Source organism: Pseudomonas sp. 10-1B (assembly GCF_000935045.1).
Classification (GTDB): domain Bacteria; phylum Pseudomonadota; class Gammaproteobacteria; order Pseudomonadales; family Pseudomonadaceae; genus Aquipseudomonas.
The window spans coordinates 230,687-346,029 of record NZ_JYKS01000015.1; the positions used below are offsets into that span (position 1 = coordinate 230,687).

At 58.2% G+C, this 115,343-nt stretch carries 101 protein-coding genes, 1 tRNA gene, 11 pseudogenes and 1 riboswitch (1 of these 114 cut by a window edge); of the genes and pseudogenes, 50 read left to right on the plus strand and 63 right to left on the minus strand.

The window, feature by feature from the left end; genetic code table 11:
- Positions 1-70: 70 nt before the first annotated feature.
- Genes TZ03_RS11120 through TZ03_RS11130 form a run of 3 tightly spaced genes read left to right on the plus strand, consistent with a single transcriptional unit; the run spans position 71 to position 2,211 of the window.
- Positions 71-421, plus strand: a complete 351-nt coding sequence (locus TZ03_RS11120) for a metalloregulator ArsR/SmtB family transcription factor (RefSeq protein ID WP_051097652.1) — start codon at positions 71-73, stop codon at positions 419-421.
- A 19-nt stretch (positions 422-440) separates the two neighbouring features.
- Positions 441-1,730, plus strand: coding sequence for an arsenic transporter (locus TZ03_RS11125; protein WP_051097653.1), 1,290 nt, complete (start codon positions 441-443; stop codon positions 1,728-1,730).
- A 10-nt stretch (positions 1,731-1,740) separates the two neighbouring features.
- On the plus strand, positions 1,741-2,211 hold the full coding sequence (locus TZ03_RS11130; RefSeq protein ID WP_051097654.1) for an arsenate reductase ArsC: 471 nt from the start codon (positions 1,741-1,743) through the stop codon (positions 2,209-2,211).
- 205 nt (positions 2,212-2,416) lie between these two features.
- Here TZ03_RS11130 and TZ03_RS11135 read toward each other — a convergent pair whose 3' ends face one another.
- The 4 genes from TZ03_RS11135 to TZ03_RS11150 form a co-directional block, all read right to left on the minus strand.
- Positions 2,417-2,674 carry a hypothetical protein gene (locus TZ03_RS11135; RefSeq protein ID WP_051097655.1) on the minus strand — a complete coding sequence of 86 codons (258 nt, stop codon included), beginning with the start codon at positions 2,672-2,674 and terminating at the stop codon, positions 2,417-2,419.
- 285 nt (positions 2,675-2,959) lie between these two features.
- Positions 2,960-3,157 carry a hypothetical protein gene (locus tag TZ03_RS28655; protein WP_082056606.1) on the minus strand — a complete coding sequence of 66 codons (198 nt, stop codon included), beginning with the start codon at positions 3,155-3,157 and terminating at the stop codon, positions 2,960-2,962.
- 222 nt (positions 3,158-3,379) lie between these two features.
- Positions 3,380-4,150: an SDR family NAD(P)-dependent oxidoreductase gene (locus TZ03_RS11145; RefSeq protein ID WP_051097657.1), complete on the minus strand. Its 771-nt coding sequence runs from the start codon at positions 4,148-4,150 to the stop codon at positions 3,380-3,382.
- 68 nt (positions 4,151-4,218) lie between these two features.
- On the minus strand, positions 4,219-5,052 hold the full coding sequence (locus tag TZ03_RS11150; RefSeq protein WP_051097658.1) for a transporter substrate-binding domain-containing protein: 834 nt from the start codon (positions 5,050-5,052) through the stop codon (positions 4,219-4,221).
- Between the two features lie 454 nt (positions 5,053-5,506).
- On the opposite strand from TZ03_RS11150, the gene gabP reads away from it, so the two are divergent.
- On the plus strand, positions 5,507-6,898 hold the full coding sequence (gene gabP / locus TZ03_RS11155; protein WP_051097659.1) for a GABA permease: 1,392 nt from the start codon (positions 5,507-5,509) through the stop codon (positions 6,896-6,898).
- 20 nt (positions 6,899-6,918) lie between these two features.
- On the opposite strand, the gene TZ03_RS11160 is transcribed toward gabP, so the two are convergent.
- Complete coding sequence (locus TZ03_RS11160; RefSeq protein ID WP_051097660.1) at positions 6,919-8,268, minus strand: PQQ-dependent sugar dehydrogenase; 1,350 nt, start codon at positions 8,266-8,268, stop codon at positions 6,919-6,921.
- A 167-nt stretch (positions 8,269-8,435) separates the two neighbouring features.
- Positions 8,436-9,359 (minus strand): LysR family transcriptional regulator, encoded by a 924-nt coding sequence (locus TZ03_RS11165; protein ID WP_051097661.1) that lies wholly within the window; start codon positions 9,357-9,359, stop codon positions 8,436-8,438.
- A 175-nt stretch (positions 9,360-9,534) separates the two neighbouring features.
- Here TZ03_RS11165 and TZ03_RS11170 point away from each other — a divergent pair, with 175 nt between their 5' ends.
- The 11 genes from TZ03_RS11170 (at position 9,535) to TZ03_RS11220 (ending at position 21,946) form a co-directional block, all read left to right on the plus strand.
- Positions 9,535-10,674, plus strand: a complete 1,140-nt coding sequence (locus TZ03_RS11170; RefSeq protein WP_051097662.1) for an iron-containing alcohol dehydrogenase — start codon at positions 9,535-9,537, stop codon at positions 10,672-10,674.
- Between the two features lie 73 nt (positions 10,675-10,747).
- Positions 10,748-11,527 (plus strand): enoyl-CoA hydratase-related protein, encoded by a 780-nt coding sequence (locus TZ03_RS11175; protein ID WP_051097663.1) that lies wholly within the window; start codon positions 10,748-10,750, stop codon positions 11,525-11,527.
- 1 nt (position 11,528) lies between these two features.
- A complete protein-coding gene (locus TZ03_RS11180; RefSeq protein ID WP_051097664.1) occupies positions 11,529-12,737 on the plus strand; it encodes a CaiB/BaiF CoA transferase family protein in 1,209 nt (402 codons plus the stop codon).
- A 133-nt stretch (positions 12,738-12,870) separates the two neighbouring features.
- Complete coding sequence (locus TZ03_RS11185; protein WP_051097788.1) at positions 12,871-13,914, plus strand: TRAP transporter substrate-binding protein; 1,044 nt, start codon at positions 12,871-12,873, stop codon at positions 13,912-13,914.
- Between the two features lie 33 nt (positions 13,915-13,947).
- A complete protein-coding gene (locus TZ03_RS11190; RefSeq protein ID WP_236692803.1) occupies positions 13,948-15,828 on the plus strand; it encodes a TRAP transporter large permease subunit in 1,881 nt (626 codons plus the stop codon).
- Between the two features lie 28 nt (positions 15,829-15,856).
- Positions 15,857-16,315 carry a thioesterase family protein gene (locus tag TZ03_RS11195; protein WP_051097666.1) on the plus strand — a complete coding sequence of 153 codons (459 nt, stop codon included), beginning with the start codon at positions 15,857-15,859 and terminating at the stop codon, positions 16,313-16,315.
- A gap of 14 nt (positions 16,316-16,329) precedes the next feature.
- Positions 16,330-17,289, plus strand: coding sequence for an amidohydrolase family protein (locus TZ03_RS11200; protein WP_051097667.1), 960 nt, complete (start codon positions 16,330-16,332; stop codon positions 17,287-17,289).
- The gene (locus tag TZ03_RS11205) at positions 17,282-18,241 is read left to right on the plus strand and encodes an amidohydrolase family protein (RefSeq protein WP_051097668.1); all 960 of its coding nucleotides are present in this window, start codon (positions 17,282-17,284) and stop codon (positions 18,239-18,241) included. The genes TZ03_RS11200 and TZ03_RS11205 overlap by 8 nt, the downstream gene beginning before the upstream one ends.
- 31 nt (positions 18,242-18,272) lie before the next feature.
- The gene (locus tag TZ03_RS11210) at positions 18,273-19,850 is read left to right on the plus strand and encodes an aldehyde dehydrogenase (NADP(+)) (protein ID WP_051097669.1); all 1,578 of its coding nucleotides are present in this window, start codon (positions 18,273-18,275) and stop codon (positions 19,848-19,850) included.
- 129 nt (positions 19,851-19,979) lie between these two features.
- Entirely contained in the window at positions 19,980-20,552 is a 573-nt protein-coding gene (locus TZ03_RS11215; protein ID WP_051097670.1) for a PPC domain-containing DNA-binding protein, read from the plus strand.
- An 86-nt stretch (positions 20,553-20,638) separates the two neighbouring features.
- Complete coding sequence (locus TZ03_RS11220) at positions 20,639-21,946, plus strand: OprD family porin (protein ID WP_051097671.1); 1,308 nt, start codon at positions 20,639-20,641, stop codon at positions 21,944-21,946.
- Between the two features lie 303 nt (positions 21,947-22,249).
- On the opposite strand, the gene TZ03_RS11225 is transcribed toward TZ03_RS11220, so the two are convergent.
- The 3 genes and pseudogenes from TZ03_RS11225 to TZ03_RS11235 form a co-directional block, all read right to left on the minus strand.
- Entirely contained in the window at positions 22,250-23,554 is a 1,305-nt protein-coding gene (locus tag TZ03_RS11225; protein WP_051097672.1) for an aspartate aminotransferase family protein, read from the minus strand.
- Positions 23,555-23,673: 119 nt separating this feature from the next.
- Positions 23,674-25,170, minus strand: a complete 1,497-nt coding sequence (locus tag TZ03_RS11230) for a CoA-acylating methylmalonate-semialdehyde dehydrogenase (RefSeq protein WP_051097673.1) — start codon at positions 25,168-25,170, stop codon at positions 23,674-23,676.
- 76 nt (positions 25,171-25,246) lie between these two features.
- Positions 25,247-25,465, minus strand: a pseudogene (locus tag TZ03_RS11235) (aspartate aminotransferase family protein); the annotation flags it as partial.
- A gap of 169 nt (positions 25,466-25,634) precedes the next feature.
- Between TZ03_RS11235 and TZ03_RS11240 the strand changes: the two are divergent.
- The 12 genes from TZ03_RS11240 (at position 25,635) to TZ03_RS11295 (ending at position 36,528) form a co-directional block, all read left to right on the plus strand.
- Positions 25,635-26,555, plus strand: a complete 921-nt coding sequence (locus tag TZ03_RS11240) for a LysR family transcriptional regulator (RefSeq protein WP_051097675.1) — start codon at positions 25,635-25,637, stop codon at positions 26,553-26,555.
- A gap of 217 nt (positions 26,556-26,772) precedes the next feature.
- Positions 26,773-27,609, plus strand: a complete 837-nt coding sequence (locus TZ03_RS11245; RefSeq protein WP_051097676.1) for a transporter substrate-binding domain-containing protein — start codon at positions 26,773-26,775, stop codon at positions 27,607-27,609.
- Between the two features lie 53 nt (positions 27,610-27,662).
- Positions 27,663-28,484, plus strand: coding sequence for an amino acid ABC transporter ATP-binding protein (locus TZ03_RS11250; RefSeq protein ID WP_051097677.1), 822 nt, complete (start codon positions 27,663-27,665; stop codon positions 28,482-28,484).
- Between the two features lie 10 nt (positions 28,485-28,494).
- On the plus strand, positions 28,495-29,166 hold the full coding sequence (locus tag TZ03_RS11255) for an amino acid ABC transporter permease (RefSeq protein ID WP_051097678.1): 672 nt from the start codon (positions 28,495-28,497) through the stop codon (positions 29,164-29,166).
- Between the two features lie 10 nt (positions 29,167-29,176).
- A complete protein-coding gene (locus TZ03_RS11260; RefSeq protein WP_051097679.1) occupies positions 29,177-29,842 on the plus strand; it encodes an amino acid ABC transporter permease in 666 nt (221 codons plus the stop codon).
- 28 nt (positions 29,843-29,870) lie between these two features.
- Complete coding sequence (gene dapA, locus TZ03_RS11265; RefSeq protein ID WP_051097680.1) at positions 29,871-30,746, plus strand: 4-hydroxy-tetrahydrodipicolinate synthase; 876 nt, start codon at positions 29,871-29,873, stop codon at positions 30,744-30,746.
- A gap of 58 nt (positions 30,747-30,804) precedes the next feature.
- Entirely contained in the window at positions 30,805-32,085 is a 1,281-nt protein-coding gene (locus TZ03_RS11270) for an NAD(P)/FAD-dependent oxidoreductase (RefSeq protein ID WP_051097681.1), read from the plus strand.
- A complete protein-coding gene (locus tag TZ03_RS11275; protein ID WP_051097682.1) occupies positions 32,082-33,563 on the plus strand; it encodes an aldehyde dehydrogenase family protein in 1,482 nt (493 codons plus the stop codon). Before TZ03_RS11270 ends, TZ03_RS11275 begins: the two co-directional genes overlap by 4 nt.
- Before the next feature lie 10 nt (positions 33,564-33,573).
- Positions 33,574-34,593 carry a proline racemase family protein gene (locus TZ03_RS11280; protein ID WP_051097683.1) on the plus strand — a complete coding sequence of 340 codons (1,020 nt, stop codon included), beginning with the start codon at positions 33,574-33,576 and terminating at the stop codon, positions 34,591-34,593.
- A 70-nt stretch (positions 34,594-34,663) separates the two neighbouring features.
- Positions 34,664-34,813: a proline racemase family protein gene (locus TZ03_RS30060; RefSeq protein ID WP_152645417.1), complete on the plus strand. Its 150-nt coding sequence runs from the start codon at positions 34,664-34,666 to the stop codon at positions 34,811-34,813.
- 69 nt (positions 34,814-34,882) lie between these two features.
- A complete protein-coding gene (locus TZ03_RS11290; protein ID WP_051097685.1) occupies positions 34,883-35,590 on the plus strand; it encodes a GntR family transcriptional regulator in 708 nt (235 codons plus the stop codon).
- Between the two features lie 182 nt (positions 35,591-35,772).
- Positions 35,773-36,528, plus strand: a complete 756-nt coding sequence (locus TZ03_RS11295; protein WP_051097686.1) for an SDR family NAD(P)-dependent oxidoreductase — start codon at positions 35,773-35,775, stop codon at positions 36,526-36,528.
- Positions 36,529-36,580: 52 nt separating this feature from the next.
- Here the strand turns inward: TZ03_RS11295 and TZ03_RS11300 are convergent, their stop codons facing one another.
- From TZ03_RS11300 to TZ03_RS11315, 5 genes and pseudogenes are all read right to left on the minus strand, one after another.
- Positions 36,581-37,201, minus strand: coding sequence for a LysE family translocator (locus TZ03_RS11300; RefSeq protein ID WP_051097687.1), 621 nt, complete (start codon positions 37,199-37,201; stop codon positions 36,581-36,583).
- A gap of 61 nt (positions 37,202-37,262) precedes the next feature.
- Positions 37,263-37,566, minus strand: a pseudogene (locus TZ03_RS31480) (TonB-dependent receptor); the annotation flags it as partial.
- 291 nt (positions 37,567-37,857) lie between these two features.
- Positions 37,858-38,763, minus strand: a complete 906-nt coding sequence (locus TZ03_RS11305) for a formylglycine-generating enzyme family protein (RefSeq protein WP_051097688.1) — start codon at positions 38,761-38,763, stop codon at positions 37,858-37,860.
- Positions 38,747-40,468 carry an arylsulfatase gene (locus tag TZ03_RS11310; protein WP_053388428.1) on the minus strand — a complete coding sequence of 574 codons (1,722 nt, stop codon included), beginning with the start codon at positions 40,466-40,468 and terminating at the stop codon, positions 38,747-38,749. Before TZ03_RS11310 ends, TZ03_RS11305 begins: the two co-directional genes overlap by 17 nt.
- A 55-nt stretch (positions 40,469-40,523) precedes the next feature.
- Positions 40,524-41,942 (minus strand): alginate export family protein, encoded by a 1,419-nt coding sequence (locus TZ03_RS11315; protein WP_051097689.1) that lies wholly within the window; start codon positions 41,940-41,942, stop codon positions 40,524-40,526.
- A 537-nt stretch (positions 41,943-42,479) separates the two neighbouring features.
- Here TZ03_RS11315 and TZ03_RS11320 point away from each other — a divergent pair.
- A pseudogene (locus TZ03_RS11320) lies at positions 42,480-42,861 on the plus strand (ribonucleotide-diphosphate reductase subunit beta); the annotation flags it as partial.
- Between the two features lie 162 nt (positions 42,862-43,023).
- On the opposite strand, the gene TZ03_RS11325 reads toward TZ03_RS11320, so the two are convergent.
- The 4 genes and pseudogenes from TZ03_RS11325 to TZ03_RS31500 form a co-directional block, all read right to left on the minus strand.
- Complete coding sequence (locus tag TZ03_RS11325) at positions 43,024-43,962, minus strand: AraC family transcriptional regulator (protein ID WP_051097691.1); 939 nt, start codon at positions 43,960-43,962, stop codon at positions 43,024-43,026.
- Positions 43,963-43,973: 11 nt separating this feature from the next.
- Complete coding sequence (locus TZ03_RS11330) at positions 43,974-44,819, minus strand: oxidoreductase (protein ID WP_051097692.1); 846 nt, start codon at positions 44,817-44,819, stop codon at positions 43,974-43,976.
- Positions 44,820-45,120: 301 nt separating this feature from the next.
- A pseudogene (locus TZ03_RS31965) lies at positions 45,121-46,489 on the minus strand (DNA-processing protein DprA).
- Positions 46,486-47,187: a hypothetical protein gene (locus TZ03_RS31500; protein ID WP_236692809.1), complete on the minus strand. Its 702-nt coding sequence runs from the start codon at positions 47,185-47,187 to the stop codon at positions 46,486-46,488. Before TZ03_RS31500 ends, TZ03_RS31965 begins: the two are co-directional and overlap by 4 nt.
- 234 nt (positions 47,188-47,421) lie before the next feature.
- Here TZ03_RS31500 and TZ03_RS11345 point away from each other — a divergent pair, with 234 nt between their 5' ends.
- Positions 47,422-47,709 (plus strand): DUF1778 domain-containing protein, encoded by a 288-nt coding sequence (locus TZ03_RS11345; RefSeq protein WP_051097693.1) that lies wholly within the window; start codon positions 47,422-47,424, stop codon positions 47,707-47,709.
- Complete coding sequence (locus TZ03_RS11350; RefSeq protein ID WP_051097694.1) at positions 47,706-48,206, plus strand: GNAT family N-acetyltransferase; 501 nt, start codon at positions 47,706-47,708, stop codon at positions 48,204-48,206. The genes TZ03_RS11345 and TZ03_RS11350 overlap by 4 nt, the downstream gene beginning before the upstream one ends.
- Before the next feature lie 192 nt (positions 48,207-48,398).
- On the opposite strand, the gene TZ03_RS11355 is transcribed toward TZ03_RS11350, so the two are convergent.
- The 9 genes from TZ03_RS11355 to thrS all read right to left on the minus strand — a co-directional run bounded on the left by TZ03_RS11355 (position 48,399) and on the right by thrS (position 55,875).
- A tRNA-Pro gene (locus TZ03_RS11355) sits at positions 48,399-48,475 on the minus strand.
- A 104-nt stretch (positions 48,476-48,579) separates the two neighbouring features.
- Positions 48,580-48,936 (minus strand): MerR family transcriptional regulator, encoded by a 357-nt coding sequence (locus tag TZ03_RS11360; RefSeq protein WP_003250681.1) that lies wholly within the window; start codon positions 48,934-48,936, stop codon positions 48,580-48,582.
- Positions 48,917-49,219 (minus strand): integration host factor subunit alpha, encoded by a 303-nt coding sequence (ihfA, locus tag TZ03_RS11365; protein WP_003250679.1) that lies wholly within the window; start codon positions 49,217-49,219, stop codon positions 48,917-48,919. Before ihfA ends, TZ03_RS11360 begins: the two co-directional genes overlap by 20 nt.
- Positions 49,220-49,223: 4 nt before the next feature.
- Complete coding sequence (gene pheT, locus TZ03_RS11370) at positions 49,224-51,605, minus strand: phenylalanine--tRNA ligase subunit beta (protein ID WP_051097695.1); 2,382 nt, start codon at positions 51,603-51,605, stop codon at positions 49,224-49,226.
- 30 nt (positions 51,606-51,635) lie between these two features.
- Entirely contained in the window at positions 51,636-52,652 is a 1,017-nt protein-coding gene (pheS, locus tag TZ03_RS11375; RefSeq protein WP_051097696.1) for a phenylalanine--tRNA ligase subunit alpha, read from the minus strand.
- A 109-nt stretch (positions 52,653-52,761) separates the two neighbouring features.
- The gene (rplT, locus tag TZ03_RS11380; RefSeq protein ID WP_003250671.1) at positions 52,762-53,118 is read right to left on the minus strand and encodes a 50S ribosomal protein L20; all 357 of its coding nucleotides are present in this window, start codon (positions 53,116-53,118) and stop codon (positions 52,762-52,764) included.
- Between the two features lie 27 nt (positions 53,119-53,145).
- Positions 53,146-53,340 carry a 50S ribosomal protein L35 gene (rpmI, locus tag TZ03_RS11385; protein ID WP_003250667.1) on the minus strand — a complete coding sequence of 65 codons (195 nt, stop codon included), beginning with the start codon at positions 53,338-53,340 and terminating at the stop codon, positions 53,146-53,148.
- A gap of 61 nt (positions 53,341-53,401) precedes the next feature.
- Complete coding sequence (gene infC, locus TZ03_RS11390) at positions 53,402-53,953, minus strand: translation initiation factor IF-3 (protein WP_177328455.1); 552 nt, start codon at positions 53,951-53,953, stop codon at positions 53,402-53,404.
- A complete protein-coding gene (thrS, locus tag TZ03_RS11395) occupies positions 53,953-55,875 on the minus strand; it encodes a threonine--tRNA ligase (protein WP_051097697.1) in 1,923 nt (640 codons plus the stop codon). Before thrS ends, infC begins: the two co-directional genes overlap by 1 nt.
- Positions 55,876-56,208: 333 nt before the next feature.
- Here thrS and TZ03_RS11400 point away from each other — a divergent pair, with 333 nt between their 5' ends.
- Positions 56,209-56,514: a hypothetical protein gene (locus tag TZ03_RS11400; RefSeq protein ID WP_051097698.1), complete on the plus strand. Its 306-nt coding sequence runs from the start codon at positions 56,209-56,211 to the stop codon at positions 56,512-56,514.
- Between the two features lie 161 nt (positions 56,515-56,675).
- On the plus strand, positions 56,676-56,888 hold the full coding sequence (locus TZ03_RS11405) for a cold-shock protein (protein ID WP_003250656.1): 213 nt from the start codon (positions 56,676-56,678) through the stop codon (positions 56,886-56,888).
- A gap of 109 nt (positions 56,889-56,997) precedes the next feature.
- Here TZ03_RS11405 and TZ03_RS11410 read toward each other — a convergent pair whose 3' ends face one another.
- Positions 56,998-57,318, minus strand: coding sequence for an I78 family peptidase inhibitor (locus TZ03_RS11410; protein WP_051097699.1), 321 nt, complete (start codon positions 57,316-57,318; stop codon positions 56,998-57,000).
- Positions 57,319-57,593: 275 nt separating this feature from the next.
- On the opposite strand from TZ03_RS11410, the gene TZ03_RS11415 reads away from it, so the two are divergent.
- Positions 57,594-57,806, plus strand: coding sequence for a hypothetical protein (locus TZ03_RS11415; protein ID WP_051097700.1), 213 nt, complete (start codon positions 57,594-57,596; stop codon positions 57,804-57,806).
- Here TZ03_RS11415 and TZ03_RS11420 read toward each other — a convergent pair.
- The 7 genes from TZ03_RS11420 to TZ03_RS11450 form a co-directional block, all read right to left on the minus strand.
- Positions 57,778-58,746, minus strand: coding sequence for a nucleoside hydrolase (locus tag TZ03_RS11420; protein WP_051097701.1), 969 nt, complete (start codon positions 58,744-58,746; stop codon positions 57,778-57,780). The genes TZ03_RS11415 and TZ03_RS11420 overlap by 29 nt on opposite strands.
- A 183-nt stretch (positions 58,747-58,929) precedes the next feature.
- Positions 58,930-59,328: a D-ribose pyranase gene (rbsD, locus tag TZ03_RS11425; protein ID WP_051097702.1), complete on the minus strand. Its 399-nt coding sequence runs from the start codon at positions 59,326-59,328 to the stop codon at positions 58,930-58,932.
- Positions 59,325-60,233, minus strand: a complete 909-nt coding sequence (rbsK, locus tag TZ03_RS11430; RefSeq protein WP_051097703.1) for a ribokinase — start codon at positions 60,231-60,233, stop codon at positions 59,325-59,327. The genes rbsD and rbsK overlap by 4 nt, the downstream gene beginning before the upstream one ends.
- Before the next feature lie 9 nt (positions 60,234-60,242).
- Positions 60,243-61,265: a LacI family DNA-binding transcriptional regulator gene (locus TZ03_RS11435; RefSeq protein WP_051097704.1), complete on the minus strand. Its 1,023-nt coding sequence runs from the start codon at positions 61,263-61,265 to the stop codon at positions 60,243-60,245.
- 4 nt (positions 61,266-61,269) lie between these two features.
- Positions 61,270-62,265 (minus strand): ABC transporter permease, encoded by a 996-nt coding sequence (locus TZ03_RS11440; protein ID WP_051097705.1) that lies wholly within the window; start codon positions 62,263-62,265, stop codon positions 61,270-61,272.
- Positions 62,262-63,815 carry a sugar ABC transporter ATP-binding protein gene (locus tag TZ03_RS11445; RefSeq protein ID WP_051097706.1) on the minus strand — a complete coding sequence of 518 codons (1,554 nt, stop codon included), beginning with the start codon at positions 63,813-63,815 and terminating at the stop codon, positions 62,262-62,264. The genes TZ03_RS11440 and TZ03_RS11445 overlap by 4 nt, the downstream gene beginning before the upstream one ends.
- 21 nt (positions 63,816-63,836) lie before the next feature.
- Positions 63,837-64,793, minus strand: coding sequence for a sugar ABC transporter substrate-binding protein (locus tag TZ03_RS11450; RefSeq protein ID WP_051097707.1), 957 nt, complete (start codon positions 64,791-64,793; stop codon positions 63,837-63,839).
- Positions 64,794-65,196: 403 nt separating this feature from the next.
- On the opposite strand from TZ03_RS11450, the pseudogene TZ03_RS11455 reads away from it, so the two are divergent.
- Positions 65,197-65,493, plus strand: a pseudogene (locus TZ03_RS11455) (asparaginase domain-containing protein); the annotation flags it as partial.
- A 262-nt stretch (positions 65,494-65,755) separates the two neighbouring features.
- On the opposite strand, the gene TZ03_RS11460 reads toward TZ03_RS11455, so the two are convergent.
- From TZ03_RS11460 to TZ03_RS11475, 4 genes are all read right to left on the minus strand, one after another.
- Positions 65,756-66,211, minus strand: coding sequence for a hypothetical protein (locus TZ03_RS11460; protein WP_051097709.1), 456 nt, complete (start codon positions 66,209-66,211; stop codon positions 65,756-65,758).
- Positions 66,208-68,199 carry a hypothetical protein gene (locus TZ03_RS30065; RefSeq protein WP_152645418.1) on the minus strand — a complete coding sequence of 664 codons (1,992 nt, stop codon included), beginning with the start codon at positions 68,197-68,199 and terminating at the stop codon, positions 66,208-66,210. The genes TZ03_RS11460 and TZ03_RS30065 overlap by 4 nt, the downstream gene beginning before the upstream one ends.
- Entirely contained in the window at positions 68,192-69,697 is a 1,506-nt protein-coding gene (locus tag TZ03_RS11470; protein ID WP_152645419.1) for a hypothetical protein, read from the minus strand. Before TZ03_RS11470 ends, TZ03_RS30065 begins: the two co-directional genes overlap by 8 nt.
- Before the next feature lie 185 nt (positions 69,698-69,882).
- On the minus strand, positions 69,883-71,184 hold the full coding sequence (locus TZ03_RS11475) for a site-specific integrase (RefSeq protein WP_082056607.1): 1,302 nt from the start codon (positions 71,182-71,184) through the stop codon (positions 69,883-69,885).
- 633 nt (positions 71,185-71,817) lie between these two features.
- On the opposite strand from TZ03_RS11475, the gene TZ03_RS31505 reads away from it, so the two are divergent.
- Positions 71,818-73,152 (plus strand): AAA family ATPase, encoded by a 1,335-nt coding sequence (locus TZ03_RS31505; RefSeq protein ID WP_236692810.1) that lies wholly within the window; start codon positions 71,818-71,820, stop codon positions 73,150-73,152.
- On the plus strand, positions 73,142-73,738 hold the full coding sequence (locus TZ03_RS28665) for an HNH endonuclease (protein WP_236692811.1): 597 nt from the start codon (positions 73,142-73,144) through the stop codon (positions 73,736-73,738). Before TZ03_RS31505 ends, TZ03_RS28665 begins: the two co-directional genes overlap by 11 nt.
- 99 nt (positions 73,739-73,837) lie before the next feature.
- On the opposite strand, the gene TZ03_RS11495 is transcribed toward TZ03_RS28665, so the two are convergent.
- Positions 73,838-75,580 (minus strand): ATP-binding protein, encoded by a 1,743-nt coding sequence (locus tag TZ03_RS11495; protein WP_051097715.1) that lies wholly within the window; start codon positions 75,578-75,580, stop codon positions 73,838-73,840.
- 1,364 nt (positions 75,581-76,944) lie between these two features.
- Positions 76,945-77,311 (minus strand): annotated as a pseudogene (locus tag TZ03_RS11500) (histone-like nucleoid-structuring protein, MvaT/MvaU family).
- Between the two features lie 437 nt (positions 77,312-77,748).
- Between TZ03_RS11500 and TZ03_RS11505 the strand changes: the two are divergent.
- The gene (locus TZ03_RS11505) at positions 77,749-78,837 is read left to right on the plus strand and encodes an asparaginase (protein ID WP_051097716.1); all 1,089 of its coding nucleotides are present in this window, start codon (positions 77,749-77,751) and stop codon (positions 78,835-78,837) included.
- 197 nt (positions 78,838-79,034) lie between these two features.
- On the opposite strand, the gene TZ03_RS31970 is transcribed toward TZ03_RS11505, so the two are convergent.
- Positions 79,035-79,367, minus strand: a complete 333-nt coding sequence (locus tag TZ03_RS31970) for a hypothetical protein (RefSeq protein ID WP_152645431.1) — start codon at positions 79,365-79,367, stop codon at positions 79,035-79,037.
- Positions 79,368-79,469: 102 nt separating this feature from the next.
- Here TZ03_RS31970 and TZ03_RS11510 point away from each other — a divergent pair, with 102 nt between their 5' ends.
- The 5 genes from TZ03_RS11510 to TZ03_RS30075 all read left to right on the plus strand — a co-directional run bounded on the left by TZ03_RS11510 (position 79,470) and on the right by TZ03_RS30075 (position 82,651).
- Complete coding sequence (locus tag TZ03_RS11510; protein WP_321163306.1) at positions 79,470-79,970, plus strand: HpcH/HpaI aldolase/citrate lyase family protein; 501 nt, start codon at positions 79,470-79,472, stop codon at positions 79,968-79,970.
- Between the two features lie 221 nt (positions 79,971-80,191).
- Positions 80,192-80,362 carry a hypothetical protein gene (locus TZ03_RS31095; RefSeq protein ID WP_160297741.1) on the plus strand — a complete coding sequence of 57 codons (171 nt, stop codon included), beginning with the start codon at positions 80,192-80,194 and terminating at the stop codon, positions 80,360-80,362.
- A 121-nt stretch (positions 80,363-80,483) separates the two neighbouring features.
- Positions 80,484-81,014 carry a hypothetical protein gene (locus tag TZ03_RS11515; protein ID WP_051097717.1) on the plus strand — a complete coding sequence of 177 codons (531 nt, stop codon included), beginning with the start codon at positions 80,484-80,486 and terminating at the stop codon, positions 81,012-81,014.
- 105 nt (positions 81,015-81,119) lie between these two features.
- A complete protein-coding gene (locus TZ03_RS11520; RefSeq protein WP_051097718.1) occupies positions 81,120-81,764 on the plus strand; it encodes a hypothetical protein in 645 nt (214 codons plus the stop codon).
- 155 nt (positions 81,765-81,919) lie between these two features.
- Entirely contained in the window at positions 81,920-82,651 is a 732-nt protein-coding gene (locus tag TZ03_RS30075; RefSeq protein WP_152645420.1) for a hypothetical protein, read from the plus strand.
- 33 nt (positions 82,652-82,684) lie between these two features.
- Here the strand turns inward: TZ03_RS30075 and TZ03_RS31975 are convergent, their stop codons facing one another.
- Together TZ03_RS31975 and TZ03_RS11525 are read right to left on the minus strand one after the other, a co-directional pair.
- On the minus strand, positions 82,685-82,843 hold the full coding sequence (locus TZ03_RS31975; RefSeq protein ID WP_152645421.1) for a helix-turn-helix domain-containing protein: 159 nt from the start codon (positions 82,841-82,843) through the stop codon (positions 82,685-82,687).
- Between the two features lie 116 nt (positions 82,844-82,959).
- Positions 82,960-86,382 (minus strand): hypothetical protein, encoded by a 3,423-nt coding sequence (locus tag TZ03_RS11525; protein WP_051097719.1) that lies wholly within the window; start codon positions 86,380-86,382, stop codon positions 82,960-82,962.
- Positions 86,383-86,646: 264 nt separating this feature from the next.
- Between TZ03_RS11525 and TZ03_RS11535 the strand changes: the two are divergent.
- A pseudogene (locus TZ03_RS11535) lies at positions 86,647-87,378 on the plus strand (amino acid ABC transporter ATP-binding protein).
- 193 nt (positions 87,379-87,571) lie between these two features.
- Positions 87,572-87,979: pseudogene (locus tag TZ03_RS11540) on the plus strand (MFS transporter); the annotation flags it as partial.
- Positions 87,980-88,576: 597 nt separating this feature from the next.
- On the opposite strand, the gene TZ03_RS11545 reads toward TZ03_RS11540, so the two are convergent.
- The 6 genes from TZ03_RS11545 to TZ03_RS11575 form a co-directional block, all read right to left on the minus strand.
- The gene (locus TZ03_RS11545; RefSeq protein WP_051097722.1) at positions 88,577-89,605 is read right to left on the minus strand and encodes a Shedu anti-phage system protein SduA domain-containing protein; all 1,029 of its coding nucleotides are present in this window, start codon (positions 89,603-89,605) and stop codon (positions 88,577-88,579) included.
- 188 nt (positions 89,606-89,793) lie between these two features.
- Positions 89,794-92,928, minus strand: a complete 3,135-nt coding sequence (locus TZ03_RS11550; RefSeq protein ID WP_236692812.1) for a DEAD/DEAH box helicase — start codon at positions 92,926-92,928, stop codon at positions 89,794-89,796.
- Positions 92,894-93,706, minus strand: a complete 813-nt coding sequence (locus TZ03_RS11555) for a virulence associated protein (RefSeq protein ID WP_051097724.1) — start codon at positions 93,704-93,706, stop codon at positions 92,894-92,896. The genes TZ03_RS11550 and TZ03_RS11555 overlap by 35 nt, the downstream gene beginning before the upstream one ends.
- Positions 93,707-94,041: 335 nt before the next feature.
- Positions 94,042-94,668, minus strand: a complete 627-nt coding sequence (locus TZ03_RS11560; protein WP_051097725.1) for a hypothetical protein — start codon at positions 94,666-94,668, stop codon at positions 94,042-94,044.
- 135 nt (positions 94,669-94,803) lie between these two features.
- On the minus strand, positions 94,804-95,307 hold the full coding sequence (locus TZ03_RS11565) for a hypothetical protein (protein WP_051097726.1): 504 nt from the start codon (positions 95,305-95,307) through the stop codon (positions 94,804-94,806).
- A 583-nt stretch (positions 95,308-95,890) separates the two neighbouring features.
- Positions 95,891-96,295 (minus strand): hypothetical protein, encoded by a 405-nt coding sequence (locus tag TZ03_RS11575; protein ID WP_051097727.1) that lies wholly within the window; start codon positions 96,293-96,295, stop codon positions 95,891-95,893.
- 187 nt (positions 96,296-96,482) lie between these two features.
- On the opposite strand from TZ03_RS11575, the gene TZ03_RS28675 reads away from it, so the two are divergent.
- The 3 genes and pseudogenes from TZ03_RS28675 to TZ03_RS11580 form a co-directional block, all read left to right on the plus strand.
- Positions 96,483-96,773 carry a helix-turn-helix domain-containing protein gene (locus TZ03_RS28675; RefSeq protein ID WP_082056611.1) on the plus strand — a complete coding sequence of 97 codons (291 nt, stop codon included), beginning with the start codon at positions 96,483-96,485 and terminating at the stop codon, positions 96,771-96,773.
- Between the two features lie 251 nt (positions 96,774-97,024).
- On the plus strand, positions 97,025-97,339 hold the full coding sequence (locus tag TZ03_RS30085) for a hypothetical protein (RefSeq protein ID WP_152645422.1): 315 nt from the start codon (positions 97,025-97,027) through the stop codon (positions 97,337-97,339).
- A gap of 173 nt (positions 97,340-97,512) precedes the next feature.
- A pseudogene (locus TZ03_RS11580) lies at positions 97,513-98,313 on the plus strand (asparaginase domain-containing protein); the annotation flags it as partial.
- A gap of 162 nt (positions 98,314-98,475) precedes the next feature.
- Here the strand turns inward: TZ03_RS11580 and TZ03_RS30090 are convergent.
- Positions 98,476-98,658, minus strand: coding sequence for a hypothetical protein (locus TZ03_RS30090; protein ID WP_152645423.1), 183 nt, complete (start codon positions 98,656-98,658; stop codon positions 98,476-98,478).
- On the opposite strand from TZ03_RS30090, the pseudogene TZ03_RS28680 reads away from it, so the two are divergent.
- From TZ03_RS28680 to TZ03_RS11590, 3 genes and pseudogenes are all read left to right on the plus strand, one after another.
- Positions 98,648-98,806, plus strand: a pseudogene (locus TZ03_RS28680) (aldehyde dehydrogenase family protein); the annotation flags it as partial. The gene TZ03_RS30090 and the pseudogene TZ03_RS28680 sit on opposite strands and share 11 nt — an antisense overlap.
- Positions 98,733-98,927: pseudogene (locus TZ03_RS28685) on the plus strand (hypothetical protein); the annotation flags it as partial. The pseudogenes TZ03_RS28680 and TZ03_RS28685, both read left to right, overlap by 74 nt.
- Positions 98,928-99,221: 294 nt before the next feature.
- Positions 99,222-101,135, plus strand: coding sequence for a tyrosine-protein phosphatase (locus tag TZ03_RS11590; protein ID WP_051097730.1), 1,914 nt, complete (start codon positions 99,222-99,224; stop codon positions 101,133-101,135).
- Positions 101,136-101,501: 366 nt separating this feature from the next.
- Here the strand turns inward: TZ03_RS11590 and TZ03_RS11595 are convergent, their stop codons facing one another.
- The 12 genes from TZ03_RS11595 to TZ03_RS11645 all read right to left on the minus strand — a co-directional run.
- Entirely contained in the window at positions 101,502-102,461 is a 960-nt protein-coding gene (locus tag TZ03_RS11595; RefSeq protein WP_236692814.1) for an AraC family transcriptional regulator, read from the minus strand.
- Between the two features lie 88 nt (positions 102,462-102,549).
- The gene (gene crcB, locus TZ03_RS11600) at positions 102,550-102,924 is read right to left on the minus strand and encodes a fluoride efflux transporter CrcB (protein WP_051097731.1); all 375 of its coding nucleotides are present in this window, start codon (positions 102,922-102,924) and stop codon (positions 102,550-102,552) included.
- Positions 102,925-102,998: 74 nt separating this feature from the next.
- Positions 102,999-103,060: riboswitch (Fluoride riboswitch) on the minus strand.
- A 3-nt stretch (positions 103,061-103,063) separates the two neighbouring features.
- The gene (locus tag TZ03_RS11605; RefSeq protein WP_051097732.1) at positions 103,064-104,215 is read right to left on the minus strand and encodes an OmpA family protein; all 1,152 of its coding nucleotides are present in this window, start codon (positions 104,213-104,215) and stop codon (positions 103,064-103,066) included.
- 23 nt (positions 104,216-104,238) lie between these two features.
- Positions 104,239-104,679 carry a type VI secretion system baseplate subunit TssE gene (gene tssE, locus TZ03_RS11610; RefSeq protein ID WP_051097733.1) on the minus strand — a complete coding sequence of 147 codons (441 nt, stop codon included), beginning with the start codon at positions 104,677-104,679 and terminating at the stop codon, positions 104,239-104,241.
- 3 nt (positions 104,680-104,682) lie between these two features.
- Positions 104,683-105,219 carry a type VI secretion system lipoprotein TssJ gene (tssJ, locus tag TZ03_RS11615; protein ID WP_051097734.1) on the minus strand — a complete coding sequence of 179 codons (537 nt, stop codon included), beginning with the start codon at positions 105,217-105,219 and terminating at the stop codon, positions 104,683-104,685.
- Positions 105,200-106,297: a type VI secretion system baseplate subunit TssG gene (gene tssG, locus TZ03_RS11620; RefSeq protein WP_051097735.1), complete on the minus strand. Its 1,098-nt coding sequence runs from the start codon at positions 106,295-106,297 to the stop codon at positions 105,200-105,202. The genes tssJ and tssG overlap by 20 nt, the downstream gene beginning before the upstream one ends.
- Positions 106,261-107,988 carry a type VI secretion system baseplate subunit TssF gene (gene tssF / locus TZ03_RS11625; protein ID WP_051097795.1) on the minus strand — a complete coding sequence of 576 codons (1,728 nt, stop codon included), beginning with the start codon at positions 107,986-107,988 and terminating at the stop codon, positions 106,261-106,263. The genes tssG and tssF overlap by 37 nt, the downstream gene beginning before the upstream one ends.
- 67 nt (positions 107,989-108,055) lie before the next feature.
- The gene (tssA, locus tag TZ03_RS11630; RefSeq protein ID WP_051097736.1) at positions 108,056-109,642 is read right to left on the minus strand and encodes a type VI secretion system protein TssA; all 1,587 of its coding nucleotides are present in this window, start codon (positions 109,640-109,642) and stop codon (positions 108,056-108,058) included.
- Positions 109,639-112,935: an ImcF-related family protein gene (locus TZ03_RS11635; protein ID WP_152645432.1), complete on the minus strand. Its 3,297-nt coding sequence runs from the start codon at positions 112,933-112,935 to the stop codon at positions 109,639-109,641. Before TZ03_RS11635 ends, tssA begins: the two co-directional genes overlap by 4 nt.
- A gap of 18 nt (positions 112,936-112,953) precedes the next feature.
- Positions 112,954-114,096: a hypothetical protein gene (locus TZ03_RS11640; protein ID WP_236692816.1), complete on the minus strand. Its 1,143-nt coding sequence runs from the start codon at positions 114,094-114,096 to the stop codon at positions 112,954-112,956.
- Between the two features lie 83 nt (positions 114,097-114,179).
- The gene (locus TZ03_RS28690) at positions 114,180-114,443 is read right to left on the minus strand and encodes a PAAR domain-containing protein (RefSeq protein WP_082056614.1); all 264 of its coding nucleotides are present in this window, start codon (positions 114,441-114,443) and stop codon (positions 114,180-114,182) included.
- Positions 114,444-114,485: 42 nt separating this feature from the next.
- Positions 114,486-115,343 carry the 3' portion of a sel1 repeat family protein gene (locus TZ03_RS11645; RefSeq protein ID WP_321163307.1) on the minus strand. It continues 321 nt past the right edge of the window, so only the last 858 of its 1,179 coding nucleotides appear in the window; its start codon lies off the right edge, out of view; its stop codon occupies positions 114,486-114,488.

Genomic DNA, 115,343 nt, shown 5'->3' on the forward strand with positions numbered 1-115,343 from the left:
AAGCACCTTCCAATGGCGATGATATATCTGTAAATTCGCATATACGAAAAAGCAAATATGCAGGTTGGTCATGCCCATTCAGCCCCACACCTTCTTCAAATGCCTCGGTGACGAAACCCGCGCCCGGATCATGCTCATGCTCGCTGCTGAGGGCGAGTTGTGCGTCTGCGAACTGATTTGGGCGCTCGACGACAGCCAGCCGAAGGTCTCCCGCCACCTGGCTCAGCTTCGTACCTGCGGGTTGCTGGAGGATCGTCGGCAAGGCCAATGGATTTACTACCGCCTTCATCCGGAACTGCCTCAGTGGGCAGTGGATGTACTCCAGGCAACGTTTGAGGCTAACCGTTCCTGGCTTGGCGATGACCAAGATCGCCTTGCTTCCATGGAAGGTCGTCCGGTGCGCCAGGTTTCCTGTTGCTAAGTGTTTTTGGAGACCTGACATGTTGCTGGCAGTTTCTATTTTTCTGGCCACGCTGGTACTGGTGATCTGGCAGCCCCGTGGGCTTGGCGTGGGTTGGAGTGCGTCTGCCGGAGCGGTGCTTGCACTGCTGACTGGCGTTGTTGCTACCAGCGATATCCCGGTGGTCTGGCACATTGTGTGGAACGCAACGGCCACGTTCATCGCGGTGATCATCATCAGCCTCCTGCTGGATGAGGCAGGCTTTTTCGAGTGGGCAGCGCTTCATGTCGCTCGGTGGGGTCGAGGCAGCGGCGCACGCCTGTTTGCGTTGATGGTGATCTTGGGGGCAGCGGTCTCGGCGCTATTTGCCAATGATGGTGCAGCATTGATTCTGACCCCCATCGTGATCGCAATGCTGACCGCGCTGCGTTTCAGCCCTGCCGCTACCTTGGCATTTGTGATGGCTGCCGGGTTCATTGCAGATACGGCCAGCTTGCCTTTGGTGGTCTCAAACCTGGTGAACATCGTTTCCGCCGACTTCTTCGACATTGGCTTCGCTCGGTACGCTTCGATCATGTGGCCGGTGAACTTGGTCAGTGTCGTTACGACCTTGGGCATGCTCTGGTTGTTCTATCGAAAGGACGTGCCGCTGGCGTACTGGCCCGAAGAGCTACGGCGACCAGAAGAGGCCATCAAGGATCGCCATACATTCATCGCTGGTTGGTGGGTGCTGCTGCTTCTCCTGGTCGGCTTGTTCGCCCTTGAGCCGCGTGGCATTCCTATCAGTGCCGTCGCCGCCGCATGCGCTTTGGTGCTCCTGGTAATTGCCGCGAAAGGGCATGTGATCTCGACACGCAAAGTGATGTTCAACGCACCTTGGCAGGTCGTGTTGTTTTCACTTGGCATGTATCTGGTCATCTACGGGTTGAAGAATGCTGGGCTGACTGAAGGGCTCAGCTCGCTGCTTGGCACCTTTGCCGATCATGGCCTGTGGGCTGCCACACTGGGCACCGGCTTCACCGCCGCGCTGCTGTCATCTGTGATGAACAACATGCCCAGCGTGCTGATCGGTGCCTTGTCGATTCAGGGCAGTGGAGCAGCTGGGCTCGCACATGAAGCCATGGTGTACGCCAACGTCATCGGCTGCGACTTGGGCCCGAAGATCACCCCCATCGGCAGCCTAGCCACGTTGTTGTGGCTCCACGTCCTGGCTCAGAAAAATATCCGCATCACCTGGGGTTACTACTTCAAGGTTGGCTGCGTACTCACCTTTCCCATTCTGCTTACGACACTGGCAGCACTTGCCGTGCGCTTGAGCATCAGCGTGTAGGAGTTACCTTATGAAGGTCTTGTTCATGTGTACGGCTAATAGCTGTCGCAGCGTTCTGTCCGAAGGACTGTTCAACCATGTTGCGCCGGACGGCTTCACGGCCATCAGTTCGGGCAGCTTCCCCAGCGGCAAACTCAATCCACGTGCGGTGAGCACTCTGCAAGGATTGGGTATCGACACCTCCGACCTGTATAGCAAGGGCTCAGAGGCGTTCGCCGACGCGCCACCCGATATCGTTATCACAGTGTGCGACAAGGCAGGTGGCGAAGCTTGCCCGGTGTATTTTGGCCCAGCCATCAAGAGTCACTGGGAGCTGTCTGACCCATCGGAGGTGGACGGCAGCGACGAGACTATCCAGGCCGCATTCGACGCAACGGTTGGACACATCAAAAGGCGTTTCGCAGCGTTCTTCACGCTGGATCTGAAAACGCTTCAAGGCGCCGATCTGAAGCAGGCTTTGGATCGGATCGGAGCACTGTGATGAGCGAGTTCGATATAGTCAGACTCCTTTGGTGTTGGGATATTTACCAGCCTCAGCAGGCTCCTTCATCCCCCTCCCGGATTAACTCGACTACGACGCCATTCAGCTGCCCCTTAGTCCGCATAGCAGAGCGGGCTTTTCTTTACGCATGCTTTGCGGATGGCCGCAGGAGCTGACTGCGACCATCGTCAGGCTGGGCCTACAGTCAGGCGCGGATCACCTCGAGGCGATCCCGACCCGCCTGTGTGATGGCGTTCTCCCCTTCATCGCTAATGCGATACCGTCCGGACACCATCTTGGTTATTGAGAACCGGACCAGCCCGCTTTTCGATAAGGCTTCGCCCGCTTCGAAGCTCATTGCCTGCTCCAAGTCGAAGATCTTGATTTCTCCGATTTTGTAGCGGGCAAACGCTACCAAGGCCTTATCCAATTCTTGTTGGCTGATCTTTCGAGCGACTTCCATTCGACCTCCCAGGTCATGAGAGCCCCGGTCCGTGGGATTGGAGGCAACGAACCGGGTGGTTTGTTGAAGGCGGACCGTACTACGCCACCACAGAAGTCGCTACTGGCTTTCCATCCACGCTGGATGGGTGGGCAGGCCATCAAGGCCTGGGCAAAGGAACACGAGCCACAGCCCCCGCTGCCTATCGGGCCTCGCATCAAGCAGGGGGTAATCATGAAGATCTACGATTACGACCCAGCCAGCTACCGGGCCAAAGAAGATGGCTGTACCAATGATAGCCGGAGCTCAACGCTTGCCGCCGAGGACGGGTGGTAAGGCCGTGAAGAACCAATAGATCCCGGTTCCTAACACCAAGGTCCACCGGCTTTCAGGGTTGAGAAACATCCCGACCACACCAAGCGCGATCAGCGCCACTCCGGCGCGCCGCCTGCGATTCGGATTGAACCACACCTGAAACGCCCGAAGCCTCTCACGCAACCGCATCACCATTCTCCCTGTTTGGTAAGCGGCGAAGCATATCACCCCTATTCATCTGGAGGTCATCAGGGAGCCGGCAAGCCTGACCGGCAAGGATCTGCTCCAACGTTCCGGGGCGGCGCCTACGTCGACGGGTCAACCTTCGATAACGCGCCATGTGACTGCAAGGCAACCCGACTGGGAGGGGATCGAACAAGCCTGCCGGGGCAGGTTAGCTTTGGTAACGCATCAGCGGATATAGCTACCGCCATTGACGTCCAGGGTGGCGCCATTGAGCGATGCCTGCGAAGGACGCAAGGTAAATGCCACCAATTCGGCGATTTCCGCCGGACTGGCCATACGGCCAACGGGTATATCGGAAACCGCCGCCGCTTCGCCGTGCTGAGCGATGAACTGCTCTGCCATCTCGGTGCGCACCCAGCCCGGTGCGATCGCCACCGCCACCACCCCGTCGCCTGCCACACTGCGGGCCAGGGACTTGGTCAGGTTGATCAGTGCTGCCTTGCTGGAGCCGTACGGCAACGCATCCGCGGCATAACCGCGTTGCGCCGCGCGGCTTGCCATGTTGATGATGCGCCCGCCGCCGTGGGCGCGGTAATGCGCGACGGCCTCGCGACACAAATCGGCAGCCGCGAAGAAATTGACCTGGAACTCCCGGCGCCAAGCTTCGCGCCATTGAGAGGACGGTGCCTCGAGTGCAATCTCGGTACGAATACCGGCATTGTTGACGAGCCCATGAATTCTTCCACCACACAGGTCCAACGCGGCTCGCCACAATTGCTCAGGACCAGCCTCCTGGCTCAGGTCACCTTGCACGATCCAGCCTTGGCCACCGATCCGGTCCAATAACTGCTGCGCACCTTGCGCATCGCGGCTGTAGTGAATCACCGCGCGCGCGCCTTCGGCGGCCAGGCGTTCGACAATCGCTGCGCCGATACCACCTGAAGCCCCGGTCACCAGGACAGTTTGCCCTGCCAGGGGACGTGTTGGGTCACTCATCTGTGCTCACCTTCCATTGTTGAAAACATCGAAGGCCGCCCACGCTCGATGAGCGGCCGATAATCGTGTTACTTCGCCGAGTTGGCCTGGACGGACGCCTTGTCCACCAGTTGCTGGATTTCACCGGTGTCGCGGCGCTGGCGCAGATAGATGTTCAGGACCTCCAGGTCCGCGGCGGAGATATCGCGGCGCACGCCGAAGGATACGCCCTGCTTGGCCAGTGCCGGCTTGGGCAGGATTTCACGTGTCCAGTCGGGGTTCGCGAGCGCAAAGAGATGGTTGGTATCACTGGCGTCGACCAGTACGTCGGCACGCTTGGACATGACGGCCAGCCGAGCCTCATCCATGCCGGGCAGGCGCATGATCTTGCCGTTGTGCAGCACTGAGGAAATCGCCTTGTCCTGTGCAGTACCTGACATCACGGCGAAGGTGACCTCGGGTTTGTCCAGGCTTGCGATGTCGTCGTTCACGTCGGCAACCTTGGGGTTGTTCTTGTTTACCAGCAGCGACACCTGATAATCAGTTGCCGGCACGGTGAACGCGACCGCCAGTGCCCGCTCCGGCGTCTGGTTCAGCGCCATGGCCAGGTCCCACTTGCTGCTTTGCAGGCCTGCCACGAGGTTGTCCCAGTTGGTATCGACGAAGGCGACCTTGACCTTCAGTACCTTCTCGCCAAAGTCCCTGCAGAGGTCAACGAAATAACCGCTGTAGTCACCCGTCTTGGCATCGCGCATCACATAAGGTGCAGCTACTGCGGCACCGCACCTCAGCACACCAGACTTCTGCACGCCCTGCCACAGCGAGGTCTCAGCGGCCTGCACCGTCGACTGGGCCAGCAAAGCGCTGCACAAGCCAGCGCCGATCAAAAGCGATTTGAACGTAGACGGGATGGGAAGAACCATTTTCAACCTCACTGGTAGTCATTGTTGTTGGCAGAAAGGTACGGCACCCGAATGCATGCTATTTTGTGTGCACTATTGCACTCACATTAAAAACGACACAGAAAGCTGTCAACACTTGTTAGCTAAAAATATATTCGCTGAAACAAACATGGTGACGAGCTGATTTTTACGACAGTAAAACAGTATCTATGCGTGAGAAAAAATGGATTTAACTCACTATTGAACGGAGCGAAGCTGTTGAAGATTTTTGAACCGCCAGGATCACCAGATCATCGTCGACGCACTTTGCGAGTTGCTCGGCCATGACCGCAGCGCGCTCGCGCTCGCCGCGGATTGTCCGTTCAAGCGTTAGAACGGCTGACGCTCCTGCCCCTGGATACCTATGAGCGGCATTCAGGGGCTGATCGTGCGTTACGGATTTAGAACGCTCCAAAAACAATTATCGAGTTCTTCCATGTCCAATACATCACTTGCACCTGGCCTGAAACAGCGCCATGTCACCATGCTTTCGATCGCCGGCGTGATCGGCGCAGGGCTCTTCGTTTTTTCGGGTCACGCAATCGCCAAGGCAGGTCCCGCTGCCCTTCTCGCCTACATTTTCACCGGTGCTCTGGTAGTGCTGGTGATGCGCATGCTAGGTGAGATGGCGGTCGCCTCGCCGGACACTGGTTCGTTTTCCACCTATGCCGATCAGGCCATCGGACGCTGGGCAGGGTTCAGCATCGGCTGGCTCTACTGGTGGTTCTGGGTGCTGGCCATCCCCCTCGAAGCGATCGCCGCGGCCAATATCCTGAATACCTGGATGCCGGCGGTGGACACCTGGGTATTCGCTTCGACCGTGATCGTGCTGGTGACAGCATCGAATTTCTTCAGCGTCGCACGCTATGGCGAATTCGAATTCTGGTTCGGCTTGCTGAAGATCCTGGCAATCATTGGCTTCATTGCCTTGTGCACCGCGGCATTGCTGGGCCTGTTGCCTGATCGTCCAGTCAGCGGCCTGCAGCGGTTGATGGCCGAGCACGGCGGCTTCGCGCCCAACGGCATGCAGGCTATCGTCGGCGCCATGCTCACCACCATGTTCAGCTTCATCGGCGCCGAGGTAGTGACCATTGCAGCGGCGGAGTCCAAGAACCCTGCTCGGCAGATCACCCGCGCGACCAATTCGGTGGTATGGCGTATCTGCATCTTCTACCTGCTGTCTATCGCGCTGATCTTGTCGATCGTGCCGTGGAATGACCCGCGCTTGCCCGAGGTTGGGTCTTTCCAGCGCGTGCTGGAAATACTGCAGATTCCTAACGCCAAGCTGGTGATGGATATTGTCGTGCTGGTAGCGGTAGCCAGCTGCATGAACTCGCAGGTGTATACCGGCTCGCGGATGCTCTATTCACTGGCCAAGCGTGGTGACGCACCGACCTTCCTCGGCCGTACCACACTGGCCAAGGTGCCACGTGCGGCCGTGACGTCGACCACGGTGCTCGGCATCATGGCAACATTCATCAACTACTTCGCGCCGCAAAGCGTGTTCTCTTTCCTGCTGGCAACCTCCGGGGCCGTCGCTCTGCTGGTTTACCTGGTCATCGCCGTTTCCCAGCTGTGCCTGAGGAAAAAGCTGCTGGCCAGCGGGCAACCACTGGAGTTCCGCATGTGGCTGTTCCCATGGCTGACCTGGGTGGTGATCGCCTTCATCAGCGGCGCCTTGCTGAGCATGTTCTTCATTCCGGCCTACCGCACCGAGATCACGGCCACCGGCTTGCTGACCATCGTCATCATTTGCCTGGGCTTGTTGACCGCACGAAAAACCCATCGCACCGCTACGGCACAGCTCAAGAGACGTGCAACGGCCTGATACATCCTTGCGCACCGGTCTCAACCGGCGTGGCCCGGCGTCGCCGTCACGCGCCAGATCGTGTTGCCGACATCATCGGCCACCAGCAATGCTCCGCTGCGATCGAGCATCACCCCCACTGGCCGGCCCTGGGCCTCACCATCGGCATTGAGGAAACCGGTCAGGAAGTCCACCGGCAGCGCCGAAGGCTTACCGTCGCTGAACGGCACGAACACCACCTTGTAGCCGGCCTGCGGGTTGCGGTTCCATGAGCCGTGTTCGCCGATGAACGCGCCATTGGCAAACGCCGCCGGCATGCCGCGCGCATCGGAAAACGCCAGGCCCAGCGGAGCCACGTGGGTGCCCAGGGCGTAATCCGGGGCAATGGCCTGGGCCACCTTGTCCGGGCGCGGCGGTTGCACGCGGACGTCGACATGATTGCCGTAGTAGCTCCAGGGCCAGCCGTAGAACGCACCGTCCTGCACTGATGTCAGGTAGTCCGGCACCAGGTCGCTGCCGATTTCGTCGCGCTCATTGACCACCGTCCACAACTGTTTGGAACCGGGCTTCCAGGCCATGCCGTTGGGGTTGCGCAGGCCACTGGCAAACAGGCGCTTGTCGGCGCTCCTGACGTCGACTTCCCAGATCGCCGCCCGTCCCTCTTCTGCCTCCAGCCCGTTTTCACCGACATTGCTGTTGGAGCCGACCGTCACGTAGAGCTTGGTACCCTCGGGATTGGCCAGCACGTTCTTGGTCCAGTGGTGGTTGATGCCTGCCGGCAAGTCGGTGACCTTGACCGGGGTCGCGCTGATTTCGGTTTGCCCTTCATGGTACGGCACCTTGACCAGCGCATCGGCGTTGGCGATGAACAATTCGTCCCCCACCAGCGCCATTCCGAACGGCGACGTCAGCCCGCTCATGAATACCGTGCGCAGTTCCGCGCGACCATCACCGTCGGCGTCGCGCAGCAAGGTGATGCGGTTGGCGCTAGGCGCATCGGCACCGACCCGCCCCATCACGATCCCCATTGCCGTGCGGCGCGCCCAGGCCAGCGGTCCGCTGCCGCCATCGGTGGCGCCTTCAGGCATCGGCGGGTGATTGCTTTCGGCAACCAGCACGTCGCCATTGGGCAGCAGATAAACCCAGCGCGGGTGGTCCAGGTGCTCGGCCAGCGCAGTCACCTTGAACCCGGCCGGGGCCTTGGGCATATCGCCGTCCGACCAACCGACCGCCTTGGACACCTTCAACGTGGGGATCAGCGAGGTGGTGGGTTCGGGCAGTTGCGGGTTCGGGCCGACACTGGCCTGGGGCGGCAGTTTGGACGATTCGCCACAGGCGGCGAGCAGCGCGGCCGTGGTCATCAGGAGCGCCAGTCGGCGGGAGATAGTCATGGATCAAACCTCGCGGTGGCCATCCGGGGCCAGTGAGTGGGCAGGCAAAATCCCGTCGAGTATCGCGAGCTTGAACCGGCGCGAACACCGCCGCCATCACAAATCAATTTTGCCTGAATCGCACGAATGCTCCTCCACGATGGCGGGTACTATCACCGGCAGGTAGGTCAGGCGGGATTGAGCAGCGCCTCGCGCAGCAGCCGGGCCGCCGGTGAGTCCGGCACGCCTTTGCGCGACACCAGTTCATAGGGTTCGCTGCGCGAGGTGATGGGCAGCCGCAGCGTGGTGGTGAAGCCGTAGCCGGAGCAGAACTTCGCCACGTCGGTCGAGACCAGCGCGACCAGGGTCGGGTTTTCCTGCAACAGCGACAGGGTGGCGAAGGCCGAGGTGGTTTCCAGCAAGTGCACCGGAAAACGCAGGTCCGCCTCATGGAACTCCCGCTCCAGCAGCAGGCGCATCGGCATGTTGGCGCGGTAGACAACCCAACGGTAATCCATCAGGTCCTTTAGCGATAACTGTCGGGCATAGGCGAACGGGTGCTGAGTACTGGCGATTACCGCCAGGGTTTCTTCGACGAACGTAGTGCTTTCGTACAGGTAGGGGGTATTGCTGATGGTGGTGCGGCAGATCGCCAGGTCCAAGCGCCCGGCATCGAGCTGGCTGAGCAGCGTGGCGCTGGTGTCCTCGACGATCTCGATGGACAGCTTGGGATGGTCGGCTATCACCCGGCTGATAGCCGTGGTCAGCAACGGCACGGCCCCCATGATGGTGCCGACCGACACGCGCCCGCCCTCGCCACTCATGATGCCTATGATCTCTTCGCGCAGATGCGCCAGGTCGGTCTGGATCAGGCGCGCGTAGCGGATGACCAAGCGCCCGGCATCGTTGGGTTCAAGCCCGCGGTTGGTGCGGGTGAACAACGAGGTACCGAAGGTGGTTTCAATTTCCTGCAGCGCCTTGCTGGCGCCAGGCTGGGTCAGCGCGATCTGTTTGGCCGCGCCGAGCAAGGAGCCGTGTTCATCAAGGGCAATCAGCAAACGCAGTTGCTTGATGTGCAGGCGAGACATGATCGAGTTCAGTGAGGGCGTCATCAGGGTTAACTAAAAGTTATAGAGGTATCGAAAGTTGTCAGTATCGAGGCTGGCCAGGACGGCCCTATAGTCCACCCCACAACCAGGCAATGCAACGGGTTTGACCAGAGAGCGTAAGCCCTCCCGCCCATGACCGGTTGCAACAATAACAATCCTGTATAACTTGTGGTGAATCATGTCCCTCATCAATTACATCACCAAAATCCAGTTCGGCTATGACAGCCTGCAACACCTGGCGGCAGAAGCCGAACGTGCCGGCATCACCCGCCCCCTGATCGTCACCGACGTCGGCGTGCGTAATGCCGGGATCGTCGACAACGTCATCGCCGCCCTTGGCGCCGACCATGCCCCGACAATTTTCGACGCCACCCCGCCCAACCCGAACGAGCACGCCGTGCGTGAAGCCGTGGCGCACTACCACCACGGCGAGTGCAACGGCATCATCGCCGTCGGCGGTGGTTCCTCCATCGACCTGGCCAAGGGCGTGGCCGTCTGCGCCACCCACGACGGCCCCCTGCAAAGCTTTGCCGTGATCGAAGGCGGCCTGGATCGCATCACCGCCGCCACCGCCCCGTTGATTGCGATCCCGACCACGGCGGGCACCGGCAGCGAAGTCGGGCGCGGCGCCATCCTGATTCTCGACGACGGGCGCAAGGTCGGCGTGATCTCCCCTTATGTTGTGCCCCGGGTGGCCATCTGCGATCCGGAACTGACCCTTGGCCTGCCGGCCATGCTGACCGCCGCCACCGGCATGGACGCGATTGCCCACTGCATCGAGACCTTCATGGCCCCGGCCTTCAACCCCGCCGCCGACGGCATCGCCCTCGACGGCCTGCGCCGGGCCTGGGAACACATCGAGCGCGCCACCACCGAACCCGGCGACCGCGAAGCGCGGATGAACATGATGAGCGCGTCGATGCAGGGCGCACTGGCGTTCCAGAAAGGCCTGGGGTGCGTGCACAGCCTGTCCCACGCCCTGGGCGGGATCAATCCGAAGCTGCACCACGGCACCTTGAACGCGATTTTCCTGCCGGCGGTGGTCGGCTTCAACTCCGATGCTCCGACCGTGCGTGACGAACGCAAACTCGAACGCCTGCGCCACGCCATGGGCCTCGCGGCCGACGCCGATATCGGCCTAGCCATCGAGGACCTGACCCGGCGCCTGGGTCTGCCGACCCGGCTGAGCCAGATCGGGGTGGACCCAAGCCTGTTCGCCGGCATCGTCGAAGGCGCGCTGCACGATCACAGCCACAAGACCAACCCACGCGAAGCGTCTGGCGCGGACTACCTGTCGATGCTTGAACAATCGCTGTAAGCCGCCGCTGCCCTACAACAATAAAACAGGAGGCATCCGCGTCGCCGGCCACGCCGGCGTTAGCGGCCCCATCATGAAGCCCACCGTCCTTATCGAACGGCAAGAAGCCATTGCCATCGTCACCCTCAGTCATCCGGGCAAGATGAACGCCCTCACTCTGTCCATGTGGCAAGAGCTAGGTGATGTCATGACCGAACTGTCCGCAGACCTCAGCGTGCGCTGCGTGGTGTTGCGCGGCGCCGGCGAACAGGCCTTCGCCGCCGGCGCCGACGTCGGTGAATTCCCCGCGGTCCGCGCCAACCCACCTCAGGCCCGCCACTACGCCGAGGTGACATCGGCCGCCATGCGCGCGGTCGCCGACTGCCCGCACCCAGTGATCGCGATGATCCACGGCGTGTGTGTCGGCGGCGGCCTGGAAATCGCCGCCCTGTGCGACCTGCGCATCTGTGGCACGTCCAGCCGCTTCGGCGCACCGGTCGGCAAGCTCGGACTGGTCATGTCCTATGACGAAATGGCCGGGCTGGTGGCGCTCGCCGGACGCTCGACGACCCTGGAGATCCTGCTCGAAGGGCGGATCCTCGATGCCCAGGACGCCTACGTGAAAAACCTCGTGACCCGCGTCGTCGCCGATGCCGAAGTGCAGGCCGAGACTCTCGCCACCGCCCGGCGCATCAGCCAGGGCGCGCCACTGGTCGCCCGCTGGCACCGCCAGGCAGCGCGACAACTGGAGGCCGGCGTGCCGCCCACCGTCGAGCAGATCGACGACAGCTACGCCTGCTATGACAGCAACGATTTCCAGACTGGCCTGAACGCGTTCATCGCCAAGACCAAACCACAATTCGAGGGCAAATGACATGGGACCGCTGACAGGAATGCGCGTGGTAGAACTGGCTCACATCATGTCCGGGCCGGTGTGCGGCATGATGCTCGCCGACATGGGTGCGGACGTAGTGAAGGTCGAGAAAGTCCCGGACGGCGACGACTCGCGGCGCTTCTCGCCGATCATGGCCAGCGGTGAGTCGGCCTCGTTCATGGTGGTCAACCGCAACAAGCGCGGCATCGGCCTGAACCTCAAGACCGACGGCGGGCGTGACGTGCTGCGTCGCCTGCTGATGGAGGCGGACGTGGTCACGGAGAACTACCGCGCCGGCACCATGGAAAAATTCGGCCTGGGTTACGACACCCTCAAGACCCTCAACCCCGGCCTGATTTACTGCGCGATTTCCGGTTACGGACGCAGCGGCCCCTTCGGCGACAAAGGCGGCTTCGACCTGATTGCCCAGGGCATGAGCGGCATGATGAGCATGACCGGTGAAGCCGGGCGCGAGCCGGTCAAGGCCGGTTCGCCCGTGGCCGACATCAACTCCGGCATCCTCGCCGCCCTCGGTATTTGCGCCGCTTACGCCGCCAAACAACGCACCGGGCTGGGGCAGATGGTCGATACCTCGCTGTTCGAGGCCGGCCTGCAACAAATGTACTGGCCGGCAGCGGCGTATTTCGCCGACGGCACCATCCTGCCGAAGATGGGCTCGGCCAACTCCACCAGTGCGCCGTATCAAGTGTTCCGCACTGCGGACGGCTGGATCAACATCGGTGCCGCCAACCAGGCCAACTACGAACGACTGGTCGAGGCGCTGGCCGTACCGCAACTCAAGGCCGACCCCCGCTTCGCCAGCAACGCCTTGCGCATGGAGCACCGCCTGGCGCTGGTGGAAATCCTCAATGAAGTGCTGGTCGCGCGCACCACCGATCAATGGATGGTGTTGTTCGACAGCCTCGGCCTGCCGGCCGGACCGGTCCTGGACATCGCGGCGGCACTGGCGCATCCGCAGACCCAGGCTCGAGGCATGGTGGTGGAAACCGACCACCCCACCGAGGGCAAGGTCCGGGGCATGGGCCTGCCGATCCACTTTTCCGACATGGACAACGCCGCGCCAGCGACCAGCCGCCCGGCGCCGCTGCTCGGCGAACACACCCGCGAGGTGCTCAAGGAAAGCGGCTATGCGCAGGACGAAATCGACGAACTGATTCGCACCCAGGCCGTCGTGGCACTCGCTTCGTAAACCCCACCGGCAGGAGCGAGCTTGCTCGCGATCAGGTGTGTCAGGCAACTCAGTGCTGATTGACACACCGCATCGCGAGCAAGCTCGCTCCTACAGGCATCAGAACAACAACAAAAACAAGAAGGTGAACATCATGAGCCGTATCTTGACCGAGTCCGTCAGCCGCCGATCCTTCCTGGTTTCTGCCGGCGCCACCGTGGGCGGCGCCTTCGCCGCCAGCCTGCTGCCATCCGGCGTCTTCGCCGCGACCAAACCCATCGTGCTGCGCTACACCAGCAGCCTGCCCGACACCCACCCGCTGAACCAGCAGATGAAAGCCGCCTCGCAAGCCATCAAGGCGGAAACCAACGGCGCGGTCGACCTGCAGGTGTACGCCAACGGCGCCATGGGTGGCGACACCGACATGCTGTCCCAGGTCCGGGCCGGCGCCATCGACTTCATTCCATTGCCCGGCGCGATTCTGTCGACCCTGGTGCCGGTGATGTCGATCGAAAGCATGCCGTTCGCCTTCAAGGACTACGACAGCGTCTGGTCGGCCCTGGACGGCAAGCTGGGCGAGCACCTGCGGGCGAAGACCGCCAAGGTCGGGCTGATCCCGATGGAGAAAGTCTGGAACAACGGCTTCCGCCAGATCACCAGTTCGACCCGGCCAATCAACACGCCGCAGGACCTCGCCGGCTTCAAGCTGCGCGTCCTGGTGAGCCCATTGTGGACGTCGATGTTCAGTGCCCTGGGCGCCTCGCCGACCGGTATCAGCATCAACGAAACCTACTCGGCGTTGCAGACCAAAGTGGTCGACGGCCAGGAAAACCCGCTGGTGGTGGTCGAGTCGGCACGCTTCTACGAAGTGCAGAAATTCTGCTCCATGACCGACCACATCTGGGGCGGGTTCTGGATCGTCGCTTCCGGCAAGACCTTCCCCAAGTTGCCCACCGACGTGCAGGAAATCGTCTCGCGGCAGATCAACGCCGCCGCTCTGGTCCAGCGTCAGCAAGTGATCGACCTCAACGCCAGCCTGGAGCCGTCCCTCACCGCCCACGGCATCACCTTCAACAAGGTCGATCGCTCATTGTTCCGCGCCGACCTGCAAGCCAAGGGCTTCTACACACAATGGAAGGAAAAGTACGGCGCGCAAGCCTGGGGCCTGCTCGAGCAGTACGCGGGTCAACTGTCCTAAGCCGGAGACACAGTCATGAAAAACGAGATACCAATGACGGACGTTCCCCCTGCTGAAGGACTCAGCCCGTGCCAGGCCACCTTTCGCCTGGGCCGCGCACTCGACACCGGCCTGCGCTGGCTGACCGAAGGCAGCGCGGCGTTGCTGGTGGTGATCGAAGTCGTCCTGCTGTTCTGCAACGTGTTTTCCCGCTACGTGCTCAACCAGCCGATCGTCTGGGGTGACGAACTGGCGTCGCTGCTGTTCCTGTGGCTGGCGATGCTCGGCTCGGTGGTGGCGATGCGGCGCGGCGAGCACATGCGCCTGACCTCGTTCATCGCGCGGCTTTCGGCGGAAAAGCGCGAATTCGTCGACACCCTCGGCGCGATGATCGTCATCACGTTCATCGGGCTGTTGTTCACCCCGGCGTGGGAGTACGTCAGCGACGAATGGATCATCACCACCGCCGCCCTGGAAATCCCCAACGCCTTTCGCGTATCGGCCATTGCCGTCGGCCTGAGCCTGATGCTGATGACCTGCGTCGCCCGCCTGCTGACCCGGGCCCGGTTGATCGACTTCTCGGTGTCGGTGGCGATGCTCGCGTCCCTCGGCGCGCTATTGTGGGTGGGCGAAAGCACGATGCTGTTGATGGGCAACTGGAACCTGGTGATATTTTTCATGATCGGGGTGATGGCGATGATCGTCATCGGTGTGCCGATCATGGTCGCGTTCGGCCTGGCGACCGTGGCGTACCTGTCGAGCATGACCAGCACGCCGCTGAGCCTGGTGGTCGGGCGGATGGACGAGGGCATGGCCAGCCTGATTCTGCTGGCGATCCCGCTGTTCGTGTTCCTCGGCGCGCTGATCGAGGCCATGGGCATGGCGCGGGCGATGATTCGCTTCCTGTGCTCGTTGATCGGTCACGTGCGTGGCGGCCTTTCCTATGTGCTGATTGGCGCGATCTACCTGATCTCGGGTATTTCCGGCTCGAAAGCGGCGGACATGGCGGCCATCGCCCCGGCGTTGTTTCCGGAAATGAAGAAGCGCGGCGAAGATGAAAACGAACTGGTGGCGATGCTCAATGCCTCCGGCGCCATGTCGGAAACCATCCCGCCGAGCCTGGTGCTGATCACTATCGGTTCGGTTACCGGCGTGTCGATTTCCGCGCTGTTCACCGGTGGTTTCATGCCGGCGGTGGTCGGCGCAATCGCCATGGCGGCGGTGATCTGGTGGAAGAACCGCAAGGGCCAGGCCTCCACAGGCAAACGCGCCTCGGGCAAGGAAATCGGCCACTCGCTACTGCTGGCCCTGCCCGCACTGGCCCTGCCCTTCGTGATCCGCACGGCGGTGGTCGAAGGCGTGGCCACCGCCACCGAAGTCGCTGCCATCGGCGTCGCCTACACCTTCATCGTTGGCCTGCTGTGCTATCGCTGCTTCGACTGGCGCCGGCTGTACCCGATTCTGGTCAGCACCGCATCGCTGTCCGGGGCAATCCTGATCATCATCGGCAGCGCCACGGCCATGGCCTGGGCGCTGACCCAATCGGGCTTCTCGCACCAACTGGCGCAAGTCATGGCCATGGTGCCCGGTGGGGCCATGGGCTTCCTGATCATTTCGGCGGTGGCGTTCATCCTGCTCGGCAGTTTCCTGGAAGGCATCCCGGCCATCGTGCTGTTCGGCCCGCTGCTGTTTCCGATTGCCAAGGCCCTAGGCATCAACGACGTGCACTACGCGATGGTGGCGATCTTCGCCATGGGCCTGGGCCTGTTCGCACCGCCCTTCGGCGTGGGCTTCTATGCCGCGTGCGCCATCGCCAAGGTCGACCCCAGCGGCGCCATGCGCCGGGTCTGGCCGTATCTCGGCGCACTGGTGGTCGCCCTCGGGGTGCTGATCGCCGTGCCGTGGGTCTCCATCGGTTTCCTCCCCAACAAGTGATTTCGACCCTTCAACCACGAGGTTTGCCATGAATTTCTCCACACTCCAAACCGGTACCGCCACCGAACGCCGACTGACCGTCGATACACCACGCGCCATCTCGTTTCTCGGCGAGGACCTGCGCATCTACGCCACGCCCCGGCTGGTGGACGACATCGAACAGACCTGCCTTGACTACCTGCTGACCTTCCTCGACGAAGGCGAGAACACCGTCGGCGCAGCGGTCGATATCCGCCACGTCGGCGCGACGCTGCTGGGCATGTCGGTGAGCATTACCGCCACTGTCACCCGCATCGAAGGTCGCAGCGTTACCTTCAACGTCGAAGTGCGCGATGACGTCGAGCTGGTCGCCACCGCCGCACACACCCGGGTCGTGGTGAACGTCGCCAAGCTGCGCAGTCGCGTCCAGGCCAAGGCCGACGCTGCGGCGGCGGGCGAAGTCGAGGACGGTGTGCTCAGCCCTTCCCAATTCGCCGCGTCGCGCTGAGTCGGGCCACCGCCATGCTCACGCTCCAAGAACGCAACGGGTTGCCCAGCCTGGCCGCCGCGGATGCGCTGCCGCTGATCGACGCCCATCACCACCTCTGGGACCTGGGCAACGGCCGCTATCCCTGGCTGCAGAACGAGTACCACGAGGACTTTTTCCTCGGTGACTATCGCCACCTGTGCCGGGATTTTCTGCCGGAACATTTTCTCGCCCTCAGCCAGCGCCAGCGGCTGGTCGGCACGGTGCACGTCGAAGCCGAGCGTGCCCGTGACGAACAGGTCGCCGAAACCCGATGGCTGGAGCAGGTACACGCCCGCTTCGGCTTCCCGAACGCCATCGTCGCCCATGCCTGGTTCGACCGCGAAGACAGCGCCGACATCCTCGCCGCCCAGGCCGCCCGTCCGCTGGTCAAGGGCATCCGCTCGAAACCGGTGACCTCGGCGTCACCGCACGTTTCTGTCACCGGAGCCCGGGGCACCATGCAGGATCCGCGCTGGCTCGAAGGGTTTTCGCGGCTGGCCAATCATGACCTGTCGTGGGACCTGCGGGTGCCGCCCTGGCATCTGGTCGAGGCTGCCGAGGTCGCGGCGATGTTTCCGTGCATCCGCATCGCCCTCAATCACACCGGTTTCGCCTGGGACCGCAGCCCCGAGGGCATGGCCCGCTGGCGCAAAGGCCTGGAAGCCCTGGCGTTGCAGCCCAACGTGCACATCAAGCTGTCGGAATTCGGGCTCAAGGATTCGCCCTGGCGGTATGAGGACAACCGGGTGGTGGTGCTGACCGCACTGGAGATTTTCGGTGCCGGGCGCTGCATGTTCGCCAGCAATTTTCCGGTGGCTGGGTTGCGCGCTTCCTACGACACGATTGCCGACGGCGTGGCCAGCATGCTCGCACCCATGGGGCGCGCCGTGCAGGAAGCCGTGTTCGCCGACAACGCCCGTCGCTTCTATCGGCTGGAGCCAGACCATGAATGACCTTGCACCCATCGACTGGCGCGCGCGTTTTCTCGCCAGCGGTGACGACGCGGACCTGCCCATCGTCGATGCGCACCAACACTACTTCGACGTCGAAAACCATTATTACCCCTGGTTGAACGACCGCCCGTTGCGACCCTTCCGCTATGGCGATTACTCGTCGATCTGCCGCAATTTCCTGCCCGCGGACTACCAACGTCTGGCCGGCCATCATCGCGTGGTGCAAACGGTGGTCATAGAAGGCGAATGGGACCCGGCGACATCAGCCGATGAACTGACCTTCGTCGACGCACTGGCGCAGCAGGAAGCCAGCATCGGCGCCATGGTGGCGCAGGCCTGGCTCGATCGCGCGGACATCGGCGAACTGCTGCGCCTGTACGGCGCTCACCCGCTGGTGCGGGGCATTCGCCACAAGCCGACGGTGACCACCTACCAACACTGGCGGGAGGACTTCGTGGCCGCCGGCTCCATGCGTGATCCGCGCTGGCGTGAGGGTTACGCGCAACTGGCTCAGCACGGCCTGCACTTCGAATTACAAGCACCGTGGTGGCACCTGCCGGAAGCCGCCGAACTGGCGCGGGATTTTCCCGACGTGCCCATCGTCGTCAATCACACCGCCTTGCCGGCCGACCGCAGCGAAGCCGGCCTGGCCGGCTGGCGCGACAACCTGGCGCTGCTGGCGCGCGAGGCGAATGTCGTACTGAAGATTTCCGGCATCTGCATCCCTGGCCAGGCCTGGCCCGTCGAAGCCAACCGCAGGGTGGTCGACGATGCGATCTCGATCTTCGACGTCAGCCGCTGCGCCTTCGCCAGCAATTACCCGGTCGACGGCGTGGTGAACAGCCTCAGCGAGGTGTTCGACGGTTTGAAGCACCTCGTCAGGTCCCGTCCCCGCAGCGAGCGGCTGGCCCTGTTTCATGACAACGCCCGGCGCATCTACCGGCTCGCTTGAGTCGACCTGCAGTCTTTATCAGGAGTCCAACATGCTTGAAGTTTCAGGCCACAATTACATCGCCGGCGCCCGTTCGGCCAAGGGCACCCGTACCCTGCAAAGCCACGATGCCAGCACTGGCGAAGCGCTGCCCTATCGTTTCCATCAGGCAACGAACGAGGAAGTGAATGCCGCTGCCGAAGCTGCCGCGGTGGCTTACCCGGTTTACCGGAATTTTTCCGCCGAGCGCCGTGCAGACTTCCTCGACGCCATCGCTGCCGAGCTGGACGCCCTCGACGAATCGTTCATCCAGCTGGTGTGCCAGGAAACCGCCCTGCCCGCCGGGCGTATTCAGGGTGAGCGGGCCCGCACCAGCGGCCAGATGCGCCTGTTCGCAACAATGCTGCGTCGGGGTGATTTCTACGGTGCACGCATCAACCGCGCGCTGCCGGACCGGCAACCCTTGCCTCGCCCGGACCTGCGCCAGTACCGCACAGGCATCGGTCCGGTCGCGGTGTTCGGCGCCAGCAACTTCCCGCTGGCCTTCTCCACCGCGGGCGGTGACACCGCCTCGGCCCTCGCCGCCGGCTGCCCGGTGGTGTTCAAGGCTCACAGCGGGCACATGGCGACCGCCGATTACGTTGCCGATGCGATTACCCGCGCGGCGCAGAAAACCGCAGTGCCCGACGGCGTGTTCAGCCTGCTCTACGGCAGTGTCGGCGAGGCGCTGGTCAAGCATCCGGCGATTCAGGCGGTCGGCTTCACCGGTTCGCTGCGCGGCGGTCGGGCCCTGTGCGACATGGCCGCTGCCCGTGCGCAACCGATCCCGGTGTTCGCCGAGATGAGCAGCATCAACCCGGTGCTGCTGATGCCCGCCGCGTTGAACGCCCGCGCCGAACAGATCGCCGCCGAACTGAGCGCATCGGTGGTGTTGGGCGCGGGCCAGTTCTGCACCAACCCCGGTCTGGTGCTGGGCATCCGTTCACCGCAGTTCAGTGACTTTGTGCAGCGTTTGAGCACGCTGATCGCTCAACAACCGGCGCAGACCATGCTCAACGTCGGCGCCCTGAACAGTTATTGCCAGGGCCTGGAACACCTGCACGCGCATCCCGGCATCACGCACCTGGCCGGCAGCGCGCAGCAGGGCAGCCAGGCACGGGCGCAGTTGTTCAAGGCCGATGTCAGCCTGTTGATCAACGGCGATGAGCGGCTTCAGGAAGAGGTGTTCGGCCCGACCACCCTGGTCGTCGAAGTCGCCGACCACGCCGAACTGCTCCAGGCCTTGTACGGCTTGCGCGGCCAGTTGACCGCCACGCTGATCGCCGAAGACGCGGACTTGGCCAGCCTGGACCCGATCCTGACGTTGCTGGAACAGAAGGTCGGGCGTGTGCTGTTCAACGGTTACCCCACCGGCGTGGAAGTCTGCGATGCCATGGTGCACGGCGGGCCTTACCCGGCCACATCGGATGCACGCGGCACCTCGGTCGGCACCCTGGCGATCGACCGTTTCCTGCGCCCGGTGTGTTTCCAGAACTGCCCCGACAGCCTGTTGCCGGACGCCCTGAAGAACGCCAATCCGCTGGGCATCGCCCGGCTGGTCGATGGCGTCAGTCACCGCCAGACGCTGTAACCCGCCACCCGTTTCCAGCAACGCCCGCGCGCCTGTCAAGTGACAGGCGCCGGGTTCGCTCGCCCTGAAAACAGGGTTCTGCACCGCTCCACCGCTTTAACCCACAACAACAAAAACCGAGGAAGTCCCATGCACGTTCAACGTCACCCGAAACACCGCCTGTGCAAACTGATGCTCGCCATGACTGCTGCCTTCCTGATCGGCACGACCGGCACCCCGCAGGCACTGGCCGAAACCACACCTGCCGCGACGACAACGCCCATGCAATGTGCCACCCAAACCACACCGCGCTACACCAAGACCCCCACCGGCTACCTGATGGTGCTGCGCATGGGCGACAACGTCTTCCAGGAACTGACCAAACTGGCCATCGCCGAAAAGATCCCCAGTGCCTCGCTCATCGGGATCGGCTTCGGCAACGTCAAGTTCGGGTTCTGGAACAAGGACAAGAAAGACTTCGACTCCAAGCTCCTGAACAACGTCGAGATGGCCAGCATCACCGGCTCGCTCGCCTGGAAGAACAATCAGCCGTCGATCCACATGCACGGCGTCGCCGGCGACGCCACGTTTCAGGCTTACGGTGGCCATATCCTCGATTTCGAGGTGACCACCGGCTCGATGGAGATCACCGTGATCGTCCACCCGCGTCGCCTGGAACGTGGCATTGACCCGTGCATCGGTGCCAACGTGCTGGGGATCTGAGCCGAACACCTCGCTCCCGCCGCCCGCGCATCGGCCGGCGGGAGTCACCCTCCCGAATCCAACTACAAGAAAATGGGGCGTTCTACATGAGCAGCAAGTACACCGTTATCACCCTGGCCCTGGGCGCCATGACCCTCGGCGGCCAGGCGCACGCGGACTTTTTGCGCGACAGCAAGGCGACACTGGGGCTGAAGAATTTCTACTTCAACAACGACAACCGCGACGGCACGGCGACCCCGTCGAAAACCGAAGAATGGGCCCAGGGATTCCTGCTCGATTTCAAGTCGGGCTACACCGACGGCACGATTGGTGTGGGTGTCGATGCGCTGGGACTGATGGGCGTGACCCTGGACAGCGGCAAGGGGCGCCATGTCGGCAGCAGCATGATTCCATCGGGCAGCGACGACAGCGCCGTGGATGAGTGGAGCCGCCTGGGCCTGACCGGCAAGGTCAGGGTGTCTAAAACCGAGCTGCACCTGGGTACGCTGATGCCGAAACTGCCGATCCTGGTGTCCAACGACGGCCGCCTGCTGCCCCAGACCTTCGAGGGCGGGCAGATCACCTCCAGCGAGTTCAAGGACCTGACCCTCACCGGCGGGCGCATCGAACACGCCACCGGCCGCGGCTCCAGCGATCAGACCGGGCTGTCGGCGACCGGTGGCACCCGGGAAAGCAACGCGTTCGATTTTGCCGGTGGCGACTGGAAAATCTCCCGTGACCTGACGGCCCAGTATTACTACGCCCACCTGGACGACTATTACACCCAACAGTTTTTCGGCCTGTTGCACACGCTGACGATTGCGGACAATCAATCGCTGAAAACCGACCTGCGCTACTTCCGCACCGATTCGTCCGGCAAGAACGGCTCGGGCACTTCGGGCTACCGGATCAGCGGCTATACCGACGGTAACGATGGCGAAATCGACAACCGCACCTGGAGCGCCGCGCTGATTTACAGCCTCGGTGGCCATGCGTTCACCGCCGGTTACCAGAGCGTGTCCAGCGGCAGCGGTTTCACTCAACTCAACCAGGGCGGCCTGCCGGACAAGGGCGCCGGCGGTGTCAGTCTTTACCTGTACACCGACCGCCTGATCCAGACCTTCACGCGCGCCGGTGAGCGCACCGCGTTCGGCCAGTATGCGTATGACTTTGCCGCGGTTGGCCTGCCGGGTTTGAAAGCGTCAGTGATCTACCTCAGTGGCGACAACATCAAGACCACCACGGGCGGCACCCAGAAGGAGTGGGAGCGTGACTTCAGCCTGGATTACACGATCCAGTCCGGTGCACTCAAGGGGGTGGGGTTCGGCTGGCGCAACGGCAAGTCCAACAGCGAGGCGAGCCGCAACCAGGACCAAAACCGCCTGATCGTCAGCTACAGCATTCCGCTTCTGTAACAAGAGAGAATGGAGGCTGCGGCCGGTGCAGCCTTCGTCATCGACTCAATTCTTTAACTGAGAGTCGATGACGTTTGCACACAAAAAAGGCCGCCAGCGTGGTGGCGGCCAGGTCTTGGGCCGAAGCTTCGACTAAGTGGTGAGGAGGTGTGTGCCTGCCGCCCATGTTGGCTGCGGGCAAACCGCAGAGAGCGCTCTGCGTGCACGGATAACTGCTTCATCAATACGCTGGGTGAGAACAGCCGATGACGCCGATACCCGAACCTGTGGCCAACATCCAAGGACGCTGGCCCTGTACAACGATCAACCCAGTACCGAGCCGATCACTTCATCGAGGATGGCGATACCGGCCTCGATCTCTTCAGCGGTGATGATGCAGGGCGGCGCGACGTGGATACGGTTCTCGACCACGAACGGCAACAGGCCGCGCTCCAGCAGCTTGTTCTTCAGCGCAAGCATGGTCTGGGCGGCCAACGGCGCACGGGTCGCCTTGTCGCTGACGAACTCCAGCGCCCAGAAGACGCCAGCGCCACGGACTTCACCAATGGCCGAGTGGCGTTGCTGCAGTTCACGCAGGCGCGGGCCCAGGTGCTTCTCACCCATTTCCTGGGCGTTCTCGACCACACGCTCTTTGTGCATGGTGTCGATCGACGCGACGATCGAGGCCATGGCCAGCGGGTGGCCGGAGTAAGTCAGGCCGCCTGGGAAGAAGTGGGTGTCGAAGTAGCTGCTCAGTTGCTCGGAGATCACCACGCCGCCGACAGGTACGTAGCCCGAGTTCACACCCTTGGCAAAGGTGATCAGGTCCGGCACCACGCCATAGTGCTCGAAGGCGAACCACTTGCCGGTGCGACCGAAACCTGCCATCACTTCGTCCAGGATCAGCATGATGCCGAACTCGTTGGCCAGTTCGCGCACACCCTGCATGTAAGCGGCCGGGGTCACCAGCACACCGGCTGTACCCGGCAGGCTCTCCAGCAGGATGGCGGCGATTGAGTTCGCACCTTCGCATTCGATCACACGACGCAGGTGACGCAGGGAGCGCTCGGTTTCTTCCGCCTCGGTTTGGGCGTTGAACTCGCTGCGGTAAAGGTACGGGGTGAAGAAGTGCACATGACCACGAGCGTACTCGTTCGGCACCCGGCGCGGATCACCGGTGGCGACGATCGCCGAGCCGGTGTTGCCGTGGTAGGAACGGTAGGACGACAGCACCTTGTCACGCCCGGTGAACAAACGCGCCATGCGGATCGCGTTCTCGTTGGCATCGGCGCCACCGTTGGTGAAGAAGACCTTTTTGAAGCCGGCCGGGGCCTGCTCAATGATGCGCTTGGCGGCCTCGCCACGCATCAAGTTGGCCGTCGCCGGCGCAATGGTAGTCAACGACGCAGCTTGCTCTTGGATGGCCGCAATCACCGCAGGGTGCTGGTGGCCAAGGTTGGTGTTGATCAGTTGGCTGGAGAAATCCAGGTAACGCTTGCCGTCGTAGTCCCAGACCGTGCTGCCCTCGCCGCCGGCGATCACCAGCGGGTTGAGCGCGCCTTGGGTGGACCACGAGTGGAATACATACTCGCGATCGAGATCTTTCACGTATTGATTGGTAATCGCCATGATACTTATCGGCCTGCTAGTTAAGTGAGTCAGACGCTTGAAGAATGACGAACGCCTGCGTCATCGCGGTTCTCCGTCAGAACAGTGAACGACGCAGGCATTCGAACCAGGGGCTTGCCTTAGCTGTTGCTAGGGAAAGCGAATTGAGCGGCCTCATGGCTGGTGCGTTTCGGCCAGCGCTGGGTAATGGCCTTCTTGCGGGTGTAGAAGCGCACACCGTCCGGGCCGTAGGCGTGCAGGTCGCCGAACAGCGAACGCTTCCAGCCGCCAAAGCTGTGGTAGCTCACCGGTACCGGCAGCGGCACGTTGACGCCGACCATGCCCACTTCGATCTCGTCGCAGAACAGGCGCGCCGACTCACCGTCGCGGGTGAAGATGCAGGTGCCGTTACCGTACTCGTGATCGTTGATCAGCTTGATCGCGTCTTCCAGGCTGTTCACGCGTACCACGCACAGTACTGGGCCGAAGATCTCTTCCTTATAGATGCGCATTTCCGGGGTAACACGGTCGAAAAGCGTGCCGCCCACGAAGTAGCCGTCTTCGTTGCCTGCCACTTTGAAGCCACGACCGTCCACAACTACCTTGGCACCGGCGGCAACGCCGTCATCGATATAGCCCAGCACCTTGTCACGCGCAGCAGCGGTGACCAGCGGGCCCATGTCCAGGCCACAGGAAGTACCAGCACCGATCTTCAGTGCCTTGATTTGTGGTTCGAGCTTGGAGATCAGGGCGTCTGCCACCTGGTCACCTACACACACGGCCACAGAGATCGCCATGCAGCGCTCGCCGCACGAACCGTAGGCGGCGCCCATCAGCGCGCTGACGGCGTTGTCCAACTCGGCGTCCGGCATCAGCACCGCGTGGTTCTTGGCGCCGCCCAGGGCTTGTACGCGCTTGCCGCGCTTGGTGCCTTCGGCGTAGATGTATTCAGCGATCGGGGTCGAACCGACGAAGCTCAGGGCCTTCACTTCAGGCGCCTCGATCAGTGCGTCCACCGCTTCCTTGTCACCGTGCACCACGTTCAGCACGCCCTTTGGCAGGCCGGCTTCGTGCAGCAGTTCGGCGATCAGCAGAGTCGAGCTTGGGTCGCGCTCGGACGGTTTGAGAATGAAGCAGTTACCGCAGGCGATGGCCAGCGGATACATCCACAGCGGTACCATCGCCGGGAAGTTGAACGGGGTGATGCCGGCCACCACGCCGATCGGCTGCAGGTCGCTCCAGGCATCGATGTTCGGGCCCACGTTGCGGCTGTACTCGCCCTTGAGAATCTCGGGAGCGGCGCTGGCGAATTCGACGTTCTCGATACCGCGCTTGAGTTCACCGATGGCATCTTCGATGGTCTTGCCGTGCTCTTCGCTGATCAGCTGGGCAATACGCTGCTCGTTCGCCTCCAGCAACTGCTTGAAGCGGAACATCACCTGCGCGCGCTTGGCGGGTGGGGTGTTGCGCCAGGCCGGGAAGGCGGCCTGGGCCGAGTCGATGGCCTTTTGCACGGTGGCACGGCTCGCCAAGCCCAACTTGTGGATAGCCTGGCCAGTGGACGGATTGAACACATCCGTGGTGCGGGCGTCGTCCGCGATGTGTTCACCATGGATCAAGTGCTTGATAGTTGCCATCTTCTTTCCTCGAGCTTGGTGACAAGCTGTTTATTTGTTGTATTACGGAAGCTCCCGACGCGCGAGAGCGTGCTGATCAGTCGAGACAGTGCAGGGCTTCGCCCACTGCATCGAACAGACGATCCAGTTCCTGGGGTTTGGTGTTGAAAGTTGGGCCGAACTGCAGGGTGTCGCCGCCAAAACGCACGTAGAATCCTGCCTTCCACAACGCCATGCCTGCCTCGAACGGGCGAATGAGCGCATCGCCATCCCGTGGCGCAATCTGCAACGCCCCGGCCAGGCCGCAGTTGAAAATGGCATCCAGTGCGATTCGAGCCGGAGGCCACTGGCCAAGGAGAGAGGTGTCTGCAAGGCCTGGTTCATGGCGGTAATCCTGAGCGTGGAGTGATGCGCCTAGCTTGTGCTGGAAAGTCATGTGCGATAAATCTATATTTTCTTGCAATCAGTTATTGGATAACTCACGCATGACCAAGAAGACGCCCCTGCATCAGGTAAGTGATTTTGACCTCAGGCTGCTGCGGGTTTTCAAAACCGTCGCCGAATGCGGCAGTTTCTCCGGCGCCGAAAGTGCGCTGGGCATCACCCGGTCCGCCATCAGCTTGCACATGGGCGACCTGGAAAAACGCCTGGGAATGCGCTTGTGCCAGCGGGGGCGCGCAGGTTTTGCCCTTACCGACGAAGGCCGTGAGGTGCTGCGCGCCAGTGAAACCGTGCTGGTGGCCATAGAGGGCTTTCGCAGCGAAGTGAACCAGATGCACCAGCAACTGCGCGGCGACCTGAACGTAGCGATCGTCAACAACCTGGTCACTCAGCCGAAGATGCGCATCACCCATGCGCTCAAAGCCGTGCGCGCCGAGGGCAGTGGCGTGCGCATCAACCTGAGCATGAGTACCCCCGGTGAAATCGAGCGCGGCCTTCTGGATGGCCACCTGCACGTCGGCGCAGTGCCGCTGATTTCGCCCCTGTCCGGCCTGGACTACAGCCTGCTCTACGAGGAACGGTCAAACCTGTATTGCAGCCACGAGCATCCGCTGTTCGCCCATGCCGCCAGTGTCACTGACGAACAACTGGCCCAGGCCGATGCCGTAGTGCCGACCTACCGGATGACCGCCGAGGCAATCGGGCTGCACCAACTGCTCAACTTCGGGGCTTCGGCGACTGACCGCGAGGGGATCGCGTTTCTTATCCTGACCGGCAGCTACATCGGTTTCCTGCCCGATCATTACGCCGCCACCTGGGTGGAAAAAGGCATCATGGCAGCGCTTGACCCCAACCGCCTGCACTTCGATGCCAAGCTCGCCATCGCGACCCGCAAAGGGCGCCGACCGAACATGATCCTTGAACGTTTTCTCAACGAATTGCAGTTGACCGGTAGCCCCGCCTAGCTTCACCCCTCCTCCACTCACAGAGCCCTCCCCAATCACTTTTGCAGGTGATCGGGGTCGCTTTGCTTCAAAAAATTCTTTCAAGCGTGTTGACAGTTTGCGCAGAGTCGCAATAGCCTGAATGCATCGCTGCACACATTGCAGCATTCAAATAAAACACAGCGATTCGTTTGCTTGCTCTTCTGCTTACAAAAACAAATTACCGGAGAGATTCAACATGGCACGGTCCCTTTCACGCAAAGTCAGCGCCGGCGTTGCATGCCTTACCGCAGCCCTGGCGTTGCTGTCGCAACCTGCGGCACACGCCGACACGCAAACCTGGCAAAGCGTCCAGAAAGCCGGCGTACTTCGGTGCGGCGCAGCTGTCGCAGCCCCCTATGTGATGCGCGACCCGGCCTCCGGCCAGTACAGCGGCTATTTCGTCGACCTGTGCCGCGACTTCGCCGAAAACGTGCTCAAAGTCAAAGCGCAATTCGTCGACACCAGCTGGGACAACCAGGTGGCGGGACTACAGAGCGGCAAATGGGATATGGCCATGGCGCTCAACATGACGCCTGAGCGGGCAAAAGCCGTGGCTTTCTCCACCCCGGCCACTGACTACCAGATTTCGTTGCTGATCAATGAAAAAAACCCGAAGTTCAGCGGTGCCGGTAACGCCATCACTGATTTCGACAAACCAGGCGTCACCATCGCGGTCATCTCCGGCACCGCCGCCGACAAAGCCGTCACCGTCGCCATCAAGAACGCCACGCTGATGCGCCTGCCAGGTTCGGACGAAACGCGCATGGCATTGATGTCGCGCCGAGCCGACGTGCTGGCTGACGCCAACGACACCAACCACCTGTTCGCCATGGCCAACAGCTGGGTCAAGGAAGTGCTCCCTGTCCCCGCCATGGCCAAGCAAGGGGTGTCTTTCGCCCTCGCCCATGACACGCCCGCTGCAGGCCTTGCCCTGCTCGATGCCTACCTGACCCAGCGTCGTGAGTCGGGCGAGATCGACAAACTGGTGGACAAGGCCTCCGCCGAAATCATCGCGGGCGGCAAAGCCCAGTAACGCCAGCGGACATGTAGAGGGCCCGGCTCAGGGCTCTTCCGGAGACGACTGTAATGACCACTCCTCATTTGGTGGCTTCCCAGCCACAGGCTTCGCTCAACCCGAATTCAGACATGAACGGCAATTTCATCCAACTGCGCAGCGTGCGCAAAGCCTATAGCGAACAGCTGGTCGTGATGGACCAGATGAACCTGGACATGCGCGCCGATGACCGTCTCGTCATCATCGGTCCGTCGGGCAGCGGCAAAAGTTCGTTGCTGCGCGTGCTTATGGGGCTGGAAGGTATCCAGAGCGGCAGCATTCATTTCCAGGGCAAGCCTTACATCGACGGCGCACGCAAGCAGGGCAAACCTCTGGATGAGGTCCTGCACAAGCAGATCGGCATGGTATTCCAGCACTACACCCTGTTCCCGCACCTGTCGGTCCTGGGCAACCTGATCCTGGCACCGGTGAAGGTGCATGGCCTGAGCAAGGCCGAAGCCACCGAAAAAGCCCGCGCCTACCTCGCTCGCCTGGGCCTGGAAAGCAAGCTGCACGCCTACCCCAGCCAGCTGTCTGGCGGGCAGAAGCAGCGCGTGGCCATCGCTCGGGCACTGATGCTCGAACCGCGCCTGATGCTGTTCGACGAGGTGACGTCGGCGCTGGACCCGGAAATGGTCATCGAAGTGCAGAACGTGATGATGCAACTGGCCGAACAGAAGATGGCGATGATCATCGTCACCCACGACATGCACTTCGCCCGCCACATCGCCACCCGCGTGGTGTTCTGCGCCAACGGCAAGGTCGTCGAGCAAGGCCACCCCGAACAGATCTTCACCCAGCCCAAGGAAGCCCGCACCCGCGAGTTCCTGGAAAAGGTCGTGCATTTCGAGTGAGGGCACTGCCATGAACTACCAATTTGACTTCCACTTCCTCAGCGGCAGCTTCCCGGCGCTGCTCGACGGGCTCAAGGTGACCCTGGAGCTGGCGCTGGCCTCGAACCTCATCGGCCTGATCTGCGGTTTCCTGTTGTGCCTGATGACCCTGAGCCGCTGGTTCTTCATCCGCTGGCCGGCACAGCTGTTCATCGAGTTCTTCCGCTGCACCCCGGCGCTGCTGCAGATCGTCTGGTTCTTCTACTGCGTGCCAATGCTGTTCGACGTGTTCATCGACCCGATCGCCATGGGCTTCCTGGCGCTGGGCCTGAACCTCACTGCGTTCAATGCCGAGGCCTATCGGGCCGGCGTGCAGGCGGTGCCGCGTGAACACCTGGATGCCTCGATCGCCCTGGGTTTGAAGAGTTGGCAACGCACCCTTTACGTCATCCTGCCGCAATCACTGCGCAGCGCCTTGCCGGTGCTGATCACCAATGGCATCGGCACCCTGCAGCAAAGCGCACTGGTGGCCATCGTCGCGGTCGCCGACCTGATGTACGTGGGCAAGAGCCTGGCCACCGAAGCTTACCGCCCGTTGGAAACCTACACCCTGATCGCCCTCATCTACTTCGCCATGTCGCTGCCTATTGCGCAGTTGGTGCAGTGGTTCGAGCGTCGCCAGGAACTGGCCGGACAGCGCTGAGGAAATCACCATGCCACTCGATTTTTCGGTTGTTCTGGGCTACTGGCCCGTACTGCTCAAGGGCCTGGCCCTGACCCTGGCCTTCACCGGTCTGTGCGCCCTGCTCGGCAGCCTGCTTGGTTTTGCGGTCAGCCTGCTGCGCCAAGTGAAGCTCAAACTGGTGCGCCTGCCGCTGACCCTCTATGTGGAATTCTTCCGCGGCACGCCCCTGCTGATCCAGCTGTTCTGGGTGTTCTTCTGCTTCCCGGTGGTATTCGGGCTGGACATCCCGCCATACGTGTCGGTGCTGATCGCTCTGACCCTGTACATGGGTGCAATCACCAGCGAGACCTTCCGTGGCGCGCTGAAGTCGATCGCCAGCGAGCAGCACGACGCCTGCACCGCGCTGGGCCTGACTTCGAAGGTGAAGGTGCTCTACGTGATCTTCCCGCAGGCCCTGCTGCGCTCGGTTCCGCCACTGTTGTCGAACATCGTCAGCCTGTTCAAGGAGAGCGCATTGATCTCTTCGGTGGGTGTCGCTGACTTGATGTTCGTTGGCCAGAACATTTCCAACAGCACTGCCCGCCCGGTCGAGTTCCTCTCGGCGGTAGCGGTCATCTATTTCCTCGTGGCCTTCCCGCTGACCCGCATGGTCGGCGTGGTCGAAGGGCGCTTGCTGCGCCGCTACGCCTACTAAACCTCCCTTGATAACCTGGAGATCCACCATGAAACTGAATGGCATCCTGCCCGCCCTGGTCACCCCGTTCGACGCCGCCGGCAAAGTCGACCACGACACCCTGGCCTCGATCCTTGAGCACCAGCTCAAGGCCGGTGTCAGCGGCTTCGTGCCACTGGGCTCGACCGGTGAATACTACGCACTGACCAATGAAGAACGCCGCCAGATTCTGGCCACCGTCAAGGAAGTGGTCGGTGACCGCGGCACCCTGATCGCCGGCGCCAATGGCTCCTGCACCCGTGAAGTGCTGGAGCAGATCAAGCAGACCGTCGATGCCGGTTACACCAACCTGCTGATCGCCCCGCCGTACTACGCGCTGCCGTCCCAGGAAGAGCTGCTGGCTCACTACAACACCATTCTCGAGACCTTCCCCGAGATCAATGTTGTCCTCTACAACTACCCGATCCGTACCAACGTCGAGGTCGGTCTGGACGTGATTGCCGCACTGCACGAGCACCCACGTGTAATCGGCATCAAAGAGAGCAGCGGCAACCTGTTGCGCGCCATCGAAATCGGTGAAAAATACAAAGGCATCCAGCTGTCCTGCGGTTCCGACGACCAGGCCCTGGACTTCTACCTGTGGGGCGCTGACAGCTGGATCTGTGGCCCGGCCAACATCTTCCCGGAGAAGGTCGTGGCCTTCCACAAAGCCTTCACCAGCGGCGACATCCGTGGCGCCCAGCAAGTGATGCGCAGCCTGTTCCCGGCCATGGCCAACCTGGAAAGCGGCAAGTTCGTGCAGAAGGTCAAGTACGGCGCCGAGCTGGCTGGTTTCAAGGTCGGCAACGCCCGCGCACCGCTGCTGCCGCTGACCGATGAAGAAAAAGCCGAGTTCCGTAAAGTGTTCGAAGCTTCGCAGCAGTAAAGCAATACGGGGCCGCCCAGCGGCCCCTTCGCACTCTCTCTTGATACGAGACAGACTCATGAACACCCCACAATCGTCATCGCAGAACGCCGTAGTCATCGGCGGCGGTATCGTCGGTGTCTGCTGCGCACTGTACCTGCAGCGCGAAGGCCACAAGGTCACGCTCATCGACCCCGCCGCACCGGGCGACAGTACCGCCAAGTGGAGTTGCGGTCAGATGGCGGTCAGTGAAGTCATTCCACTGTCCAAGCCGGGCATCCTGATGAAGATCCCGGGCTGGCTGCTGGACCAGAAAGGCCCCCTGGCACTGCGCCCGAGCGCGCTGCCGGGCATCCTGCCCTGGTTCTTGCGTTTTCTGGCCTGCGCACGTTCGTCGAAGATCCATGAGATCGCCGAGGACATGGCGCGCCTGACCCAACATGTCTACACCGACTACGCCCCCTTGCTGGATGCCTGCCCGGACAAAACCTTGCTGGGCGACCGCCCGATCCTTGAGGTGTTCGACTCGCCAGCAGGTCTAGCCCACGAACGCCCGCACCTGGAACTGCGCAAGCAATTGGGCTTCAAGTCCGAAGAACTGGACGGCGCCGCCATCGGCGATCTGGAGCCGGCCCTGGCCGGCAAGTTCCAGCATGGCCTGATGTTCCCTGACTGGCGCGCCGTCAGCGATACCGAGGGCTTCATTGCCGCACTGACCGAAAGCTTCATCGCTCAAGGTGGCGTGCGTCTGCGTCAGAAGGCCGTGAAGATTGACGAAAATCACGACCGCGCCAGCGGTGTGACCCTGGCTGACGGCACCCGCCTGCCAGCGGACCACGTGGTAGTGGCGGCCGGGACGGGCGCGCGTCCGTTCTTTGACACCCTTGGGGTGAACATCCCGCTGGCCGGCATTGCTGGCTACCAGGCCGTGCTGCCCACGCCTGAAGTCGAAATCCGCCACTCGGTGATCTACGCCGATGGCGGCTTCTGCTTCGCCCCGATGACCCGCGGCCTGCAGATCGGCGGCACCATCGAATTCGCCGCCCCTGGCGCCGAACCGAACTTCAAGCGCGCCGAAATCATCATGGAAAAAGCGCGCCGCGTGCTGCCACAACTCAATACCCAGGGGATGGAGTTCGGCGTCGGCTATCGGCCGTTCCTGCCTGACACCAAACCAGTCATCGACCGCTCGCCCCGCCTGGCCAACGTGATCATGGCCTTCGGCCACGGCCAGCTCGGCCTGACCCTGGGCGCCACCACCGGCCGTCTGGTCGCCGACCTGGCTGCAAACCGTACACCGGCACAAAACCTGTCCGCATTCAGCGCTCGTCGCTTCGCCCTTATTGGAGGTACTGCATGAACCGCTACGACCAGTTCTACATCAATGGCCAATGGGTCAGCCCTGTCCAGGGCGGCAGTTTCAATTCGTATGATCCGAGCGACGAAAGCCTGATCACCAGCGTGGCATCGGGTACCGAAGAAGACATCGATATCGCGGTCAAGGCTGCCCGCGCCGCCTTCGACGAGGGCCCGTGGCCGCGCCTGAGCGGTGCCGAGCGTGGTGAGTACCTGCGCAAGATTGCCGACGGCATCCGTGCCCGCCAGGAAGAGCTGGCCGAACTGGAAGTGCGTGACAACGGCAAACCGTTCCCGGAAGCCATGTGGGACATCGGCGATACCGCCGGCTGCTTCGACTTCTACGCCAAACTGGCCGAGGAGCTGGACCGCTACCGCGAGAAGGATGTCGCACTGTCCGATGACCGTTTCAGCTCGATCGCCCGCAAGGAGCCAATCGGTGTAGCTGGCGCCATCGTGCCGTGGAACTTCCCGATGCTGATGGCTTCCTGGAAGATCGCCCCGGCCCTGGCCGCCGGTTGCAGCATCATCCTCAAGCCTGCCGAGCAGACCTCGCTGACCGCCCTGGAGCTGGCGCGCATTGCCGATGAAGCTGGCCTGCCAGCCGGTGTACTGAACATCGTCACCGGCCCAGGTTCCAAAGTGGGTGCAGCCCTCACCGCCCACCCAGGCGTGGACAAGCTGGCCTTCACCGGCAGCGTGCCGGTCGGTAGCCGCATCATGCAAGCTGCAGCCCAAGACATCAAAAACGTGACCCTGGAACTGGGTGGCAAGTCGCCGTTCGTGATCTTCGCCGACAGCGACATCGAAAAGGCCGTCGAGTGGATCATGTTCGGCATCTTCTGGAACAAGGGCGAAGTCTGCTCGGCCACCTCTCGCGTGTTGGTGGAGCGCTCGGCCTACGAGCCGCTGCTGGCCCGCCTGGCCGAAGAAACCCGCAAGATCAAGATCGGCAACGGCATGGAAGAAGGCGTGCTGCTCGGCCCGCTGGTCAATCGCAGCCAATACGAAGGCACGCTCAAAGCCATCTCCCGCGGCCTGGAAGAAGGTGCTCGCCTGGTATGCGGCGGCGAACGCCCGGCGCACCTGGACAAAGGCTTCTACCTGCAACCGACAGTGTTCGCCGATGTGCCGGAAGACAGCTGGATCTGGAACGAAGAAATATTCGCCCCTGTGGTCTGCATCCGTCCGTTCGACAGCGAAGAGGAAGCGGTCAAGTCGGCCAACAACTCGCGCTTCGGCCTGGGTGCTGCTGTCATGTCCAAGGACCTGGAGCGTTGTGAGCGCGTCGCACGCAAGTTCCGCGCCGGTATCGTCTGGATCAACTGCTCGCAGCCAACCTTTACCGAAGCACCATGGGGCGGTTACAAGACCAGCGGCATCGGTCGCGAATTGGGCGAATGGGGCCTGAACAACTATCTGGAAACCAAGCAGATCACCCGTTACGACAGCGAACAGCCTTGGGGCTGGTACATCAAGTGAGGTAACACCCATGCGTTGGAAACAGACGCTTCAGCTGGCTGAGGTGCACTGCGAAGGCGAGATCGGCAAGGTCATCACCGGGGGCGTCATCGGCGTCCCGGGTGCCACCATGCTCGACAAGATGAACTACATCAACGAAGTCGACGACAGCCTGCGCCGCCTGGTGACGCTGGAGCCGCGCGGCTGCCTGCAGATGTCAGTCAACTTGCTGCTGCCGCCCACTCGACCCGAGGCCCACGCCGGCTTCATTGTGCTGCAAGCCGATAAGGCCCATCCGATGTCAGGCAGCAACTGCATCTGTGTCGTCACTGCCCTACTTGAGCTGGGCATGGTGCCGATGCAGGAGCCAGAAACCACGGTCGTCCTCGATACGCCCGCAGGCCTCGTGACCGCTCGCGCCCAGTGCGCGGAAGGTCGCTGCCTGAACGTGTCGCTGGACATGGTGCCAGCCTTTGTCGAGCATCTGGACCTGGCGATCGAGACCGAAGCCTTCGGCACGATCAAGATCGATGTGGCGTTCGGCGGTGTGTACTACGCGCTGATCGACGTAGAGCAAGTCGGGCTCTCGATTGCACCGGAAAACGCCCGGCAGCTGGCCGATGCTGGCGTAGCGCTGAGAGAGGTGATCAACCGGCAACTGAACATTCAGCACCCACTACTTCCGTCGGTGAACGAGGTGGCGTATGTGATGTTCCGCAACCGTCTGGATGATCGCACCTACCAGACGTGTACCACCCTGCCCCCTGGCCGAGTGGACCGTTCCCCTTGTGGTACCGGCAGCTCGGCCAACCTGGCCACCCTGGCGGCACGCGGCAAGGTGCAGGCCGGCGATCACCTGGTATCGCGCTCGACCATCGGCGGCCAGTTCCAGATTGCCCTGCTCGGCAATACAGAAGTCGCCGGCAAGCCGGCGGTACTGCCACGGGTAACTGGGCGGGCCTGGCTGTATGGCCTTCAGCAGCTGGGCGTCGACCCGGACGATCCGCTCGCAGCAGGCTTCGTGCTCAGCGATACCTGGGGAGAAGGCTGACCGCAGTGGCCCTCTAGCCGTGCCCCCGGATCTTGGGCACGGCTTCCTGATGCCCCAACGGAGCAAAGCCATGCGTTTCAAGCAAATACTGTCTGTAGTGGATTGTCATGCCGAAGGTGAAAGCGGCAAGGTCATTGTCGGGGGTGTCGGCCAGGTAGCTGGGCAGACCATGTTCGACAAACGGGTCCATCTGGAAACCCACACTGCCATGAATCATTAGGCGGCCGACAGGAGTTGCACCATGACAAGGCCCGGCTTGTATGATACAGGCCAGAGCTAATGAGACCTGATGATGACTAAAGATAACGATAAAGAAAGTGGCGTGCGTCGCCACAGTGGGCGCTACATCTATGAAGAGCTGCGCAAACAGATTCTGACCCTGAAACTCAAGCCCGGGGTGCAGCTTGACGAAGTGTCGCTTGCCGCCCAATTTGGTCTGTCTCGCTCCCCCGTGCGGGATGCACTGGCTCGGCTTATTACTGAAGGTCTGGTGGTCATCCTTCCGAACCGTACAACCTTGGTTACACCATTCGAGATTGAAGAGTTCCCCAACTACATCTCCGCGCTGGATCTGATGCAACGTGCAGTCACCCGGCTGGCAGCCACTCAACATCGTCCGGAAGATCTCGAAAAAATCCGCAAGGCCGACGCCGACTACCTCAAGGCAGTAACAGAAGGTGACTTCCAGTCCATGTCGGAGTTGAACAAGGCCTTCCACATGGCCATTGCCCACGCCGGTCGCAACCCTTACTTCATCAACTACTACGAACGCCTTCTGGGCGAAGGTCAGCGTTTGCTTCACCTGCACTTCGACCATATCGTAAGCTCGGCCAGCACCCACAAACTGGGGCGCGACCATGACGAGATCATCGAGGCCATCGCCGCGCGTGATGCCGATGCCGCAGAAGCTGCAGCGCATGAGCACACCATGTTGTTCCAGCGGCGTTTCCTGGACTACATGCAGCAGAACCTTACAGCGCGCATGTCGGTGGCTTAAGGTACGAGAGATATCCAGGCGCGGACCAAGGCCTCAACCTGAGAGTCAAAGGCCGCGCGTACCTGCACTGCAGCACGCGCATGCTCCCCCACCCTGACCAGATCTCCTCCCTGCCCGTTTTGTGACGCTCGCGCTCTACAGCAACGAACAGACGTATCAACCACAACTCACCCGGAGTCGAGATGAACAGATTCGAGAACAAAGTGGCGATCGTGACTGGAGGTGCCGGCGGTATCGGCTCTGCGATAGCAGAGCGCCTGGCAAGCGAGGGGGCGACGGTCGTGGTCAGCGACGTCAATCTGCAAGCCGCACAAGAGGTTGCCAAGCAAATCGTAGGCTCCGGGGGCAAGGCAATTGCTCTGGCAGCGGACATCGGCTCGGGTGAGGCCTGCCGTGGACTAGTGAAATCAGTTGTCGAACAACTCGGGCGCATCGATATCTTGGTCAACAATGCCGGTATCAACCGACGCGGCAACCTCCTGGCACTGAGCGAGGACGATTGGCACAGCAGCTTCGCCATCAACCTGGACTCGATGTTCCACCTGTGCCGCGCCGTGCTGCCGATCATGATCGACAATGGCGCCGGCGCCATCGTCAACACCGCCTCACAATGGGGCCTCTACCCTGCCCCGGGCCATATTGCCTATAACGTCACGAAGGCTGCGGTAGCCTCGTTCACTCAGAATTTGGCGCGTGACTACGCCCCACAGAACATCCGTGTCAACGCCGTATGCCCAGGTGAAATTCACACTCCGATGCTTGAGGCCGGCGTGCTTCGTTCTGGCCGCACCATCGCTGATCTTGATCGGATGGTACCGTTCGGACGTATCGGCAAGCCTGAAGAGGTTGCTGCGCTGGTGGCATTCCTTGCTTCGGATGAAGCTGCATTCATGTGCGGGTCGCTGGTCGAGATCACTGGCGCCCAGGCAGTAGCCTGATTTGCGCGAGCCTGTCGCAGCCCATTGCTGGCTTGCGACAGGCTTGTGGCACTCAATGCTTGCTCAACGCCAGACGCGTGGCGAAAGCCACAAAGATCACACCGGTCGTACGGTCCATCCAGCGGATCACCTGCTCTCTACGCAGCACCGTCGCCAATGACTGGGTCGCACCGATCAACACCAACGACCACAGCAGACCAAGCAGTACGTGGATTGCGACCAGGCCGAACGTCCAGACAACCAGTGGCTGACCTTGCGGAATGAACTGGGGCAGGAACGAGACGTAGAAAATCCCCACTTTCGGATTCAGTACATTCCCCATCATCCCCTTCACGAACCAGTTTGAGGACGCCTTCGCCTCAGGCTCGGCTGCAGCCAGAGATTGGCGGGGACGCAGGAGCATGTTAAGGCCAAGGTAGGCCAGGTAGGCCGCACCACAGTATTTCAACAGGTTGTAGGCCAGCTCAGAGACCGCGATCAATGCGCCCAAGCCAAAAGCGACCGCGGCGCCCCATAGCAGGCATCCGGCATTGATGCCCAGTGCGGCACGAAAAGCCTGCGACCTGCCCTCGACCGTGGCAGTTCGCAAGATCAGTGCCGTGTCGAGGCCTGGCGTCAAGGTGAGAACGGTTGCCGCCAGGGTGAAAGCCAGCAAATTGTCGGTTACAGACATCGAGAAAACTCAGCACGTTGATTTCTGCGCCAAAGGCGCGTGAGGAAGTTGGGTTATCAGTCTACCGGAAGCGATACTCGAACCCAGCACCGGCATACCATGACCGCCCGGGGGCAGCTTCGTAATAGCGAGAGTTGCTGTCGCCGACAATGACAGACCCTACGTACTGCCGATCCATGATGTTGTCCAGCCGTACCAACTGGTGGAACGTCCATGACCCATGGCGCTGTTCAAAGCGGGTTCTCCAGTTGAATACCGCATAAGCCGGAGCCGGTGTCTTCCACATAGACTTTGCTGCGGTACTGCCCCTCAAGGCCCACGCTGACCGACGCTATCGGCTTCCAGACCAGCTCGCCATACACAGTGTCCTGAACAGTACCTACCGGAACCTGCCAGACCAGCTTGTGGGTCTTCAGGTTGACTGCCGACAGCGTACCGAAAGGCGGTGCCTGGCACGGTACGCCCAGCGCGGCGTGGCGTAACGTTCAAGGCAGGAAAGCGTGCACCGATAGTACATCCCGGCGGAAACTCCCTGGGGTCGGGCACGCTGGAGCCGCAGGACCGAGAACACCCAGGCCCTCCCCCATGCCAGGTAATGCCCGGTGGGTTTGAATTTCCTCCGCATGTTGCCCCACCGCTGGGTTGGCGATACGCCTTCATCGTCTAACACACCTGAAACCAATGTGAGAGCTAGAGGTGTCGGCCGCCTGCGGCGAGCGCGCTGGCGCCCGGTAGCGCTGGCAATAATTGGGCGCGCAGAGGTGCGAGCCCCCTTTGAGCACCAGCATTGCTCCACCACCCGCCCCGCCTGCGCAGCAGGACTTTCTGGGTACGGCATGGCTGCCTCGATACACACTCGTCGTCCATTCCCAGACATTGCCGATCATGTCGTGCAACCCGTAGCCATTGGCGGGGAAGGCCCCGACCGGCGAGGTGCGCTCATAGCCGCCGACGGCCAGGTTACGCCAGGGAAAATCGCCCTGCCAGGTATTTGCCATGTGTCGACCATCCAGGAGCAACTGATCCCCCCAGACGAATTCGCTATCCGAGCGGCCGCCCCAAGCGGCGAACTCCCATTCCGCCTCGGTCGGTAATTCACAGCCGGCCCAATGGGCATAAGCCAGGGCATCCTGCAATGCGACGTGAACCACGGGGTGATCTTCCAGGCCTTGCAAGTTCGACCCTGGGCCCAGCGGGTGGCGCCAGTCCGCGCCGGGTACCAGTGACCACCAGCGTTTTACGTCGTCCAGCCCGACAGGCGCGTCGGGCGGTGTGAACACAAGTGAGGCCGGTTGTAGAAAATTCACGGCTACGCCGGGGTAGTCATGCGGATCCAGGCAACGCTCGGCCTGGGTCACATGCCCGGTTTGGGACACGAATTCGGCGAACATGCGGTTGGTGACGGGTGTCGTCTGGATGGCGAAAGGCCCGACCTCTTCCTTGTGCGCGGGTGCCTCCTCGGGATAATGGGTGTCGGAGCCCATGAGGAAGCACCCGCCCTCTAGCCTGACCATCGGCGCACCAGCGGCGTCGATCAGGAAATGCTCAGGGGTGCTGGTCATCGGCTGTCTCGTAATGTTTGATTTCGTTGCCGAAACGGATCTTCGCTGCCAGCTGCGTGTCCCACTCGATACCATTGCGGGCCTGGCACTGCTGCCACTGCCTGAGCAATGAACTGACCACAGCAGGTTCGCGGCCTGCCAGGTCCTGACGCTCGGTGGGGTCCTTGCGGATATCGAACAGCTCCCATTGCCCGGTGCCCCATGGGGTGTTGCTGAAGGCCATCTTCCAAGGGCCCTGGCGCAGCGAAACACGGCCGAACAACTCAGTGCACTGGACCTCCTCGGCGGGGTGGATGCTGTCCTGGGCCTTGCGCAGGAAGCCCAGTGCAGACCTGCCTTGCATTCTCTCCACTCTCGCATCGTGAATGGACGGATGTTCGACGTGCGCGAGCTCCAGGAATGTGGGGGCCAGATCCTTCACGCTCATGTACACGTTGCTCTCCTCGCCGCGACGCATTCCCGGCCCCATGATGAATGCGGCTGTGCGGGTGCCGCCTTCGTAGGTGTAGGCCTTGAACATTCTGAACGGGGTCGAGCTGACCCGCGCCCAGTTGGGGCCATAGCCGCTGAAGGAGCTGGGCTTGCCGATATTGTCTAGCGAGTTGTCGAAGTTCTCGGCGATCCATTTGGCGGCGTTCGGCGTTACATCCTCTGGATTGCTACCCTCGGCACCATTATCGGAGAAGAACACGAACACCGTGTTGTCATACTGATCGGTGTCCTTGAGGTGCTTGATCAACCTGCCGACGTTGTCGTCGAGGTTGCTGATCATGCCGGCGTAGATCTCCATGCGCCGCGCCTCGAAGGCGCGCTCTCGCGCCGATAGTTTGTCCCAGCTGGGCCAAACCCCGGGCCCTGGGTTGATCTGCACATCCTGGGCAACCAGCCCCTTGGCTTTCATACGCTCCAGACGGGCTTGGGCGACGGTCGCGTAGCCCTTGTCGTAGGCGCCACGGTAGCGCTCCAGGTAAGCCGCCGGAACCTGCAGCGGCCAGTGCGGAGCGGTGTAGGCCAGGTAGGCGAAGAACGGTTTGTCGCCGGGGTGGTCGCCGATCTGGCGAATGGCCGTGGAGGTGAAAAAGTCCGAGGAATAGCCGAAGTCCTTCGGCAGATCGATGTTCTTGCCGTTCAGCCGGTAGGTCGCTTTCGGGGCCCTGTCGGATACGCCACCTTGGGTGAAATGGTTCGCCGCCCCTTCCAGCAGCGCGAAGGACTGGTCGAAACCACGCGCCGTCGGGCTAAGCTCCTCGGTCTTGCCCAAGTGCCACTTGCCTACCATCAATGTGCGGTAGCCGCCGGCCTGCAGCAGTTTTGGAAAGGCCACCACCCGGTCGGTCAGATAGCCTTCGTAACCGCGCTTGCCAGCTTGTTCCGGCAGGATCACCTCGGCCATCGTGCCGACGCCGGCGATATGGTTGTCGGTACCGCTCATGAGCATGGAGCGCGTCGGCGAACAGGTCGGCGCCGTATGATAGTTGCCGAGAATTACGCCTTGGTTGGCGATCGAGTCCAGGTTGGGTGTCTGGATCTCGCTACCGAATGCACTGAGGTCCGAATAGCCCATATCGTCGGCCACGATCAGTACGATGTTCGGCCGCGCCTGAGGGTCGAAGGTGGCCGCATGGCTCTGTGGCAGCGAAAGCAGGTTCAAGCCGCCCAGCAGGGCGATGGCACAGATCAGGTTTGGCTTGCGTACATCGATCATGACAGGTCTCCATTATTATTTTTCATGTCTCGATGCGGCGCCTGGCGGCACCGCCTCAGAATACGAACTGGGTATAGATCCCGAAGTAGTCGGTATCCGTTCCGCCGATATCTTCCAGCGCTCTGCCCGCCTGGACATGCGTATATGCGGCGTGCACTGTGGTGAACCGGTTGATGCGCCAGTCCAGGGAGAGGTTGGTATTGGTCGCGACATGCCGCGAGTTACCCTGGTTTGGGGCATAGGGCGCGCTGCTCGGCAGGTAATAGATGCCGTCATCGGTGCTTTGGCGCATCAGGTAGTCGATGTTCATCTCGGCCTTGAGATTTGGCGCAAACTGCAGCGACAACACCGGCGCGATGTTGATCAGGTTGGTGGTGGTGAACCAGTTGGCGTCGTTGTATACCAGCGCAGGGGCCAACGCCGGCGCGACGAAATCCCCTAGGGTATTGTCGTTTCTGTCATCGTCGCCACTGAACGCATTGGCCCTCAAACCCAGGCGCGGCTTGTACTTCAGCTCAGCGAAGGTGTAGCCCCATTGGCTCATCACGCCCCAGGCGCGAATGCTCTGGCCCGCGCTGTTACCGCCTTGCAGCACGGCTTCGATGTCGTAGTCCCAGGGCGAGGAGTGGCGGTAGAGTCGCACACCATAGCTGTTGCGCCGCTCGCTTCCCGAGGCGCTGGTGTAGGTCGCGTTGTCGCGCCCCACCGTGTAGGCGTAGATATCGACGTGACTGTCCAGGAGGTTCCAGACCGCAGCCCCGTACAAGCCGGAAAAGTCTTGGCTCTTGTCCCGTTGATCGTCGAATTTGAGCGGGTCGATCTGCGTGGGGCTGACGGAGAACAGCTCCCAGCGCGCCTTGTCAGGCGTGAACCAGGTCGCCTTCACACCATCGTAGGTGTACCGCACGTTCGCCCCATCCCGTATACCCACCAGCCGTACGCTGCCCAGCGGCATCACGAAGCGCCCAGCACGAATTTGCGCGGTGCCATAGGCGGGGGCCCCGGTCGCATACTCGACGAACATCTGTTGAAGGTCGACCTTGTCGCGGTTGAAGCGGCTCACACGCTCGGCGAAGAACTCGCGGTTGTCACCCAGTTCGGTGAATACACGCAGGCCATTGCTCAGGTTGAGGTCACCGCTGATGCGAAGCCGTTGCTGCAACATGCTGTTGGGATTGCTCTTGCCTCCCACACCAAGCAGGGCACGTTCATAGTCTTGGTACTGATAACGAATCTCCCCTCCTATCGACAGATAGTCCCGGGCATCGCTGGAAAGAGGGATGTAGCGGATCGAGCCGAGGAAATCCTGGTCACGGATTCGCGGATCGGCCAGGTACAGCGGCGAGTCCGCCCACGGAATGGTGCCGACCGCGGGTAACGGCAGGCTCCCTGCATCGCTCTCCATTGCGTTGGCGGATGCCGCAGCGAGAAAGCAGGGAATGGCACATAGCAAGGACTTCGGATTTTTCTTCATCGCTAGCCTTTTTTATTTTTGTTATTGCGTATCGGGCAGCGCGGGACCAATAGATCGGAGCCATCGCTGTCCAGGCCCATGTCGAGTGCGGATGAGCCTTCAACTGGACGGCGACCAAACTAAACGGCAGAAAACATATCGTCAACGATAAAATATATTTTTATGGATTAATCTACAAATTAGCCGTCTGATCATTGCTTGAGCATTCGGGCCAAGCGAGCCTGCACTGACGCAGCCTCAATCAGGCAGGGTCCTTCAAAGCCATCTGCGGATAATCACTAAACACCCCAACGCGGCACCACAGCATGTTGTGTTGATCGTTACCGAAAAATCCATATATTGTGTCAAAGGCGATCAGCAGACACACCATGTTGTGCTTTGTCTTTCTCCGCCACTAGGTAGGGTGTTCTCCTTCCCTGCGCCTATGAATGAAGCTGGGGAAGCGCCGATATAAAAATTGACTTTAAAGTCGGAATCGGTAAGGAAGATCACATGACGAATCGGAATCACGCTGAATCAACAAACCTGCCAGCAAACATGGCAACACCCGATTCGCCATGCAGCGTGAATGGTGGGCTCGATGACACAGGAAATTCTGCGGCAGAAACCGCAAGGAAGATTTGCGCAGCAGCCGTCGTCCGCGCCAAGAAGACGCTCAATTACTTGGACGTCGCTCAGGGAATGGCTGAGCTCGAAGGCACCGCCGCGCGGGTTGCTGTAGACGAAAAACGAATCATTAATTGCAGGGCTGATCTCAATCAGCTGGTACTGTTACGCTACGATTGGGCATGGCAGAAGTACTTGGACGGCTGCGCCAATCATTGGATGCTACAAGAGATCAATATGACTGCCGACATTGCGCTCTGGAAGAGCCAGGAAGGCCTGACCGAAGACGCGCCGCATCGTCATGCGTAACCTAGTGTCCTGTCTCGGAAATACGTTCTCTTTTGGCGAGTGGCTTGGGTGTTCGGCCAAGGCGCCGCGACGAGTCATAGCAGGGCTATGGCGAGGAGTGGCAACGCCGGCCGGGCGCCCAAGACGCCGCCAAAAGTGAACAGCTTATTTCCGAGACAGGCCCTACCTAGTGTGAAGAGACGAAATTCGAGGGTGCGTTCGATGCCGGCAAAGCGTACGTCGCTTTCATCCATTCAATCTCAGCATGGGGCGTGCGACCGAAAAATCGCTTGAACTCCCGGCTGAACTGCGACGGACTTTCATAACCCACATCGAACGCTGCAGCCGCAGCCGTGACATCAGTGCGCAGCATCAACAACCGCGCCTGGTGCAGCCGCGTGGACTTGAGATACTGCATGGGCGACGAGTCGGTGACCTTCCTGAAGTGCAGGTGAAAATTGGCCACGCTCATACTGGCCTCTTGCGCCAAAGCTTCGATGTTCAACTGTTCCTGATAGCAACTGTGAATCTTGCGGATTGCTCTGGTCACCTTCCCGAAATGTCCTTTTTGGCCAAGTGCAGCGCGCATGGAGCCGCCCTGCTCGCCAGCCAGGATGCGGTAGTAGATTTCACGCACCAGCGATGGGCCAAGAATCTTCGCCTCAACCGGAAGGGTCATAGCTTCCAGGAAGCGCAGAGTTGATTGGCGCAGCCCATCGTCCATCGGTGAAGAGTACATGCCTTTAGGCCGTGAAGAAGTCGGACCCAATGTTCGATCGATCTCCAGTATCAGCTCACCCGCCATTTTGAAATCCAGCTGCATGTACACGGCGAGCATCGGCTCATCCTCACTGGCGTCGGTCTCCATCGTAAAAGGCACTGGGACAGAAACAACCAGGTACTGCTGAGCATCGTAGATGTAGACCTCTTCACCCAGATACCCACGCTTTCGGCCCTGGCACAAGATCACGATACCGGGCTCATAAAGCACTGGCGTGCGGGCCAAGGGCCGGTTGGAACGCAGAAAGCGCACGTCATCCAATGGGCTCAAGTTGTAGCCTTCGAGCGGCGCCAATTGTTCCATCAACCGGATCATGCGTTGAGCGCAATCTGCACCTGAAACCATATACAACCTCCTTACTGGTCAAGTTCAGCGTCCGTTGAACGGGTCAACGCTTCCCACTGCGCGATATCTTTCAGAGACTGCTCCAGCTTGCCCCGCACAAGGCTCAGGGCATCGCTGCCGAGCAACAAGCGAGCAGGCGGATTAGCGCTGTCGATCAGTGCAAGCATGGCCTGCGCGGCTTTGCGCGGGTCACCGAGCTGCTTGCCGCTCTTCTCTTCGCGGGCTTGTCGTACAGGGTTGAAGCTGGCGTCGTAGTCCGCGATGCTGCGTGGTGTACGCTGCATCGAGCGGCCTGCCCAATCGGTACGGAACGAGCCTGGCGCCACAGCTGTAACTGTAATGTTGAACGGCCTGAGTTCCTTGCTGAGCGTGTCCGAGATACCTTCCAGCGCGAACTTGCTGCCGCAGTAGTAGGCAATACCCGGCATGGTGATCGTGCCGCCCATGGACGTGATGTTAATGATATGACCACTGCGGCGCTGCCGGAAGTACGGGATAAAGGCTTTGGTGACGGCGACAGCACCGAACACATTCACGTCGAACTGACGACGCATTTCATTCAGCGGCGACTCTTCGAAAATACCTTCGTGACCGTACCCAGCGTTGTTGACCAGCACATCCACCGGGCCGTGGCGGCTCTCTACCTCGGCAGCGACGCTGTCGATACGCTCGAAGTCGGTGACGTCCAGAATAACGCCGTGGGCCCGCTCGGACGACAAGGCTTCAAACGCCGCCAGGGCCTCCTTGTTACGGACGGTGCCGATCACGCGATGGCCAGCCATCAATGCCTCGGCGGCGAGTGCTTTGCCAAAGCCGCTGCTGACGCCGGTGATGAAAAGGTTTTTTGTGGTGCGCATGACAGAGTCCTCTTGGTTGATAGGCACCCATGGTATTGACGATGCGACAGCCGACCCATGCCGGATTATCTAGAAGCCTTGCCTATTCCTATATGCTCGCCAAGCGCTTTCGTTGCACCGATCAAGTCGGTGCAACGAAAGCGAAACATCATCTGCCAGTCATGGAGCAACGGCAGTACGACCAACACAACACCAAAGCCTTATCCGGCGGGGTCAGATAGAGCCCGATCACATCCCAGAATTTCTCCTCGAACTGAGGAGCATTGGATAGGGACACTAGGTCGCGCTCACCGCAGGGTAGCTAGAGCAGTCGTTTCTGCTTCAGGATGTAGCCCGCGGGCTTCTTCTGTTTCTCGATCAGCCCTTCATCGACCAGCCTCTGCAACCATACCTTGGCCTGCGTGTTGGAGACGTCCAGAGCGGTAGCCACTTCGGCATCTTTCATCGGTGCGTTCAAGAGCTGCTGAATCGCTACACGCACCGCTGCGAAGAGCACGTCGGCCGGGATCGATTCCGGCTGCGGTGACTCCTTGGTCTCGCCCACTGGCGCCAATGCTTCCGAAGTGGCTACTGGCAGTTCATCGGATGTCGCTGCGCATTAGAAACAGCTGGCTCGCTCTCGGTCGTAGGTAACGAAGCGGCATCTGGCGGTATAGGTCCCGTGGTGACGGCGGCCGGTGGTCCGTCAAGCAGCGATAAGCCAACCTGTGGAGAATCGGTGACCGTCGGCATCTGCACGTTGAACACTTCAGCGAACGTATCAACGTCTTGCGGATTCGGCCAAGGCAGCGCGCCTTTCTTTCGCAGAGCGTCCAGGCCGGCAGACGATTCGCCCGTCGAACGGACAAAGACGGGGACGAATTTGAGTTTGTCGAGCTGCTCGATGGCCCCCGCCCAAGTGCCGCCCTTGTTGAGGTCGGAACTCACCACCAGCGAAGCATCCGCCAAGGCATAAATCAGCTTGTTGCGCTGCATGGCATTGCCGACGTTGAACCCGGCGCTCGGATCGTAGGGGGGATCAGCACCAGTTGGCCATCAAGCAGCAGGTTGCGGTGCTCGCGGTTCATGGTGGTCTTTTCGAGGCTGTCTGCCAGTACGCCGCAGACCTTGCCACCCGCCTCAAGTGCACCACGCATGGCGGCTTGATCGATACCTTTGGCGCCGCCTGACACGAGCGCTCTATTAGCACTGGCAGCCAGTCGTCCGACCAACATGGTGTAGTCAATCAACTCATTGTCCACATAGCGAGACCCGACGACGGCAAGCCCACCGGTTTCCAGCAAGCCCATGTCACCACAGCCATAGAGGACAGCTGGTGCAGCTTCTCGCAGGCGAGCTTTCAGCCGACGCGGATACTCAGCATCGGCACGACTGACCACCCAAATGGCTCGAGCCTGCCAGCGCTCGACCACTTGGCTCAACAGAAATCCGCGCCCCAACAGTCGCTGCAGGCGGCTCTCGTCGATCACAGGCTGATACGCACGCAGGATTTCAGCCGCGTCTGGAGAGAGAAGATCGGCCGGCTGATGCTGGATCTCGCGTAAGTGACGGGCGAGGCGCTTGTACTCACCGGGCGAGAGCAGATCTGGCGATGCAGCGCCTCGTCCTGCAATGAGCGGCGCCGTCAGCAGCAGGATCGCCTGAGTATTGGGTGAAAGGACCGACGTCATTCGTCGTGCCCCGTCTGTGAGAGGGCCATCGGCCAAACCACACCACTGCCGCTCTTGCGCAGCAGCCATGCAGGCACCGTAAGCGTCCAGCGTGAATCCACCATGTCATCTACCAGGAGGACGGGCCCAGGCGGAATGGGCTGGCCGTTAAGTGCGAGCGAGCCATCAATGTTGCGTGCCTGTTGTGTACTGTTTGCCATCGTTTTCTGTTCGGGCCTTGCGTCTGTTTTCACGATGACCGTATGAAACGGCAGCCCCAGCACGGTAGCCAAGCGTTGTGCAAAATTCGGTACCAAATCGGGATGCCGAAGCGAAGGTACGCTGGTCAACCAAGTCGGCGCTGGTTGCGGATCCGACTCTTTGATCATTTTCACGCAGGCAGCAATGAGGTCATCTGAAAAATAACTGTCTTGGTATTTGCCCTGTCGAACCAAGCCGCCCCAGCCAGCGTCTCCCCAGACACATAGCGTTTTGCCGGAATCAGCCTGATGCTCGGGTGCGATGAATCCCTTGATGCCGTAGTGGGGCATCCCGCCATCGGGCCATTTCTTGCGCGGTTCAATGGGCAAGCTGGTGCGACGAAGAAATGCGACGGCCGCTTTGACCAGCTCAGCATCTACGCTTATAGGCAGTGGTGGTAAGGCAGGTTCAGTGACAGCACTTGGATCACCGTCGAGTGCTCCAATCAGAAAACCCATGTGCTCACCAAACGGCAAACTGACGTGGCCACCCTTTCGTAAGCCAATCGCGGAGGGACTTTTTCAACAGAATCGGTCGAAAGCAGCCGTCATCTGGCTAAAGAAATACACCCTGAATCACTCAGGAAAGCATTTCCACGGAGCTCCTGAAGGCTACCAGTATGAAGAGACATCGATAAGGCACCACTTTGACGTACAATACTTCACATCTACCCTGGAGTGGAGACTTTCGCCATGAACACAGCCTCAGACACCAAGCAGGAGCGGATCAACCTCCGCTTGCAGGACAGCGCCAAGAAAACCCTGGAGCGCGCCGCGAGCTTCGAGGGCAAGACCGTCAGCCAATTCATCCTGAACAGCGCACTGGCACATGCCGAGAAGACCATTCACGAGCATGAGGTCATGAGCCTGAAGGCGAGCGATGCCGAAGCGTTCTTCGATGCGCTGAGCAAGCCAGTCATGTTCAACAAGAAGTTGGCCGCCGTCCTTGAGAGTCACGAACAGCGTATCACCAGCCGATGATCGAGCGAGTCGATCTGCTCATCACGCCATTGGCCACCAACCATCACCGAGCCGGCTTCCAGTGCGGCGTAAACGCACTGGACGACTACCTACACAAGCAAGCCGGCCAAGACGTGAAGCGCCGCGTGAGCCGGGTATTCGTCGCCACTACGTTGGAGCAGCCAGACGTCATCACGGGTTACTACACCCTTTCCAGCCTGTCGATCGAGTTCGACCAGCTTCCCGAAAAGCTTGCTCGCAGACTGCCCCGCCACCCACTCCCCGCCGCCTTGCTCGGCCGCCTCGCCATCAGCCAGGATGCTCAGGGTCGTGGTATAGGCGGATTGCTGCTAGCCGATGCCATCAGGCGTACGCTGGCCATCAGCAATCAGATCGCAATCTACGCCCTGGTCGTCGATGTCATCTACGACCAGGTTCGGGGATTCTACGAGCAATACGGGTTCTTGCCGCTTGCTTCGGATAGCCGTCGCTTATTCCTGCCACTGCAATCCTTTTAATCTCTCGCCAGGCAGGAACACCCCTGCCGGCTCAGCTCGCACAAAGTCCTCCACCGATCCCTCCTCACGGGTAGTGACCAGCGCAAAAACACCGGTGGGGCAAAAAGTGGGGCAAAAATCGGAAGCCCTCAAAAACCAGCAGGCATAAAAAAATCCAGTCACCGCTAAGTGACTGGATTTTCTGGAGTATTTTGGTCGGGACGGAGTGATTCGAACACTCGACCCCTTGCACCCCATGCAAGTGCGCTACCGGGCTGCGCTACGCCCCGACTCTATTCTCGATACCGCTGAGAACGATGAAGAATCTACCCTAACCTCCTGATAAATGAAAGCTTTTTCTCAAAAAATTTCCACTAATCAGAAAAACCCAGGCTCACTTCTTCAACACCACCAACACATCCTCCAACTCGACAATCATCTGCCGAATCAGCTGCTTGTACTGGCTCGATTCATCCTTAGCCTCATCACTGGAGAGCCGCAACCGCGCCCCACCAATAGTGAACCCCTGATCATATAGCAAGGCGCGAATCTGGCGGATCATCAGCACATCCTGCCGCTGATAATACCGTCGGTTCCCGCGCCGCTTCACAGGGTTAAGCTGGTCGAACTCCTGCTCCCAATACCGCAGCACATGCGGCTTCACCGCACAAAGCTCACTCACCTCACCAATGGTGAAGTAGCGTTTGCCCGGTATGGGGGGCAGTTCGTCGTTATGGCTTGGTTCCAGCATAGGCCTCAACCCGGGCCTTCAACTTCTGCCCTGGACGAAAGGTGACGACGCGCCGTGCGGTGATCGGGATTTCTTCCCCTGTCTTGGGGTTGCGGCCCGGCCGCTGGCGTTTGTCGCGAAGATCGAAGTTGCCGAAACCGGACAGCTTGACCTGCTCGTTCTCTTCAAGTGCGTGCCGAATTTCTTCGAAAAACAGCTCGACCAGCTCCTTGGCCTCACGCTTGTTAAGCCCCAGCTCCTCGTACAGCCTTTCGGCCATCTCAGCTTTCGTCAGAGCACCCATGCCGTTATTTCCTTAACGTGGTGTTCAACCTTTGTTCGAGCGAGGTGAGGATGTTTTTCAGGGTAGTGTTCACCTCATCGTCGTTAAGAGTGCGCGATGGATGCTGCCAGGTCAAGCCGACGGCCAGGCTTTTTCTATCAGGATCAATGCCTTTACCTTGGTAGACATCAAACAGCCTGAGGTCTGTGAGCCATTCGCCTGCATTGTCACGAATTAATTCAAGCACCGCGCTAGAAGCTACATCACGTCCTGCGATCAAAGCCAGGTCACGACGGGTTTCCGGGAACTTGGACAGCTCGCTGAATTTCGGCAGGCGGCCTTCGACCACGTCACCCAGCACCAGCTCGAACAGGAACACCGGGCGGTCCAGGTCCAGGGCCTTGGCCAGCTCTGGGTGGATGGCGCCGAGGTAGCCGACCAGTTTGCCGTCGCGTTCGATGGCAGCGGTCTGGCCTGGGTGCAGGGCTGGGTGCTTGCCGGCGCTGAAGGTGAAGTCAGCCAGGGCACCGGAGTAGCCCAGCAGTGCTTCGACGTCGGCTTTGACGTCGAAGAAGTCGACGCCGTCGCGGCCGTTGGCCCAGCCTTCTGGCAGGCGGCTGCCGGTGACAACGCCGGCGATCATCGGCTGCTGCTGCAGGTCGCCGAGCTGGCCGACGAAGCGCAGGCCGCTTTCGAACAGGCGCACGCGGTCTTGCTGGCGGTTCAGGTTGTGCTGCAGTGCCTTGACCAGGCCCGGCCACAGCGAGGCGCGCATGGCGGCCATGTCGCTGGAGATAGGGTTGGCCAGCAGCAGCGGCTCTACGCCCGGGCTGAACAGTTCGAACAGTTTCGGGTCGATGAAGCTGTAGGTGATGGCTTCCTGATAGCCGCGGGCAACCAGCAGGCGGCGCAGGGTTGGCAGGTCACCGCGGGTTTCCGGCTTGCCCTTGGGCGCCAGGCGGGCTTGCGGGTAGCGCACCGGCAGGTTGTTGTAGCCGTACAGGCGGGCCAGCTCTTCGATCAGGTCCACTTCCAGGCTGATGTCGAAGCGGTGACTTGGAACGCTGACGGTCCACTCCCCTGCCCCATTGCTGGTAGTGGTCAGTTCCAGGGCGTTGAGCAGTTGCTCGACCTGGGCTGGGTCCATTTCCATGCCGAGCATCTGGGTGATGCGTTCGGCGCGCAGGGTAACCGGGGCCACTTGCGGCAGGTGCTGTGCGCTGACGGCTTCGACCACCGGGCCGGCTTCGCCGCCGACGATGTCCAGCAGCAGCTGGGTAGCGCGCTCCATGGCTTCGCGGGCCAGCTGCGAGTCGACGCCGCGCTCGTAGCGGTGCGAGGCATCGGTGTGCAGGCCGTAGGAGCGGGCTTTACCGGCGACGGAAATCGGCTCGAAGAAGGCGCTTTCGAGGAACAGGTCGCGGGTTTTTTCGGTGTTCACACCGCTGTGCTCGCCACCCATGACACCGGCGATGGCCAGGGCGCGGGTGTGGTCGGCGATAACCAGGGTGTCGGCGCGCAGGGCCACTTCCTGGCCGTCGAGCAGGACGAGTTTTTCGCCCTCTTCGGCCATGCGTACGCGGATGCCGCCGTTGATTTCTGCCAGGTCGAAGGCGTGCATCGGCTGGCCGAGTTCGAGCATCACGTAGTTGGTGATGTCGACGGCGGCGTCGATGCTGCGTACGTCGCTGCGGCGCAGGCGCTCGACCATCCACAGTGGGGTCGGCTTGCTCAGGTCGACATTACGGATGACGCGGCCCAGGTAGCGTGGGCAGGCAGTCGGGGCGCTGACTTCGACCGGGCGCACTTCGTCATGGGCAGCCGGCACGGCTGGTACCACCGGGCGGGTGACCGGGGTGTCGTACAGGGCGCTGACGTCGCGGGCCAGGCCGGCGATGGACAGGCAGTCACCGCGGTTCGGCGTAAGGCCGATTTCGATGCTGGCGTCGTCCAGGCTCAGGTACTGGCGAATGTCTTCGCCAACCGGGGCGTCGGCCGCCAGTTCCAGCAGGCCGTCGTTTTCTTCGCTGATCTGGAGCTCGGCAGCCGAGCAGAGCATGCCGAACGATTCGACGCCGCGCAGCTTGGCCTTCTTGATCTTGAAGTCGCCGGGCAATTCGGCGCCGATCATGGCGAACGGGATCTTGATGCCTGGGCGGGCGTTGGGAGCGCCGCAGACTACCTGGAAGGTTTCCTGGCCGTTGCTGACTTGGCACACGCGCAGCTTGTCGGCGTCGGGGTGCTGTTCGGTGGCGAGGATCTCGCCCACGACGATGCCGCTGAACTGCCCGGCGGCCGGGGTCACGCTGTCGACTTCGAGGCCGGCCATGGACAGGCGGGCGACGAGGTCATCACGAGAGACTTGCGGGTTTACCCAACCGCGCAGCCACTGTTCACTGAATTTCATGCTGTTCTCCTAGAAAGTGCGTCGATTGGCCTAGCGGAATTGGGCTAAGAACCGCAGGTCGTTGTCGAAGAACAGACGCAAATCGTTGACGCCATAGCGCAGCATGGCCAGTCGCTCGGCGCCCATGCCGAAGGCGAAGCCTTGGAACTCTTCAGGGTCGATGCCGGACATGCGCAGCACGTTCGGGTGCACCATGCCGCAGCCCATCACTTCCAGCCAGCCGGTCTGCTTGCACACGCGGCAGCCGTTGCCGGAACACATCACGCACTGGATGTCGACTTCGGCGGACGGCTCGGTGAAGGGGAAGAACGACGGGCGGAAACGTACCGCCAGTTCTTTTTCGAAGAATACGCGCAGGAATTCTTCGATGGTGCCCTTGAGGTCGGCGAAGTTGATATCGCGATCGATCAGCAGGCCTTCGACCTGGTGGAACATCGGCGAGTGGGTGATATCCGAGTCGCAACGGTACACGCGGCCCGGGCAGACAATGCGGATCGGCGGCTGGCTGGACTCCATGGTCCGCACCTGCACCGGCGAGGTGTGGGTGCGCAGCAGCATGTTGGCATTGAAATAGAAGGTGTCGTGCATCGCCCGGGCCGGGTGGTGGCCGGGGATGTTGAGCGCTTCGAAGTTGTGGTAGTCGTCTTCCACCTCGGGGCCTTCGGCAATGCCGTAGCCAATGTGGGTGAAGAACTGCTCGATGCGCTCGAGTGTACGGGTGATCGGGTGCAGGCCACCGGTGGCCTGGCCACGGCCTGGCAGGGTCACATCAATGCATTCGGCCGCCAGGCGAGCGCTGAGCTCGGCCTCTTCGAAGGCTGCCTTGCGTGCGTTGAGCACAACGGTGACGCGCTCTTTGGCGTCATTGATCAGCGCACCGACTTTCGGCCGCTCTTCGGCTGGCAAGTTGCCCAGGGTCTTCATCACCTGGGTCAGCTCGCCCTTCTTGCCGAGATAATTAACCCGGATCTGTTCCAGGGCATTGATGTCTTCAGCGCGCTCCACGGCCTCCAGGGCTTGAGAGACCAGCGCATCCAGGTTTTCCATGTACAGACTCCAGATACGAAAATAGGGGAAGAGCTTTGAAGGCTCTTCCCCTATCGATGACGTTCAATGCCCGACGGCGCTAGCGCCGCCGGGTGATTGTCGCGGGTACTTAAGCCAGAACGGCTTTAGCTTTCTCGACAATCGCAGCAAACGCCGCTTTTTCGTTCACTGCCAGATCGGCCAGAACCTTACGGTCGATTTCGATCGAAGCCTTTTTCAGGCCAGCAATCAGACGGCTGTAGGACAGACCGTTGGTGCGGGCACCGGCGTTGATACGAGCGATCCACAGTGCGCGGAACTGACGCTTCTTCTGACGACGGTCACGGTAGGCATATTGACCAGCCTTGATGACAGCCTGCTTGGCAACGCGGAATACGCGCGAGCGTGCACCGTAGTAGCCTTTAGCCAGTTTCAGAATTTTCTTGTGACGCTTACGAGCGATGACGCCACGCTTAACACGAGCCATGAGTAACTTCCTCTATCTAAACCAGAATTAACGTACGCGCAGCATGCGCTCGACTTTTGCCACGTCAGACGGGTGCAGCAGGCTGGCACCGCGCAGTTGACGCTTACGCTTGGTCGACATTTTGGTCAGGATGTGGCTCTTGAAAGCGTGCTTGTGCTTGAAGCCGGAAGCGGTCTTCAGGAAGCGCTTCGCAGCACCGCTCTTGGTTTTCATTTTTGGCATGTTGGAACTCCGCATTCGATAAAATTACACAATAATCATCAGGCCTGCCGTGCCCGGGAGATTACTTCTTCTTTTTGGGGGCGATGACCATCATAAGCTGGCGTCCTTCCATCTTCGGATGCTGCTCGACGGAGCCGTATTCGGCGAGGTCGGCTTCGACCCGCTTCAACAGCTCCATGCCCAGCTCCTGGTGGGCCATCTCACGGCCGCGGAATCTCAGAGAGATCTTGGCCTTGTCCCCATCGGTAAGGAAACGTACCAGGTTGCGTAGTTTTACCTGGTAATCCCCTTCTTCCGTCCCTGGACGAAACTTGATTTCTTTGATCTGGATCTGCTTCTGGTTTTTCTTGGCTTCGTTGGCCTGCTTCTTCTTCTCGAAGAGGTGCTTGCCGTAGTCCATCACCTTGCAGACAGGCGGTACCGCGTCTGCAGAGATCTCCACCAGATCCAGCTTCGCTTCTTCAGCGATACGAAGCGCTTCATCAATCGAGACGATGCCAACCTGCTCGCCGTCTGCGCCAATTAACCGAACCTCGCGGGCCGAGATATTCTCGTTGATCGGGGCCTTCGGTACAGCACGCTTATCGTTTCTCATTTCACGCTTAATAGTCATTACTCCGATTCTTGGCGACCACGCCGGGAAACCGCTTGTGTCAGCAGCTCAGCGAACTGGGCGACGGGCATGGAGCCCAGGTCTGCGCCTTCGCGAGTACGCACAGCGACGGTTTGCGTTTCGACTTCGCGATCCCCTATAACCAAAAGGTACGGGACCTTGAGCAAAGTATGCTCGCGGATTTTAAAGCCGATCTTCTCATTTCTCAAGTCCGACTTGGCACGGAAACCGCTACCGTTCAGGGTATTTTCCACCTCGAGGGCGAAATCGGCCTGTTTGTCGGTGATGTTCATGATCACCGCCTGGGTCGGTGCCAGCCAGGCAGGGAAGACGCCGGCGTAGTGCTCGATCAGCATGCCGATGAAGCGCTCGAACGAACCGAGGATGGCGCGGTGCAACATGACAGGGCGCACGCGGCTGTTATCTTCGGCGATATAGCTGGCATCCAGGCGTTCTGGCAGGTTCGGGTCGTACTGCAGGGTACCGCACTGCCAGTTACGGCCGAGGCAGTCGCGCAGGGTGAACTCGATCTTCGGGCCGTAGAAGGCACCCTCGCCTGGCTGGTATTCCCATTCCAGGCCAGATTCGTTCAAGGCGTCGGCCAGTGCGCCTTCGGCACGGTCCCACAGCTCTTCGGAACCCACGCGCTTGGCCGGGCGGGTCGACAGCTTCATGGCGATGTCGGTGAAGCCGAAGTCCTTGTACACGTCCAGGGTCAGCTTGATGAAGTCGGCGGCTTCTTTCTTCACCTGTTCTTCGGTGCAGAAGATGTGCGCGTCGTCCTGTACGAAGCCACGCACGCGCATGATGCCGTGCAGGGCGCCGGACGGCTCGTTACGGTGGCAGGCACCGAACTCGGCCAGGCGCAGCGGCAGGTCGCGGTAGCTCTTCAGGCCCTGGTTGAACACCTGCACGTGGCACGGGCAGTTCATCGGCTTTACCGCGTAGTCACGGCTTTCCGACGAAGTGGTGAACATGTTTTCGGCGTAGTTGGACCAGTGGCCGGAACGTTCCCAGAGGATACGGTCGACAACCTGCGGGGTCTTGATTTCCTGGTAGCCGTTGACGCGCTGAACCTGGCGCATGTACTGCTCGAGCACCTGGTACACGGTCCAGCCGTTGGCGTGCCAGAACACCATGCCCGGGGCTTCTTCCTGCAGGTGGAACAGGTCGAGCTGCTTGCCGATCTTGCGGTGGTCGCGTTTTTCCGCTTCTTCGATGCGCTGGATGTACGCCGCCAACTGCTTCTTGTCGGCCCAGGCGGTGCCGTACACGCGTTGCAGCTGCTCGTTCTTGGCATCGCCGCGCCAGTAGGCGCCAGACAGCTTGGTCAGCTTGAATGCCTTGAGGAAGCGGGTGTTCGGCACGTGCGGGCCACGGCACATGTCGACATATTCTTCGTGGTAGTACAGGCCCATGGCCTGTTCATCCGGCATGTCTTCGACCAGGCGCAGCTTGTAGTCTTCGCCACGGGCCTTGAACACATCGATGACTTCGGCGCGCGGGGTCATCTTCTTGACCACGTCGTAGTCTTTGTCGATCAGCTCCATCATGCGCTTTTCGATGGCGGCCATGTCTTCAGGGGTGAAGGGGCGCTCGTAGGCGATGTCGTAATAGAAGCCTTCGTCGATGACCGGGCCGATCACCATCCTGGCGGTCGGGTACAGCTGCTTCACTGCGTGGCCGACCAGGTGGGCGCACGAGTGACGGATGATCTCCAGTCCCTCTTCATCTTTAGGGGTGATGATCTGCAGGGTGGCGTCGTTGCTGATCAGGTCGCAGGCGTCGACCAGTTTGCCGTCGACCTTGCCGGCCACGGTGGCCTTGGCCAGGCCGGCGCCGATGGAGGCGGCTACTTCGGCTACGGATACGGCATGATCGAACGAACGTTGACTGCCATCGGGAAGAGTAATAACGGGCATGGCGCCTCCTCTCCTAGTGGTGACCCCTACCAAAGGTCACGTGGGTTGGGATGAGCCAGTACAAGATCCGACCTGCCTTCCTTCAAAGGAAGCCTGCCTCACAGTGGCAGAAGCCTTTCGGCTTGTCAGGGACGAACCAGAGTGACTGGAAAGTAAAAAAGCTGCGAGCTGCACGTTGTCAGCTGCAAGCCGGGCATGCTAGCACGCGGGCTGGACGCCAGGCAGAAATATTTGGAAATTACGCCGCAGCGGTGAACTAACGCGGAAAAATTCCTATCAGACCTTGGGAAGCAACCTACTCTTGATGAGACCTAACCCAAGGAGTAACTGGTTATGCGAGTTCCGTCTCTTCTGGCCCTGGCGGCCGCTGGCGCCCTGCTGCTGCCCGTGGCTGCGAACGCCGGCAACTTCCCTGCCGGGAAGGAGGCCGCCTACATGACCCAGTGCACGCAAGTGGCCAGCGGCCAGGGCGTTGACGCTGCGACCGCGAAAAAACACTGCGAATGTGGCGCGCAAGCCATCAAAAAGAATTTCACAGACGCAGAAATTGCCGACCTCGACAGCAAGGATGGTGTTGACGCCAAGCTGATGCAGAAGGCCCAGACGGTCGTGAAACAGGCCTGCGCACCGAAGAGCTGAAACCTTAAAGCCAGGGCAGGCCAGCCATTCTTTGCGCTGGATCAATATCCTGCGAAGGTAAAAGGCGCTAGATGCGCAGAATTAGACTATGATGTGTCCCGTGCTCCGTAGCCTCGGCCGCATTGCACCACTGAAAAACTTAATGTTCTGGAGATTCACCCATGTCCAATCGCCAACAAGGCACCGTCAAATGGTTCAATGATGAGAAAGGCTACGGCTTCATCACCCCAGCAGGCGGCGGCGACGACCTGTTCGTACACTTCAAGGCCATCGAATCTGACGGCTTCAAGAGCCTGAAAGAAGGCCAGACTGTTTCCTTCGTCGCCGAGCGCGGCCAGAAGGGCATGCAGGCTGCACAGGTTCGTCCGGAGTAATTCGGATAGCTGTAAAAAAACCCGTCCTTGTGGCGGGTTTTTTTATGGGTGCAGCTTTTTGTAGGAGCGGCCTTGCGTCGCGAAAGGGCCGCTCCCACAAAGTATGCGGTCAACCGCAGTTGACGCGCGTCACCACACCTTGCTCATCCACATTCAGGTTCAAACGCTCGGAGCGGTACTCCAGGGTGACCACATCGTGCGGCTTGAGAATGCGCGCCATCTGCGAGCCACTGGCCTTGCGCGCCTGCTCCAGCAGCTCGGCGCTGGCAGGCTTGCCAAGGGTGAAATCGGCGCCGCTGGCTTCGCAGCGGCCATCGTTGCCGGCAGGCGCGGCTGGTGCAGCGCCGCCGCCAGCGTTGCCACCAGTGCTGCAACCAGCCAGGACAGCAGCCACCGCCAAGGTTGCCAGATAAGCACGGGTACGGAACATGAAGCCTCCTAAATCGGTCCGGGAACTGTCTGATCCGACAGCTCCGCTCATTATTTGTTGCAAAACCGGTCAAGTCTGCCTGAACTCGACCACCGAGGCGAAAAGCAATCGTGACTGGATTTTGCACAACCCGCTGCGTTTGCCATATGCTTAAGCCGCAAGGTTACTGACGCAAAGTCATGATTTATTGCCAGAAGTGGAGCGCACCCCGCCTCCATCGAACACCAGGGTCAGGTGTTCGCCCCTTCGTCCCGGGCCCCAAGCGAGAGCCTTTCATGAGCAGCCATAGCATCGATGCCGATATCAAGGTCAAATGGGCCGAAGGCCAGAGCGCGTACAGCCCTGGCACGCCGGAAGAGTTGCTATTGATTGCCATCGACCTGCTGGTGCGCGATCGCGGCAGCGAGGCAGCACGCAGCTTCATCGACCAGGTGTTCGAGCGCTACGCGCCGCATACGGCTATTCCAATCGCGCCAAGCGGGTACTGAGCAGGTCGAACAGGCCCTGGGCATCGCCCTGCTCCACCCACATCACATTGGCGGGCTGCTTGAGCACGCCATGCCAGTCGGCAACAGTCTGGCCGAAGCTGGAGCCTTCGCGGCTGTCGATGCTCATATGGATGCGCCGGCCGCTGAACAGCTCGGGCTTGAGCAGGTAGGCGATGACACTGGCGTCATGCACCGGGCCGCCGGGCATGCCGTACAGGTCCATGTCGTGGGTGATGTACGCGCTGAGGATATCCACCACCCGTTTGCTGGCCTGGTTGTTCACCGCCGCCAGTTGTTCGAGGCGAGCGTCGCTGGTCAGCAACTTGTGGGTGACGTCGAGCGGCAGGTAGGTCAGCGGCACACCACTGGCCAGCACCACTTCAGCAGCATGTGGGTCAGCGTAGAGGTTGAATTCCGCAGCCGGGGTGATGTTGCCGCCGTTGAAGTGGGCGCCGCCCATGACCACCACTTGCTTGATGCCTTTGGTGATGTCCGGGCGCTGGATCAGCGCCAGGGCCAGGTTGGTCTGCGGGCCTAGCATGGCGATGGTGATGCTGTGGGGCTTGGCAGCGCCAAGGGTGTCGACCAGGTATTGCACGGCGTTGCCTTGGGCCAGGGGCGTTTTCGGCTCGTGGACGGGTACACCGGTGAGGCCTTCTTCGCCGTGGACATCGGCGGCGTAGATGGGTGCGCGTACCAGCGGGCGGCCTGCGCCGGCGTATATGGGGATATCTTCACGGCCGGCCCATTCGCAGGCCAGACGGGCGTTGCGCGAGGTTTTTTCCAGAGGCACGTTGCCGGCCACGGTGGTGATGGCACGGATGTCGAGTTCATCGGGTGAGGCCATGGCCAAGAACAGTGCGACCACGTCGTCGGCACCGGGGTCGGTGTCGATGATCAGGTCGATGGGCGCGGCCTGAAGGGTGGTGGCTGCAGCCATGAAGGCGATTCCTTGTAGTAGAGGTTGAGCATAGATGGCATTCCTATTGCCTGGGGTGGTTTCTGGGGCCGCTTTGCGGCCCAATCGCCGGCAAGCCAGCTCCCACCAGGGATGTCGTCAGCCTCAGAAGTGGCGCTGTACCTGTGGGTGGCTTGCCGGCGATCGGGGGCGCAGCCCCCGCTTTCAGAAGGTCACACCGGAGATGAGGGCAATGTTGCTGTAGGGCTGGCACTCACCAGTGCGCACCACCGCACGAGCACTACGCGACAGTAGCTTGAAATCTTCATGGCTCAGCCATTCCCGCTTGCCCAGCTTGCCCTTCAACCGCTCGATCTCGACCAGCGCGGGCGGCACCACTTTCTGCATCTCTTCGGCCAGCACATGCCGCTCCACCTGCAATTCGCTCAGCACTACCCGCAACACGCTGGCGAAATCCGGCAAGCCAGGCGTGATGGCCAGGTCGACCAATTCGACACCCGGCGGCACTGGCAGCCCAGCATCGCCGATCACCAAAATGTCGCCGTGCCCCATGCCGGCAATAATGCGCGACAGCGCGACGTTCAGCAGCGCGGTTTTCTTCATGGCGTAAGCTCCGCCAGGTAGGGAATCGACGGCTGGGCGCCAGCACGGGTGACCGACAACGCCGCGGCGCGCTGGCCGAAGGCGATAGCCTCGCCCTCCTCCAGGCCACGCACCAGGCCAGCGGCAAAACCGCCGATGAAGGTGTCGCCGGCCGCAGTGGTATCCAGCGGCTGCACCACAGGTACCGGAAAATGCTGATGGCCCTGGGCAGTGACCAGCAAGGCCCCTTGCGCACCCAGGGTAATGATCACTTTGCCCGCCCCCAGTTGCAGCAAGCGCTCGCCGGCAAGCCGGGCGCTGCTCTGGTCGGTCACGGCCACGCCAGTCAAGGCTTCGGCCTCGCTTTCGTTGGGGGTGAGGTAGTCGATGTGCGCGAACCAGTCCGCAGGCAAGGGGCCAGTGGCCGGCGCCGGGTTCAGAATCACCTGCTTGCCCAGCTCACGCCCCCTGGCAAGGGTCCAGGCCACGGTGTCGGTCGGGACCTCCAGCTGGCAGATGATCACTTCTGCCCCCTGTAGCAACGCATCGAAGCGCTGCACAGCCTGCGGTGTCAGCAGGCCATTGCCACCGGGGATGATGACGATGCAGTTCTGGCTGGCAGCATCCACGGTGATCAGCGCCACACCGCTGGACACCCCCAGGCAGGTGTTGACGCCCTGGCAATCGATGCCCTCCGCATCCAGGCCCTGGCGCAGTTGCTGGCCGTAGGCATCGTCACCCACGTTGCCGATCATCGCGACGCTGCCCCCAAGCCGCGCCGCGGCCACGGCCTGGTTGGCGCCCTTGCCGCCCGGCACGGTGGAAAAGCTTTCGCCGGGGAGTGTCTCGCCGGCCCGGGGCAGGCGTTGGGCGCGGGCCACCAGGTCCATGTTGAGGCTACCGACTACCACGACCTTGGCACTCATGACATTTCCTTAGCGGTAATCGTTGAACAGGTCCGGGCGCGGCCCGGTGGACTCGCGCAACACAATGCGCGGGGCGACGATGCGTTGCTCCGCGGCGCCCTGCCGGGGTGTACCGATACGCGCCAGCAACAGTGAAGCGGCACTTTCGCCTAGCTCGCGGATCGACTGGCCCACCGTGGTCAGCGACGGGTACACATAGCGGCTGAGCTCGATGTCGTCGAAACCGATCACCGACAGTTCGGCAGGAACGTTGATATTGCGCTCGGCCGCGGCACGCAGCACGCCGAAACCGATCATGTCGTTGCCGGCGAAGATCGCCGTGGGCCGCTTGCCCTCCAGCAACTGCGTTGCCGCACCATGGCCACCCGGGCTGGTGAAGTCGCAGTGCAGCACACGGTTGCCCAGCACCGGCACAGCGGCCTCGGCCATGGCACGGCGGAAGCCGCTCAGGCGCAGCTGGGTAACCCCGGTCTCGGCGGGGCCACCGATGTAGGCGATATCACGGTGGCCAAGCTCCAGCAGGTGGCGGGTAGCCAGGTAGGCGCCCTGCTCATGGTCGATGCGCACCAGGTCGGCATCGACGCCCTCCAGTTCGCGGTCGACGATGACCATCGGCGTGCGCACGCCGGCCAGGCTCTGCAGCAGGTCGCTGTCCTCGCCCACCGAGGCCACCACCAGGCCGTCGATGCGTTTTTCCAGCAGCACCCGCAGGTAGCTGCGCTGCTTCTGTGGGTCGTCGTCGGAGTTGCACAGGATCACGCAGTAGCCGTTGCGTTCGCAGGCATCTTCGATGCCCCGCGCCAGCTCGGCGAAGTACGGGTTGACGCTGTTGGGCACCAGCAAACCGATGGTGGCCGTGCTGCGCGCCTTCAGTGACCGCGCCACGGCACTGGGCACATAGTCGAGTTCGGCGATGGCGGCTTCGACTTTCAGCCGTACCTGCTCGCTGACCGGCCGGGTCTTGTTCAATACATGGGACACGGTGGTGTAGGAAATGCCCGCCAGTGCCGCGACGTCTTTGATGGTTGCCATGTTTTCAGTTCCGCCGGCCTGCACGCCGGCTACGGTAAGTGTCGAGCACCACGGCGATGACGATCACCGCCCCGGTGATGATGCGTTTGGTCGGTTCGCTGGCACCGATCTGCGCCAGCCCTGCGGCCAGCACCGAAATGATCAGCACGCCGAAAAAGGTGCTGATGACCGAGCCGCGCCCGCCCATCAGGCTGGTGCCGCCGATCACCACGGCAGCGATCACCTGCAACTCCAGGCCGGAGCCGGCATTGGGGTCGGCCGCTTCCAGGCGCGAGATCTGGAACAGCGCGGCCAGCCCGGCGAGCAGGCCCATCAGGGCGAACACCAGCACTTTGTACGGGCGCGGGTCGATACCGGCCAGGCGCACCGCCTCTTCGTTGGTGCCGATGCCGATCAGGTAGCGGCCAAACACTGTGCGGGTCAGCACCAGCTGGGCCAGCACGATCACCAGCAAGGCGATGATGAAGGCCGGCGAGATACCGAATGCGATGGGGTTGGAGAACCAGGCGTAGGCATCGCCGATATAGGCGGTGCGCGAGTCGGTGAACTGGTAGGCCAGGCCACGGGCCATTTCCAGCACGCCAAGCGAGACGATGAACGAGGGGATGCGCCAGGCTACGGTGACGCCGCCGGTGATGCTGCCCGCCAGCGCGGCCACGGCCATGCCCAGCAGGGCCGAGGGCAGCACGCCCCAGCCCCAGCCAAGAATCGCCACGCTGACTGTCGACGCCGCCAGGGCCAGCACCGACCCCACCGACAGGTCGATACCGCCAATGATCAGCACGAAGGTCATGCCCACCGCCAGCACCATCAGGTCGGGAATCTGGTTGGCCAGGGTGCTGAAGGTGTTATAGGACCAGAAGTGACTGCTGAGGAACGAGAACAGCACGATCATCGCCAGCAACGCGCCGGCCAGGCCCAGGTAGGTGCCCAGGCCAAAATAGGTGCCACTACGGCGCACGGGAGCGGCACCTTGGCTGTCGAGCGGAGTGGTTTTCATGCATCCATCCTGGGGGCTGCATCGTGCAGCAGTGCGTCACGTTTCTGATAACCGGCAAAGGCGGCGGCAAGCAGCTGGTCCTGGCTCCAATGGTCGCGGTCGAAGGTGTCGATCAGCCGGCCTGCGGACAGCACCGCGATACGGTCGCAGATCAGCATCAGCTCGCGCAGGTCACTGGACACCACCACCAGAGCCTTGCCCTGGCGCGCCAGTTCGGCCAGCAGGCCGTAGATGTCGAACTTGGCACCGACGTCGATGCCACGGGTCGGCTCGTCGAACAGCAATACCTGGCAATCGCGCTCCAGCCAGCGGCCGATCACCACCTTCTGCTGGTTGCCACCGGACAGTTCGCCCACCACCTGCTGCGGGCCGGCACTGCGGATGCGCATGGCCTGGATCTGGCGCTCGGCCAACGCCCTTTCCGCCTCGCCATCGAGCATGCCGGCCCGTGATACCGCACCCAGGTTGCCCAGGGCGATATTGGCGCTGATCGACTGCGTCAGCAGCAGGCCCTCGCCCTTGCGATCTTCGGTGATCAGCGCGATGCCGGCCCGTACCGCGGCCTTGGGCGAATCGATGGTTACTGGCTGTGGCGGCTGGCCGAGCGCGATGCTGCCGCTGTCGGCGCGGTCGGCACCGTAGATCAGGCGCAACAGCTCGGTGCGGCCCGCGCCGATCAGGCCGGAGATACCAAAGATCTCCCCTGCCCTGACATCGAACGACACTTCACGCACTTTGTCGGCACGGCTGAGCTTGTCGACCTTGAGCAATGGCGCACCAATCTGCCGGCGGCCCAGGTCGATATGCTCGCCCAGCTCGCGGCCGACCATCAGGTTGACCAGTTCGGCGCTGCTGTAGCGCTGGATCGGCTCGTCGCACACCAGTTTGCCGTCGCGCAGCACGACGATGCGCTGGGCCACGCGTTGCAGCTCTTCAAGGCGGTGGGAGATATAGACGATGGCCACGCCACGCTGGCGCAGTCGCTCGATCTGGGTGAACAGCAGCTCCACCTCGCGCGCGGTGAGCATGGCGGTGGGCTCATCGAAGATCAGCACATGGCAGTCGCCGATCAGGTTGCGGGCGATCTCGACCATCTGCTGATGGCCGATGCCCAGCTCGCCAACCTGGGTGTCCGGGTCGATGGCGTCGAGGCCAACCTGGGCCATGGCCGCCGTGGCCAGCTGGCGCAGGCGCTTGTGGCTGATCCAGCCGAAGCGGCTGGGCAGATTGTCGAGGAACAGGTTCTCGGCCACGGTCAGCGTGGGCAGCAGGTTCAGCTCCTGCATCACCATCCGCACGCCCAGCCGCTCGGCCTCGCTGCGGCTACCGGGCGCATAGGCCTGGCCGCGGTAGCTCATGTGCCCGGTGCTAGGTGTTTCCAGGCCACTGATGAGTTTGGACAGGGTGCTCTTGCCCGCACCGTTCTCGCCGGTCAGGGCCAGCACTTCGCCGGCCCGCAGGTTCAGGCTGACCTCGCCGAGCACCGGCTGGGCGTAAGTCTTGCCCAAGCCGCTGGCGGCGAGTATCACTTCATTGGCCGACGCAGGCATGGCCGTTTCTCCTGCCAACGATCAGGGCTTGGTGATGAGCTGGACCGGGGTCTGGATGACGTTGTCGGCATCCACGTCGGGCTTCTCGCCGTTGACCATTTTCAGCGCCGCCTGGATGCCATACACCGCCTGCTGGCTGGCCGCCTGGTCGAGGGTGGCGAGCACCCGGCCATCGGCGAGCATGGGCTTGATGGCGTTAATGTTGTCGTAACCCACCACTTGCACCTGGCCGGTCTTGCCAGCAGCACGCACGGCCGACACGGCACCCAGGGCCATGCTGTCGTTGCCGGCCAGCAGGGCCTTCAGGTCGGGGTATTCATTGAGCATGGAGGCGGCGACGGCGTTGCCCTTGTCGATTTCCCAGTTGCCGCTCTGCACCGACACGATCTTCATCTGCGCGGCGTCCATGGCGTCCTTGAAGCCAGCGGTGCGCTGCTGGGCGTTGGTGGTGGTCGGCACGCCCTCGATGATGCCGACCTGGTCGCCGGCCTTGAGCTTCTGGCTGGCCAGGTAGTCGCCGACCAGGCGCGCACCCTTGCGGTTGTCGGGGCCGACGAAGGGTACGCTGATGCCTTTGTTCTTGAGCAGTTCCGGGTCCAGGCGGTTGTCGATATTGATTACCACCACGCCCTGGTCCATCGCCTTTTTCACTGCCGACACCAGCGCCTTGGAGTCGGCCGGAGCGATCACCAGGGCCTTGGCGCCGGCATTGACCATCTGTTCGACGATGCGGATCTGCTCGCCGGTATCGGTCTCGTTCTTGATGCCGTTGGCGATCAGGTCGAACTCATCGGCATGGGCTTTCTGGTAGTCCTTGGCGCCATCTTCCATGGTGCGGAAGAACTCGTTGGCCAGTGACTTCATGACCAGGGCGACCTTGGGCTTGTCTTCGGCGTGGGCGGCCGAAAACGGCAGGGCGAGGGACAGCGAGGAAATGACAGCGAGGGCCAGCAGACGACCGGGGAACGGCAGTTTCATGGACGATGACTCCGAATCTTGTTTTTTTATCGGATCGCAAACGTTTGCGTTACCTAACTATGGAAACAAGACCGAGGTTTGTCAAATCCGTTTGGCTTTCGCAGGTCACCGCACTACTGGCGCAGATTATCCAGATTTTTCCGAAAAACCGAACACCTTTTCCTATGCTTGTTCGGAATTGCGAATGTAACACTTCCCCATGCAGGAGCGGCCTTGTGTCGCGATGGGCTGCGCAGCGGCCCCGGCGATATGTGCTGTAACGCTGAAATCTGGGGCCGCTACGCGCCCCTTCGCGACACAAGGCCGCTCCCTCATCAGCCGTGCGCGCAAGCTGGTATGAAACGTGCCTGAAGCCCTGCGCGACACAACAACCATCTCACTAGGAAGAGAGAGAACAATAACGATGAATGCCGCACTGAAAACCTTCGCCCCCAGCGCACTCGCCCTGCTGCTGCTGCTGCCCACCACCGCTTCGGCCAAAGAAGCCGAAACCCAGCAAAAACTGGCCAATGTGGTCATCCTCGCCACCGGCGGCACCATTGCCGGCGCCGGTGCCAGCGCCGCCAACAGCGCCACCTACCAGGCCGCCAAGCTGGGCGTCGACAAGCTGATCGCCGGCGTGCCGGAACTGGCCGACCTGGCCAACGTGCGCGGCGAGCAGGTGATGCAGATCGCCTCTGAAAGCATCTCCCAAGAACACAGGTTTGCGGCCAACGGACGGACAGTCCTCTAGCCCATACGCCAGGCGGGCTTCAGAAAAAAATGAGGTTGTCCGTAGCGTTGGATGCTTGTGTCTTTAAACAGAGGAGAAAGGACGCCACATTGGAACCTGGGACAAAGACGCGAGATGTGCTAGACGAAAAAATTGATTGAGATGCGAGAGAGAAACGGGACCAGAACTACGTTTTTCTTCAAAGCCCCGCAATGGCCATTGCCACAAAAACTACCCGAGTAGCGACATCTCAGAATTTATCCTTGCCTATGTTTCTCATGAGCTTCTGTCGCGCATACAGATCAAAATTTGCGATGCTAGAGGGCTTCTCCACACCATCAACCCCGAAACTCATTTCGACCAGTGCCAGCTGTAAGTTGAGTACCCTAGAATGGCTCTCGTCACGCTCGATAGTTAACTGCTCATAAGACTCTCGCAGCTTTTTATTTTCGCTTCTTGCAGCTTTCAACTGAGTGCTAAGCGAACGGTCAATCCTCTCCCCCGCCGAGTTTACATTATTATTGAATGACTCAACCTCGGAGATGAATATAGGATAACGAGACTTCTTAAGAGCAGAGGGATCCTTGCCCGCCTCCCTAGCAATGTTCGCCAAATTAGGAGGCGCCATTTTACCAACACGCAATGCTTTACCCTCGACAATACGCCTGAAGGCCTTCCGATATTCGAACTCAGCATTATCTTTCATGTGCCATCCTCAACCAATACAACATTAATCAAGCGCTGAGTAAACTCACGCTGTGCCTTCAGCGCATCTTTTCTAGGGCTATCCCCCGGAGCCTCTTCAAGCTGATCCTCCAGCCAACTATCAAGCTTGGTAATCAACGGCAAATTTTCCTTGGACGCAAGCCCAGACGGACACTGATCACAAGCCAGGACGTAGTCTGCGCTCCCGTACTCACAGTGCTCGGTGTTTAGGCAGACGCCCAAAAGCGTTTCCTTAACAACCATTTCACCGCTTCGCCCCATTTGAGCCAGTTGCTTCAGGGTTTTTCCCTCCATGAAGCTAATAGCTCGTTGCTTATGTAGCGGACTGATCAACGAAACGAAAGTAGGACTCTTCAGTTTAGCTGCTTTACGTGCCATGGTCTCGTAAGCAGCCTCAATATATTCCTCCTTGGCCAACGCGTTGAAAGCGAGTCCTGAATAATTGCGACCGTAATACATCGCCATACTAAGATAAAGATGCTTGGCCTGGTACTGCATGGATTGCGGCGACACCACCTCGGAAAGAGAGGCATTAACCATCAGAGTTCTTCGGTACTGGTGGAAAGCGAATGACCATCGTTTACCAACTGCAAATCTCTTAACATTTAAATCAGGATTGACAGAGACAGCCTCCCTGAAATCCTCATCGCTAATGACCAGATCATTTGGCAAAAACAAAATAGGGCATTGCCTGTGAAGCTCAGAGGCACCTATAGCTTTGCGGATAAACGTAGGAACTGAACTAATTCCTCGGAAATCTTTCGACCAGGGCTCATAGCTTCTGGACACCAAATAAGGATTAGAAACCTCATCTGGTGCATGATCTATTCCCATTGCTACAGCTATCTTCATCCTCAACTTAGCGATAGAACTCATAGCAGTGATAGCTTTAGCGACATCCTCGCAAGTCACCCAGCGGGCATCATCATCCTTAATAGTCTTTGTCGTTTCCCCGCTGATAAAATAAACCATTCCCCGATCGGTGAGTTTTGCTTCATAGCAGTCGATCCTAAGATCATTGATTTCATTCTTTCGCATCCCACTCAAGCTGGCTATACAGGTCGCCCCAACCAAACAAAGAGAATTAAAAAACGATGACAGACTTGATAAATCAATTTTAACCGAGTTACTTGGCCGACGAGACATCCACTTCACCAGCGTAGCTTTTACACCAAAGGTTTCAGCAAGACAGTCAAACGAACCCAAGAAAAATTTATTTCTAGGGTCGGTTGGCCTTATCAATTTTCCAGACCAAGTGCGCGGATCACCGTTATTTTCCACATAGCCAAGCCAAAGGCAGTCGAATAGCCCTTCAAACGAAGATGCCAACGAACTGTAGTCGTCCAGCATCTCAAACGAACGAAGCAAGTGAAGATCATGAATACGGGACGGAATATAAGGAGTCTGGACCGAATTCCTGCTTTTCCCCGCCCAAAAAAGCTGCGAAATCTGTTCGAGAGTCAATATCTTGAATCCCAAAGCTTGTTGATGATCATAGACACCTCTAAGCATTGTCACATAATGACCACCTAAAGGCCCAACTTCATCAATGAACGCCGAGACCAAATGAGGAAACCGATGCAAATCCGCTACGGATATCTGATAATCAGAACAAAATTTTAAGAGCCTTCGCAACCTACCGTATTGGGATACCAATGTTGAGGGGCTGATACTAGCCGGAATAACCCACATAAGCAAAATCAAGACGAGCTTGAAATAGTAAGCATCACCACTAGACAACCACGGTGAAACCCTTCGAAGATCTGACGGACCAAAATTAAACGTGGTAATTTTTCCAACCCAAACATCCATAGTCCAATTGACATCCCCAAACCGAGACAGCACATTCCCATTCCGATCAATGCATACGGGAAAATCATCAGCGGGTGGAAATTTAGCAAGCTCGCGATTTGAATCATTCAGCGGTGGATCTTCCATCGTGACATTTGAGCCCATAGGTCTAGCCATTGAATCTCACCTCAATTAATGCCCTATAGTTTTCATGAAAATCGCGCTCAGCTATCCTAAGATCGGCTTCTTCACGCCAAGCCTGGCACTCATCGCTTAGGCCTGCAAAATCGTCCATAATTTGATCAAGCCGCTCTGTAATTGATTGCTGAGGAGAGCCATCAACATCTTTCGAAAGAGGGATGAGCTGATATTCCGAGTATTTGAGATAGCGGAAAGTTGCCATGGACCAGATATAATCGAATGACTGGACACCTTGATAGTGTTCACAAAAAAGGCAGCCCGTCGGGTTGATACAGTCTGGCGTGACGGCGCTTCCTTTACGCGGCGTGGGGTTACTGGGGACGCATTCGCCCTCAAGAATCGCGGCACGAGCGGCCTTACGTTTTGCGAAAAGTGAAGAAAACTCGTAGGCAGCAATGTGATGATTTGGCTTCGAGTAGTTCCGCACCATCGTTCCGACAGTGTGCTGAGCAGCGTCCGCAACCATTTCGGGGTCGTGAGTTTCACGCAGCATCCAATTTACGCGTTTCTCCCGCAGTGACTGGAGGGTAATGGGTTTCCTACCACCGTCGATTAGAAGGCTCGCGAATATGGATTGCCTGTACTTCATCGCTCGCTTTTCACCCTTCACGAGAAATGGAAACAGATAGTCACAGCCTTCGGGATACGCCTCCTTCAAAAAACGCAAATACCTTTCAAAGTGAGTTCTGTACTCCGAAAAAATCATGAACTCCACTTTACTCCCCCGGCGAGGCTTAAATGCAGTTACACGATACCCGCCTTTCCAAGTAGTGCAGCGGTAGTCTTCCAGGGGCAAATCGTAAGCAGGAGATACGTTCATGCCGGTTTGCGCAATGAACAAGTTAAACTCAGCATGCACCCGAATATTCAGGACTGACGCTCTGGTTTTGACGTCACCACTAAGTCGCAACCTTTCGCGAGCCAAATGATATTTTCTAATACTCTCAGCCGAGCGCTCACCATCTTGCAATAACAGATCTGGAGCCCGTAAGTTCCCCCAGTATTCATGAATCGTTCCATCAGAGTGCCGGATTTTTATAGGCAGCTCACCCAAACAAGCTTCAAGACTAAATGCGTCAATTACGTTTAAAACGTCGGCCCCAAACTCAAAGCTATCATTTAGGTCGCTCTTGTCGACCTTCATACGCCCCGCCAAACCACGGCGCTTTAGTTCAGAATAACTGAACGCAGTTCTAAGCAATCCTTCAGGTAATTCCAACGCACCCTGAATTATGTACCGAATATCAGCATCCTGACTATAGGCCGTTTCCGCTGACATTGAGCATGCGCCCTTCAGCACTTGGCCCCACAGGTTACGGCTATAAGCCTCATAGCAAACGCCAACATTATCAGAAGTCAGATCCATGTCGAGCTTGTCGTATTCTGTGTAGAGTTTCCTTAGCGAGAAAACCTCACCAAAAATACTGGTGCGAGTGCACGTTTGGAACCTTCGTTCAAAATACGAATGAAACATGCTTACGAGGTGCTGCCTCTGGATGCGCGGCGCTCCAAGTTGGCCAGACTCAAGCTTACGGATAACAGCGCGCTGGTTAGTGCCCGCGCCACCGAAATAAAGAAGATATCGCAAACTCGTGAGTGGAGTAGTCCCCTCTAGATCACAATGCTCGAAACCAAGTTGATGCTCAGATTTTGAACGCGCTACCATTTTTTCTGCAACTCTTTACATCGCTGATAGAATTCATTAGCCCACTTTTCCTTGGCCGTGTGATTCTGGACATACTTAATATAAGTCATGGTCGACCTTTCACTTGTATGGAGTAGCATATCTTTAAGCATCCCTATCACTGCTTTGAGAGTTACACCCGGCCTGTCAAGATTCTCCATCACGAAATTGGTGCCAAAGGTTGCCCTGGTCTGGTGAAACTTGAAACTGAGCTGAATCCCACGTTGCCTAGCGATATTACGAATATTCATAACTTCGGAGTTTACTGAACTGCTACTCCCGCGACCTTTGCGGCAATAAGAACGACCATTCTTGTTCAAAAAGACTAACTGCCCATCTTCTTTGTTCGCGCGCGCTGCCCGCTTAAGCCTCCTAGCTGACCTCACATAGGAGTAGAGTAAATCGTAGACGTGAGCAGGAATTGAAATATCTCCGTTCACTCCGAATTTTGTAGCGACTGGTGCATAGCCTACAGACGGCCCGACAGATAGGTAATAAAAGCTTCCATTGCCAGCGGGCCGCGCATATTTGAGGGTGAGCAGCTTCAGGTCGCAAATAGTTCCGACCCTCATGCCTGTATAAAACCCAAGAACGAGCATCAGATATACTTCCGGCGAGCAGTTCTCGAATGCAATGTCGAGAATAAGATCTTGAACATCGTAATCCAAGGGTACCAACCCATCTTCAACCCGCTGGATAATGTCTTTTGCGCCTCTGAGCTTTAGCTGCTCTTTGCTAACAGCAATGGTGCGCTCCAAACCAGCGAGATTAGCAACCTTCTCAGAAAGACTCAGCTCACCAAACATATCATTATTCATGGACAGCAAACGATAGTCCAATACTGCCTTATAAAAATTGACCGCAGTTTTACCTCTCGACTTTGCAGACCGGTAGGAGATCTCCCCTCGTTTTAACTGCCCTTGCAAGTCATGATAATAGTGAAAAAGACAGCGCTTATCTTTATTGACCAGTGGAAACCAGAACCATGTCATCCGCACCCTCTCTAGGAAGGCCATATAATGCCTTAAAGCGTAAGCTCGGCTCACCAGTGCGTCTAAGCTTAATCCACCATGCATAACCTGTAAGGCAAAGGTTGCTAGCCAAAAATTCCCTACCTCCCATGGCGTACCATTAGACCAATAGAGCTGCGGAAATCCTCTGATAACAATATCTACCGTTTTTTCGGCCCTACTTGATTGGTGAGGGATTTCAATTACTTCTCCGCCATGAACGTATATCTCTGCTGGCTTGCAATTGATAAATTTAACCGCTGCCATTTTCTACTCGACTAGAACTTCATCGCCAAAAATAAAATCATGTCCGTCTGCGAATGTCTAGTACCTGCCAATCAAGATCGAGTTCGTTACAGCGCCAAAAACTGTCACACCGTTTCCGAATTTTTTACAAGGTCAATTACATAAACCATGACAAAACGCTAAGCCCTAGATTTATCAGGAGAAAATCACTGTTAGATAATTTTCTTTAATTTGAATTCCGTCACTGTGTCAATAACACTTAGCAATTTGCGCAGTGAAAAAAACTTAAAAAAATTTCGATCAAGCCTCATGGGATCTTTCTCTCGGCTGGCTCGGCGCTGCTTGATTTGATGCGACATGGCGAGATGCTGCCCCACATTCGACCCCGTCATGCCTTCTAGAAGGCTGACGCTCTGCCGTGGTTGCATGTAAGAGGTATAGATAAACCTCCAGGGAGCAAAGCGCCAACGACGTCAGTACGAAGGTGGGTCTGTGAGGCTGAAGATGCATATGCCACTATGTGGCCAGCAACGGTGAGATTTGGCCCTCGAAGAAGGGATCATTGCCATGAGCGGGCCGTGAACGCGCTCCGCATCGATCGGGTCGGCCATAGACTAAAGAGCTATCTGAGACACAGGTATACAAGGAGCAGTAATGATAAAAAGACTTATAGATGTCCATTTCGACGGCAGGCAAGTGAAGCTAACGCCCGAAACACTCAAGCCCAACATTAAGAATTGCTATACAGTAATTGTCGGGAAAAATGGCATTGGTAAGAGTCGGCTACTCGCGGATTTGATAACGACTGGTAATTATATAGGGTGCTTCCAGAAAATTATCGCCATCTCGACAAGTCCTTTCGATAAATTTCCGAGTCAGAGGCGTAAAAGCCTAACCATGACCGGATCTTACCGGTATGTTGGTATGCGCTCGGACAGCATGTACCAATCTTCATCCTCGGTTTCGCTTATTTCCTCCGCGGCTAAAGGCTTGCTCGAAAGGCTATCCAACCCAAATGGAAGCCATGGTCTTTATTGCGTTTTCGACGCTCTCAATTTTGAACCAGTAGCGGACTTTATCTTAAAGCCTGGTTATCTGAAATCGGCCCAAAAGGACTACCACATATCGCTGGTAGAAGGAAGCAGTCTCGCTATTGAGCTGCGCAGACTTGAGCGTGAACATGGTATTCAAGTCGACGAGCGCTACTTTGAGCTTCTAGAAAATCTGCCGTTGGGTCGCCGGATAGAGGTCCTAGCTGCGATGACCAAGCTCAACAAAGTACTTGATAGGAGACGGGCTGTTGAGCTTAAAGCTGACTTCACTCAATCGACATTAATGATTGATGGCTACGCTGCCAGCAACACTATCATCAAAGCCATTCTTATATTGCTAGATGTAGGGCTGATTCGGCTAATGGATCTGGTTTTGATGAAGAAGGGTTTCGGCCAGCTGTCGCTGAAAAAGGCCAGTTCGGGGGAGCAGTGCTTGTTAGTGCTAATTCTCGGCATTGCAGGTCACATCTGCGACGATTCTCTCATTCTTATTGATGAACCGGAAATCAGTCTGCACCCTCGATGGCAAGAGGAATTTATGGAGCTGCTGACAGCTTCATTCTATGGGTACTGGGGCTGCCAATTCGTCATCGCTACCCATTCTCCGCAAATCATCGCGAGGCTTCGTGGTGACGGCTGCTACATCGCCTCTTTATCTAGAGGTGAGCTTTACGACGCTGCCGATTTCCATGACAAATCAGCCGATTTCCAGCTGGCGGAGCTTTTCGATGCTCCTGGCATCATGAACGAGTACATCTCCCGCCTGGCCTTCAACCTGCTAGCGAAGGTGAAGCATAGCAAGACGCTAGATCGCTCATCCCGTGATGACCTGAAAAGGCTGCTCAAATTCAACGAGCAGCTTGAAAGCAAAGATCCAGTCAAAGAGCTGATCCGCTCCGTGGCCATGCTGTGTGAAAGCTATGCCAATGATCAATAATCCCGTGGTGCTAAGTGAGGTGGCCCTCGACCTGATTGAGGCGAAAAAGCGCTCTGCTGATTTCTCGCACACCAGCTGGGGGGATGATGACCTTCAACCCGTGAGGCGAGAGATACGAGAGCACTACAGGAACGTGCAGCGCTTGGTGTGTGCTTACTGCCAAGGACCTGTTTGTACCCGCTCAGCCGCAGGATCTCCAATCGAACACATCGTGCCGAAGTCCCAGCATCTGACATTCATGTTTGAGCCTAAAAACCTGTGTGTGGTGTGCGCAGATTGCAACGAGTACAAATCGAACCATGAAGCGCTTGTCGACCCAGTATTGAGAGCGCCGCGGGTCAACTACCCAGAGAACCCACAACTGTTTCGCATCGTGCACCCACACCTCGATACCTATGGCGAGCACATTGGACGATTCGAAAGGCTCTACGTGGATCTGACAGAAAAAGGCGGATACACGATCTACACTTGCAACCTCAACAGGTTCTACCGAAGGTTCGGACGCTGTGATGAACTCGTCAATGATGTCGCTCTTGTCCAACAGGCTGAGCGTTTTCATGACGAGGGAATGGTTGACTTGCAGTAACTCATAAAAATCAAGAAGCCGCCGCACTCAGTATCTGGAGTGCGGCATCTCGGCGTGCTTCATGAGCGTGCTGGACTAGTTTAGTGCCGAAACTCAGCGCTAGACCTTTTCTAATTGCCATTTCAATTGACGGCGTGCCGTCGCAATAATATCTGAAAACAAGAGAAGCCTCACATTTGGCTCGATATATTGCATAGGGAAATCAGTAGATCGTCGGCCACCGATCATCAGGACAATTATCGGCTTTGATGTGTATTTTGCAAATTCATGCCGGTACTTTGTAGCTTGCTGGTAATCATTATGATTCAGTGCATGAGATGGTCTCTTAAACTCTATGAGTAGAAACTCACCATGCAAATTCTCATTCAGGAGAAGATCTGGACGATCAGAGCCAGACATTCCTTGATACTTCTCGCCTAAGTATTCTTCAACTTGTTTTTTGAGCCCTTCGTTTGAGCTGAATGCAGTATACTCAGCACCAAAGACCCAGAGTGCCTTCTCGATAGCGCGGTGAATCGTAGCCTCAAGGCAGGCCTTGTTTTCCACTAGACTTTCTAACCAGTCCAAGAAAGCGAATCGAGCTTTTGCCTGCTCCACCAGAATTGCCATGTCCGCTAGGCCGAACTGCTCCAACGCCTCAGCAACCGCGGCCACATCTGCCTTCTTCGCATCAGCAAGGTGTTCGATGACGGCCGCGTAGTCGGAGCGCTCAATGGCCTGAAGCACCACGAATGCGATCGCCTCTACCTTGTGCTCCGGCTCGTCGTAGTACTTGTCCAGGACCTTCTTGATGGCCTGCTCGGCAAACTGACGCTTGTGCTCAGGGAGCTTTGACATGCTCAAGTTCAGCGCCTTCTTCAACCTGGCGTGTGCGAGCTGCATCTCCTGAGCATGAGATTGATGAAGCGCCTCTTTTACCGTCTGCTGGACGTATTCAGCGACCCGCTGGTAACTCTCGCTGTTCTCGATCACTGAATCCCAGCCAGCCGTGATGTACTCTTTCAAGCCATCAGCCCTGATCTCTCCATACAGCTTACGCAGCAGCTTCGGAGGCACGTCGTCGCACCCCTCCAGCCCAAAAAAGCCGGGTTTGCCGACGGCCTTGCCATCAACGAGCAGCGTAATGCCTGGCTCTCGTAAACCCGTCTTTTTGTTGCTGATGGAAAAACGTAGCGCTACATCGCCTGCTGATGGCAGCGACTCGGTTTCTTCCTTATAAGTCCCTTCGAGATCATCAATCCCTAGCGGCTTTCCATTGATGATGATGGCGAAGCCAGACTGCCGGCCATACTCCTTGATCAGCTCTTGTCGGAGCTGTACCGGGTTTGGGTAGCTGAGTCCTTGCCTGAGATGCGTGAGCTGGATCGATGTGCCGTGCACACCTTCCTCGCAGTTGGAAATACTCAGTTCGATTGGAAGGTGTTCGATGTCAGCTGCTTGCTGGAGACTATCGACGCTCAGGGTAAATGAAGCGGACTGGCCACGGGCACTGGTGGTCAAGGTCATGACTGATGCAGCCATCAGCCCGGCGAATTTACCGATGCCTTTCCTGCCTTTGATGAGCCTCTGCTTTCCGAGAGTGCGCTCGCCTCGCCGCAGGCGTGAGTCGGAGGCGATCTTCATGTACTGAGATTTCAGCTCGATCACTGTCATGCCATTGCCGTTATCACTTACGACTATGGGGTGATCGCTCAAGGGCTCTGGAAGGACGATGACGACCTCTTCAGCATCGGCGTCCCACGCATTATCTACCAGCTCTTTCAGAGCCTTTTCTGTTGATGAATACCCCTGCCCTAGCAGTGTGGCTAAGCGCGCATCAACCTGGAAATTGGCTTGCTCCATGACTCATCCCTGGATCCAATCAAGGATGGCAATTTAATATCGTTGAGGCCAAGTGTCACTAGCCCCCGACCAGAATCAGGGGCGGGGGCGGGTCTCCCCTAACGAAAATAGGGTTTTCGCTGAGCACATCGGCGCGGAACAGTGGCCGACACGCTCCGTCCCTTTCAGCCTTCGATTGGAGGGCATAGTGAGTACAACTCAGTACACTAAACCCCCACACTGGGCAGATTGGTCAGCCACCAATACGGTTTCGGGGCATTGCGGCTACTTTCTGCCGAAATCGAGACACTACCCCATATCCGCTTCCGCTTCACATCCCATGATACAGAGCCAATTTCTCACTAATTCCCTGAGCATAATTGCAGTCATAGGCTTATTTTTCGAACGCTTACTATAAAATAGCAAGTCTCCAGGATTGAGGTTAGCAAACTTAATCCAATCTCTTAGCCAATTGTAGATGTACAGGGAGGGGGCCGCATTGCGCGACTTGACAACTTCGGCGAAATAGCCGTCTTGGTCCCTTTCTGCTGAAACACTGGCCCACACTATCTGATTTTAGCGATACCCGTCAGACAAGAGAGCCACCAAGGCGGGCCCCATCAAATCACTCGTATCTTTGAAGTGCAATAGCAACCTATCGCACTGCTCCTTGGAAAAAGGTTGTACATTCTGCACCACGACTGCGGATCGCGTCATCATGGCGATTCCCCTGAGCGATTTTTGTCCTCCAAGCTTAAGCCTTCAATCTAAAATCGCAAGACTTCAGCGCCAAAAAAAATATTATCCAGACAAAAGAAATCGGCCCAATTAATGCTTGAGTTTATGTCACTTACCATCTCTGCAATTTTAGCTTACTATTATATCTTCAGGGCACTTCTTCCGCTGCATGACAATCACAATGCGCCCGAACTAAAATTGCACCCGCAAAATATAACTTGACACCCCAATCCATCTGTAGCTGCATGAAACGCGAAGATACACATAACTCTCAACGAAGTGCGGGGAATGACTCATGGGGCAAGACATAAATGCTTGGTATACTGAAGCCATAAAAATTTATGGCCATGTCGGCATCCGGGCGATTTAATTTTCCTGAGACCGATATGTCTATTAGACAACACATGAATCACATCAGTCAGAATATGACCCAATACTACATATCCAGACCCCTTGGCGTCTGCCCACATGACACCGATGAGAAGCTAGAATAGTTCGAAATTATTGATCGCAATGAATATCGCGACTAAGCCCTCGCGAGGCTCTCCTTGATGGACCCGCTTCGCGTAATTTAGCCAAGGCCGCTCGGAGAGTAAGTGCGGCAGCCTTGGTTTGAATGCCAAGGCCAATATTGCACTGACGCGGGATCAGCGAGTTAGCCAAGACTCAACAACATGAGCGCTGTGCTCTTGCTTCCACTGCTTGAGGAGGCGATGGTTGCCACCTTTGGTCTCGATCAGCTCACTTGTGAGGATTCTTGTAGATCTTAACCTCCCGCGGCTTGCGTTGAGTTACCTTAGACGCTGCTACAGCAGGCGTTCGGTGAGAAGCTTGAGGATCCAGAATGTTGATGACGTCGCGCAAGCTGTAGCCATAGCTTTCAAGCAAGCCACGGAGTTTTTTCTCAAACTCCATCTCTTTTTTAAGCCCAACATCGTTTTTCATACTTTCCAGCTCTGCGAGCTGGGCGGCCAAATTACGCTCAAGCTTACGAAACTCTGCAAGTCTAGACATCGAAACTGCTCTTCCTGATGAGTAGAACGTCATGTTAGTCGTTTTACTATTCTGCTGCACCCTCTCTGACCCTGGAAATATGAACCAAGCCTCTCGCAGTAGCTGGAGGGTATCGCTTCACATTAGGTGTTCTCGATGATCATCCTTCTTTTTCGATTTCTAGGTTCGCCTGCCTTACCTCCCAGAAGCAGCTCATGTACGGGTGACGGGTCATCAGGTCTCCCATATGCAGGCTGCCTCGGGAAACCGAACATGAACCCAGCCGAACGTTCGACGTTCCGGATGACCTGAGGACTCCGTCCTATCTCGGCCCCCCGGGAAAGCCCGCAAAATAGGGTCGTCTACAATTCTGTAGCGCAAGGCAGGCACTGGTATGGAATCTGCTTCGTGGTTGGCGCAATACAGCTACCAATCTCATCAGGAAGAGAGACAAAACAATGAATGCTGCTTTGAAAACCTTCGCACCCAGCGCATTGGCGCTCCTGCTTATCCTGCCAACCGCGGCTTCCGCTAAAGAGGCTGAAACTCAGCAGAAACTGGCCAACGTTGTCATCCTCGCCACCGGCGGTACCATTGCAGGTGCCGGCGCAAGTGCTGCTAACAGTGCTACTTACCAGGCCGCTAAGCTTGGCGTCGAAAAACTCATTGCCGGTGTCCCGGAGCTAGCTGACCTCGCCAACGTTCGTGGCGAGCAGGTGATGCAAATTGCATCCGAGAGCATTACGAATGATGACTTGTTGAAGCTTGCTAAGCGCGTCTCTGAATTGGCCGACAGCAGCGACGTCGACGGTATCGTTATCACCCACGGTACCGACACCCTGGAGGAAACCGCCTACTTCCTCAACCTGGTGGAGAAGACCGACAAGCCGATCGTCGTGGTTGGCTCAATGCGGCCAGGTACGGCCATGTCCGCTGACGGCATGCTTAACCTGTACAACGCCGTGGCTGTGGCCAGCGATAAGCAGTCCCGCGGCAAGGGCGTGCTGGTTACGATGAACGACGAAATTCAGTCCGGCCGCGATGTGAGCAAGTCGGTCAACATCAAGACCGAGGCGTTCAAGAGCGCTTGGGGCCCGATGGGGATGGTTGTGGAAGGTAAATCCTACTGGTTCCGTCTGCCGGCCAAGCGCCACACCACTAATTCAGAATTCGACATCAAGCAGATCAGCGCACTGCCCCAGGTCGACATCGCCTACAGCTACGGCAACGTGAGCGACACTGCGTATAAAGCATTGGCTCAAAGCGGCGCTAAGGCGATTATCCATGCAGGCACCGGCAACGGCTCCGTATCGTCTCGGGTCGTGCCAGCCTTGCAAGAACTGCACAAGAACGGTGTGCAGATCATTCGCTCGTCCCACGTCAACCAGGGTGGTTTCGTGCTGCGCAACGCAGAGCAGCCGGACGACAAATACGACTGGGTGGTGGCGCATGACCTAAATCCGCAGAAGGCGCGGATCCTGGCTATGGTCGCTATGACGAAAACTCAAGACAGCAAAGAGCTTCAACGAATCTTCTGGGAATACTGACTACCGGTGCGAAGGTGAAGCGCTTCCGCGCTCCACCTTCCCGATAAAGAAGCGAAGAAGCCGATCCCGATGGCAGGAAAAATCAATGTGTGACAACGTGCCACGCTAGCTTGCACCCGACATTATCAGATGCCTCGCTTTAGCATTTGCTGGTCAGTTGTTGATTACATCGTCCCGATCAGAATTTGGCTGATCTTTCAGTCCTTGGTACGAACCAGATCAATCCCCTCCCACTTCCCCGCGCGCCACAGATCCTCCACGACTTCAGGGATCAGCGCGAGAATGGCTTCGGCCGAGGCGCTAAAAGGGGTGGATGTGGGCCAACAAGTACTGGCGGTGCGACTCATACCAGGCTCGGTAATACGGGGAATTGGCGGTCGCCGATCATTGTCCCAGCCCGCTAAAGCTAAGGCGGGAAGAATGGTACAAGCGGAGGACCCCGCTGCGATGCTTAGCATGAGTGGCAGAGAATCGATATCGGCGATCACGTTCAGCGGCACCTCATGCCGTTCAAACGTTCGCTCAATCAGTAGTCGTAAACCAACTGATCACTGGGTGCGACAATCGGAACGTTGCCCAGAAGTGCCAATGGACACTCCTCTCTCTCCGGCAGATCTAGACCTGCGTTATTCGTGCCGGGCAGCCGACCAGAGCGCTTCGTAAAAGCACTGGGGAGCGGAGCTGACGTGATTATCGTAGATTTCGAGGATGCCGTCGAGGAACACCTCAAAGCACAAGCACGAGAGAACTTGGCTGTATTCCTCAACGCGAATCCTAGAACGTCAGTGGTTGTGCGCATCAACGCCGCTGAGCATCCCATGCACGCCGAAGACCTCCAGTTCTGCGCAAAACATGACGCAGTTGCAGCGGTGCTATTACCTAAAGCTGAAATCGCAGCGCAAGTGCAGGCCGCATCAGAATGCAAGAAACCGATCTGGCCTTTGATCGAAAGCGCGGCGGGTCTCATGAACCTTGATGCGATCGCCAGCGTAAGCGGCGTACATCGCCTCACATTTGGAGCCCTCGATTTGGCACTGGATCTAGGGGTTCGAGCTGCGAGTCCTGCTGTTTATCGGATATTCGATCAGGTTCGCTACCAACTGCTCATCAGTAGCTCACTCAACCAGCTCTAAATGCCTCTCGACATGGTCTTCGCCAAAAGGCCCAGGAGGTGATCAACCAATGGGCCCAGTGTCCAATGTGGTTTTTCACCGGGCCCACAAGGGTTATATTCATTCGGTCGAGTTGGCAGCGGCGATGGGCCCAGGGAATGGGCAGTCTTTTTGCTTGGAGGGCGAACTCGCTGTGGTGCAGCCCGACGCATCGCAGACAATTCAAAAAAGAATGCGTGCCGATGAAACTTGAAACACACATACTCGCCGAATGGACCCAGAACAACGAACCGGCGTTGCAGAAGCGTCTCTGCCAGGTCCTGATCCAGACGATTGTCAAAGGCGTGCTTCAGGCTGGTGCACGCATGCCTGCGACCCGCATCCTTTCGGATGCAATTAGGATGCTCTCTTAACACCGTACGTATCGCCTACGATCAGCTCTTTGCCGATGGTTACCTCGCTTCAAGTGAACGTGCCGGCACCTTCGTAAATATGCAACTGCCACATTTGCGACTCCGCCAGTCTATTGAGGCATTGGACGACAACGACTTCGATCCTAGACTTTCCAGCTACGGCGCAGCGCTGGATGCTTTTCCCGTCCCAGGCTCGTCGGAGTTAAAGGCATTCTGGCCTCACGAGACCGATGCTCGCGAATTCCCTTTCAAATCTGTGATTCGTCTGTTCTCCCGTTACTGGCGCTCCAGCCGTGAGGGAGTACTACGCAACCATGATCCTGCTGAGTATTTGCCTCTTCGTAGAGCAATCGCAGGCTTCGTCTTGGCGCAACGAGGTATCCTCTGCGACCCGTCACAGATAGTTGTCTGCAATGGCACGGCGGCCAGTTTCGATCTGCTGATCAGGCTACAGGTAGACCGAGATGACAAGGTTTGGGTCGAGCATGGCAACACCTCCAATGCTGGTACTTCGATCTACATGGCGGGTGGGCAATCAATCGTCGTCCCCATGGATGACCAAGGCCTGATTGTCGAGGAAGGCATTACGCGCTTTGACAAGGCACGCATGACCGCTAACGACCCTTGCTGCCATTCGTGCGGCCAAGAATGACTACAAATCAGCGCCACGCAGAGGGCTATGATGTTAAAATGATTGCGCCGCAGATATGCTGAAGATAAATTGGTACGGATATCAAATGGGCAAGGATAGTACACGATGGAAACTAAACAGCTGATTGCACATGACAGCTACTTTGGTTATGCCGGCGAGCCACTGCACCTGTGTTTTGATAGACTCACACTCCGGCATGACAGCGTGAAAGTAGTTTTGGATAAGCTTCCTTATCTAAAATCTTCAGTTACGGGACAGGTATTCTTTACCGCTCCAGCCGTCCATATAATTGAAACAGAAGTGACCCATGCCAAATCCCAAGGCAAAGAAAAAACCACGATAAATCAGTTTGTAAGATTTAATCGTAGAAAACTCCCTATTGCAAGCGATACAAACTTTAAGTACTCTCTTGTAGAACATTTCTTTATACCAGGACTGATCAGGAATATACCTTCGGACGGATACTTAACTCCTGTATATTTCAATCAAGACGTGCTGATCAAGTTCGAGTACAGTGGAAGCTGCGACCTACTAAGATCGACACCTACCTCCGGCCTCATAACTACCAAGGATAACGTCCAGGTTCCATATGGAATTAACTCGTCTGGCAGCGTGGTGATGTGGTTGGGAGATATCGTCAATCTCTCGGAAAAAGAGCATCTATATCTTTACTCCGAAAACATTGACCCTCAATACGACTTGCACTCGGATTTTTACCGAAACCAAATCCTAGGGGAATGGCTTGGCTGAATCTCGTTTTTGAGAACTATTCTCCAAAGCACTTAGCTTGTTTCTGCGGTTCTTGATTGACAGGAAGCGGTCAATATTCGCTCATCGCTAATCACAGCTTCTGACCGTTTTCTGCCAGTAAACACGACACACAACACTCACCATTAAGGACATCAATGCTTTTCCCCCACGAAATAATAAGAACCATTGTCGAGTGCGCACACTGGGCTGACAGATTGATTAGATCTGACCTAATAATTGGAGAGGTGGTTAGTGAAACAGATTACACATCAAACTTTACTGGAGCGTTTCGTCGCGAGATAAATTCCAGACACATTGAAGACTTGACGGCAAAAATACAAGTTTTGAATCCAGCTTCTGAACGTAAATACGGAGCAGATGGGTGCATAATTCTACAAAACAAGACCCATTTCAAAGTTGGGCTTTTCGAAGCCAAGTGGCCACGCCTTAAAACCCAAAGAAATGCATGGGACTCCATCCAAAAGTCATCAGGAGACTCGCACTTTCATTCGCAACTTTCGAGGCAGCGACCGCATTCAAGATATGCTGCCATCTGGGAGATGTTTTACTCAGAATTCCCATTCTTCGATCAGCCGCCAGGCTTTCCAAATGAAGGATCCGCATGTCTGTGGCACTCCGATGCGTTTGCAGCTTCAGTCTCAAGGCCTAATATAGCTATGCCTTGGAATGATACAGAATTGCTCAACGCCCTCGACGCTAAGGGCACGAACATTGCCGACATCATCGAGAAGATTTGCTTGTGTTTAGCAGGAACCTCTATGCCACTCAGCCAGTTCTCATACACCTTTCCAGATGGTGCTGCGCCTCATAGTGCTTTAGTTATTACTTACGGCGGCAAACCCTTCCACTCTGAGAGGTTTGACTGATTCGAAATCGCAACTGGTGGCTAACGTGGCGTCCTAAATAGACCGCGTACGGGGAGCCGCTAAAGCGCGATAGACGGTTGCTCGGTGTATACCAAAAATTTTGGCAACTTCTGCGATGGGTTTACCTGTGCCCCGAGCCCAGACAGACTGGTAACAAGCAGCGGCTGGATGCGGACCAGGTGCGTCATGCACGAGGTGGAGGCTTAACCCCGCTGGGCATTTTCAGCGAAGCTGGTAACCGTACGACGCTTAGGCAAATCGTGCAAAGGGTTTCCGGCTGTCGCCCATCTGGTTGGAGTTATCATCCATCACCATTTGTAGAAATGTCCCTGCCACCATCCAATGATGAAATTTCTAATCCTCAACACAGGAAGGTCACGGAGTTCCAGCAGTTTTCCCTTACCACCAGGTATCAGGATCAGCCGGTCTAGCAGCATCGCCGTAGCTTTCATTGCCTTAGCAGACGGAAATGCATCCCCATGACTGATTGCCAGCATGTTCTCAACCGCCAGATCATACCTAGGATTATAGTCGAGCACCCACCGAGCCAATACGAACTGGAGGATCAACTGATAGTGACTCTCCAGCTCTGCACCAGGCCCTCCAATAAAACCGCATAAGGTTGAGAGCTGAGAAAGATCAGTACTCGTATCAGTCTGATAGACGTAATCCAAAAGGATCGGACCGACAGATACGAATTGATGCTTACGCTCCGCAATACCCAGAACAGCGCGGGCATACAAGTCTCGCGAGATTATCCCTCGTTGCGCCAACACATTTATAACGACCTGAAGCCATACTCCGTCTGTGACTTTATAAAGGTGCGCAGCAAACCCTCTGGAATAGGAGTCCTCTGAAATAAATAGAGCCCCTCGATCCTTGGCTATGAAATATGGAGAAATTGACCCAGCGTTCGTTTCGACTAGCTTGCCAGTTAACTCATCCAAGCTCATAGGAAAGTTATGCTCAACAACCTCGCAAACTTCTTGAATTTTGGTGACAACCTGGACCAAATTCGAATGGCCAGACCCTACGGCGCCAAGAAAATCCGTTTTATCCACAGACATCATCTGCAATGCCTGTAATGTATTGTGCGAAACGATGACACTACCGAAGAACTCTTTAAGCGCATCCAGGATGCCAAGCTCAACTACAACCTTCGCAGCATAAGTATCTAGGATTGCTGATCTTCCCTGATAGCTCTCGATTAACTGCATCGCATCTTGTCGTTCTTCTTTAGTACCTACACAGGTGCTAATCATCCCACTTCTAGATCGAACAAGATCGTACACATCAAAAATGCCCTTCTTGCTCAATCCCGAAGCAATTTCGAGAGGCATGCTCTTCTCAAGAATCTCACCGAATAGCACATCATCCCATTCGTTTTGCCGCTGAATGAGAGCAAGCAGCGAGTCGATATTGTTATTTTCAACCTGTAGAGACCACAATCCGCCCGCCGTCGGGAACCGGGTTTCGTATGTCTGGCACACATCGTGGAAGGCGTGGAGATAAGGGTGCTTTACCTCTTCGAGCCTCCATACAATATCGCCTTGCAGCTTTTGCTGGGTAAATTCGTAGCCAACGGCTTTCCCCCATACCTGCTGAGTGTAAAAATCTACCTTCTCTGGAGATAGCTCCAGAAGATCCTCAGTGCCGGGTTCAACCGTCTTCTCAATTGCCTTACCCTCTGACGGCACAAGGCGGTAGTGGCAGCCGTTACCAACAACCGTCACGGCATCTAAAATGGCATCCTTCTCGACCATGATGAAAGTGCCAAAATAACCCAGAGCAACTGGTGCGGAGTCAGGATGGTCGACCCACAATTGATAGGCTTCTGCTAGAGCCTTCTCTCCTTGCCCGATTGACGCACGCAGCCTCGCGACATGCATTAGCTGCTCAGGGGCGCCATCTAAAGCATCAACGTCATACGTATCAAAAAGCTTTTTCAATGCAACTATATCATGGCTTAATTTTGCAATATCACACAGCACAACAAAGGCGAATAAATCCTCTCCACCTTCACTTAGATATTTTTCAACCAGAGGCACGGCGCGCGCAAAATCATTACGCTTGTAGTAAAAAACGCCAGCCAGAAGCTCGAACCCGCGCGGATTCGGGGTAATATATTTTTCAAAAAAAGCGACAGCCTCTGCTCTTATCGGGTGCTCATTGAGGAAACCCAACGCGAGCATGTGTTTTAGCTCATAACTTTCACTGGCAGCAGGATGCGGCTCAAGACGCGTCACAATCTCCCGCCACAGCATGAGGAAGCGTACAAGCTTCATGTAGTGAAAAAACTCAATGTCCTCAGTTCGTTCTGTCACGCGACCATAACCATACTCATGAGCCATCTTCGCGATTGAGGGAATTTTGCTGGCCGCAGAAAACTCAAACAGAAGCAACCGCCCCCGGCTGTCCAGCTCGCAGCTAGTGAGAAGATTTGACAACTGATCTTTACCACGAGCCTGGCCGACAGAAGCTCTTGCTATATACACCGCTACTCGGGCATGAGTTGAAAATTTCTCATCGAACTTTTCAAAGCTATAGTCTTGAACGTTGCTCAGGCTCTGCCAGTCCTTCCTAGCCAGCTTATTTAGGAGTTGGAGCTTTTTTGCATTAACTGGATCAGCTACTTTTTGTACAGCCTGCTCGAATAACTCTGACTCTTGAAGATCGATCAAGCTCTGAGCAGTTGTCTCAACAATCTGCTGATCATCGGCCAGTTCAGCCAACACGTACGAGCACTCTTTTATCAGGGCATCTACGTTATTAGTTAGCTTGTAGAGAATCAGTAGGTTTTGAATATTCTGGAGGTCGCTGGCATGCGCAACTCTGTCGCTTTCCTTAAATTCTTGCCAGTCTGCGGAGATATAATCAGCAGCCGTCGTCAATTCATTCACTTCTTCCTGGGTGAAAGTAAAGCCATTGGCAGTTTGACGATTATCCACATAGTGATGGAGGATACCCATAGCGATCAGGTTTTTGACCTGTGCATCATCTGGGTATTCCTTAAAAAACGCTTGAGCCAGCTCTCTCCAACCTTCAACTCGCTGCGACGCCAACAAGTGGATATGCGCAATACGAACACCTTGATTCAATCGAAGGCGCTCGCTGAACTGCCCAAATGGATCTACAAAACCGCTTGCATTCTGATATTTTATACGAACAGCTTGTAAAATAAATCCTGCTAAAATATCGTTATCTGGGTACTCAAGAATTTTATCGTATCCGTATTCCAGAGCCGCATCACAGTCTTCCTTTAGGATATAGGCCAGAGCCTTGAACGCAATTGCCCGCTTGTCTTCTGGTGCGTAAGTACAAGCTTCGAGCAGAAGTGTTGGAGCCTTCGCGAAATTTCCTAACTGATACTGACAAAGCGCAATATTCGCCTTGATTCGGAACAGCAAAATATCGCCTAAATTATTTTTTTGATCAACTAGAAGCTTTTCAAATGACTCTAAAGCGTGCTTGACAGCCCCAGAGTTCATTTGCTCACGATAGTGATCAACTTGACGATCAAACTCCGTCTGGAGTTCCCCTGCGACCCCTTGTGCCAATGCTGCGTATTGGGCCACATTCGACTTACTAACTGCCTCAGTAATCGTTTCAACGTCGTTGATTATCACCGGAGCACTGTTTGGCCCATTGATAGCAACACTGGAGTTGTTCGCTTCGACGTTGGTGGAGCCAGGCTTCCCTGCCAGACGATTAAAGATATCCCTTAGATTCACTATGGTTTCTCGTTCCGATGATTAATCGTGATATTGCCGGAATTTTTTCCGTTAACCGCAGCAGAGCCGTTGTCTGCCTTCACATTCACATTTCGCTTCCGTACAAATTTAAAGGTCACGAAAAACACCAAGCACAACACAACTGCGCCCCCAAGGATCAACTCGGGATTCTCAGCCAGGGAGAAACTCATACCAATGCGCCTCCAATCGCTATTAGGATCTTAATCGTACCGCATGGAGTAGCCATGTGCCATTCGTGACCGCTTGGTAGCTGCGCTAGCCTGCACGATTGCTGGTCTTTGGGCGAGTAGCCTGCACGACATCGATCTGGAAGTACAAAAAGGTCAGGTCCTGGCGCTGATCGGCCCCTCTGGGTCGAAAAAATCGACATTGGTTCGCTGCATCAATCTGCTGTAGGCCTACCAGCAAGGCACTATCGAGGTTGATGGCATTGAGGTGAAGGAAGGCAAGAACCTGTCCAAGGTGCGCGCTGAAGTGGGCATGGTGTTCCAGCAGTTCAACCTGTTCCCGCACATGAGCGCTCTGCGCAACGTCGCTACCGCCCCAGTGCGGGTACGAGGACTGAGCTGGGCCGAGGCCGAGAAAAAGGCCCAGGCACTGCTTGGGCGTGCCAGGCTTGGACAGCACTCCCACAAACGCCCTTCGCAACTGTCCGGCGGCCAACAACAACGCGTAGCGATCGCCCGTGCTCTGGCCATGGAGCCGGAAGTTCTGCTGATCGACGAACCCACCTCTGCATTGGACCCTGAAATGGTCGGCGAGGTACTCGACGTAATTCGTAAAGTCGCCGAAACCGGCGTGACGATGCTCATTGTCACCCACGAAATGTCGTTCGCCCGGCAGGTTTCTGACCGAGTCATCTTCATGGAGCAGGGTCGCATCGTCGAGGACTCGCCACCCGAGGAGTTCTTCGGTCATCACCCGCGGTCGGATCGGGCGCGCCTGTTCATTCGTGCCGTTGCACGTGGCTATTAGGAAGTGGGCGGTACAACCGAAGATCCGAATCCAATGCAGAACGTGCAAGGTAGCACTTGATTCAACGGCCCTTACGAAGAGTCGTGGGGGTCAAGCGTTACCGATAACGGTTGGTGCAGCAGCTTAACGGAGCCAGGGACAGCTCCGAGGATGCCCAGTACGTGATCGGCCTTTATGAAGTACTGGAGATCGCATGACCAATAACAACATTTCTGTCGAAGACGTCCCTCTCAACAACTTCCACCGTCTGCTGATTCTTTGCTCTGGTGGCGGGTCGGTAGTCGACGGCTACATTCTCAGTATCGTAGGTGTTGTCATGTTGCAAATGACAAGCCACCTGCAACTTGATTCATTTTGGCAAGGTATGATTGGAGCCTCGGCTCTGATCGGTATTTTCTTTGGCGGATTCATTGGTGGTTGGCTTACTGATCACTTGGGCCGCAAGCGGGTTTTCTTCGTTGGCCCAACCATTTTTGTCATCGCGTCGATTGCCCAATTCTGGGTCGAGAGCGCCCCAGCAGCTGGCACTTACCTGGTACCTGCTTCACTACAATCGATTGGCATTGCAAACACCATGCTAGCGGCTGCACTGGTCACCTTCTTCGGTCTCATTGTTGCCTGGTTCATGGCGCCTGAGACTGGCTCCATGAAGCTGCGCCAGGCTTCATCCCTCAGCTGAAGACTGCACCGGCTGAGAGCCCGTCACGCAGGTAGCATGCTGGGCTCTCAGCCGTAAATAGCAGCAACAACCGTTGCGATAAGCTGATGACATGCGAGAAAGATTGCTCGGGGCAAAATGCGAAACTCGCACATTCCACATTGCCTATACCGATTTGCAAGTGATCGAGGATTTACGCGAACGTAGCTTATGTCGCTGTCTTGACTGAACGAACGTATCCTGATTTCGCTACCAAACACGTTGTACACCCTGACCACGGATCTAAACGCTCCGGCATGCCTAGCCATGCGGCACCGGAGTATAGTGACCTGAACACCCCATCGAACATAGGTCGGCCTTTACAGTGAGGCCGCCCCCGACGCTGGGGTTCGGAGACGATATTGGAGACCACATCCCAGGTCTAATCCAAGATTTCGTAACGCATTGCTGTCACAGAACTCCTTTCCGCTGGTGAACATTGTCAAGTAATTATAAGCACATTTCCATCAACAAAAAACCCAACATCTGTCTGCTAGCATATCAGACTTGGTTGAAGGTGGAAAATTGATGATACAACTCATCGAAAGTCACTATAGTTACATGCGCAGCCACAGCCTGCCGCTGAACCTCAAACGCTTTTAGTTTCTCCTCATCGCCACCCAAACTTTCTAAATCGCCAACAATCACATAACACCGAGGTGAAAACACCTCAAATACACTTTTACTTTTATATGCCTTAGCATAAAAAGTCTTCATTAATTCATTTTTTTGATTTATAACCTGACTAATCGTTCCAGACAATTCGGTAGAAAGTGGAAAGGTGTTACGATAGCTTGCCCCTAGCAGTTTTGTTCCAGGCGTTTTGATCTCAAGCAGAGTTACATTATTATTTATTCCATCTATCAGAGCAAAGTCTGAACGCCTGCCTCCTTTGCCCTCAACATCTGTACTACCAACATGAAATTCGCGCTGTAAAAATACAGCATGGCCACCTATTAGCCTTTCGAGAATGCCTTTGCGAGCAGATAGCTCTTCCTGCCAAAAGCCCTCATCACTCTCTTTATCTTTAAAAGAGTTCTTCCAAACCGAAATCGCAGAAGCTATGTCTTCTGAATAGATACCTCTTTTTATCAAAGGCACCACATCCTTCTCCAGAAGCATTGTATTAATATCGGCAAAAGCCCTAATACAAAGAGCAGCAAATTCCTTTGCCTCATCATCCAAATAGTTCTCCTGCATATACTCCTTCAACCTATTGATGCTGTTGCGTGCATCATTCCCAGTAGCTATTGCCCTCTCAAACTCGGCATCGGTTTCAAATAATTTATTCAAGCGTTCGAGATCAGGATTTTCTCCAAGAGCAGACCTTACTGTTCTCTGCTGCTCTTCCTCAATAGACTCAAGGTGTTCATTCAAACTTGCTTCCATATCCCCCTCGGGATCAAAGTGCTCCGAAAGCTTAAATGCTAGAGCATCACTGATCTGATGTGCATCCGTTGTGGTTGCTAAACGGAGATCTCGTGCGAGTTTTAATGAGTGCATCACCTTCTCAAACTCATCGTCAGTCATACCAACTCCAGAATCTTTAAGTTCACATGCCCACACATAGGCCATACTAAATCAAGAGACCCACTATAAAATACAACCAACAGCCATGGCTAGCGGATCTGACAATCAGCTGATTTCTACAAAAAACGTAAAGAACCTCGCCTTAGAAAAGCTCTAAACGCAAAACAACAACCCCAAAAATAAACTAACTAACGGACTTTCACTTCAGAGAACACCCCAGGCAACCTCGACAAAGCCTCTGAAAGCAGCTCTCTATTATCCTTAAGGATATCATAGCCCAAAGTGCTCTTCCCAATCATTACTTTTTCAAGGACCGTAGCGATATGCTTGCAAACCTCCCTATCAGAATAACCCTTACCATAAAGCCAAATGTGAAACTCGTCTGACAACCCAAGCTTAAGCTGATTCTGAAGAGCCCTAGCATTTCCCAAAATTTCCTCGCTTAGAGATTTGCCCTCGACAATATCAGCCAAGCCCCCAATCAACATCATTCCGTCATAGGAAATGGCAGAGCAAAAGTCAACAATATGCTCTTGAGTAACCGCATGAATTTTCGACTTTGCTTGAACCTTTATTTTGTTTTCTTTGGCATACGATAGAAGGTCATGATAGCTTTCACCATTACACCAGCGCTTGGCAAGCTCTACTGCCTGCACTTGGGGCTTTATATTTGTAATAATTTTTGAGACTGAAAACTTCGATATTAAAGCCCAGCATGCATCCAGCAATTCGTTTGAAGAACTACATAGCTCAAGATCCCACTGATTGGCATCAATCCAGCCCTCGACAAACCGAAGTTGGTCCAGACCAAGCAACGTTTTTCCATAGAATGAAAATTTTTCAACAGGAATAGCACACAAACGTGCGTGAATTGTAGAAAACACCTCTAATAGACGTTCCCTCTCTTCTTCGCTCGCCAGATAATAAGCAAGCGTCTCTCTCGCCAGGCCTAAAAATGAACTTATCTCAAGTAACGACTCATCATCCTTAAGCATTGACAAAAAATAGCTTTCAATTGCATTTAATGCCAGCTCCTTGGAGTCCATCTCCTCCATGAGAGTCGTAACGTCAGTATCATTTTCATCTCCCCACAGCTCCCACTGCGCCCTTCGGCGCGTTGGATTTTTGATGAATTCGATGAGATCATCACTAGCTTGCTCAAGTGAGAACGGCCTAATAATATCCACAAGACTACTTAAGCAAGCTTCTGCATTATTAAAATCGAGCAATCCTAATGTTTTGCGCCACTTGAAACTCCCCGCCCAAGAGTAACGGTCGTCATAAATTTTGGGATCGGTGAAAATTATGCCGCCTTCCGTATGGTATCCAGACCGCCCAGCGCGCCCAATTAAATTCTGAAACTCCCTGGTAGAAATCCATTTTCCGCCTTGCATAACGCTGGATACCAGCAAGTACTTAATAGGGAGGTTTACCCCTTGCGCCAAGGTCGAAGTACAAACTACAAAATGGGCAGATTTCTTATCCATAGCCCACTCGACTGACATCCTAATGCCATTAGGAACCGCCGAGCTATGAGGTAAAACGCCTAAGGGGATGGCTTTCGAAAAAATGTGGCCGTCAGAGAAATGCAAGTTGGAAAGGAAAGTAATCCTTTCTAATTCACCCGCATCTGATATTGTGCTGGGCTTCGAGAGCGGGAGATTTCGGTCATAAGCGTTTACTATTGTATTGCAAAGAGACACAACGGATCTCTTATCGCCGCAAAAGATGGCAACCGGACCTTGATGGCATAGCTTTAACCCGAGGTAACATGAAATAGATTGAGTTTCGCCTCTAGCGGGGAATACACGATCATTTCTTTCACGCCCTTTACGGCCAAGGTTTAACTGCTGAATCACCTTAGGAACATATAGACCGCTGTCATTTTTATTATCGCGACCCAAGTAGCTTAACTGCCCCATTTCAGTGACCCAGCTTAGAAACGCAACACTCTTTATGGATGGGAGCGAATTACTGCCTTGAATATGGACTCCGGATTCGCCATTCAGCCATTCACCAATAGTTTCAGCATTAGACATCACCGCAGAAATTAAAACCTTCTGAGCAGAATCGGAAACACTCTCCTTGAGCGAAGCAATTAGCAACTCATATGTAACCCCTCGCTTACCACTATCAAACTGATGCCCTTCATCAAAGATGAGAAGGTCTATTCTCTCCGCCAAGGATGGCTCATGTCGTAGCAGGTATACCAGTTTCTCCGGGGTAGAGACTATTACTGTATGATCATGCGCTCCCTTGTAAGCATCCCCGAGTAAAAACTTAAGAAACTCATGCTCATCATCATCAATATTAGTGATATCGCGAAGCTCATTGACGTTAACAGCGTCATCTTCAAAAGTCTGAGAAAAACCTTGCGTGATCTCTCGACATAATGCTTTAAAAGGCGCAACAACAACCGCGAGCTTAGCGCGCCCAGACAAAAAAGCACTTCTAACAATCAGTTCTGCTGATTTTGTCTTACCCGCACTAGTTGGCATCTGTATTACAGCAGATGACCCCGTCAATACACCAAGCTCACCTACAAGCCGCTGCCCCGGCCAAAATTCCTTCATAAACCTATCGTTGGCGAGAGTTTGCTTCCAGCGATCAAGGCTTAGGCCTGTATACCTTGGCAAGCAGATAAGAGATGAATTATCTATCTTCCGTTTAACAAGAGCCGTGATGGTATCAACCAAAAGAATTTCTCGGTCAGAGCCACCGAAATAAACAGCTGACCTAAAGTCAACAAGCTCTTCATTTACATCTGACAGATCAGCCTCAAAATTTATGAAAGACCTATAAATTCGCGCAACCCTGCGTATTAAATCGTTGAAGACGCCTAACGGAACCAGCTGAAAGTTACTGCTTATATCTGACTTCAATAGCCACACTAAAAGTCGTTCCAACCCGCTAGCCGTAAGCTCTTCTGGAACGTCCGATACTGTTCTCGCCAAAACCAGTGAGCTTCCTGGCATGTCAGCCAAATAGTAGGAAGCCGAGCTAAGTATTCTAAGGTATTCATCTGAGCCAGATATCAACTGAGCTGTACTCATTGACTCGAAATACTGGCCAGCCAATACCAACTGATCCTTTAGGCTGCTCCTAGCCTCAACGCGCTCATCATTTGGCCTCGACTCAAGTGCTGCCAATTCACCTAACACGCCGATAGTAAAGACCAAAAGCCTCTTTGGATCTTGAGGAAGGGTGATATGGTACTGTTCATCAATGCCAAATTCGTACTGCTTCGCTTTCGCACGAGTGATATCTAAAATAATTCTTCCGTTTGTTTCAAGCTTCATCTGCGGCTCTCCGATAAAGCTCATGCACCAGCGTCATCAAGTGGGTGCCACCTACTACAACTAGCTCAAGAGCATCTGCACTCGGATGCTCTACAGTCGTAGACGCTTTTATAATGTCCTCATGCATCGATGATGCGGTGAATACAGCCGCGGCGCCGTAAGAGCGCTTACAAGGATGATCTGCCTCACGCTGGAATCTATCAACGACTTGGATCCCATCAAAGTCCTTTCTGTCGTAGAGCCTCTGGCGCATTGCGTTCAGTGACTCAGCAAGACGCACTTCATCTTTCCCTGAGTGATCTATTGCAGTTTGAAGTACGTTTACTTTCTGATTTTCGCTGGCCTTCGCTTTAACCTCGAAAACCAACAATTCATCCGTATCACTTATCACATTCGGTTGCTTTTTGAAGGCAATTACGTCAGACCCTTTTGCGGACTCATCCGTAACGATTTTACGATCATAACGTGTACGTGGAACATTATAATTCCGAATATACTCCAGGTAATCAGCGATCAGTATCTCTGCAAAATCGCCCGCTCGCACACTCGGTCCAGGCTTCTTCTTTTCATCTGGAAATCTTTCCGTCAACAAGTATTCAGAATTAGACTTTGACGGATTTTTCAGGTACGGCAATTCATCATCCAAGCAGTAATGGTTTCGGAAGTGCTTTGCCCATGCAGACATTACAGCAGTATCCATAGCATCATGCTTAAAAGTGTAAACGGTAATAGGCCGTCCGCAGGATGATGTAAACGTACTCGTTTTTTCCAGCCATTCGAGATGAGGCACTTCCGATGACATAACACTTCCCAAATGTCCATTAACGGATACTGGGTGTTTTAGCAGAAACTCCCACTGCATGCCTAGGCCGACAACGCAATACCGCAGTGTATAGCGCTGAAAAAGGAGACCTGGCCGAACCAGCAGCTCAAAAAGACAATAAATTGACGCCAACGCAGTAACTTAGGTATGGGGACTGACCGCTTGGTTCTTCGGCCACGGCAAACGATGTTGGTTAAGTCGACCTGCACGCGTGGTTATTCTCGCCTATCTAGTAAAACCCTAGCCTAGGCCCACGAATTTAACGGTGGCAGTCGACCTCAGCTTCCTAGTAGCATCATGAATCCACTAAGTCATCAACGACTGGATTGGATCTCTCCCGTTTGCCAAAGGCCGTAAAACTCGAAGCCTGGCAGAGATTTTTTTAGGTACCGCAGTACATCCTGCTCATGAGCCATGACGGCTTGGGAGTGCGCCGTTTGTAGCTCTGACAGCGACGGCACGCGCCCAAGCCTTTGATCGTCGATCAACCCAAGTAAATACGCCCGGATCGAAGCTGAGTGCTTCTTAGGATGCAACCGATCGAAAACACTTTGTCTAACCAAAAATGACGGGAAAGCGCGCTGGTATGCAGCAACCAATGCGTCGAAGCGACCGTCATTGACCTCCATGCCTACGAAGTTTTTTACCGCTTTAGAGGTAGCTTTTCTCACATCTCGCAGCGCTTGCTCGCCCTCCCATCCCCGATTCATCTCGCGTTCGCTTTCCTCCTCCAGCATTGCTTCAAGCTGATCGAGTTGCACCATAACGTCTTCCGCAGCAGTAATAAGAGCTTGGTCGCTGTGCCTGACTGCGATCTCGCGCGCGAAGCTCGCGGCGCCGCGGAGCCCCTCAGCAAGTGCATAAAAAAGCTGTGGCTTCTCTTGAAGCATGCTGAGCTGCTCAAGCAGTACCTCGATCATGGTTCCCAATGGGCTCTTCATCACAGCATCCCTTGATATATGAGTCGCAAAGACGGTACCACACCGCGCATACGACGCAGCTACTGAGGCGGTAGGCTAACCCGCTTTCCAGCGAGCAAGGCTTATCGCAGTCAGCATTATCGCCATAATCAAATACTACAAGTCATCCGCATAATACCCCCACTCCTCGACCAACTCGTCTACTGCCAACGATATTCTTGACTCAGCCCTCAGCTCCATCGGGGAGAAGCTGAGGGCCACAGCTACCGCCATGGCGAATGGGCCCAGTTCTGAAGGCGTAAATGGCCATACCTGAACATTCATCACTGCCTTATCAAAGGGCTCGCACCACTCAACTTTCTCAACAAAATCATTTATTTCAAGCCAGTCTTGCATAGAGATCGCATATGTTTTCCGATAACCATCCGCGATCATCGTATGCTGACTTAGATAGGATTCACCAGCAATCACAAGTCCAGGATGGCTAAAGCACCGAGCACTGAACGACATCAATCTCGGAGATGAAACCACGCTCCGCACCCGCTGAAAATCAACCTTGCCTCGTTGGAACTCCCAATCGAACCTCTTACGGAGAAAGCTCTCAAGCTCAGGATGGTTAGCCATTACGATATGAGAGTGATAAAGGGCTTTGAGCTTCACTGCGCTACCCCGTTCTCCAACCTTCGGATCAACGTGTAGACCTTCTCACACCCTTCAGTCGAAGCGAGCAGCTCAGACGGGCGCCGGCCACCGAGCCCTAGACACTCCTGGTTGGTCCATCTCACAGAGTTACCCTTGAAAAACCAGAGCAGGAGCGCCACGCATTTCGCGTAGCTATCTATGTAGCCCTGCTTACTACTGAGAACTGAGTCAAGCTCATCCACTTCTCGGTGCAAATGGCAACGAGCGCGAAGCCATCCTTGGTGCTCAGTTACGCTACCCTGAGCCCCACATACCTCGCAAATGCCCGCAGAAACCAATTCGGCAATATCGAGAAGGCGATCGACCACATCATCGCCACCTCGGTGATACACACGCAATAGCCCAAATTTTTCTTTGACCTGAGTGATCTCAACGTTCAATCGCTCCAGCTCGGCGTAACGCTCCACAAGTTGTAGGTTGGCTGAAATTAGATCAAACCATCCATTCGTACATTCAAAAGTAAAACCGTCCTGGGCGCTGCGCTGATCTCCGAAAAGGCTCGAATACCTGGATACGAGCCCTAGTTCCAATGGTCTGTACATCAGCTCTCGCCCTTGGGCCACATGGTTTTTGCCGGAGCCTCGGAAAACTCTTCTGGATAAATTTCACCGCTGCAAAGCTCGTATACGAACTTCATCCCACAGCAACGGATTGCCTTCAGGTCCTGCATGAGCCAAGTTCCGCTGCCATTCATCCATGGTGGCGATACCAACTGAATGCTCTTAATGAAAGCCTCAGGAGCATCTCTCGTCGCCAAGCTCAATACGTAGGGAGCGAGCGGGATCATCAACTGCTGATGATTGACCACCTCCTCATCAGAAAGCTCATACGTGACGTAGAACCATTCATGGTTCGAGGTCAGGGAAACGTAGGCCCATCGGTGCGCTCCTTCCTCTGGGGCGAAATACAGATCTTGCACGCGGCCTTGGTCATTGGTTTCGAACATATTATTACCCATCCTCATGGAGGAACTGACTCGCCCCACACGCATGGCGACCTACCGCCATCATCGTAAGGAGCATGGAGAGGATCAAAAAGCACCAAAAATTGGCTAAAAAACCACCTAACCGGAAGTATACTTCCTGTTCCTTTGCTGGCGCAACGTGTTGAATACTCGCTTTTGAGCGTTGCGTATGGACTACAATGAAGCTTTTGGGAGCGTTTTTCGCTCAATCCGTCTGCATCGAGGCCTCACTCAGGAAGCTTTTCAGTCCGTAGCTTCCGAGCGTTACATTCGTAACATTGAGAAAGGAGAGTATTCCGCGTCCATCGCATTGGTGCGTGATCTGTGTGATGTGCTGCGCGTCAGCCCAATAACATTGATGGCAATTGTTGAGGCGAAACATACAGGCAAAGGTACTGAAGCATTGATGAAGACAGCTATTACAGAGCTAAAAAATATCAAGAAAACACCAGACCTATAATCATCATCCCCGGCTACAGCCAAACCCACACAACCAAACAGCAAAACACTTTATTTAGATACAAGCTAAAATAAAACTCGGAACAATTAAGAACCGGACATATTTTGCTCGTAACATGAGCGAGGAGCACCTCAACCCGTCATACTGGCATGACGACGCCACCACCGAATAAGCTGCTCAGTCACGACTGATTATGTAAATAGCGCTTTAACTACTTTCCCACTGTTAAGCCTTAAAGACTCCACAATCACGTGACCATCGTCGAGCTGGAGAGCAAGCTCTATCAGTTCCGACAGAGCGCAGTCGACTTCAATCTTTCCGTCCAAGTCAGGAAATACATCACTCTGAGAAAACTGAAAGTTCTTGATCCTGTGCCGAAATTAAATACCCATCAAAAACCCACACACATCTTCTACGCACTCAGCGCTAAAAACAAAAACAGACACCACCACCTCTTTGATTTTTATTTTAATCTAAATTATATCCATCATCTATTTTTCGAATCCAAAACGCATCTCTCAAACTCGTCGAGCCTTGCTAAACCTGTAGCGCAATCTCAGTTTTGATAACAGAGCGCTAAGCCTTTACCCAACTTTGATTTGGATAAAATGGAATGCATCTGTAACTTATCTGCCTGATGCCGAATCATCGATTCAGCGGAATCGTTGAACAAGGTGATTCATACTGTCCGTCCGCAGAGACCTGCACTGAGGTGTCCGTTGCCCGTGACAGACCTGTAAACGAAGACCTGCTGAAGCTGGGCAAGCGCGTCGCCGAGCTGGCCGAGAGCAAGGACGTCGACGGTATCGTCATCACCCACGGCACCGACACCCTGGAAGAAACTGCCTACTTCCTCAACCTGGTGGAAAAGACCGACAAGCCGATCGTGGTCGTCGGTTCGATGCGCCCGGGCACCGCCATGTCCGCCGACGGCATGCTCAACCTGTACAACGCCGTGGCCGTGGCCAGCGACAAGCAGTCCCGCGGCAAGGGCGTGCTGGTGACCATGAACGACGAAATCCAGTCCGGCCGCGATGTCAGCAAGTCGGTCAACATCAAGACTGAAGCCTTCAAGAGCGCCTGGGGCCCGATGGGCATGGTGGTGGAAGGCAAGTCCTACTGGTTCCGCCTACCGGCCAAGCGCCACACGGTCAATTCCGAGTTCGACATCAAGCAGATCAGCAGCCTGCCACAGGTGGACATCGCCTATGGCTACGGCAATGTCACCGACACCGCCTACAAGGCGTTGGCGCAGAATGGCGCCAAGGCGCTGATCCATGCCGGTACCGGCAACGGTTCGGTGTCGTCGCGGGTGGTGCCGGCATTGCAGGAACTGCGCAAGAACGGCGTGCAGATCATTCGCTCGTCGCACGTCAACCAGGGTGGCTTCGTGCTGCGTAACGCCGAACAACCGGATGACAAGAACGACTGGGTCGTGGCCCATGACCTGAACCCGCAGAAGGCGCGGATCCTGGCGATGGTGGCGATGACCAAGACCCAGGACAGCAAGGAACTGCAGCGGATCTTCTGGGAGTACTGATCGCTTCCCCTCAGGGCCGGTGCGCCGGCTCCGGGGGCCTCACGGCCCTGCCCTCGCCGGCGCGCACCCTGAGCCACACATAGCACAGCACCGCGCCGGCATTGGCGGGGAACAGCTTCAGCAGGCTGGCCACGCAATTGGCCCCCATCAGGCCGGTCACACTCACATACAGCACCACCAGCCCGACGATATCGCCCAGGCCCAGCATCCACAGCGGGCCGACACGACCAGGCGGGCATTGAGCAGGGTCATGACGATCACCCCACCGTTGTTCAGAGCGAACAACCAGCCATAGGCGTGCGTCGAGACACCGAAGTACTCGATATAGGCGTACGGTGAGGCCATGCGCCTGCTCCCGGAAATCCAGGCCGGCACCTTGTGGGTGAACATGCACACGTTGCTCGACCCGGCAGTGCCTTTTGGCGGCATCAAGGCCTCCGGTATCGGCCGCGAGTTCGGCTCGGCCTTCATCGATGACTTCACCGAGCGATGACAGCCACCTGAATGCCGACATGCTGGCGGTATGGGGCCTGTTCAACAGCCGCAAGAACGATGACGGCACGCCCGGTGGCTCGACCTGGCGAGAGGGCTTCAACCAGGTGGGTGGCAACGGCACCAACGTGTATAGCCAGCTGACCGTCGCCGTACCGTTCTGAAACAGCCGATCCGATTTGCCCGCTCCCACCTCGACCGCATAGGCCTCAAGCCCTGTGCAGTACCTGTGGGAGCTGGCCTGCCGGCGATGAGGCCAGTCCAGGCAATACAAAGCAGCCCCAAGGGCACAGACCAAAAACGCACATTGCAGACAGATCACGCAGCCTTTCACACAACGCAGCAACTTGTAACATTCAGATTCATCTTGCCCCCGGACAGTAGCCAGCCCAACCCATTCACCTGAGGCCTGATCCGTGCTGCAACGTGTACTCTGCTCCCTGTCCCTGCTCACCCTCGCCATTTCCGCCGCCCACGCCGCCGAGGTGCTCGACACCCCGCGCCTGGTGGGCATCGACAACTTCCGCGACATCGCCGGCACCACCACTGCCTACACCACCCACCACGATGGCGTGATGCGCACCGGGGTGTTCTATCGCTCCAACGCCCTCACCCCGACCAGCGCCGACCTGGCCATCCTCAATGGCCTGGGCATCAGCGCCGTGTACGACCTGCGCACCCCAAGCGAGATCGCCGGCACGCCCGATACCCTGCCGACGGGGGCCAGCTACACCAACATCGACATCATCGGCAGCACCACCTCGGGCTCGAACATCACCGATATTTCGTTCAGCAGCGCAGAACAGGCGCGAGCGATGATGCAAGAGACCAACCGCGCCTTCGTCAGCGATGCCGGCATGCGTGGCCAATTCGCGGTGCTGTTCAACGAACTGGCCGCCGCCGACGGCGCCGCGCTGTTCCACTGCACCGCCGGCAAGGACCGCACCGGCTGGACCGCCGCGGTGCTGCTGAGCATTGCCGGGGTGGATGACGCCACCATCATGAACAACTACCTGGCCACCAACGACTATACCGCCGCCCGCGTGGCCGCCACCCTGGCGGCGATGCCGACGAGCATGGCCGAAATCTACGCGCCGCTGCTCGGCGTCGAAGCCAGCTACCTGCAGGCCGGCCTGGATGAAGTCACCGCCGAGTACGGCAGCATGGACAACTACCTCAAGCAAGGCCTGGGGCTGAGCCAGGAAACCCTTTACGTACTGCGCGGCAAGATGGTCCGCTATGGCACCCTGCCCGGTGAGGCTGGGCTGCTGGGCAATGCCGCCGCCGGCGCACAGCTGCTGCGCCAGTTGCAGGACTCCTCGCTGTCGGGCAGCTACAGCGCCTACAACTACTACCTGCAATCAGCCATCGATGCCGGCACCCTGGGCGGTGTGGAAACGACCGTGGGTGGCCAGGTGCATGCGGACGCCGCCAGCTACCTGCTGCGCCAGGGTGCCATGATCGAGCGCGCGGCTTCGCCGTTCGCCGACGGCAGCGACCTCAAGGTCGGCCAGGCGCGCCTGTGGAGCACGGCGCTGGCCGGTTACCTGGGCACTGACGGCTCAGCCCACGCGGCCAGCAGCAACGAGCACAGCCAGGGGCTGATGCTCGGCATGACCCAGCGCTTTTCCGAGCAGCTCAGTGCCCACGCCGGTTTTGGCTACAACCGTGGCAATGTCGGCGGTGCCAGTGGCGAGGCCGACACCGACCTGACCTTCCTCAGCCTGGGCGCGCGCTTTGCCCCGGGGAGCCTGGAACGGGGGCTGTTCATCGATGCCGATATCAGCGGCGGCTGGCTCGACTACTCCAGCAAACGCGAGCTTGGTGGCGGCTTGGGGACGGCCAAGGGCGACAGCCACGGCACCCTGGCCGGTGCCAGCCTGGCGCTGGGTTACCGCCTGCCTGCCAACGGCCTGGTACTGGAGCCGAGCCTTGGCCTGCGGGTCAGCCATGTCGACCTGAACGGTTTCACCGAGAAAGGCAGCGAACTGGCCTTGCAAGTGGACGACCTGAAACAGACCCGCCGCAGTGCAGTGGCCAGCCTCAAGGCATCGTTTGCGCCCATCCCCGTGGGCGACTGGCAACTGATACCGGGCATTGCAGTGAGTTATGAGCATGGCCTGGGCGATCACCAGGTCGATAGCCAAGGGCACCTGCTGGGGTTGGATATCGAACAACGCGCGGCATTCGACAACCGCGACCAGTTCAGCGGCGGGGTGAACCTGATGGCCAACCTGGGTGCGCTGAGTGTCGGCGCCGAAGTGGCGGCGATGGGCGGCGGCGACAGCCATGGTGTGAGTGGCAGCCTCAAGGCCAGCTACGCGTTCTGATTGCAGGAACGGGCTTGCTCACCAAGCAGACAGCGGCTTCGCCGGTGTTCGCGGGCAAGCCCTAATACCAGTCAGTTAAGCGATTGGGGCCGCTTTGCGGCCCATCGCCGGCAAGCCGGGCTCCCACAGGAACAGTGCAGACCCCAAGCTTTTCGTGGTCCCTGTGGGAGCTGGCTTGCCGGCGATGAGGCCAGTCCAGGCAATACAAGACAGCCGCTCCCACAGGTATGGCGTGAGCCCGAAACCTGCACAGTACCTGTGGGAGATCACCCAGCCCTGTGGGCTGCGCTGTCGCGAGAACAGAGGGGCATTGTGGGAGCGGGCTTGCCCGCGAACACCGGCAAAGCCGGTGCCAGGCCACGCGCCCTAACCTCCTCGTCGTACTTCGGCGGGGCTCACCCCGAACGCCTGCTGGAAATACTGGGCAAACCGCCCCGCATTGCTGAACCCATGCTGCAACGCCACCTCGGCAACCGATGCCCCCTCCCCGCGCGCCAGCACCTGGCGCGCACTTTCCAGCCGTACCTGGCGCTGATAGCCAACGATCGTGGTGCCGGCAAAGCGGCGAAACCCATCCTGCAAGGCCCGCAGGCTGACGTTGGCCAGCCCCGCCAGCTCAGTGCCACTGACCAGGCGGGCCGGGTGCTCGCGCAGGTAGGCCATGGCCAGCTTCACATGGCGCGGTGCCAGTGTCGGCGTGGGGCTACGCAGCGCGTCGCTGTAGTTGTGCGGCCAGGCTTCCAGCACTGCGTCCAAGAGCATTTCCTGCAAGCGCGCCGGCATCAACACACCGGTGTTGATCAACTGGTCGAACTGCGTACCAGTGGCCATTTCCAGCAACGCGCGTATGCCCTGGAGCGCAGGCGCCACCAGGTCCACCACCGGCGCAAAGCACACCGGCCCCGGCAATGGCCGCCCCAGCAGTAGCGACAAGCGTTCGGCAAACAAGCCTCGGCGGATCGACATGCCGCATTGGGCATGGTTTTCGGCAAAACGCATTGTGCGGATATCACGCTTGTCGACCGCCAACCCCACCAGGGCACCGCCAATCGACTCGCCACGGTGGTCGAAAATGATCTTGCCGGCGGTCGGTAGCACGAAGGTGATCTCATCCTGTGGCGTGGGCAGGCTGATGGTGAAGTCGCCGCCATACTGCATTCGCCGCACGCTCATGCCTTCGAAGCGCCCATACACGCCACCGATGCTGATGCCCTGGGCCAACGGCGGCATGTCGGCATACAGGCTGCCGAACATCTGCGCGAACAATGCGCCGAAGTCATCGCTGCACATGTCGCTGGAACGAAGGATGAAGGGCTTGCGGGTCATGCCGGAATGCACCGTGGCGCTCACCTGTACGAAGAGGGCCCCGGATGCTGGCATGCCCGCATGACAACCGCGTTAAACCACGCTCAGCTCACAGCCAGCGCACCAGCGCGAAACCGGCGAAAGTCATTAGCAGCGAGCCCAGCACATGCGCTGACACCGTGGCCATGGCCCAGCCATAACGGCCATGCATCAGCATCGATACAACCTCGGCGGAGAACGTCGAAAAGGTAGTGAGCCCACCACAGAAACCGGTGGTGAGCAGCAGGCGCCAGGCTGGGTCGAGGTTGGGCCAGCGGATGAAAAAAGCCATGGCCCCGCCGATGATGAAACCGCCAACCAGGTTCACCAGCAAGGTACCGAAGGGCATGCCCGGAAACAGCGAATTCAGGCGCAGGCCAAGCAACCAGCGCAATACGCAGCCAGCGCTGCCACCAACGACCACGGAGAAAAGAGACAAGTACATCGGCAAACTCCACAAGGTAAACGAGAACCCTGTGGGTGGACGGCGGGCAATAGCCTACGCGCCCTGTTACAGGGTTGTGCGTAGGCATCATCAGCCCGGGGGCGGTTCGAGGAGGAATGCCATCTCCTGAAGGCGGATGCTACGAGGCTACGGGCGAGCTGGCAATACCTTCCAGCTCGGCGCATGCACCTGCCTCGGGCACCAGGCGAATATCGACCCGGCGGTTTTCCGCGCGCCCGGCCTGCGTCTCGTTGCTGGTCAGCGGCTGGCTGGCGGCATGGCCTTGTACGGCAAAACAACTGTCCGGCAGGTCTCCCATGGCTTGCATCCAGTCGCGTACTGCCGCAGCGCGTGCGCGGGACAACGCCAGGTTGCTGCTGACATCACCACTGGTATCGGCGTGACCAGCGATAACGATCAACCAACCCGGTTTGGCCTTGATGCCAACCAGTGCGTTGACCAACAACTTTGTCGAGCCTGGCCTGAACTCAGCGCTGCCAGCTTCGAACACACTCAAGCTATCGAGCTGGACCGGCGCCACCGGCGGAGTGTGGCGGGACTGCTCGGCCATCCACCGCTGCCAGACGAACCCGACCACCAATACGATCCCCATGGCCAGTATGAGTGACCAGCACAAAACCTTTCGGCGCTTGGGCTGGGGTTCGACGATAAAGGTATAGGCGTTGTGAAGTGAAGGAAGCGCAGCCGCAGGTGCCACAAAGGCAGGCTCTGCCACACCCATCCACGGCTGCTGCGGCAAGCTTGGCATGCCAGGCGTCGCCATATGCTGCAACACACGTTGCACATGGCTGCGCAGTGTCTGCAGCGTACCCAGCGGAACCGGAACCAGGCGCAGTAATTGATGCTCCAGCCGCCCTAAATCGGTTGCCAGGCCTTGCAGCGCTGGCAGGTTGGCCGAGTTCCACTGCGCTGCCCGGAGCAAGGACTGCAGTTGTGCAAATAGCCCACTGAGCAGCTCCAGGCGTACCGCCACCTGGGCAGGCCACAAACGCGGCCACTGATCGAGCAGTGCTACTATCAGCGCCAGCCCTTCACTCATGCCAGCCAAGCCGATACTGCAGCTACGCGCCATGACCAAGGCCACAGCCGTTTGCAACTCCACCCCGTTCAGTTCGAACAGCCGCAGGCACAAGCGTTCGACCCGGCCCCAGTCCACATCAGGGCACGCCGGATGGTTCAGCTTTGCCAACTCCTGGCGCAGTGCCCTGTACTCATCGAAGCCCTGCGGGTCACCCCCCAGGCGAACGCGCATTTCAAACACCGCTGTCATCAGCCCTCCTTGCATATTGGTATTCACGGCTTGGGCAACAATCCCTGCCGTTTCAGGTGACGAATCACCACTCGGCCCTCTGGGGCCAATGTGGTACCGAAGCTTACGTGCCTGCCGTCTGCGAGCTGCACGTTCATGGCGTACTCGAGATGGCCAGGCAGAGACTGGGGCAACAACTCGATGTCGATTGCGGCTACCCGGGGTTCGTATTTGAGCAAGGTACTGAGCAGGGTGCCCTTCAGGGAATGCGCCGATGCAGGGAGCCCTTGCAGGACCGTGCCCATGTCGGGCAGGCCGTAGTCCGGCAGATGCGCCAGCGCCCCAGCGCGGCTGTTGAGAATACGCTGGAGGTTGTCCAGCACCGACAAGGTGTGCTGGTCTTGCTCCGACACACTGTGCAATTCCAGTTCACCGTTGAAGTTCTGCAGAAGTATTTCGTAGAGCGATGGGTTCAGCTCAGGCATGGTCTATTCCCGTCCCTGCACACGCAGCGTCAGACGGTTGTCATCGAGCGCTACCAGGCGCGGCGTGTCAGGGTCCAGCTCATTGCGGCTCAGGATCAACCGCCAGCTGCCTGCCTGGTTGTCGGGTGCATGGAACAAAGCCACCACCGCCACGAATGCCGCGTCCTTTTCCAGCGGCATGCTCAACTGCGCGCCCTCGCCGGGTTTGATGACCAGGGCCCGCTCGCTCAGCAGGTCGCCACGAAATGTTCGGTCGCCGCGCTCCAGCAACTCGTCATAGGTGATCCTCTCCAGCGCCGTGCTATCGCGCAGTTGATAAACCCGTACCAGGGTCGCGATCGACAAGCCGCCCATATGCACCTGGTCGGTGTTCATCGCCGCCCGGCCGTCGAAATCCAGGTGCAGCGTTTTCACCTGCTTGTAGAAAATAGCGTCGCTGGCCGATGCCACGCTGTCAGCCGCGGCCTGCATCATCCCGCAACCACTTAGCGCAGATACCAGCGCGAACACGCTGAAGAGGTTAAATGCGATACGCCACATGCTGTACTTCCCGATTGTGAGGGTTGATGAGCAGGCCTCGATAGCGGCCCAGGTTCAGGGTGATTTCTGCGTGCTCCCCGGACGTCCGGGCTGCTTGCTTCAGGTTCAGGACAGCAGTCAAGCCGAGTAGCGCTGTGCTGCCACCCAGCACCGGAGCCGACAGAATGTGCAGGGGCAGCGACAGTTGCAGCCTGGCAGTGCAGCGCCAGCCCAGGTACACCTCCAGCAGCACCAGCAGATCAGCGTGCAGATGGCCACCCGGCAGCCAGGCATGGGCTTCGTCCGGGTCAGTGGTCAGCAATGTCAGGTGCAACTGGCTGTTGGCGTCCTGGCCGACCGTCCCCAATGGCGTACCTTGGGCCAGGCTCACGGGGTGACTCGCTGACAGGCTGGCGGGCTGCTTGAGCACCACCTTTCTCGGCCAGTGCCCGTGGACCTTGGCCTGCGTATTCGGCGCAAGCAGCTTGACCAGTGCCGCGATGCCCTCGGCGTTGCGCGTCGGCAGGCGCATCACGCTGAGCAATGCCAGAAAACGCGATATCGGCGTTGCAATCCGCTCGGCAGTACCAGGTATGCCGAGCCCGACCAGCCCCAACAGGCATTGCGATGTTGCATCGCGACCGCCCGCCTCGTAGGTTGCCGGGTAGGAGTACTTGCGCCAGATCCGGTAGAACTGGGTGAACAGTCGGTGGTTGAAGATATCCAGAAAAGCCTCGACCGCCTCATGCCCCTCTCGACGCTGAGCGATGTCGTCCAGGTAGCCGGTGGGCAGCGGTGAGTCGACACCGTACAAGCCCAGCAAACGGGTGCGCACCGTCGCAGGCCCTTGTGGGTGCGCCGGGTCGATCTCGATGGCCCTCACTTCGCCCGCCGGGAACCCCATCCCCGGGTCCGGCCGGAAACGCACAGGGTCGTCACTCGGGTGGGCCGTGCTGCCCAATAACGCACGGCCCGGCAGGGCTTGCTCCAGGACCTGACATAGGCGATAGAGGTTGGCCTTGGCGACCTGCCCTTGCAGTACCTGCAGTAGGCTATCGGTGTTCAGCCGGGAATCCGTTGGCTGTGGTTCTCGCTCCATCGCAGGCACCTCCCGGTAGGTTGCAGGACCAATGTGAGCTGGGTGCACAGGTGAATATCGGCATACAGGGCGAAAAAGCGGTTGAGCATCTCGCCGAACAGGCTGATGTCCCCTTCCCCGGAAAAGCCGTTGGCATCCAGCGTGACTTCGATATCCACCCCGCGCAGCAGAAAGCCTTTTTCGAAGCGCTGGATCAGGTGATGCCGCACCTCGACGATCGCCTCCAGCCGGCGTCGATTCATCTCGCTGCCGGTCCAGTCGTACAGCGCCAACGTGCCGCGCAGCACTTCAGCGCTGGCCAGCATCGGCAGGAAGTTGGAGCCCAGGTGGCTGAGCACCCGCCAATGAAAGCGGTCACGGCTGGGCGGGTAGCACGGCAACGTCGGCGCACACAGACTGCGCACCCGCAGGGCGGTCTGGGCAGATTGCGCTGCCATGTCGAGCCGGGTGCTTTGCAATGCCTTGCGCGGCAGTTGCCCGTTGGTGCCGGTCAGTTGCAGCGACAGGCTTTCGTGCTCGAACAAGCTGTCTTTATCGAACCCTTGCCCACCCAGTATCAGCCAGGTGTCATGCAGCCCATTCGCAGCACGGCGCAAGCGCGTGTGGAAATATCGCTCGGGGGCTTGCTCGCGCAGCATGCCGCCCCGGTGGCGAAAGCTGGTGAAGGGGACAAAGTCTTGTTTGGCCGCCGTCTTCGACCCTGTTACCCGGTCCACCGAGTAGATTTCAGTATGGCCATCCTGCAGGCGCATGGGCCGCAGCAGGTATTCGTTCTGCAAGGGCTCAAGCAGCAATGGGTCGGCTTCCAGCGGAAACAGGTTGATGACCGGCACCGCATGCAACCGGATATGCTCGGCACTGGGCACGAACGCGGCCTGCCAGGCCTCGGTGAGCACGACTTCTAGCTCGAACCACGGCGTCCTCGCGGGCAGCTCGAGGTGCTCCAGCCCCTGCAGGGCCACGAACATGAACTTCTCGCGAAAGGTGAAGTACTCCAGCAGCAACTGGTAACCGCTGAACGCGCTGTCACCCTTGGGCCACAAGCGGTCGTCGTCAGCGAAACCTTTCGGCGAAAAATGCCCGTTGAATGGGCGGCGCTCTGCCCGCCCCGGTACCCGCACATGCAGCGACTGGGCCTTGAGCGTCAGTGCCTGGTGCAGCGTGCTGGTCAGGGCGGCATCGCCATTCAGGTAGAGGGGCAAGTTGCTCAGGTCGATGTCCCGCCAATCCGCCAGCGCGCCACATGAGAAGCGCAAACGCAGCAGCGCACGCCCGTCAGGTTCGTGATCAAGGCCAACCGCCGACAGTGCCAGGGGCTGCAGCTTCATGGCCTGCGTCGTGGTATAGCGGCAACGGGTGCGTTGTGGCCCTATCGGTTGGGACAACACCTGGAAGCCTTGGGCAATCACTTCACTGCCCTTCATGGCATCGACGTCCGGCGCCAGCTCGACGATCGACAGCGACGGAATGGTACGTAGGTAATGGGGCCACAGCAGGCTTACCAGGCCCTCGGTCAGCTCCGGCAAATCGTCGTCGAGCTTTTCACGAAGGCGCCCCATGAGGAAGGCAAAACCTTCGAACAGCCGCTCCACGTAGGGGTCGTCTGCCCCGGGCTTGTCCAGGTTCAACTGTGCTGCCCGGTCGGGAAATGCCTGGGCGAACTCCTTGCCAGCTTCACGCAGGTAGCGCATCTCGGCGTCGAAGTAGCGAAGGGTCAGGTTGTCATCGGTACTCAAAGTGATCGTTCCTTGTATGGCCTCAGCCGCAGAGCACTGCAGCTCGCACAGGGTCCAGTGCCACCAGCGCAGCCAGCTGCGCCTCTATCTGCCTGGCCAGGGCAGGCCGGTCGGCATCGTTGCGCAGGGTTTTCGCACGTAGCAGTTTCAGCAGCCGCGCCTTGACCTCGAAGCACAGCGCCGGCTCCCATTCGTCCAGCGCATGGCGTTGCGCACTGGCGTCCAGGTCGCAGAACAGGTTCAGGGCCAGTTCGCTTTTGCCGTGTTGCTCCGCCACACGCGCCATCACCAGGCGCAACAGCCAGCGCTGGCGCCCGCTGTCCAGTTCCGGGCGCGCGGCCAACCAGGCCAGCGCCTGTTCGACGCCCTCCGTGTCAGCCTGGGCCAATGCTTCATGCTCCAGCGCCAACACCGCGTTGCCGGCCTCGGCCGGGCTGGCTGCAGCAGCGGGCAACCATTGCTGCCCCAGCCCGGCAGTGACGTGCTGGTTGATCCAGTCGCGGGTGGTTTCATCGGCAAAGGCGGTGCCGTCGCTCCAGCGCAGCGCCTCCAGCCCTGGCAAGCGTTGCAGCAGCATGCCGAGATCATCTCTGACGATGCTCGCCCAGGCGTTTTGGGGGGCTGGCGATTTACTCAGCGCCTGATGCAGGCACCACTGCAAGTCCAGCCAAAAATGGTTTACCCCCTCGGCATAAAGGCACTCGACCTGCTCCAGCAATTCGCCCCAGCTTTGCTGCACGTACAGCCGTTGCAGCCGGGCGCGGGACTCGCCACGCGGTGGAGCCAGGCGGGTAATGCCGTGAGCGTCCTGGGCTGGCAATTGGTGCACGGTATCCCAGCGCAGGCTTTTCATCAGACGGTGCGCGGCCAACCAGCCATCAGGTTGATCACGCAGGTAGCGCGCCAGGTTGCGCGCACTGTCGAGCAAGTCGCGCCCGGACTTGATCGGGGCCGCGCCTGGGCCGACGGGCTTGCTGTTGGCAGCGTGCTCGGCGCTGGTCTGCGGCACAATCGCATCGACGCCACCGGCCTGTACCAGCCGCACGGTCAGGGCGTTGTAAAGCGGCGCAAGGTGCGGCCGGTGTGCGGGCGGCCAGGCGCTGAGGCCGTGCTCCAGCCACACCAGCGCCGCGACAGTGCGCTCGGCTTCAGCCTTGACCACTTGCGGGTACAGCGACAGGCTGTCGAGCACCTTACTGCTAGCCAGCCACTCCAGCGCGGCTTTGCGCGCCGTGGCGCGCGCAGGCAGCACCTGGCTGGCAAAGCGCTCGACCAAGGCTGCCAACAGGCTCAGACCATCAGCCAACCCCGTTTCACCGTCGTTGTGCAGCCGGGCCCACAGGTAGTAAGTAGCAATACGCAAGTCCTTGCTGGTGGTCTCGAGCAGCTTGCGCGCGGCTTGGACAACCTGCTCGGCATCAGCCCCGGAGAGCTTGTTGACCTCCTCGCGCATCCGCTGGAAGTCATCCTCGTAGCCCGGGTCCTGCCCCACCGGCGAATCACCTGGAATGGGTTGCAACCAAGGCTCCCAGCACTGCGCATGCTGACGGGCGACCAACAACGGGTCGGCACCCGCCAGGCACCGCTCGACCAGTTTCTGCAGGCTCATGGCGCGTCCTCGTTGTGTGCGTAGCGTTGTGCTTTGCCGCCCTCCAGCAGGAAGATCTGCCGCGGCAAGCTGAAGTCGCGGAGCTTGAGCAACGCCATCGGCCCTGCGCCGAGTTCGGTACGCAAGTCCCAGGTCAGGTTCAGGCCATCGGCTGCCTTGAGTTGCAGCTTGTAGCGGCTGTCACCCGCGTCCAGCGGCGTCACCTGCGCCTGTTCCAGCAAACGGATCAGCCCCCAGGTGCCCTGGATGTAGGCAAACAGCCGCTCGCCGTCGAACACGCTGGTCCAGGTCAGGCTCACGCCGGGGCCGTCGCTCTGCCCGGGCCAGGTGAAGCGCTGCCAGCGTTCGCGCTGGTTGTAGTAGTGGTGTGTTTCGCCGTTGAGGATGAAGGTGGTTTGCACCACATCGCGCACCGGCTTGCCACGCAGTTCGAAACTCACCCCCATACCGCCATCGGTAAACAGCACATCAGCCAGCTCGCCAAGCTGATTGATCGCCGTGAGGAACGCGGGGTTGAAACGCAGGCCCTGGCTGTTGCGCGGGTCGGCCACCCAGCGGCTGCCCTCTTTGCGCAGCAGGCCATTGAGCTGCTCGTGCAGGAAGCGATCGATACGCCCGGTATCGGCGCGGATCAGTTGGCCGAGCATGGGCAGCGAAGCATCGCTGGGGGTGGCGGCGAACGGGTAACGACCCGCGAAAGCGTTGTTCCAATCGTCGACGATCGCCCGTTGCCAAGCCCTGTTCAGGCCCTCGGCAGAGGGCTGCAACACGCGCTGCCAGGCCTGCTCCAACGGCTCGACGAACAGCGTCTGGGCCGCCCTGCTCCACTCGTTGCCCAGGCTGGCGGCGATCAGGCTACCGTAGGACTGGGTATCGGTGAGGTCGACGCGCTTGCCCTGGAATACCGTCTGCGCCAGGGCCTGGGTCATGGCTTGCGGGTCGGGCGCGCTGGTGATCTGTTGCAACTTCAAGCGCACGCCGGTGACCTGGGTGAGAAATGCCTGCAAGCTGAGGTGGTCGTCGCTTTGCTGCCCTTCGGCACGCTTGCCCAGCAACGCCAGCAACGGGCCGAAGGTGCGCTCCAGCGGGCCAGGGCTGGCTTGCGTCGTTGGCCCGATCGGCGGCTTTTTATCCTGGCCGATCAGGTTCTGCGCGGACTCGATCAACGAATCCGCCAGGGCCTGGCCACGCAGACCCGCCTGCCCTTGATAGGCCAGCGTGTCCATCAGCGCGATCAAGGGGGACTGGCGGGTATCGCTCATCAGGCTCAATTGGCTGATCACCTCGTCCAGCGTCCTGCCCTTGCGCCAACGCAGGCTGTTGAGAAACGCCAGCCAGGCGTTGCTGTAGTCGTTGAAGTAGCGGGCGGTGAGCCGTTCGCGCAGCTGCTCGGGGCTGAGTTCGCGGGTGATGTCACTGGGGTTGTCGCTAAGCACCCAGTCGATCTCTTCACGGCGCGCCTTGGCGGCAGCGTCGATGGCCCCGCGCACCTGGCCTTCCCAGGCCTGACGGGTGAATACGCCGGGGACGCTGGCCGTGGTGGAGAACAAGGGGCCGGGGTCGGTATCGCCGACCATCTGCGCCAGGGCCACGGCCGGGTAGTGGTTGGCGGCGGTGTCCAGGGCCTGCTGGTACAGGCTGGTTTCGGCGTTGCGCTGGCCAAGCTGGTCGAGCAGGATCTGGCGGACCTGGGCGATCAGTTTCGGCTCGGCCTCGATCGCCCAGTCCGGGTTGGCGGGCAGGCGCTCGGCGTAGAACGACCAGATGCCGGGTTCGGTCTTGCCCAGGGTCTGGACCAGGAAGTCGGCGTCAGCCTTGTCGGGGCGAGCGAGCATCAGGTAGGCCTTGAGCTGGGTGTAGGCCGCTTGTGCGCGCCGGGCGCGTTCGGGGCTGGCCGGTGGCAGTTTGACCAGCGCGCCGAGCTGGGCTTGCAGACGCGCTGCGGCCGGTTCGCGCACACGCTGGTGCAGGGCTTGCACGTAGTGCGGCCAGGCGACATCGCGCAGGGTGCGGGTGTGGTCCAGGCCAAAACGGTAGTACCAGGGGGCGCCGTGTTCGACGCGGTAGTCCAGCCGGGACACTTCGAGGCTCAGCTCGCGCAAGGCGGCCATGGGGTCGCTGCCCTCGGCTGGATGCTGCAGGGTCGCCAGTGCCTGGTTTACCTTGATGATTTCGGCATGGTTGCTGGCGAAGGACACTAACAAGCCGACGGCCCAAATGGCGGCGAGGCTCAGTACAGCAACGTAGGTCGCTCGGGGTAGGCTCCAGCCCAGGCGCCTGGCGCTACCCACATTCGCACTCAGCACGCCGCTCCACTCAGGAGTTACCTGCCAGTGGTGGTCCAGACCAGGCCGGCCCTTTCGTGGGGTCGCCAAGCTGAACCATACGCCACGCAACGAGACGGTACGTTCACTCCACACAGCGCCCAACGCGCTTGAACGCTCGTCTTCAAGATCGCGTGACAAACGCAACAGGAAATCATGTTCAGGATCGTTGTTGAGCTGCGCCAGGCCAGCTTCGCGCAAAGGCCGCACAAGCGAGTGTAAAAGTTCGCGCAGTTGCGCATCATCTACCTTTGATGGCAACCAGCAACCTACCGGCTGCACCGCGCGCGTCTCTTGCGACCACGCGCTGCTGCACACTTGCCACAGGTGCAGCGGCAATTGCCAACGCAACTCAAGGGCCAGGTCTCGCAGGCGCCGGGCCCCCAGGCTCATGGCTACGGCATCATCGCGTTGCGCCTTGTTCAGTGCCCAGACAACAGCCTCAGGCGCATGCCAGTGGCACAGCTTTCTCCACCCGTTCACCAGCTCGTGGTCGATTGCCGTTTGTGCACTGCCGCCCCACAATAAAAGTGTGTGCCGGTCGACCAACCAGCGCTTGTCACTCAGACCGGGGGCAATCGCATCAATCTGCGCGGCGTCGCCTACCACCAACAATACCCGGACCTTGCGGCGCCAAAACCGGCCATGGTGTTCACGCAGGCAACCGGTAACTGCATGCAAAAGCGCATCCGGGTCAGCAATGCCTCCTCCGGAAATATCAACCGTCAACGGCGCCAGTTCGCTGTCGCAGTGCTGACTGTATGCTCGCTTGGCGAGCCTTCGGGCGATCAGCAGATAGCCTAGGCCCAACGCGATGACAGCGGCGGATGAACCCGCCACAAGGCTCCATAGTTCAAGTCCCGACATTGGGCCGCCTGCTATGCCGAACAACTCTGGCTGCTGCCATCCCCAAGCTGCAAGCACCGCTACCGTTATCAGCAAGACACCGAACAGCAGCCACCACCCCATCGTTTGCATTTGAAATTCCTAATTCGCTGGCGCAGGAGAGGGTACGATCACGGTGCTCCAGAGCACCGAAGCCGCAGAGCGCTCACCGCTGAAAATGATCTGCACACCGGCGCCCTGCTTGATGTTCTGGGTAGCCGCGGCCAGGGCCAACCATGGCGCGGCCCTGCCCGGGTGCCCAAGCATGGCGTCCAGGTTATGGACAAGGCCATCGAGCTCGGCTGGCAGGCGCATGAAGACCGTACCAAGTGCCGGCTCATGACCCGCGTCGATGCCCACGCGCCAGCCATGGTCGAGTGCGTCGCGCTCCTTGTCTGCCCAGTTCAAGGACTGGTCGACAGCGCTGCACCACGCTTCGCTGGTTTGCTCGCAGGCCTGTTGTGGTCGGTGCAGGCGGGCAATCGGCGGTAGGGTAGACGCGCCGAGCGGATTGCCAAGCAATAGTCCGACGGCCACTTCGGCCGTGCCCACAGGCTGGGATGGTGCAACCTGGCAGGAGACCACCAGCAGCAAAGAACGATCCTCGCTGCGCTGGTCGAGCCAGTGATCGAGAACACCAAGCCCACAGCCCGGCAGCGTCGTAGCGGGCTGTCGGTTAGCCGAGCTGCCCCATGCCTCTTGCCATATCCTGTGGATTTCACTCGCTGGCAAACTGCTGTCGACATCCAACAGCACGGCCAAGGGGACATCCGCCGGTAGCTGCGAAAGCGTCTCGGCCAAGTCTGCGAGCACTCGGTTCAAGGCTGCCAGCAACCTATGCTCCGCGGTGCTTCCTGCTTCTATCGGCAACCGGCTGTGCCGAGCTATGTCACCCGCCCAGGCAGGCTGTGTTCTGATCGCGCGTAGCCCGCTTAGCAACGCTTCGAGTTGAGTAACCCAGCTTTGCCCTGGCACCTGGAGCCCAGTGTGTAACGTGGCATCCAAAACCTGTACAAAACGCCGGCCTTGGTTAATCTTGCCTGCGTAGTCTTCCTCACGGGCCTGGTCCCAACCATCCGCTGCATGCCGTAACCCCAGGTAGTGCAAGATGCGCACGGCCAACAGCAGGCACCAACCCAAGAGCACGCCAGCCGCGACCAGCCACCAGATACGCAACGATTGCTCAGCCAGTGGTTGGCTGGCAAACACCAGTACCCCGGCGGCGCCCAACAGCAGGAAAAGCATCAGCAAGCCCGACCACAGCCAGAGTCGAGGCATACCAGGGCGCACCGCCACGGGTGGTAATTGGTCGAGACTGACTGGCATGATCAGCGCGTGCCCGCTTCAGGCAACGATGTGATCAGCGCACAGCCGCAGGCACATAAATGACCGTTGAACGCTACCGGCAGACCGTTATCGCTGAATGTCGCGTGACCTTCGGCTATCATCGTGCGCCCATGCCCTGGTAGCGGGCAGAACACCGGATCCCCTTGCCGAGCTACAGCGATACCGGCGAAACGCATTGTGCTGGACCCAGACAATACAGTGCCACCACTGCTCGTTTTGTCGCCAACCCGAATAACTCCACGCATCTATAACCTCGACTTGTTGTCAAACAGAATATTTAATGCACTTCAACCGAGCAGTCCCCACTCAACACGCTTCTCGCACTGCATCGGTTTGTCCCGCAATGGCCAAATGCGCGGTTCTTTCCAGTTCATCGTGTACCGCGGCATGACTTCGCCTTGCTCGAAGTAGCGAGTCGTCTCTCGCAGGCTGGTGATCATGACTTTCCAATAACCACTCTCCGGGCAGGGTTGGTCGCTTTCGCAGATCATCACCGGGAAGTTGGCATCGCTGAACGACGGAGAGCCCGGCATGGGTTTGCCGGTGGCCGGGTCGAGGACTTTCTCCTTGGCTAACTTGCGGATCAGCGCTTCGCTGGGTTTTTCTGGCGGGACATTGGCCAGGCGGTCCTCCAGCCATTTAAGCTTGCCGTCCCATGGGGGGAGTTTGGCCGGAGGTAGCGGGACTATTTCGTTGATTTCGGGAACCGTGGGATTGGCGTATGAATAATTAGCTAGCACCTTCCAGATTTTCCTGTATCGTTCGGCACGTTCCAAATCCTCCTTTTGACCAAGATAGTTAAGTTTGTCCTGTGGAGACGGCCCTTGAAAGGCCATTTCCAGGAACCCACTCGAGGTCTCATGGCCAGCGGCCACCCCAAACTGGAAGGCTTCGACTGCCTGTGAATAGTGTCCGGCCTGTTTCAAATAGACCCCTAAATTCACTGCTGCCTCCCCGTGACCTTGTTGCGCCGCGCATTGCCACATCTGCTGCGCTACATTCGGTGCAATATCTATGGGAGCCAATTTCTCTGCCACATAATACTGAGCAAGCGCGCTGCCCTCATCGGCAGCTTTACGGTAGTAACGCAGCGCCATTTCCTGATCCATCCGCAGGCCAGCCGAACCTTGATCAAGAAATATGCC

Excerpts from the sequence above, each read along its gene's own strand:
- TZ03_RS11120 (WP_051097652.1), top strand. The coding sequence starts at position 71 with ATGCCCATTCAGCCCCACACCTTCTTCAAATGCCTCGGTGACGAAACC.
- TZ03_RS11125 (WP_051097653.1), top strand. The coding sequence starts at position 441 with ATGTTGCTGGCAGTTTCTATTTTTCTGGCCACGCTGGTACTGGTGATC.
- TZ03_RS11130 (WP_051097654.1), top strand. The coding sequence starts at position 1,741 with ATGAAGGTCTTGTTCATGTGTACGGCTAATAGCTGTCGCAGCGTTCTG.
- TZ03_RS11135 (WP_051097655.1), bottom strand. The coding sequence starts at position 2,674 with ATGGAAGTCGCTCGAAAGATCAGCCAACAAGAATTGGATAAGGCCTTG.
- TZ03_RS28655 (WP_082056606.1), bottom strand. The coding sequence starts at position 3,157 with ATGCGGTTGCGTGAGAGGCTTCGGGCGTTTCAGGTGTGGTTCAATCCG.
- TZ03_RS11145 (WP_051097657.1), bottom strand. The coding sequence starts at position 4,150 with ATGAGTGACCCAACACGTCCCCTGGCAGGGCAAACTGTCCTGGTGACC.
- TZ03_RS11150 (WP_051097658.1), bottom strand. The coding sequence starts at position 5,052 with ATGGTTCTTCCCATCCCGTCTACGTTCAAATCGCTTTTGATCGGCGCT.
- gabP (WP_051097659.1), top strand. The coding sequence starts at position 5,507 with ATGTCCAATACATCACTTGCACCTGGCCTGAAACAGCGCCATGTCACC.
- TZ03_RS11160 (WP_051097660.1), bottom strand. The coding sequence starts at position 8,268 with ATGACTATCTCCCGCCGACTGGCGCTCCTGATGACCACGGCCGCGCTG.
- TZ03_RS11165 (WP_051097661.1), bottom strand. The coding sequence starts at position 9,359 with ATGACGCCCTCACTGAACTCGATCATGTCTCGCCTGCACATCAAGCAA.
- TZ03_RS11170 (WP_051097662.1), top strand. The coding sequence starts at position 9,535 with ATGTCCCTCATCAATTACATCACCAAAATCCAGTTCGGCTATGACAGC.
- TZ03_RS11175 (WP_051097663.1), top strand. The coding sequence starts at position 10,748 with ATGAAGCCCACCGTCCTTATCGAACGGCAAGAAGCCATTGCCATCGTC.
- TZ03_RS11180 (WP_051097664.1), top strand. The coding sequence starts at position 11,529 with ATGGGACCGCTGACAGGAATGCGCGTGGTAGAACTGGCTCACATCATG.
- TZ03_RS11185 (WP_051097788.1), top strand. The coding sequence starts at position 12,871 with ATGAGCCGTATCTTGACCGAGTCCGTCAGCCGCCGATCCTTCCTGGTT.
- TZ03_RS11190 (WP_236692803.1), top strand. The coding sequence starts at position 13,948 with ATGACGGACGTTCCCCCTGCTGAAGGACTCAGCCCGTGCCAGGCCACC.
- TZ03_RS11195 (WP_051097666.1), top strand. The coding sequence starts at position 15,857 with ATGAATTTCTCCACACTCCAAACCGGTACCGCCACCGAACGCCGACTG.
- TZ03_RS11200 (WP_051097667.1), top strand. The coding sequence starts at position 16,330 with ATGCTCACGCTCCAAGAACGCAACGGGTTGCCCAGCCTGGCCGCCGCG.
- TZ03_RS11205 (WP_051097668.1), top strand. The coding sequence starts at position 17,282 with ATGAATGACCTTGCACCCATCGACTGGCGCGCGCGTTTTCTCGCCAGC.
- TZ03_RS11210 (WP_051097669.1), top strand. The coding sequence starts at position 18,273 with ATGCTTGAAGTTTCAGGCCACAATTACATCGCCGGCGCCCGTTCGGCC.
- TZ03_RS11215 (WP_051097670.1), top strand. The coding sequence starts at position 19,980 with ATGCACGTTCAACGTCACCCGAAACACCGCCTGTGCAAACTGATGCTC.
- TZ03_RS11220 (WP_051097671.1), top strand. The coding sequence starts at position 20,639 with ATGAGCAGCAAGTACACCGTTATCACCCTGGCCCTGGGCGCCATGACC.
- TZ03_RS11225 (WP_051097672.1), bottom strand. The coding sequence starts at position 23,554 with ATGGCGATTACCAATCAATACGTGAAAGATCTCGATCGCGAGTATGTA.
- TZ03_RS11230 (WP_051097673.1), bottom strand. The coding sequence starts at position 25,170 with ATGGCAACTATCAAGCACTTGATCCATGGTGAACACATCGCGGACGAC.
- TZ03_RS11240 (WP_051097675.1), top strand. The coding sequence starts at position 25,635 with ATGACCAAGAAGACGCCCCTGCATCAGGTAAGTGATTTTGACCTCAGG.
- TZ03_RS11245 (WP_051097676.1), top strand. The coding sequence starts at position 26,773 with ATGGCACGGTCCCTTTCACGCAAAGTCAGCGCCGGCGTTGCATGCCTT.
- TZ03_RS11250 (WP_051097677.1), top strand. The coding sequence starts at position 27,663 with ATGACCACTCCTCATTTGGTGGCTTCCCAGCCACAGGCTTCGCTCAAC.
- TZ03_RS11255 (WP_051097678.1), top strand. The coding sequence starts at position 28,495 with ATGAACTACCAATTTGACTTCCACTTCCTCAGCGGCAGCTTCCCGGCG.
- TZ03_RS11260 (WP_051097679.1), top strand. The coding sequence starts at position 29,177 with ATGCCACTCGATTTTTCGGTTGTTCTGGGCTACTGGCCCGTACTGCTC.
- dapA (WP_051097680.1), top strand. The coding sequence starts at position 29,871 with ATGAAACTGAATGGCATCCTGCCCGCCCTGGTCACCCCGTTCGACGCC.
- TZ03_RS11270 (WP_051097681.1), top strand. The coding sequence starts at position 30,805 with ATGAACACCCCACAATCGTCATCGCAGAACGCCGTAGTCATCGGCGGC.
- TZ03_RS11275 (WP_051097682.1), top strand. The coding sequence starts at position 32,082 with ATGAACCGCTACGACCAGTTCTACATCAATGGCCAATGGGTCAGCCCT.
- TZ03_RS11280 (WP_051097683.1), top strand. The coding sequence starts at position 33,574 with ATGCGTTGGAAACAGACGCTTCAGCTGGCTGAGGTGCACTGCGAAGGC.
- TZ03_RS30060 (WP_152645417.1), top strand. The coding sequence starts at position 34,664 with ATGCGTTTCAAGCAAATACTGTCTGTAGTGGATTGTCATGCCGAAGGT.
- TZ03_RS11290 (WP_051097685.1), top strand. The coding sequence starts at position 34,883 with ATGATGACTAAAGATAACGATAAAGAAAGTGGCGTGCGTCGCCACAGT.
- TZ03_RS11295 (WP_051097686.1), top strand. The coding sequence starts at position 35,773 with ATGAACAGATTCGAGAACAAAGTGGCGATCGTGACTGGAGGTGCCGGC.
- TZ03_RS11300 (WP_051097687.1), bottom strand. The coding sequence starts at position 37,201 with ATGTCTGTAACCGACAATTTGCTGGCTTTCACCCTGGCGGCAACCGTT.
- TZ03_RS11305 (WP_051097688.1), bottom strand. The coding sequence starts at position 38,763 with ATGACCAGCACCCCTGAGCATTTCCTGATCGACGCCGCTGGTGCGCCG.
- TZ03_RS11310 (WP_053388428.1), bottom strand. The coding sequence starts at position 40,468 with ATGATCGATGTACGCAAGCCAAACCTGATCTGTGCCATCGCCCTGCTG.
- TZ03_RS11315 (WP_051097689.1), bottom strand. The coding sequence starts at position 41,942 with ATGAAGAAAAATCCGAAGTCCTTGCTATGTGCCATTCCCTGCTTTCTC.
- TZ03_RS11325 (WP_051097691.1), bottom strand. The coding sequence starts at position 43,962 with ATGGTTTCAGGTGCAGATTGCGCTCAACGCATGATCCGGTTGATGGAA.
- TZ03_RS11330 (WP_051097692.1), bottom strand. The coding sequence starts at position 44,819 with ATGCGCACCACAAAAAACCTTTTCATCACCGGCGTCAGCAGCGGCTTT.
- TZ03_RS31500 (WP_236692809.1), bottom strand. The coding sequence starts at position 47,187 with ATGGGTTTTCTGATTGGAGCACTCGACGGTGATCCAAGTGCTGTCACT.
- TZ03_RS11345 (WP_051097693.1), top strand. The coding sequence starts at position 47,422 with ATGAACACAGCCTCAGACACCAAGCAGGAGCGGATCAACCTCCGCTTG.
- TZ03_RS11350 (WP_051097694.1), top strand. The coding sequence starts at position 47,706 with ATGATCGAGCGAGTCGATCTGCTCATCACGCCATTGGCCACCAACCAT.
- TZ03_RS11360 (WP_003250681.1), bottom strand. The coding sequence starts at position 48,936 with ATGCTGGAACCAAGCCATAACGACGAACTGCCCCCCATACCGGGCAAA.
- ihfA (WP_003250679.1), bottom strand. The coding sequence starts at position 49,219 with ATGGGTGCTCTGACGAAAGCTGAGATGGCCGAAAGGCTGTACGAGGAG.
- pheT (WP_051097695.1), bottom strand. The coding sequence starts at position 51,605 with ATGAAATTCAGTGAACAGTGGCTGCGCGGTTGGGTAAACCCGCAAGTC.
- pheS (WP_051097696.1), bottom strand. The coding sequence starts at position 52,652 with ATGGAAAACCTGGATGCGCTGGTCTCTCAAGCCCTGGAGGCCGTGGAG.
- rplT (WP_003250671.1), bottom strand. The coding sequence starts at position 53,118 with ATGGCTCGTGTTAAGCGTGGCGTCATCGCTCGTAAGCGTCACAAGAAA.
- rpmI (WP_003250667.1), bottom strand. The coding sequence starts at position 53,340 with ATGCCAAAAATGAAAACCAAGAGCGGTGCTGCGAAGCGCTTCCTGAAG.
- infC (WP_177328455.1), bottom strand. The coding sequence starts at position 53,953 with ATGACTATTAAGCGTGAAATGAGAAACGATAAGCGTGCTGTACCGAAG.
- thrS (WP_051097697.1), bottom strand. The coding sequence starts at position 55,875 with ATGCCCGTTATTACTCTTCCCGATGGCAGTCAACGTTCGTTCGATCAT.
- TZ03_RS11400 (WP_051097698.1), top strand. The coding sequence starts at position 56,209 with ATGCGAGTTCCGTCTCTTCTGGCCCTGGCGGCCGCTGGCGCCCTGCTG.
- TZ03_RS11405 (WP_003250656.1), top strand. The coding sequence starts at position 56,676 with ATGTCCAATCGCCAACAAGGCACCGTCAAATGGTTCAATGATGAGAAA.
- TZ03_RS11410 (WP_051097699.1), bottom strand. The coding sequence starts at position 57,318 with ATGTTCCGTACCCGTGCTTATCTGGCAACCTTGGCGGTGGCTGCTGTC.
- TZ03_RS11415 (WP_051097700.1), top strand. The coding sequence starts at position 57,594 with ATGAGCAGCCATAGCATCGATGCCGATATCAAGGTCAAATGGGCCGAA.
- TZ03_RS11420 (WP_051097701.1), bottom strand. The coding sequence starts at position 58,746 with ATGGCTGCAGCCACCACCCTTCAGGCCGCGCCCATCGACCTGATCATC.
- rbsD (WP_051097702.1), bottom strand. The coding sequence starts at position 59,328 with ATGAAGAAAACCGCGCTGCTGAACGTCGCGCTGTCGCGCATTATTGCC.
- rbsK (WP_051097703.1), bottom strand. The coding sequence starts at position 60,233 with ATGAGTGCCAAGGTCGTGGTAGTCGGTAGCCTCAACATGGACCTGGTG.
- TZ03_RS11435 (WP_051097704.1), bottom strand. The coding sequence starts at position 61,265 with ATGGCAACCATCAAAGACGTCGCGGCACTGGCGGGCATTTCCTACACC.
- TZ03_RS11440 (WP_051097705.1), bottom strand. The coding sequence starts at position 62,265 with ATGAAAACCACTCCGCTCGACAGCCAAGGTGCCGCTCCCGTGCGCCGT.
- TZ03_RS11445 (WP_051097706.1), bottom strand. The coding sequence starts at position 63,815 with ATGCCTGCGTCGGCCAATGAAGTGATACTCGCCGCCAGCGGCTTGGGC.
- TZ03_RS11450 (WP_051097707.1), bottom strand. The coding sequence starts at position 64,793 with ATGAAACTGCCGTTCCCCGGTCGTCTGCTGGCCCTCGCTGTCATTTCC.
- TZ03_RS11460 (WP_051097709.1), bottom strand. The coding sequence starts at position 66,211 with ATGAAAGATAATGCTGAGTTCGAATATCGGAAGGCCTTCAGGCGTATT.
- TZ03_RS30065 (WP_152645418.1), bottom strand. The coding sequence starts at position 68,199 with ATGGCTAGACCTATGGGCTCAAATGTCACGATGGAAGATCCACCGCTG.
- TZ03_RS11470 (WP_152645419.1), bottom strand. The coding sequence starts at position 69,697 with ATGTTTCATTCGTATTTTGAACGAAGGTTCCAAACGTGCACTCGCACC.
- TZ03_RS11475 (WP_082056607.1), bottom strand. The coding sequence starts at position 71,184 with ATGGCAGCGGTTAAATTTATCAATTGCAAGCCAGCAGAGATATACGTT.
- TZ03_RS31505 (WP_236692810.1), top strand. The coding sequence starts at position 71,818 with ATGATAAAAAGACTTATAGATGTCCATTTCGACGGCAGGCAAGTGAAG.
- TZ03_RS28665 (WP_236692811.1), top strand. The coding sequence starts at position 73,142 with ATGATCAATAATCCCGTGGTGCTAAGTGAGGTGGCCCTCGACCTGATT.
- TZ03_RS11495 (WP_051097715.1), bottom strand. The coding sequence starts at position 75,580 with ATGGAGCAAGCCAATTTCCAGGTTGATGCGCGCTTAGCCACACTGCTA.
- TZ03_RS11505 (WP_051097716.1), top strand. The coding sequence starts at position 77,749 with ATGAATGCTGCTTTGAAAACCTTCGCACCCAGCGCATTGGCGCTCCTG.
- TZ03_RS31095 (WP_160297741.1), top strand. The coding sequence starts at position 80,192 with ATGAAACTTGAAACACACATACTCGCCGAATGGACCCAGAACAACGAA.
- TZ03_RS11520 (WP_051097718.1), top strand. The coding sequence starts at position 81,120 with ATGGAAACTAAACAGCTGATTGCACATGACAGCTACTTTGGTTATGCC.
- TZ03_RS30075 (WP_152645420.1), top strand. The coding sequence starts at position 81,920 with ATGCTTTTCCCCCACGAAATAATAAGAACCATTGTCGAGTGCGCACAC.
- TZ03_RS11545 (WP_051097722.1), bottom strand. The coding sequence starts at position 89,605 with ATGACTGACGATGAGTTTGAGAAGGTGATGCACTCATTAAAACTCGCA.
- TZ03_RS11550 (WP_236692812.1), bottom strand. The coding sequence starts at position 92,928 with ATGAGCTTTATCGGAGAGCCGCAGATGAAGCTTGAAACAAACGGAAGA.
- TZ03_RS11555 (WP_051097724.1), bottom strand. The coding sequence starts at position 93,706 with ATGTCATCGGAAGTGCCTCATCTCGAATGGCTGGAAAAAACGAGTACG.
- TZ03_RS11560 (WP_051097725.1), bottom strand. The coding sequence starts at position 94,668 with ATGAAGAGCCCATTGGGAACCATGATCGAGGTACTGCTTGAGCAGCTC.
- TZ03_RS11575 (WP_051097727.1), bottom strand. The coding sequence starts at position 96,295 with ATGTTCGAAACCAATGACCAAGGCCGCGTGCAAGATCTGTATTTCGCC.
- TZ03_RS28675 (WP_082056611.1), top strand. The coding sequence starts at position 96,483 with ATGGACTACAATGAAGCTTTTGGGAGCGTTTTTCGCTCAATCCGTCTG.
- TZ03_RS30090 (WP_152645423.1), bottom strand. The coding sequence starts at position 98,658 with ATGGCCTCACCGTACGCCTATATCGAGTACTTCGGTGTCTCGACGCAC.
- TZ03_RS11595 (WP_236692814.1), bottom strand. The coding sequence starts at position 102,461 with ATGACCCGCAAGCCCTTCATCCTTCGTTCCAGCGACATGTGCAGCGAT.
- crcB (WP_051097731.1), bottom strand. The coding sequence starts at position 102,924 with ATGTACTTGTCTCTTTTCTCCGTGGTCGTTGGTGGCAGCGCTGGCTGC.
- TZ03_RS11605 (WP_051097732.1), bottom strand. The coding sequence starts at position 104,215 with ATGACAGCGGTGTTTGAAATGCGCGTTCGCCTGGGGGGTGACCCGCAG.
- tssE (WP_051097733.1), bottom strand. The coding sequence starts at position 104,679 with ATGCCTGAGCTGAACCCATCGCTCTACGAAATACTTCTGCAGAACTTC.
- tssJ (WP_051097734.1), bottom strand. The coding sequence starts at position 105,219 with ATGTGGCGTATCGCATTTAACCTCTTCAGCGTGTTCGCGCTGGTATCT.
- tssG (WP_051097735.1), bottom strand. The coding sequence starts at position 106,297 with ATGGAGCGAGAACCACAGCCAACGGATTCCCGGCTGAACACCGATAGC.
- tssF (WP_051097795.1), bottom strand. The coding sequence starts at position 107,988 with ATGCGCTACCTGCGTGAAGCTGGCAAGGAGTTCGCCCAGGCATTTCCC.
- tssA (WP_051097736.1), bottom strand. The coding sequence starts at position 109,642 with ATGAGCCTGCAGAAACTGGTCGAGCGGTGCCTGGCGGGTGCCGACCCG.
- TZ03_RS11635 (WP_152645432.1), bottom strand. The coding sequence starts at position 112,935 with ATGGGGTGGTGGCTGCTGTTCGGTGTCTTGCTGATAACGGTAGCGGTG.
- TZ03_RS11640 (WP_236692816.1), bottom strand. The coding sequence starts at position 114,096 with ATGCTTTTCCTGCTGTTGGGCGCCGCCGGGGTACTGGTGTTTGCCAGC.
- TZ03_RS28690 (WP_082056614.1), bottom strand. The coding sequence starts at position 114,443 with ATGCGTGGAGTTATTCGGGTTGGCGACAAAACGAGCAGTGGTGGCACT.